The sequence below is a fragment of the Arthrobacter sp. FW306-06-A genome, assembly GCF_021870055.1.
Classification (GTDB): Bacteria; Actinomycetota; Actinomycetes; order Actinomycetales; family Micrococcaceae; genus Arthrobacter.
This window is the reverse complement of sequence record NZ_CP084552.1, coordinates 1,594,138-1,707,318: the sequence shown is the minus strand read 5'-3', so window position 1 is coordinate 1,707,318 and position 113,181 is coordinate 1,594,138. Positions and strand designations below refer to the sequence as shown.

General features: G+C 66.9%; 105 protein-coding genes, 3 tRNA genes and 2 riboswitches (2 of these 110 cut by a window edge). Of the genes, 30 read left to right on the top strand and 78 right to left on the bottom strand.

Annotated features, from left to right (window positions below; genetic code table 11):
- From rbfA to rimP, 5 genes are all read right to left on the bottom strand, one after another.
- Positions 1–293: the 5' portion of a 30S ribosome-binding factor RbfA gene (gene rbfA, locus LFT49_RS07810; RefSeq protein ID WP_236801905.1), read on the bottom strand. 217 nt of this gene lie to the left of the window's left edge; 293 of the gene's 510 nt are visible here — the first part of the coding sequence; it begins with the start codon at positions 291–293; its stop codon lies beyond the left edge, outside the window.
- Between the two features lie 289 nt (positions 294–582).
- Positions 583–3,510 (bottom strand): translation initiation factor IF-2, encoded by a 2,928-nt coding sequence (gene infB, locus LFT49_RS07805; protein ID WP_236801904.1) that lies wholly within the window; start codon positions 3,508–3,510, stop codon positions 583–585.
- Between the two features lie 152 nt (positions 3,511–3,662).
- A complete protein-coding gene (locus LFT49_RS07800) occupies positions 3,663–3,995 on the bottom strand; it encodes a YlxR family protein (protein WP_236802820.1) in 333 nt (110 codons plus the stop codon).
- Between the two features lie 195 nt (positions 3,996–4,190).
- Entirely contained in the window at positions 4,191–5,171 is a 981-nt protein-coding gene (nusA, locus tag LFT49_RS07795; RefSeq protein WP_236801903.1) for a transcription termination factor NusA, read from the bottom strand.
- Positions 5,171–5,782 (bottom strand): ribosome maturation factor RimP, encoded by a 612-nt coding sequence (gene rimP, locus LFT49_RS07790; RefSeq protein ID WP_236801902.1) that lies wholly within the window; start codon positions 5,780–5,782, stop codon positions 5,171–5,173. The genes nusA and rimP overlap by 1 nt, the downstream gene beginning before the upstream one ends.
- 106 nt (positions 5,783–5,888) lie before the next feature.
- Between rimP and LFT49_RS07785 the strand changes: the two genes are divergently transcribed.
- The 3 genes from LFT49_RS07785 to LFT49_RS07775 are packed head-to-tail and all read left to right on the top strand — an operon-like array spanning position 5,889 to position 8,906.
- Complete coding sequence (locus tag LFT49_RS07785) at positions 5,889–7,058, top strand: DUF4439 domain-containing protein (protein WP_236801901.1); 1,170 nt, start codon at positions 5,889–5,891, stop codon at positions 7,056–7,058.
- Between the two features lie 53 nt (positions 7,059–7,111).
- Positions 7,112–7,876 (top strand): VIT1/CCC1 transporter family protein, encoded by a 765-nt coding sequence (locus LFT49_RS07780; RefSeq protein ID WP_236801900.1) that lies wholly within the window; start codon positions 7,112–7,114, stop codon positions 7,874–7,876.
- Positions 7,877–7,925: 49 nt separating this feature from the next.
- Complete coding sequence (locus LFT49_RS07775) at positions 7,926–8,906, top strand: aminoglycoside phosphotransferase family protein (protein ID WP_236802819.1); 981 nt, start codon at positions 7,926–7,928, stop codon at positions 8,904–8,906.
- Between the two features lie 27 nt (positions 8,907–8,933).
- On the opposite strand, the gene LFT49_RS07770 is transcribed toward LFT49_RS07775, so the two are convergent.
- The 11 genes from LFT49_RS07770 to dxr form a co-directional block, all read right to left on the bottom strand.
- On the bottom strand, positions 8,934–10,325 hold the full coding sequence (locus LFT49_RS07770) for a pyridoxal phosphate-dependent decarboxylase family protein (protein WP_237430205.1): 1,392 nt from the start codon (positions 10,323–10,325) through the stop codon (positions 8,934–8,936).
- Positions 10,326–10,380: 55 nt separating this feature from the next.
- Positions 10,381–11,175, bottom strand: coding sequence for a sulfite exporter TauE/SafE family protein (locus tag LFT49_RS07765; RefSeq protein WP_236801898.1), 795 nt, complete (start codon positions 11,173–11,175; stop codon positions 10,381–10,383).
- Positions 11,172–12,983 carry a proline--tRNA ligase gene (locus LFT49_RS07760; protein WP_236801897.1) on the bottom strand — a complete coding sequence of 604 codons (1,812 nt, stop codon included), beginning with the start codon at positions 12,981–12,983 and terminating at the stop codon, positions 11,172–11,174. The genes LFT49_RS07765 and LFT49_RS07760 overlap by 4 nt, the downstream gene beginning before the upstream one ends.
- Positions 12,984–13,399: 416 nt before the next feature.
- Positions 13,400–14,143, bottom strand: coding sequence for a hypothetical protein (locus tag LFT49_RS07755; protein ID WP_236801896.1), 744 nt, complete (start codon positions 14,141–14,143; stop codon positions 13,400–13,402).
- Between the two features lie 52 nt (positions 14,144–14,195).
- Positions 14,196–15,086, bottom strand: a complete 891-nt coding sequence (locus LFT49_RS07750; RefSeq protein ID WP_236822009.1) for a GNAT family N-acetyltransferase — start codon at positions 15,084–15,086, stop codon at positions 14,196–14,198.
- Positions 15,049–16,215 (bottom strand): flavodoxin-dependent (E)-4-hydroxy-3-methylbut-2-enyl-diphosphate synthase, encoded by a 1,167-nt coding sequence (gene ispG, locus LFT49_RS07745; RefSeq protein WP_142134593.1) that lies wholly within the window; start codon positions 16,213–16,215, stop codon positions 15,049–15,051. The genes LFT49_RS07750 and ispG overlap by 38 nt, the downstream gene beginning before the upstream one ends.
- 34 nt (positions 16,216–16,249) lie before the next feature.
- Positions 16,250–16,543: a YciI family protein gene (locus LFT49_RS07740; RefSeq protein WP_236821720.1), complete on the bottom strand. Its 294-nt coding sequence runs from the start codon at positions 16,541–16,543 to the stop codon at positions 16,250–16,252.
- 117 nt (positions 16,544–16,660) lie between these two features.
- Positions 16,661–17,209, bottom strand: coding sequence for a hypothetical protein (locus LFT49_RS07735; RefSeq protein WP_237430204.1), 549 nt, complete (start codon positions 17,207–17,209; stop codon positions 16,661–16,663).
- The gene (locus LFT49_RS07730) at positions 17,206–17,961 is read right to left on the bottom strand and encodes a MarR family transcriptional regulator (RefSeq protein WP_236801893.1); all 756 of its coding nucleotides are present in this window, start codon (positions 17,959–17,961) and stop codon (positions 17,206–17,208) included. The genes LFT49_RS07735 and LFT49_RS07730 overlap by 4 nt, the downstream gene beginning before the upstream one ends.
- A gap of 152 nt (positions 17,962–18,113) precedes the next feature.
- Complete coding sequence (locus LFT49_RS07725; protein WP_236821718.1) at positions 18,114–19,445, bottom strand: M50 family metallopeptidase; 1,332 nt, start codon at positions 19,443–19,445, stop codon at positions 18,114–18,116.
- 17 nt (positions 19,446–19,462) lie between these two features.
- The gene (dxr, locus tag LFT49_RS07720) at positions 19,463–20,647 is read right to left on the bottom strand and encodes a 1-deoxy-D-xylulose-5-phosphate reductoisomerase (RefSeq protein WP_237430203.1); all 1,185 of its coding nucleotides are present in this window, start codon (positions 20,645–20,647) and stop codon (positions 19,463–19,465) included.
- Positions 20,648–20,751: 104 nt separating this feature from the next.
- Between dxr and LFT49_RS07715 the strand changes: the two genes are divergently transcribed.
- A complete protein-coding gene (locus tag LFT49_RS07715) occupies positions 20,752–22,221 on the top strand; it encodes a lipase maturation factor family protein (protein WP_236822008.1) in 1,470 nt (489 codons plus the stop codon).
- Between the two features lie 47 nt (positions 22,222–22,268).
- Here LFT49_RS07715 and LFT49_RS07710 read toward each other — a convergent pair whose 3' ends face one another.
- The 7 genes from LFT49_RS07710 to LFT49_RS07680 are packed head-to-tail and all read right to left on the bottom strand — an operon-like array spanning position 22,269 to position 30,338.
- Entirely contained in the window at positions 22,269–23,108 is an 840-nt protein-coding gene (locus tag LFT49_RS07710; RefSeq protein WP_237430202.1) for an HpcH/HpaI aldolase/citrate lyase family protein, read from the bottom strand.
- 4 nt (positions 23,109–23,112) lie between these two features.
- On the bottom strand, positions 23,113–23,682 hold the full coding sequence (locus LFT49_RS07705) for a MaoC family dehydratase (protein WP_237430201.1): 570 nt from the start codon (positions 23,680–23,682) through the stop codon (positions 23,113–23,115).
- Complete coding sequence (locus LFT49_RS07700; RefSeq protein ID WP_373462204.1) at positions 23,679–24,461, bottom strand: CoA transferase subunit B; 783 nt, start codon at positions 24,459–24,461, stop codon at positions 23,679–23,681. Before LFT49_RS07700 ends, LFT49_RS07705 begins: the two co-directional genes overlap by 4 nt.
- A complete protein-coding gene (locus LFT49_RS07695) occupies positions 24,458–25,222 on the bottom strand; it encodes a CoA transferase subunit A (RefSeq protein ID WP_236821714.1) in 765 nt (254 codons plus the stop codon). The genes LFT49_RS07700 and LFT49_RS07695 overlap by 4 nt, the downstream gene beginning before the upstream one ends.
- A 46-nt stretch (positions 25,223–25,268) precedes the next feature.
- Positions 25,269–26,444, bottom strand: a complete 1,176-nt coding sequence (locus tag LFT49_RS07690) for an acyl-CoA dehydrogenase family protein (protein ID WP_236821713.1) — start codon at positions 26,442–26,444, stop codon at positions 25,269–25,271.
- 2 nt (positions 26,445–26,446) lie between these two features.
- Complete coding sequence (locus LFT49_RS07685) at positions 26,447–28,723, bottom strand: ATP-binding protein (RefSeq protein ID WP_237430200.1); 2,277 nt, start codon at positions 28,721–28,723, stop codon at positions 26,447–26,449.
- Positions 28,724–28,730: 7 nt separating this feature from the next.
- Complete coding sequence (locus LFT49_RS07680) at positions 28,731–30,338, bottom strand: carboxyl transferase domain-containing protein (protein ID WP_237430199.1); 1,608 nt, start codon at positions 30,336–30,338, stop codon at positions 28,731–28,733.
- Positions 30,339–30,483: 145 nt separating this feature from the next.
- On the opposite strand from LFT49_RS07680, the gene LFT49_RS07675 reads away from it, so the two are divergent.
- A complete protein-coding gene (locus LFT49_RS07675) occupies positions 30,484–31,176 on the top strand; it encodes an SACE_7040 family transcriptional regulator (RefSeq protein WP_272912547.1) in 693 nt (230 codons plus the stop codon).
- A gap of 93 nt (positions 31,177–31,269) precedes the next feature.
- On the opposite strand, the gene LFT49_RS07670 is transcribed toward LFT49_RS07675, so the two are convergent.
- From LFT49_RS07670 to pdhA, 3 genes are read right to left on the bottom strand one after another with little or no spacing between them, the layout of a single operon-like run.
- The gene (locus tag LFT49_RS07670) at positions 31,270–32,658 is read right to left on the bottom strand and encodes a dihydrolipoamide acetyltransferase family protein (protein WP_237430198.1); all 1,389 of its coding nucleotides are present in this window, start codon (positions 32,656–32,658) and stop codon (positions 31,270–31,272) included.
- Positions 32,655–33,665 carry an alpha-ketoacid dehydrogenase subunit beta gene (locus tag LFT49_RS07665; protein ID WP_237430197.1) on the bottom strand — a complete coding sequence of 337 codons (1,011 nt, stop codon included), beginning with the start codon at positions 33,663–33,665 and terminating at the stop codon, positions 32,655–32,657. The genes LFT49_RS07670 and LFT49_RS07665 overlap by 4 nt, the downstream gene beginning before the upstream one ends.
- Positions 33,665–34,834, bottom strand: a complete 1,170-nt coding sequence (pdhA, locus tag LFT49_RS07660; RefSeq protein ID WP_236801882.1) for a pyruvate dehydrogenase (acetyl-transferring) E1 component subunit alpha — start codon at positions 34,832–34,834, stop codon at positions 33,665–33,667. Before pdhA ends, LFT49_RS07665 begins: the two co-directional genes overlap by 1 nt.
- A gap of 192 nt (positions 34,835–35,026) precedes the next feature.
- On the opposite strand from pdhA, the gene LFT49_RS07655 reads away from it, so the two are divergent.
- The 4 genes from LFT49_RS07655 to LFT49_RS07640 all read left to right on the top strand — a co-directional run bounded on the left by LFT49_RS07655 (position 35,027) and on the right by LFT49_RS07640 (position 37,460).
- The gene (locus tag LFT49_RS07655) at positions 35,027–35,500 is read left to right on the top strand and encodes an Lrp/AsnC family transcriptional regulator (RefSeq protein WP_236821709.1); all 474 of its coding nucleotides are present in this window, start codon (positions 35,027–35,029) and stop codon (positions 35,498–35,500) included.
- A 268-nt stretch (positions 35,501–35,768) separates the two neighbouring features.
- A complete protein-coding gene (locus tag LFT49_RS07650; protein WP_237430196.1) occupies positions 35,769–36,260 on the top strand; it encodes a hypothetical protein in 492 nt (163 codons plus the stop codon).
- A 157-nt stretch (positions 36,261–36,417) separates the two neighbouring features.
- Positions 36,418–36,822, top strand: coding sequence for a DUF4383 domain-containing protein (locus LFT49_RS07645; RefSeq protein WP_236801879.1), 405 nt, complete (start codon positions 36,418–36,420; stop codon positions 36,820–36,822).
- A 14-nt stretch (positions 36,823–36,836) separates the two neighbouring features.
- Complete coding sequence (locus LFT49_RS07640) at positions 36,837–37,460, top strand: hypothetical protein (protein WP_237430195.1); 624 nt, start codon at positions 36,837–36,839, stop codon at positions 37,458–37,460.
- Between the two features lie 145 nt (positions 37,461–37,605).
- Here the strand turns inward: LFT49_RS07640 and LFT49_RS07635 are convergent, their stop codons facing one another.
- The gene (locus LFT49_RS07635) at positions 37,606–39,222 is read right to left on the bottom strand and encodes a solute symporter family protein (RefSeq protein ID WP_236801877.1); all 1,617 of its coding nucleotides are present in this window, start codon (positions 39,220–39,222) and stop codon (positions 37,606–37,608) included.
- Complete coding sequence (locus LFT49_RS07630; protein WP_236801876.1) at positions 39,219–39,599, bottom strand: DUF485 domain-containing protein; 381 nt, start codon at positions 39,597–39,599, stop codon at positions 39,219–39,221. Before LFT49_RS07630 ends, LFT49_RS07635 begins: the two co-directional genes overlap by 4 nt.
- A gap of 184 nt (positions 39,600–39,783) precedes the next feature.
- On the opposite strand from LFT49_RS07630, the gene LFT49_RS07625 reads away from it, so the two are divergent.
- The 5 genes from LFT49_RS07625 to LFT49_RS07605 are packed head-to-tail and all read left to right on the top strand — an operon-like array spanning position 39,784 to position 44,295.
- Positions 39,784–40,965 carry a sensor histidine kinase gene (locus LFT49_RS07625; RefSeq protein ID WP_237430194.1) on the top strand — a complete coding sequence of 394 codons (1,182 nt, stop codon included), beginning with the start codon at positions 39,784–39,786 and terminating at the stop codon, positions 40,963–40,965.
- A gap of 32 nt (positions 40,966–40,997) precedes the next feature.
- Positions 40,998–41,714, top strand: coding sequence for a LytR/AlgR family response regulator transcription factor (locus LFT49_RS07620; RefSeq protein WP_236801874.1), 717 nt, complete (start codon positions 40,998–41,000; stop codon positions 41,712–41,714).
- The gene (locus LFT49_RS07615) at positions 41,711–42,082 is read left to right on the top strand and encodes a hypothetical protein (RefSeq protein ID WP_236801873.1); all 372 of its coding nucleotides are present in this window, start codon (positions 41,711–41,713) and stop codon (positions 42,080–42,082) included. Before LFT49_RS07620 ends, LFT49_RS07615 begins: the two co-directional genes overlap by 4 nt.
- Before the next feature lie 7 nt (positions 42,083–42,089).
- Positions 42,090–43,556 carry a sodium/solute symporter gene (locus tag LFT49_RS07610; protein ID WP_237430193.1) on the top strand — a complete coding sequence of 489 codons (1,467 nt, stop codon included), beginning with the start codon at positions 42,090–42,092 and terminating at the stop codon, positions 43,554–43,556.
- Between the two features lie 19 nt (positions 43,557–43,575).
- Positions 43,576–44,295 (top strand): hypothetical protein, encoded by a 720-nt coding sequence (locus LFT49_RS07605; protein ID WP_237430192.1) that lies wholly within the window; start codon positions 43,576–43,578, stop codon positions 44,293–44,295.
- Positions 44,296–44,316: 21 nt separating this feature from the next.
- Here LFT49_RS07605 and LFT49_RS07600 read toward each other — a convergent pair whose 3' ends face one another.
- The 6 genes from LFT49_RS07600 to rpsB form a co-directional block, all read right to left on the bottom strand.
- Positions 44,317–44,901 carry a DivIVA domain-containing protein gene (locus tag LFT49_RS07600; RefSeq protein WP_236801870.1) on the bottom strand — a complete coding sequence of 195 codons (585 nt, stop codon included), beginning with the start codon at positions 44,899–44,901 and terminating at the stop codon, positions 44,317–44,319.
- Positions 44,902–45,022: 121 nt separating this feature from the next.
- On the bottom strand, positions 45,023–45,943 hold the full coding sequence (locus LFT49_RS07595) for a phosphatidate cytidylyltransferase (RefSeq protein WP_236801869.1): 921 nt from the start codon (positions 45,941–45,943) through the stop codon (positions 45,023–45,025).
- Positions 45,943–46,500: a ribosome recycling factor gene (gene frr, locus LFT49_RS07590; RefSeq protein WP_043452867.1), complete on the bottom strand. Its 558-nt coding sequence runs from the start codon at positions 46,498–46,500 to the stop codon at positions 45,943–45,945. The genes LFT49_RS07595 and frr overlap by 1 nt, the downstream gene beginning before the upstream one ends.
- A gap of 130 nt (positions 46,501–46,630) precedes the next feature.
- Positions 46,631–47,368: a UMP kinase gene (pyrH, locus tag LFT49_RS07585; protein WP_236801868.1), complete on the bottom strand. Its 738-nt coding sequence runs from the start codon at positions 47,366–47,368 to the stop codon at positions 46,631–46,633.
- 149 nt (positions 47,369–47,517) lie between these two features.
- Positions 47,518–48,354 carry a translation elongation factor Ts gene (tsf, locus tag LFT49_RS07580; protein ID WP_236801867.1) on the bottom strand — a complete coding sequence of 279 codons (837 nt, stop codon included), beginning with the start codon at positions 48,352–48,354 and terminating at the stop codon, positions 47,518–47,520.
- Between the two features lie 127 nt (positions 48,355–48,481).
- A complete protein-coding gene (gene rpsB / locus LFT49_RS07575) occupies positions 48,482–49,360 on the bottom strand; it encodes a 30S ribosomal protein S2 (RefSeq protein ID WP_237430191.1) in 879 nt (292 codons plus the stop codon).
- Between the two features lie 449 nt (positions 49,361–49,809).
- Between rpsB and LFT49_RS07570 the strand changes: the two genes are divergently transcribed.
- Positions 49,810–50,391 (top strand): murein hydrolase activator EnvC family protein, encoded by a 582-nt coding sequence (locus tag LFT49_RS07570; protein WP_237430190.1) that lies wholly within the window; start codon positions 49,810–49,812, stop codon positions 50,389–50,391.
- Positions 50,392–50,424: 33 nt separating this feature from the next.
- On the opposite strand, the gene LFT49_RS07565 is transcribed toward LFT49_RS07570, so the two are convergent.
- The 6 genes from LFT49_RS07565 to LFT49_RS07540 all read right to left on the bottom strand — a co-directional run bounded on the left by LFT49_RS07565 (position 50,425) and on the right by LFT49_RS07540 (position 55,686).
- Positions 50,425–51,615 (bottom strand): acyl-CoA dehydrogenase family protein, encoded by a 1,191-nt coding sequence (locus LFT49_RS07565; protein ID WP_236801864.1) that lies wholly within the window; start codon positions 51,613–51,615, stop codon positions 50,425–50,427.
- 148 nt (positions 51,616–51,763) lie between these two features.
- A tRNA-Ile gene (locus tag LFT49_RS07560) sits at positions 51,764–51,837 on the bottom strand.
- A gap of 75 nt (positions 51,838–51,912) precedes the next feature.
- Positions 51,913–53,109 (bottom strand): glycosyltransferase, encoded by a 1,197-nt coding sequence (locus tag LFT49_RS07555; RefSeq protein ID WP_236821701.1) that lies wholly within the window; start codon positions 53,107–53,109, stop codon positions 51,913–51,915.
- A 110-nt stretch (positions 53,110–53,219) separates the two neighbouring features.
- Entirely contained in the window at positions 53,220–54,128 is a 909-nt protein-coding gene (locus tag LFT49_RS07550; RefSeq protein ID WP_236801862.1) for a DMT family transporter, read from the bottom strand.
- The gene (locus LFT49_RS07545; RefSeq protein WP_236821700.1) at positions 54,128–54,751 is read right to left on the bottom strand and encodes a CDP-alcohol phosphatidyltransferase family protein; all 624 of its coding nucleotides are present in this window, start codon (positions 54,749–54,751) and stop codon (positions 54,128–54,130) included. The genes LFT49_RS07550 and LFT49_RS07545 overlap by 1 nt, the downstream gene beginning before the upstream one ends.
- Before the next feature lie 83 nt (positions 54,752–54,834).
- On the bottom strand, positions 54,835–55,686 hold the full coding sequence (locus tag LFT49_RS07540; RefSeq protein ID WP_236801860.1) for a phage holin family protein: 852 nt from the start codon (positions 55,684–55,686) through the stop codon (positions 54,835–54,837).
- Positions 55,687–55,866: 180 nt separating this feature from the next.
- On the opposite strand from LFT49_RS07540, the gene LFT49_RS07535 reads away from it, so the two are divergent.
- The 3 genes from LFT49_RS07535 to LFT49_RS07525 all read left to right on the top strand — a co-directional run bounded on the left by LFT49_RS07535 (position 55,867) and on the right by LFT49_RS07525 (position 57,836).
- The gene (locus tag LFT49_RS07535; protein ID WP_236801859.1) at positions 55,867–57,090 is read left to right on the top strand and encodes a multidrug effflux MFS transporter; all 1,224 of its coding nucleotides are present in this window, start codon (positions 55,867–55,869) and stop codon (positions 57,088–57,090) included.
- 66 nt (positions 57,091–57,156) lie between these two features.
- Positions 57,157–57,336: a glycine zipper 2TM domain-containing protein gene (locus LFT49_RS07530; RefSeq protein ID WP_236801858.1), complete on the top strand. Its 180-nt coding sequence runs from the start codon at positions 57,157–57,159 to the stop codon at positions 57,334–57,336.
- A gap of 92 nt (positions 57,337–57,428) precedes the next feature.
- On the top strand, positions 57,429–57,836 hold the full coding sequence (locus tag LFT49_RS07525; protein ID WP_236801857.1) for a hypothetical protein: 408 nt from the start codon (positions 57,429–57,431) through the stop codon (positions 57,834–57,836).
- Between the two features lie 88 nt (positions 57,837–57,924).
- Here LFT49_RS07525 and LFT49_RS07520 read toward each other — a convergent pair.
- The 11 genes from LFT49_RS07520 to LFT49_RS07470 form a co-directional block, all read right to left on the bottom strand.
- Positions 57,925–57,997 (bottom strand) — tRNA-Asn (locus LFT49_RS07520).
- A 135-nt stretch (positions 57,998–58,132) separates the two neighbouring features.
- Positions 58,133–58,205 (bottom strand) — tRNA-Asn (locus LFT49_RS07515).
- A 97-nt stretch (positions 58,206–58,302) separates the two neighbouring features.
- Entirely contained in the window at positions 58,303–60,282 is a 1,980-nt protein-coding gene (gene dnaG, locus LFT49_RS07510; protein WP_236801856.1) for a DNA primase, read from the bottom strand.
- Positions 60,283–60,324: 42 nt separating this feature from the next.
- The gene (locus LFT49_RS07505) at positions 60,325–60,585 is read right to left on the bottom strand and encodes a ferredoxin (protein ID WP_236821697.1); all 261 of its coding nucleotides are present in this window, start codon (positions 60,583–60,585) and stop codon (positions 60,325–60,327) included.
- Positions 60,582–61,853, bottom strand: coding sequence for an NADH-ubiquinone oxidoreductase-F iron-sulfur binding region domain-containing protein (locus tag LFT49_RS07500; RefSeq protein WP_237430189.1), 1,272 nt, complete (start codon positions 61,851–61,853; stop codon positions 60,582–60,584). The genes LFT49_RS07505 and LFT49_RS07500 overlap by 4 nt, the downstream gene beginning before the upstream one ends.
- On the bottom strand, positions 61,850–62,407 hold the full coding sequence (locus tag LFT49_RS07495; RefSeq protein ID WP_237430188.1) for a ferric reductase-like transmembrane domain-containing protein: 558 nt from the start codon (positions 62,405–62,407) through the stop codon (positions 61,850–61,852). Before LFT49_RS07495 ends, LFT49_RS07500 begins: the two co-directional genes overlap by 4 nt.
- Entirely contained in the window at positions 62,400–63,518 is a 1,119-nt protein-coding gene (locus tag LFT49_RS07490) for an FAD:protein FMN transferase (RefSeq protein ID WP_237430187.1), read from the bottom strand. The genes LFT49_RS07495 and LFT49_RS07490 overlap by 8 nt, the downstream gene beginning before the upstream one ends.
- 1 nt (position 63,519) lies before the next feature.
- A complete protein-coding gene (locus LFT49_RS07485; protein ID WP_236821693.1) occupies positions 63,520–63,885 on the bottom strand; it encodes a hypothetical protein in 366 nt (121 codons plus the stop codon).
- A 127-nt stretch (positions 63,886–64,012) separates the two neighbouring features.
- On the bottom strand, positions 64,013–65,362 hold the full coding sequence (locus LFT49_RS07480) for a deoxyguanosinetriphosphate triphosphohydrolase (protein WP_373462203.1): 1,350 nt from the start codon (positions 65,360–65,362) through the stop codon (positions 64,013–64,015).
- Positions 65,310–66,488 (bottom strand): tRNA dihydrouridine synthase DusB, encoded by a 1,179-nt coding sequence (dusB, locus tag LFT49_RS07475; RefSeq protein WP_237430186.1) that lies wholly within the window; start codon positions 66,486–66,488, stop codon positions 65,310–65,312. Before dusB ends, LFT49_RS07480 begins: the two co-directional genes overlap by 53 nt.
- A gap of 69 nt (positions 66,489–66,557) precedes the next feature.
- A complete protein-coding gene (locus LFT49_RS07470; protein WP_237430486.1) occupies positions 66,558–68,018 on the bottom strand; it encodes a YibE/F family protein in 1,461 nt (486 codons plus the stop codon).
- 224 nt (positions 68,019–68,242) lie between these two features.
- Here LFT49_RS07470 and LFT49_RS07465 point away from each other — a divergent pair, with 224 nt between their 5' ends.
- Together LFT49_RS07465 and LFT49_RS07460 are read left to right on the top strand one after the other, a co-directional pair.
- Positions 68,243–68,947 carry an alpha/beta hydrolase gene (locus LFT49_RS07465; protein ID WP_237430485.1) on the top strand — a complete coding sequence of 235 codons (705 nt, stop codon included), beginning with the start codon at positions 68,243–68,245 and terminating at the stop codon, positions 68,945–68,947.
- Between the two features lie 11 nt (positions 68,948–68,958).
- Entirely contained in the window at positions 68,959–69,783 is an 825-nt protein-coding gene (locus LFT49_RS07460; protein ID WP_236821691.1) for a lysophospholipid acyltransferase family protein, read from the top strand.
- 77 nt (positions 69,784–69,860) lie between these two features.
- On the opposite strand, the gene LFT49_RS07455 is transcribed toward LFT49_RS07460, so the two are convergent.
- From LFT49_RS07455 to LFT49_RS07445, 3 genes are all read right to left on the bottom strand, one after another.
- Positions 69,861–70,913: a GNAT family N-acetyltransferase gene (locus LFT49_RS07455; RefSeq protein ID WP_236821690.1), complete on the bottom strand. Its 1,053-nt coding sequence runs from the start codon at positions 70,911–70,913 to the stop codon at positions 69,861–69,863.
- A gap of 2 nt (positions 70,914–70,915) precedes the next feature.
- Positions 70,916–72,301 carry a glycine--tRNA ligase gene (locus LFT49_RS07450; RefSeq protein ID WP_237430185.1) on the bottom strand — a complete coding sequence of 462 codons (1,386 nt, stop codon included), beginning with the start codon at positions 72,299–72,301 and terminating at the stop codon, positions 70,916–70,918.
- A gap of 131 nt (positions 72,302–72,432) precedes the next feature.
- Complete coding sequence (locus tag LFT49_RS07445) at positions 72,433–73,422, bottom strand: DMT family transporter (RefSeq protein WP_237430184.1); 990 nt, start codon at positions 73,420–73,422, stop codon at positions 72,433–72,435.
- 32 nt (positions 73,423–73,454) lie between these two features.
- Between LFT49_RS07445 and LFT49_RS07440 the strand changes: the two genes are divergently transcribed.
- Positions 73,455–73,688 carry an RNA-binding S4 domain-containing protein gene (locus tag LFT49_RS07440; protein WP_236821687.1) on the top strand — a complete coding sequence of 78 codons (234 nt, stop codon included), beginning with the start codon at positions 73,455–73,457 and terminating at the stop codon, positions 73,686–73,688.
- Between the two features lie 34 nt (positions 73,689–73,722).
- Here the strand turns inward: LFT49_RS07440 and LFT49_RS07435 are convergent, their stop codons facing one another.
- Complete coding sequence (locus LFT49_RS07435) at positions 73,723–74,373, bottom strand: alpha/beta hydrolase (RefSeq protein WP_236821686.1); 651 nt, start codon at positions 74,371–74,373, stop codon at positions 73,723–73,725.
- Between the two features lie 78 nt (positions 74,374–74,451).
- Here LFT49_RS07435 and LFT49_RS07430 point away from each other — a divergent pair, with 78 nt between their 5' ends.
- Positions 74,452–75,321: an SGNH/GDSL hydrolase family protein gene (locus LFT49_RS07430; RefSeq protein WP_237430183.1), complete on the top strand. Its 870-nt coding sequence runs from the start codon at positions 74,452–74,454 to the stop codon at positions 75,319–75,321.
- A gap of 48 nt (positions 75,322–75,369) precedes the next feature.
- On the top strand, positions 75,370–75,960 hold the full coding sequence (locus tag LFT49_RS07425) for a hypothetical protein (protein ID WP_237430182.1): 591 nt from the start codon (positions 75,370–75,372) through the stop codon (positions 75,958–75,960).
- A 95-nt stretch (positions 75,961–76,055) separates the two neighbouring features.
- Here the strand turns inward: LFT49_RS07425 and LFT49_RS07420 are convergent, their stop codons facing one another.
- Both LFT49_RS07420 and mmsB read right to left on the bottom strand, forming a co-directional pair.
- A complete protein-coding gene (locus tag LFT49_RS07420; RefSeq protein ID WP_237430181.1) occupies positions 76,056–77,540 on the bottom strand; it encodes a CoA-acylating methylmalonate-semialdehyde dehydrogenase in 1,485 nt (494 codons plus the stop codon).
- Between the two features lie 51 nt (positions 77,541–77,591).
- Complete coding sequence (gene mmsB / locus LFT49_RS07415) at positions 77,592–78,509, bottom strand: 3-hydroxyisobutyrate dehydrogenase (RefSeq protein WP_237430180.1); 918 nt, start codon at positions 78,507–78,509, stop codon at positions 77,592–77,594.
- 111 nt (positions 78,510–78,620) lie between these two features.
- On the opposite strand from mmsB, the gene LFT49_RS07410 reads away from it, so the two are divergent.
- Entirely contained in the window at positions 78,621–79,553 is a 933-nt protein-coding gene (locus LFT49_RS07410) for a LysR family transcriptional regulator (RefSeq protein WP_237430179.1), read from the top strand.
- A gap of 31 nt (positions 79,554–79,584) precedes the next feature.
- Here LFT49_RS07410 and LFT49_RS07405 read toward each other — a convergent pair whose 3' ends face one another.
- The 4 genes from LFT49_RS07405 to LFT49_RS07390 all read right to left on the bottom strand — a co-directional run bounded on the left by LFT49_RS07405 (position 79,585) and on the right by LFT49_RS07390 (position 85,033).
- Positions 79,585–80,721 (bottom strand): zinc-dependent alcohol dehydrogenase family protein, encoded by a 1,137-nt coding sequence (locus LFT49_RS07405; RefSeq protein ID WP_237430178.1) that lies wholly within the window; start codon positions 80,719–80,721, stop codon positions 79,585–79,587.
- A gap of 6 nt (positions 80,722–80,727) precedes the next feature.
- Complete coding sequence (locus tag LFT49_RS07400) at positions 80,728–82,110, bottom strand: MFS transporter (protein WP_236801836.1); 1,383 nt, start codon at positions 82,108–82,110, stop codon at positions 80,728–80,730.
- A gap of 240 nt (positions 82,111–82,350) precedes the next feature.
- Complete coding sequence (gene metX, locus LFT49_RS07395) at positions 82,351–83,466, bottom strand: homoserine O-acetyltransferase MetX (RefSeq protein WP_236801835.1); 1,116 nt, start codon at positions 83,464–83,466, stop codon at positions 82,351–82,353.
- A 12-nt stretch (positions 83,467–83,478) separates the two neighbouring features.
- Positions 83,479–83,594, bottom strand: a riboswitch (SAM riboswitch).
- 122 nt (positions 83,595–83,716) lie between these two features.
- Positions 83,717–85,033 (bottom strand): bifunctional o-acetylhomoserine/o-acetylserine sulfhydrylase, encoded by a 1,317-nt coding sequence (locus LFT49_RS07390; protein ID WP_236801833.1) that lies wholly within the window; start codon positions 85,031–85,033, stop codon positions 83,717–83,719.
- Positions 85,034–85,077: 44 nt separating this feature from the next.
- Positions 85,078–85,192, bottom strand: a riboswitch (SAM riboswitch).
- 303 nt (positions 85,193–85,495) lie between these two features.
- On the opposite strand from LFT49_RS07390, the gene LFT49_RS07385 reads away from it, so the two are divergent.
- The 3 genes from LFT49_RS07385 to LFT49_RS07375 all read left to right on the top strand — a co-directional run bounded on the left by LFT49_RS07385 (position 85,496) and on the right by LFT49_RS07375 (position 90,583).
- Positions 85,496–87,766, top strand: coding sequence for a S8 family peptidase (locus LFT49_RS07385; protein WP_237430177.1), 2,271 nt, complete (start codon positions 85,496–85,498; stop codon positions 87,764–87,766).
- 115 nt (positions 87,767–87,881) lie between these two features.
- Positions 87,882–88,520: a VOC family protein gene (locus LFT49_RS07380; protein ID WP_237430176.1), complete on the top strand. Its 639-nt coding sequence runs from the start codon at positions 87,882–87,884 to the stop codon at positions 88,518–88,520.
- Positions 88,521–88,846: 326 nt separating this feature from the next.
- Positions 88,847–90,583 carry an HNH endonuclease signature motif containing protein gene (locus tag LFT49_RS07375; protein ID WP_237430175.1) on the top strand — a complete coding sequence of 579 codons (1,737 nt, stop codon included), beginning with the start codon at positions 88,847–88,849 and terminating at the stop codon, positions 90,581–90,583.
- A gap of 57 nt (positions 90,584–90,640) precedes the next feature.
- Here the strand turns inward: LFT49_RS07375 and LFT49_RS07370 are convergent, their stop codons facing one another.
- The 6 genes from LFT49_RS07370 to tdh all read right to left on the bottom strand — a co-directional run bounded on the left by LFT49_RS07370 (position 90,641) and on the right by tdh (position 97,037).
- Positions 90,641–91,420 carry a CPBP family intramembrane glutamic endopeptidase gene (locus LFT49_RS07370; RefSeq protein WP_237430174.1) on the bottom strand — a complete coding sequence of 260 codons (780 nt, stop codon included), beginning with the start codon at positions 91,418–91,420 and terminating at the stop codon, positions 90,641–90,643.
- Between the two features lie 68 nt (positions 91,421–91,488).
- Positions 91,489–92,277 carry a DeoR/GlpR family DNA-binding transcription regulator gene (locus tag LFT49_RS07365; RefSeq protein ID WP_237430173.1) on the bottom strand — a complete coding sequence of 263 codons (789 nt, stop codon included), beginning with the start codon at positions 92,275–92,277 and terminating at the stop codon, positions 91,489–91,491.
- 101 nt (positions 92,278–92,378) lie between these two features.
- Positions 92,379–93,590, bottom strand: a complete 1,212-nt coding sequence (gene hutI / locus LFT49_RS07360) for an imidazolonepropionase (RefSeq protein WP_237430172.1) — start codon at positions 93,588–93,590, stop codon at positions 92,379–92,381.
- An 11-nt stretch (positions 93,591–93,601) separates the two neighbouring features.
- Complete coding sequence (locus tag LFT49_RS07355) at positions 93,602–94,732, bottom strand: NAD(P)/FAD-dependent oxidoreductase (protein ID WP_237430171.1); 1,131 nt, start codon at positions 94,730–94,732, stop codon at positions 93,602–93,604.
- A 40-nt stretch (positions 94,733–94,772) separates the two neighbouring features.
- The gene (locus tag LFT49_RS07350; RefSeq protein WP_236801825.1) at positions 94,773–95,969 is read right to left on the bottom strand and encodes a glycine C-acetyltransferase; all 1,197 of its coding nucleotides are present in this window, start codon (positions 95,967–95,969) and stop codon (positions 94,773–94,775) included.
- Between the two features lie 21 nt (positions 95,970–95,990).
- Positions 95,991–97,037 carry an L-threonine 3-dehydrogenase gene (gene tdh, locus LFT49_RS07345; protein WP_237430170.1) on the bottom strand — a complete coding sequence of 349 codons (1,047 nt, stop codon included), beginning with the start codon at positions 97,035–97,037 and terminating at the stop codon, positions 95,991–95,993.
- A 130-nt stretch (positions 97,038–97,167) separates the two neighbouring features.
- Here tdh and LFT49_RS07340 point away from each other — a divergent pair, with 130 nt between their 5' ends.
- Positions 97,168–98,079 (top strand): LysR family transcriptional regulator, encoded by a 912-nt coding sequence (locus LFT49_RS07340; RefSeq protein WP_236801823.1) that lies wholly within the window; start codon positions 97,168–97,170, stop codon positions 98,077–98,079.
- 23 nt (positions 98,080–98,102) lie between these two features.
- Here LFT49_RS07340 and LFT49_RS07335 read toward each other — a convergent pair whose 3' ends face one another.
- The 5 genes from LFT49_RS07335 to LFT49_RS07315 form a co-directional block, all read right to left on the bottom strand.
- Complete coding sequence (locus tag LFT49_RS07335; RefSeq protein WP_236821677.1) at positions 98,103–98,810, bottom strand: hypothetical protein; 708 nt, start codon at positions 98,808–98,810, stop codon at positions 98,103–98,105.
- Positions 98,811–99,014: 204 nt separating this feature from the next.
- Complete coding sequence (gatB, locus tag LFT49_RS07330) at positions 99,015–100,523, bottom strand: Asp-tRNA(Asn)/Glu-tRNA(Gln) amidotransferase subunit GatB (RefSeq protein ID WP_236821676.1); 1,509 nt, start codon at positions 100,521–100,523, stop codon at positions 99,015–99,017.
- Complete coding sequence (gene gatA, locus LFT49_RS07325; protein ID WP_236801820.1) at positions 100,523–102,094, bottom strand: Asp-tRNA(Asn)/Glu-tRNA(Gln) amidotransferase subunit GatA; 1,572 nt, start codon at positions 102,092–102,094, stop codon at positions 100,523–100,525. Before gatA ends, gatB begins: the two co-directional genes overlap by 1 nt.
- A gap of 2 nt (positions 102,095–102,096) precedes the next feature.
- Positions 102,097–102,393, bottom strand: a complete 297-nt coding sequence (gene gatC, locus LFT49_RS07320) for an Asp-tRNA(Asn)/Glu-tRNA(Gln) amidotransferase subunit GatC (protein WP_175319340.1) — start codon at positions 102,391–102,393, stop codon at positions 102,097–102,099.
- A gap of 146 nt (positions 102,394–102,539) precedes the next feature.
- Positions 102,540–104,021 carry a CitMHS family transporter gene (locus LFT49_RS07315; RefSeq protein WP_236801819.1) on the bottom strand — a complete coding sequence of 494 codons (1,482 nt, stop codon included), beginning with the start codon at positions 104,019–104,021 and terminating at the stop codon, positions 102,540–102,542.
- 231 nt (positions 104,022–104,252) lie between these two features.
- Between LFT49_RS07315 and LFT49_RS07310 the strand changes: the two genes are divergently transcribed.
- Complete coding sequence (locus tag LFT49_RS07310; protein ID WP_237430169.1) at positions 104,253–105,995, top strand: sensor histidine kinase; 1,743 nt, start codon at positions 104,253–104,255, stop codon at positions 105,993–105,995.
- Positions 105,988–106,650, top strand: coding sequence for a response regulator (locus tag LFT49_RS07305; RefSeq protein WP_237430168.1), 663 nt, complete (start codon positions 105,988–105,990; stop codon positions 106,648–106,650). Before LFT49_RS07310 ends, LFT49_RS07305 begins: the two co-directional genes overlap by 8 nt.
- A gap of 10 nt (positions 106,651–106,660) precedes the next feature.
- Here the strand turns inward: LFT49_RS07305 and LFT49_RS07300 are convergent, their stop codons facing one another.
- The 6 genes from LFT49_RS07300 to LFT49_RS07275 form a co-directional block, all read right to left on the bottom strand.
- Positions 106,661–107,041, bottom strand: a complete 381-nt coding sequence (locus LFT49_RS07300; RefSeq protein WP_237430167.1) for a RidA family protein — start codon at positions 107,039–107,041, stop codon at positions 106,661–106,663.
- A 47-nt stretch (positions 107,042–107,088) separates the two neighbouring features.
- Positions 107,089–107,592: a GNAT family N-acetyltransferase gene (locus LFT49_RS07295; protein ID WP_237430166.1), complete on the bottom strand. Its 504-nt coding sequence runs from the start codon at positions 107,590–107,592 to the stop codon at positions 107,089–107,091.
- Between the two features lie 109 nt (positions 107,593–107,701).
- On the bottom strand, positions 107,702–108,511 hold the full coding sequence (locus tag LFT49_RS07290; protein ID WP_237430165.1) for an inositol monophosphatase family protein: 810 nt from the start codon (positions 108,509–108,511) through the stop codon (positions 107,702–107,704).
- A complete protein-coding gene (ligA, locus tag LFT49_RS07285; protein WP_442863729.1) occupies positions 108,508–110,802 on the bottom strand; it encodes an NAD-dependent DNA ligase LigA in 2,295 nt (764 codons plus the stop codon). Before ligA ends, LFT49_RS07290 begins: the two co-directional genes overlap by 4 nt.
- Positions 110,803–110,913: 111 nt before the next feature.
- Positions 110,914–111,546, bottom strand: a complete 633-nt coding sequence (locus LFT49_RS07280; RefSeq protein WP_236801813.1) for a hypothetical protein — start codon at positions 111,544–111,546, stop codon at positions 110,914–110,916.
- 121 nt (positions 111,547–111,667) lie between these two features.
- Positions 111,668–113,181: the 3' end of an FtsK/SpoIIIE domain-containing protein gene (locus LFT49_RS07275; protein WP_237430164.1), read on the bottom strand. It continues 2,932 nt past the right edge of the window; 1,514 of the gene's 4,446 nt are visible here — the last part of the coding sequence; the start codon falls outside the window, past its right edge; the stop codon is at positions 111,668–111,670.

The following is a 113,181-nucleotide window of genomic DNA, read 5'->3' as shown; positions in this document are numbered from 1 at the left end:
ATCTGGTCGGCGACGAATTCGAGGGTGGGGGTCAGGCGGACGGTGATGTTCCGGCCCACCTCCTGCCGAAGCACACCCTTGGCCTTCTCAAGCCCCTTGGCAGCATCGGCCTGGACAGCCTGGTCGCCGAGGACGGTGTAGTAAACAGTGGCGTGCTGCAGGTCGTTGGTCACGCGGGCATCAGTAACAGTAACGCCCTCAACCCGCGGATCCTTGATCCTCCGGCCCAGGGCCTCAGCAACAACAACCTTAATCCGCTGCGCCAACTTGGCAGCACGTGCCGGATCAGCCATGAACAACTCCTATAAGAAGAAAAAATTAGGGACGTACGACGGCGGCAACAGGGCAGCCAACGGACGTTTCAGTTATCTGCCACGCACCTGGGGCCGGGACGCCCGCACTATGGCGAGTGTACGACGGACCTGCGTTGGGTTTTTCCGGCGGCCTGGGAGTGGCATCGGGCCTGCCGAAGCTGGGTGCCCGACGTCGTCAGACGTTGGCTACCCAGCGAAGGGGCGGGGCCGCCGGAAAAATCCAACGGCCCCGCACCTGGCACTGCTGACAGCCCGAAGGCCGGCCAGACTAGACGCGCGGCTTCTCGCGCATCTCGAAGGTTTCGATGATGTCACCTTCGGTGATGTCGTTGTACGAGCCAAGACCGATACCACATTCGAAGTCCGTGCGGACCTCGGTGACGTCGTCCTTGAAGCGCTTGAGCGTCTCAACGGTGAGGTTGTCGCCGATGATTTTGCCATCGCGGCTGACGCGGGCCTTGGCGTTGCGTCGGATAACACCCGAGCGCACGATCGAGCCTGCAATGTTGCCGAACTTGGAGGAACGGAACACTTCGCGGACCTCGGCGGTGCCGAGCTGGACTTCTTCGTATTCCGGCTTGAGCATGCCCTTGAGCGCTGCTTCGATGTCATCGATTGCTGCGTAGATGACGGAGTAGAAGCGCATGTCCACGCCTTCGCGGTCTGCCAGTTCGGCAACCCGCTCGGCGGGCTTGACGTTGAAGCCGATGATGACGGCGGAGTCGACCGTTGCCAGGTTGACGTCGTTCTGCGTGATCGCACCGACGCCGCGGTGGATGACGCGCAGCTGCACGCCTTCGCCGACGTCGATCTTGAGCAGCGCGTCTTCGAGGGCTTCGACGGCACCGGACACGTCACCCTTGAGGATGAGGTTGAGGGTGTCGATCTTGCCTTCGGCGACGGCCTGGTCGAAGTCCTCCAGGCTGATGCGCTTGCGGCGCTTGGCCAGGGCTGCGTTGCGGTCGGCTGCTTCACGCTTCTCGGCGATCTGGCGGGCGGTGCGCTCGTCAGCGGTCACGAAGAAGGTGTCACCGGCGCGCGGCACGTTGGACAGACCCAGCACCTGGACGGGGCGGGACGGACCGGCCTCGGTCAGGGCGCTGCCGTCGTCGTCGAACATCGCACGGACGCGGCCGTGGGCCGTGCCTGCCACGATGGTGTCGCCGACGCGCAGGGTACCGGACTGCACCAGGACGGTGGCAACCGCACCGCGGCCCTTGTCCAGGTTGGCTTCGATCGCGATGCCGCGGGCGTCCTTGTTCGGGTTGGCGCGCATGTCCAGGGCTGCGTCTGCGGTGAGCAGGACAGCCTCGAGCAGCTCGTCAATGTGCAGGTTCTGGCGGGCAGAGACCTCCACGAACATGGTGTCGCCACCGTATTCCTCGGGAACCAGGCCGTACTCGGTCAGCTGGCCGCGGACCTTCTCCGGGTTGGCGCCTTCCTTGTCGATCTTGTTCACGGCCACGACGATCGGCACGTTGGCCGCCTGGGCGTGGTTGAGGGCTTCAACGGTCTGCGGCATCACGCCGTCGTCCGCTGCGACCACCAGGATGGCGATGTCGGTGACCTTGGCACCACGGGCACGCATGGCGGTGAACGCCTCGTGGCCCGGGGTGTCGATGAAGGTGATCTTGCGATCGTCGCCTTCGTGGTTGTGCGTGACCTGGTAGGCACCGATGTGCTGGGTAATGCCGCCGTGCTCGCCCGCCATGACGTCGGACTTGCGGATGGCATCGAGCAGGCGGGTTTTACCGTGGTCAACGTGGCCCATGACGGTGACTACCGGCGGACGTGCCTCGAGTTCCTCATCGCCTTCGGCTTCGAGTTCGGCGTCAAAGTCGATGTCGAAGCTGGAGAGCAGCTCGCGCTCCTCGTCCTCCGGGGAGACGACCTGGAGCTTGTAGCCCAGTTCCTCGCCGAGCAGGGCGAAGGTGTCCTCGTCCAGCGACTGGGTGGCGGTGGCCATCTCACCAAGGTGGAACAGCACGGTGACCAGCGCGGCGGGGTTTGCCTCGATCTTGTCGGCGAAGTCCGTGATGGACGAACCACGGCGAAGCCGGATGACGGTGTTGCCGTCGCCGCGGGGTACGCTCACGCCACCCAGCGACGGGGCACTCATCTGCTCAAGTTCCTGGCGCTTTGCGCGCTTGGACTTGCGCTGCTTGCCACGGCCAGCGCCGCCCTTGCCGAAGGCACCCTGGGTGCCGCCGCGGCCGCGGCCGCCCTTGCCAAAGCCACCGCCGGCGGGTGCACCGCCGCCGCCACCGGGACCACCGGTACCGGGAGCGCCACCGGGGCGTCCTGGACCGCGTCCGCCGCCACCGGGACGTCCTGCACCTGCGGGTGCGGGACGCTCAGTGCGGTTAGGCATCATGCCCGGAGTAGGACGGGGACCACCGGGGCGCGGGGCGCCTGGACGGGGACCACCGGCGCCTGCTGCGGGGCGGGGACCACCGGCACCGGCTGCGGGACGCGGCCCACCGGGGCGCGGTCCGCCGGCGCCTGCTGCGGGGCGGGGACCACCGGGGCGGTCGCCGTCGGTGCGGCTGCCACCCGGACGGGGCATGCCCTGCGAGGTGGCAAACGGGTTGTTGCCGGGACGGGGTGCACGGTCACCGTCTCCACCGCGGCCGCGGGGCATGCCCTGCGAGGTGGCGAACGGGTTGTTGCCCGGACGGGGACCGCCGGGGCGGGGCCCTGAACCACCCGGACGGGCGGAGGGAGCCGGAGCTTCAGCCTTGGGTGCCGGGCGGGCACCGGGCTTGGCGCCGGTGGACGGGGCACCAGCGGCTGGGGCACTGGAAGACGGCGTACCGGAAGACGGAGCCGCGGGGGCGGCAGGCGCGGCGGGGGCTGCCGGGGCTGCTGCCTGTGCAGGAGCAGCGGGAGCGGCCGGAGCCGGTGCCTGGGCCTTGGGGGCCGGAGCCTTGGGCGCAGCCGGACCGGGAGCCGGTGCTGAAGGGCGTGTTCCTGCCGCGGGAACAGGTGCCTTGGACGCAGCGGCTGGCGCTGCGGCCGGGGCCGAGGACTTTGCCGCGGCGTCGGGGAAGGCGTTGCGCAGTTTACGCACAACGGGTGCCTCAATGGTTGAAGAGGCAGAGCGAACGAATTCGCCCAGTTCCTGCAGTTTTGTCACTGCATCTTTGGAAGTTATACCGAGCTCTTTGGCGAGCTCATGTACGCGGACCTTGGCCACATTTCTCCTGTCTCGGTCCGCACCGAGCCAGGCACGAACCGTCTACTTCTTACTGCGGACCCCAGCCGCTGTTGATGCGAAGGGGCCCATTGCAGAGCGCAACAAAGTTGTCATCGTTACGCACTCATCGCTGGGAACTCATCGGGTTTCCATCAGATTTCTGACCCGCTTTCAGGTTGGACGGTTGGTGTTGCAGCCACCGGGGCGGCGTCAACGTTCGGACCTGGCGTGAACCAGCGTTCGACGGCGGTTGTTTCAGTTGCGCCCGGAAGGGCACGCCCGAATGCTCGCCGCTTGACCGCCAGGGCCAGGCACGATGTGCTGGGGTGCAGCCATGCACCCCGGCCAGCCATCCGGCGTCGTTCATCCACCAGGACAGCGGTTGACCCGCTGCCTTCGGCGACGAGCCGGAGCAACTGCGACCGCGGGCCCTTCTTCCGGCATCCGATGCAGGTACGCTCGGGCTGATTCCCTGTGGAAAGCATTTCTGCCACGGTCATCGTCCTGACGTTCTTTCTGCTGGCCGCAGGTTTTACTGCCCCGCAGTTGCGGAAACGAGCACGCCCAAGGCACACGGCTACCGGCTGTTAGGCGCGGTCTTATCCATTCTAGCCCCTCGGGGCCGTTCTGCCCGAAACGGGATGGCTGCCGCGGCGCGCCAACCACCCGCGTCCCGGCAGTTATTTGTCGCGGGCCACCGCGGCGTCGGAGACGATGTCGATGCGCCACCCGGTCAGCTTTGCCGCAAGGCGGGCATTCTGGCCTTCCTTGCCGATGGCCAGGGACAGCTGGTAGTCCGGAACCACCACGCGCGCGGAGCGGGTGGCCTCGTCGGTGATGGTGACCGAATTCACCCGCGACGGCGACAGCGCGCTGGCAATGAAGGTAGCCGGGTTCTCGCTGTAGTCGACAATGTCGATCTTTTCGTCGTTCAGCTCGTTCATGACGGCACGGACGCGGGAACCCATCTCACCGATGCAGGCACCCTTCGCGTTGATCCCGGGGGTGTTCGCCTTGACGGCGATCTTGGTGCGGTGGCCGGCTTCGCGGGCCAGCGCGACAATCTCCACGGAGTGGTCGGCGATCTCGGGGACTTCGAGTTCGAAGAGCTTCCGAACCAGGCCCGGGTGCGACCGGGACAGCGTCACGGAGGGGCCCTTGGTACCGCGGTGCACGTCAATGACCAGGGCGCGCAGGCGGTTACCGTGGATGTACTTCTCGCCGGGGACCTGCTCGGGCGGGGGAAGCAGCGCCTCGAGGGACCCGAGGTTGACCTGGACCATGTGCGGGTTGTTGCCCTGCTGGATGGTGCCGGACACCAACTCGCCTTCGCGGCCCTTGAACTCGCCCAGGACGTTGTCGTCCTCAACGTCGCGAAGCCGCTGCAGGATGATCTGGCGGGCCGTGCTGGCTGCGATGCGGCCGAACCCTTCTGGGGTGTGCTCGAATTCGCCGATGGGGGCGCCGTCGTCGTCAATCTCCACGGCCCAAATGGTCACGTGCCCGCTCTTGCGGTCCAGTTCGGCGCGTGCTTTTTCGAAGGCGCCGGGCGACTTATGGTAGGCCACCAGGAGCGCCTGCTCGATGGTGGGGATCAGGAGGTCCAGCGGGATTTCACGCTCACGCTCCAAAAGTCTCAGTGCGCTCATGTCAATATCCATCAGGCCTCCTCAGAAGGTCCATTGTGTTCAGGTTCCAGACCGTCCTCCGGGAGGTGGCTGAATTCGATCTCGACTTTTCCGTTGCGGATCCTGTCGAAAGGAAGCTTTACGGGTTCACCCTGTCGGGGCTTCATGCCCTTCTTGACGGCGATCTCCGGAACGAGGGTGACTCCCCCGTCGTCCACGGACTTGATGCGGCCGGTCACGTTCTCGCCCTGGGTGACGTTGACCTTGACCATCCGGCCCCGCGCGCGGTGCCAGTGCCGCGGTTCGGTCAGGGGACGGCCGACGCCGGGCGAGGACACCTCGAGGTCATAGGGGCGGCCGTCGTCGTTGGGGTCGTTGTCCAGCACATCCGAGAGGACCTTGGAGATGTCCGCGATGACGTCCAGGCTGACCCCGCCCGTCTCTTCCTGCGGCAGGTCCACCACGACATGGACCACACGGTGGGAGCCCGGGATGATGGCTACGTCCTCCAGGTACAGGCGGTTTGCGTGAACGGCGGGTTCCAGGAGAGCCCGGAGCCGCGCAGCTTCGGGGTTGTGGGCCGGCGCGGTGCCGCTTCCCGTGCCGGTGTGGTCTGGTGAAGCCGTAGCTTCTGCGTTGCTCACGATGCCGGCCGCCTCCCTATAGATGATGTGGTGTTTACTAGCGTAGCTATTTTACCGGCCCCGTGGTGCACCCGGGTGCCCCCTCAGCGTGACACCATGGTCTGTTGTGAAACACCCCCTCAAGGACACCCACCCGCGCGTGCGCGCGTTCCGGTTTGCCGTCTTTGCCCTCGCCGCGCTGGTGGTCCTGAGCCTCGGTTTCGCCTTGATTCCCGCGGAAAAGCCAGCTCCCGCCGAGCCTCCGTTGACGGAACGGGCCAGGGCGGCGGCGTTCACTGCTGCCATGGACCTGCGTGCCTCCGGGATGGAGCTGTCTTCCACTGGCGCAGCGGATTCCGCCGTCCTGGACCCCGTTGTGACCTTGCTGACCATCCAGGCCAGGGCGTTGATGTCCCCCGCGCTGATGTCCCCTGCACCGGAAACCGGTGCAGCCACGCCGCCGGCATCCGCCACGCCGTCTTCCACCGCCGGCCCGGCCAGTGTTGCCGGACTCGTCCAGGCGCTGGCCGGCAGCGGAACCGCGCGCCTCAAGGACGCAGAAACAGCCGACGGCGGCATGGCCCGCCTCCTCGCGGGTGCCGGCACCGCGCAGATCCTCGCCGCCGGCCGCCTGGCCGCCGCCACAGGAGTACCCGTCCCGGAGGCAACGGCAGCCGCAACGGTAGAAGAGGTGCCGGCCCAGGAAACTGCTTCCCCATGCCCCTCGCCATCCGCGGCTGCCTCGCAGAAGGGCGCTCGCCCGGGCACTGCTGCCGGCGTGCGCGAGGCGCTGGCCGCTGTCGTCACCGCAGAGGAGGAGGCTGCCTACGGGTACCAGGCGGCACTCCCCCGCCTCGGTCCCGCCGAGGCCGGGCCGGCGTCGGAGTTCCTGGCCCGGCACCGCGAACTGGCCGACACCGGGGAGGAACGCCTCAGGCTCGCTTGTGGAACGGCCGTACCGCAACAGCCGGGATATGTCCTCGATTCCGCCTTCCTGGCCGCACCGGCAGCAGGCCTGGGCAGGCTCGAGGCAGCGACGCTCGCCTCCTACGGCGCCCTGGTGGCACTGTCCCAGGGCCAGGACCGGAAATGGGCGCTGTCAGCGCTGCAGGCTGCCGCAGGACGGGCGCTTCGCTGGGGCACAGACCCCGGAGCTGTTCCAGGCCTGACCCTGGACGTTAACCAACTGCCCAACCTTCCCGCAGTTACTGGACGTCCTGCCGGTACCGGCCCCGCGCCGTCGTCCGCGGAATCCCAGGCCCTCACTGGGCCGTCACCACTGAAGGAATGGTCGTAAAGAAGACCACGCAGAGGGTGGCACTGGGAAGGCCGGGGTGGTTTCCTGAAAGGATGAACGCCGACGATCCAGCCGATGCCCCGGGGACCGGTGCCAGCCCGGAGCTGAACAACCACCTTGAGACGGAACCGCACGGCAACGATATTGCGCACCGGCTGAACTGGTTGCGCGCCGGCGTCCTCGGCGCCAATGACGGCATCGTCTCCGTGGCCGCCATTGTGGTTGGCGTGGCGGGTGCCACGGCCGAATTGGGGCCCATCCTCACGGCCGGCGTCGCCGGCGTCGTGGGGGGCGCCGTGTCAATGGCGTTGGGCGAATATGTCTCGGTCAGCAGCCAAAGTGACAGTCAGCGCGCCCTGATTGAGAAGGAACGCCGCGAACTGGAGGAAGAACCGGAAGCGGAGCTCGCCGAACTGACCGCCCTCTACCTGGCCAAGGGGCTGACCCCCGAAACCGCGGCCAAGGTCGCCCGCGAACTTACTGCCCACGACGTCCTGGCCGCGCACCTGTCTGCCGAGCTCAACATCGACGAGGAGGACATCGTCAGCCCCTGGCACGCGGCATTCGCCTCAGCCATCGCGTTCACCATCGGGGCTATTCTGCCAATGCTGGCCATCCTGCTTCCCCCACCCGGCATCCGGTTTCCGCTGACGTTTGCAGCAGTCCTGGTGGCCTTGGCCATAACAGGCGCCCTGGGGGCATGGATCGGAGGCGGCTCAAAAACGCGGGCAGCTGTGCGCGTGGTGGTGGGCGGCGCATTGGCGCTCGCGGCGACGTTCGTGATCGGCAACCTGCTGGGGGCCTCGGGTGTTGTTTGACCCCGTGGTGCCGGCACTGCCCATCCCGCCGGACCTCACGGCCCGCTACATGCGCGACCGGGCAGGACGCACCTGGCTTGACAGCCTTCCGGGGCTGCTGGCTGACCGGCTGGAGCAATGGCAGCTCGACGTGGACCTGGCGCCCGGCAGCCTGCCGTGGAGTGGACACGGCGGCATCGTGCTGCCGGTGCGGCAGGACGACGGTTCACCAGCAGCCTTGAAGATCGCTTTCCCCCACGATGAAGCCAAGGTGGAGCGGCATGCACTGGCACTTTGGGGCGGCCGTGGCGCTGTTGCATTGCTGGCCTCCGACGCGGAATCGTGCGCCATGCTCCTGGAACGCCTCGACGCCGGACGGTCACTGGCGGACGTGCCCCTGGATGACGCTGCCGTTGTCTGGGGCGGGCTGGTGCGGCAACTGGGGCTGGCCCCGGACCACCGCCCTGAATGGCGGGAGTTCGCCGACATCGCCGGCCGAGCCGAACAGTGGAGCGACCAACTGCCGGCGGACTGGGAGCAGCTGGGCCGCCCGTTCCCCCGGTGGCTGCTGGAGGCAGCCCTTGAAGTGTGCCAGACCCGCGGTGCGGTGGGCCGCCGGTCGGCCCATGACCTGCTGGTCCACACGGACCTGCATTTCCTGAATGTCCTGGCGCGCCCGGGGAAGCAGCCCACGGGTGAAGCGCCGACGGCGGCGGGATACGCGGCCATCGACCCCCAGCCGATGATTGGCGAACCCGAGTTCGCCGTGGCCCCGCTTCTGTGGAACCGCCTTGCGGACCTGCCGGCGTCCCGGCCCGGCGCGGCGCTGCTGACGCGCTGCCACGACTTCAGCACAGCCGCCGGCCTGGACCCCGACGTGGCCCGGCAGTGGGCCATCGCCAGGGAAGTGGATAACGCGCTGGGGTACGCCGCGCAGGGACACCAGGGCGGTCTTGCCCGGTCCCTTTGGGTCTCCAGCACCCTGGCCGGCAAAACCCTGGACGGCCTGCCGCATCCCCATTCACTGCCCGAGCCGGGACAGGACGGGTAGGGCGGCCGGCAAGGCGTGCGCGAACGGTCAGGAGTTCCGCACTGCGGCCAGGGCTGACCGCACGGCGTCGATTGCGGTGCCCACATCCTCCCCCGCCGTATGCCAGTTGCTCACCGAAACCCGAAGGATGTCCCGCTCCCGCCAGCGTGACCCGGACATCCACACCTTCCCGTCCTGGATGACACGGGCCGTGACCGCGCGGGTGGTGTCGTCGTCGCCGAAAGCCAGGCACACCTGGGTGTAGGAGACGTCGTTGAGCACCTCCACGCCGTCCAGGGCGGCCATTCCTTCTGCGATTGCCGCGGCGGCACCCGCCAGACCACCCACCTGGGCTGCCACGCCCTCGCGGCCCAGGCTTTTAAGCGCGGCCCACACCGGTACTCCCCGTGCCCGGCGCGAGAGTTCCGGGACCTTCTCGAAGGGATCGCCCGGGCCTTCCGCGTCGTGCACCAGGTAGCTCGCGTGCAGGCCCATCGCAGCCCGCAGCGCCGACGGGTCGCGGACGATGGCGATGCCGCAGTCGTACGGCACGTTCAACGTCTTGTGGGCATCCGTGCCCCAGGAGTCGGCCTCTTCATAGCCCCGGGTGAGGTGCCTCAGTTCCGGTGCGGCGGCAGCCCAAAGGCCGAACGCACCGTCGATGTGTACCCACGCACCGTGTTTGCGTGCGACGGCGATGGCCTGGGCAAAGGGGTCGAAGGCGCCTGAGTGCAGGTTGCCTGCCTGGAGGCACACCAGGGCGGGCCCGGTGCCGGAGGCAAGCGCGGCGTCCAGGGCGGCGGGGAGCAGGCGGCCCTGCCCGTCTGCGTCGACTTCCGTTGGTTTTCCGAGGCCCAGGTAGCGAAGGCCGAGGTCAACGGTGTCGTGCCGTTCCCGTCCGACAAAGCAGCGGATCCGGGGTGCGCCGCAGAGTCCGTCGCGGTCCAGGTCCCAGCCGGCATCGGTGAGCAGCCGCCAGCGGGCGGCAGCCATGCCGGTGAAGTTTGCCATGGTGGCGCCGGTGACGAATCCGACGTCGGCGGTGGATGGGAGGCCCAGCAGGTCCAGCAGCCAGTGTCCGGCGGCTTCCTCGATGGCAGCCGTGGCCGGGGTGGCGTAGCGCAGGCCCGCGTTTTGGTCCCATGCGCTGACCAGCCAGTCCGAGGCCAGGGCGGCCGGCAGGGTGCCGCCGATCACCCAACCGAAGAACCGGCTCGAGGGCATGGCCATGAGGCCAGGTTCTGCCTGGGTTGCCAGGAAGTCGATGACGCCCGCTGCAGGCATTCCTGCTTGGGGCAGTGGTCCGCCGAAGACTTCGGCGAGCTCTGTGGCGTTCCGGCTGGGTCCCACGCGGCGGTGCGGAAGGCTGTCCAGCCAGGCCTGCGAATACCCTGCGGCGGCTGCCAGTGCCGCGGCAAACCCGTCATCGCCGTGTGCCATACCTGCATGCTACGCCGGGCTGGTCCCCAGGACGAGGACCAGTTTCCAGGGCGGATCAGGAGAAGTTTTCCTGCCAGACGTCGTAGCCAAGCTTGACGATCAGGGCCGCCACGACCGCCAGGAAGACCACCCGGACGAATTTGCTGCCCTGCTTCACGGCTGTGCGGGCGCCGAGGTAGCCGCCGGCCATGTTGGCGCCGCCGAGCAGCAGGCCGACCCCCCAAAGGATGGACCCGTGCGGCAGGAAGAACAACAGGGCACCGGCATTGGTGGCCATGTTGACAATTTTGGCCTTGGCGCTTGCTTCCAGGAAGGCGTAGCCCATGGCGGACACCAGGGCGATGACCAGGAAGGAACCGGTCCCCGGGCCAATAAGCCCGTCATAAAAGCCGATCACAGCACCGATCAAGCAGGCCACGACGTAGTGCTTATGGCCTTCGTGGCGCAGTGCCGTCAGCTCACCCACGCTGGGCCGCAGGGCAATGAAAAGCGCGACGGCGACCAGGGCCACCACGATGATGGGCTTGAACACCCCGGCCGGCAGGGTAGCGGCCAGGCTTGCCCCGCCGAAGCTGCCTGCCAGGGCTATCACCGCCATGGGCACCGCGGTCCGCAGGTCCGGCCCCACCCGCCGGTAATAGGTGACAGCACTGGTGGCGGTACCGAAGATGGAGCCCATCTTGTTGGTGGCCAGCGCCTGGACCGGCGCGATGCCGGGGACCAGGAGCAGCGCCGGAAGCTGGATGAGGCCTCCGCCGCCCACCACCGCATCAATCCACCCGGCTGCGAATCCAGCCACCACGATCAGGATGATGGTGGTGAGCTGGATCGACTCGAAGCCGGAGGTCACTGGTTGCGGACGGCGTTGACCACGTAGTCGACGGCCTTATCTACCGCCACGTTCTCGGCCGCACCGCTGCGGCGGTCCTTGATCTCCACCACGCCGTCCACCAGGCCGCGGCCCACTGCCAGGATGGTGGGGACGCCCACCAGCTCGGCGTCGCCGAACTTCACGCCCGGCGAGACCTTGGGCCGGTCGTCATAGATGACCGACAGTCCGGCTTCCTCGAGTTCCGCCGACAGCTTTTCCGCCGTCTGGAAGATCTCGTCACCGCGGCCTACTGCAACCACATGTACATCGGCGGGCGCTACCGTGCGGGGCCAGACCAGGCCACGGTCATCGTGGTTGGCCTCTGCCAATGCCGCCACGGCCCGGGTGACCCCGACGCCGTAGGAACCCATGGTGACCACCACCTGCTTGCCGTTCTGGTCCAGGACTTTGAGGTCCAGTGCTTCGGCGTATTTGCGGCCGAGCTGGAAGATGTGGCCCATTTCGATGCCGCGGGCGGTCTCCAGCGGGCCCGAGCCGTCCGGGGAGGGGTCGCCGGCGCGGACTTCGGTGCACTCGATGACGCCGTCCCAGCGGAAGTCGCGTCCGGCCACCAGGCCGAAGACGTGCTTGCCGGCCTCGTTGGCGCCAGTAATCCAGGCAGTTCCGCTGACCACCCGGGGGTCCACCAGGTACAGCAGCTTGGTGGCACTGTCGGCGCCCAGGAGCGGCTGGTCGAGGGACAGGCCGGGGCCAAGGTAGCCCTTGACGATCAGCGGCTGCTTCTTGAGGTCTTCCTCGCCTGCCTGCTCCAGGCCGATCTCTCCACCGATCGGCAGGAAGGCGCCGATGTTTGCCTCCACCCTTTTGAGGTCCACTGCGCGGTCGCCGGGGAGGCCGATGACCACCAGCTGCCGTTCACCGGTGGGCAGCGTGACGGCGAGGACCACGTTCTTGAGCGTGTCCGCTGCAGTCCAGGCGCCGCCGTCGGATTCTGCCCGAGGGGCGATCTGGTTGGAAGCGGCAACCAGGGTCTCGATGGTGGGGGTGTCCGGGGTATCCAGGACCTCTGCCGCCGGGGCGTTGGTGAAGTCGATTTCCTCGGGGACCACCGTGGTGACGGCCTCGACGTTGGCGGCGTAGCCGCCGGCCGAGCGGACAAAGGTGTCCTCGCCGATCTCCGTGGGGAAGAGGAATTCCTCGCTCTTGGAACCTCCCATGGCGCCGGCGGTGGCTGCCACGGGCACTACTTCAAGGCCCAGGCGTTCAAAGATCTTCAAGTAGGCGGCGCGGTGGGCGGCGTAGCTGGCATCCAGACCGGCGTCGTCCACGTCAAAGGAGTAGGAATCCTTCATGATGAACTCGCGGCCGCGGAGGAGCCCGGCCCGGGGACGGGCCTCGTCGCGGTACTTATTCTGGATTTGGTACAGGCTCAGCGGCAGGTCCTTGTAGGACGAGTACAGGTCCTTGACCAGGAGCGTGAACATCTCCTCATGCGTGGGGGCCAGCAGGTAATCAGCTCCCTTGCGGTCCTGGAGGCGGAACAGGCCCTCGCCGTATTCGGTCCAGCGGTTCGTGGCCTCGTACGGCTCGCGTGGCAGCAGGGCCGGGAAGTGGACTTCCTGGGCGCCAATGGCTGCCATCTCCTCGCGGATGATTTCCTCGACCTTGCGCAGGACGCTCAGTCCCAGCGGAAGCCAGGTGTAGATGCCGGGGGCAGCGCGGCGGATGTAGCCGGCGCGGACCAGGAGTTTGTGGCTGGCAACCTCGGCATCGACGGGGTCTTCGCGCAGCGTGCGCAGGAAAAGCTGGGACAGTCGTAGGACCACGGGTGGTATCCGTTTCTGGGGAAGTGCTGGGTCAGCAGGGCCGGACAATTCGTCTGGATACTAATCTACCGGCACGGAACATGCGGCAATTACGGGCCAGGGAACGCAGCCGGGCCGGCTTGCCCGGCAATGGCCGGACACAGTAGGGCCACGCCCGGGAATACAAAGCCCCTGGCCCCCCAATGAGGCTGGTCATCGCATCCGGGCGTGGCCCAACGCCGTTATCGCCTGAGTACTGGTGAGGACTGGTGAGACCGCCCACCCCACTTCCAGCGCAGCTAGAAAGAACTTATGTGATCGTGCGCACGTTTGACAAGTGTTTTTATTTTCGGAATCCGCGTGCCCTTTACCTGTCGCGCGGCGTTACTTCCGCTGTTGTGCCTTGACGACGCGTTGTTACGTGACAGGCGGTTGTCTTACTTGACCAGCGCAGCAGCGGAGTCAAGGAGGGCACCAGCCCGGCGGACGGCGTCGGCCTCGCTCTCGCCTCCGGACGCAACCGAGGTGAGCACCACGCCCTGCTTGACCACCTGGGCCGTAACGGTTGACTGCTTGCGTCCATCGGGAAGGGCGCTGTCAGTGCGGTAGGCAACGGTACCGGGGAGGCTGCCGGCTCCCTGCACCGGAGTCACGGTTACGGCTATCTCCATGCCCGACGCGGTCATGGTCATGGAGGAGCACTTCGCCAGCTGGTCCGGCTGGTCCTTGACCTTGGCAAGGAAGCTTTGGTCCAGGCCGGCAATCAGGGACAGGGCTGTGGCGGCCCCGGTGCCGGCGTCCGTGCTCATGCCCATCGCCATGGTTGCTCCGTCGACGGAAGGTACGGCGCTTGCGGCGGCCAGTTCCTTGCACTCTGCGGGCTTGACGTCAATGGACGCAATCATTGCCTTGGTTTGTTCGAGCGTGGTTTTGATGTCGGCGCTGGGCAGGACTGACAGCCTGCGGTCTGCCGCGTCCCGGACCTGGCCGACGATGGCAGCGAGTTCCTCGCTGGTGTAGGCCTTGGCGGTTGGCGTCGGAGTTGCCGTTGGGGTGGGCGTACTTTGTGTGGAGGCCGCAGGCGCGGCAGGTGTGGATTCCGCTGCCTGTGGCGCGGACGTCCCGCCGCACGCAGAAACACCAACGGCAAGAAGGGCGCAGGCCCCGAAAGTTCCAAGCACGGACGTCTTCAATTTTTCCCCCAATATCCAGCACGGAACCGGCAGTTACCGGCTAGAACAGGACTGTAGCGAAGGTCCCCACCTGGCGGAAGCCCACACGCTCATAGGTGGACCTGGCCCTGGTGTTGAAGCCGTTGACGTAGAGGCTGGTCATCGGGGCAATCTGCTGGGCTTTTTCCACCACTGCCGCCATGTACGCCGCACTGAGCCCCTGGCCGCGGAAAGCCGGATTCATCCATACCCCTTGGACTTGGGTGACGTCGTCCGTGACTGCACCCAACTCGGCTTTGAACACCACCTCGCGGGCTTCGTTGAGGTGGACCAGGGAGTGCCCCTGCCTGATGAGGCCTTCCACCCGCCGGCTGTAGAACTCCCTGCCGCCCAAATAGGGCGAGTAGCCTACTTCTTCCTCGAACATGGCGGCGCATGCGGGAAGGATGCGGTCGAAGTCCGCCAGGTCCCCGTGCACCAGGCCCGGGTGGGGCCGTACCCGGGGTGCTCCGTCGATGACCATCAGGGGCTGGTCGGCCCGGACCTCGTGGGCCTGGTGCCCCAGTTCCGTGAGTTCGGCATTAAGTGCCAGCACGGCCTCGGCCGGACCGAAAGCCGAGGCGTACCTGCGCCCGGAACTGTTGGCTGCCTCCGCTACCAGGGGGGCCAGTGCGGGATCGAGCTGGACCGGAACCAAATTGGCCCCGGCCCAGCATGCGCCCGTCAGGATGCCGCCGTCGAAAACGCCGATGACGCCGGCCCCGCCGCTGGTGGGTGCCGCCGTCCCGGTGCCGCGCAGATGGGCCAGGATGAACACATTGGCCACCGGGTCCTGCTGGGCCAGCGCCGTCAGTGCGGGGGTGTCCTGGCCGTCGAGCGTACGGACAGAAAGCCCTGCCGGGTCGGGAGCGTCCCTACGAGACGCTAACCACGGGGCTACCCTTGACAGCATCTTCGCCATCGGCCTCCCCCATCTCTTCCGCGATACGCATAGCCTCTTCGATCAGTGTCTCAACAATTGCGCTCTCGGGAACAGTCTTGATGACCTCGCCCTTAACGAAGATCTGGCCCTTGCCGTTGCCTGATGCAACACCAAGGTCCGCTTCACGCGCCTCGCCCGGGCCGTTCACGACGCAGCCCATGACCGCCACGCGCAGCGGAATTTCCATTCCCTCGAGGCCGGCGGTGACCTGTTCTGCCAGAGTGTACACGTCGACCTGGGCACGGCCACATGACGGGCACGACACGATTTCCAGCTTGCGGGGCCGCAGGTTCAGCGACTGGAGGATCTGGTTGCCGACCTTGATCTCCTCCACCGGCGGCGCGGACAGGGACACGCGGATGGTGTCACCGATCCCCCGCGACAGGAGCGCGCCGAACGCGGTGGCGGACTTGATGGTCCCCTGGAAGGCGGGGCCGGCTTCGGTGACGCCCAAATGCAGGGGCCAGTCACCCTTTTCCGCGAGCATCTCGTAGGCGGCCACCATCACCACGGGGTCGTTGTGCTTGACGGAAATCTTGAAGTCGTGGAAACCGTGCTCCTCGAACAGTGAGGCTTCCCAGACCGCCGACTCGACCAGTGCCTCCGGAGTGGCCTTGCCGTACTTCTTCAGGATTCCCGGTTCCAGGGAGCCTGCGTTCACGCCGATGCGGATGGAGGTACCGTGGTCCTTCGCCGCGGCGGCGATCTCCTTGACCTGGTCGTCGAACTTACGGATGTTTCCCGGGTTCACGCGCACCGCAGCGCAGCCGGCTTCAATGGCTGCGAAGACGTACTTGGGCTGGAAGTGGATGTCCGCGATGACGGGGATCTGGGACTTCCGGGCGATGATGGGCAGCGCTTCGGCGTCATCGGCGGACGGGCAGGCGACGCGGACGATGTCGCAGCCGGACGCAGTCAGTTCAGCGATCTGCTGCAGGGTGGCGTTGATGTCCGTGGTGGGCGTGGTGGTCATGGACTGCACGCTGATGGGGTAGTCAGACCCTACGCCTACCGAGCCGACTTTAATCTGGCGCGTCTTGCGGCGGGGCGCGAGGACGGGCGGTGGTGCTGACGGCATTCCCAGGCTGACCGAGGTCACGTGGACTCCTTGAGTTGAAAGGGTAAAAAGGCGGCTACGCGGAAATCCCGGCCAGCATGCCGGTTACCGGTGACCATTCCGTGATGCGCGTTCCGGCGATCACACCGGCTCCGGCGAACGGGTCCTGCTTGAGGATCGAGTTGAGGGCGGCTTCATCCAAGGCCTTGAAGATCAGCAGGGCACCGGCACCGTCACCGTACGGGCCGCTGGCTACGATGACGCCGTCCTGTGCCAGGTTCGCGGTCCATTCCCGGTGCGCGGGCCGGACCTCGTTGCGGGTTTCAGTGGAGCTGGCGGCATAAACGTACTCAACGGCAAAAACTGTCATACCGCTACCCTATCGCCATGGCTGGCTTGGTACCGTACGCGTCCGGCCGGCAGGGCGAAGCGACCCGGCGCGCAAAGACCGTCCGGGGCCGGCCGTGGTGTTAGTGCAGCAATAGAACTAGTGCAGGAAGATGACTTTGACCGCGGCAGCGGTTCCGGCCGCCCAGAGCATCGACGTGAGCGTCCCGATGATGAAGCGCTCGGCTGCCACCGGCGTTTCCTTCAGCTCGGCGAACCTGCCCAGGCCCTTGATGGCAACGATGTAGGCGATGGCCACGGGCTGCCCGGTAAGGATGGCGAGGCAGACGCCCAGCCGCTCCAGTACGCCAATGATGGCGCCCCCGCGCAGGATGCGCTGGGTGGGGGGCGCGGGCCCGGCAGGCGCGTCCGACGGCGGGTGGACAGGCGGGGCGGTCAGCTCATCGTCCACAGCCTGGCCGGCTGCGCCGCCTGCTGTTCCAAGGGCAGCCCCCGGGGCGTCGGCAGGGGTGTCGTCCACGGCAACGTCGCCCGCAGGATCCTGTTCGGCCTTGCGGGCTGCATCCGCCGCCTTCGCAGCGTCCGCGCGGTCGTCGATGGTCCGCGCGAGCTTGAACACCAACGCCGTCACCGGCCAGCCGGCGAAGCCGGCCACTACCAGGGCCACTGCCACCCAAAGTGCGGTCACCTGTCTCCTTCGTTGGGGTCGTCTGCATCACGGTCGTCTTTGAGGGGGCCGTTAATCTGCGAGTCCGCGAAACCCAGAAGCATCGCCGCAGCTGGCCTGGCTGCCCATTCTTCCTGCCACCCGGACCGAAGCACGGTACGGCTCACCGATTGTTCCGAGATGCCGAGTTCAAGCGCCACCTGCTTCTGGCTTCCGTGGCGGCCCGGTCCCGGGCTGCGCGCACCCAGGCGGCTTCCATCCAGGCGGCCTTCATCCAGGCGGCGCAGGGCATCCACCACCCGCCACTGGGCCTCCGTGCGGTCCTGGACAAGCCGGCCGAGCAGCCGGAGCACCGCCTCCGCATTTGCGCATGCCTGGCTCCCCTCCCCGGCGGGGACACCGCCGGTCTTCGCCATGATGCCCGGCACCACCGACAACGGCACCTGCGGCCCGGCGGCCTTGGCCAGCTCAACTGCCTTGCGGGCGGCGACAAACGCAGTCCCGGTTCCTTCGCGGGGGCTGGCGCCTGGAGCCAGGGAGACAGTTCCGACGCCGATCCCCACGTACCAGCGACCGAAGCGGAGTGCATGGAGGGCAATCTCCACGACGACGGAAGGGTCGGGCACTACCCCCTGGACTTCATCACCCACGGTACGTTCGAAGACCGGCTGCTCCGTTCCGGACGGTTGCAGCGCGGCAATCCGGGCGAGAAGGTCCGGGACGAGGTCCTGGCCGCCGGTACTTCCCCGCTGGTCGATGGTCATGACGAACATTTCTCAACCATAGATGGCTGATGCCAGTGAATCAATCATATTTGGCTGATATTTGAGAATCAGTCGATATCGGCTGCGAGAAGGAGGGCGCAGTACCAACGCGGCCCGCCCGTGCGGCTCCACAGACGCTGCGGCTCCACAGAGGCGGCGGCCTAACCGAAGAGATTGACCGGTTTGACGATGTCCGCGTAGATAAGCAGGACGCTCATACCCATGAGCAGCGCCGCCACAACGTAGGTAACCGGCAGCAGCTTGGCGATGTCGAACGCTCCCGGGTCCGGCCGGCCGCGCAGCTTTGCCACCTTGCGCCGCACGCCCTCATAGAGCGCCCCGGCAACGTGGCCGCCGTCGAGCGGCAGGAGCGGGACCAGGTTGAACACCGCCAGTGCGAAGTTCAGGCCTGCCAGCAGGCCAACGAGGGTTGCCACCCGGGATTGCAGCGGCACCGCTTCCATGGCGGCTACTTCACCTGCAACCCTGCCTACGCCCACAACGCTGATGGGTCCGTTCGGATCGCGGGGCTCCTCGCTGAAGGCGGCTTTGGCCACGCCCACCACTCGGGCCGGAAGGTTCAAGACCACGCCGGCCACCTGGCGGATGTTCTCCCCCGCCATGGGCAGGACGGACGACGCCGGCTGGGGCACCAGCGCCGTTTGCGCACCGATGCCAAGGAAACCGACGTCCTGGTACTGGAGGTTGCCGGCGGCGTCGGTGGCCTGCCGCCCGTCGCTTCCCATCACCGGCCGGGCCGAAAGGACCGGCGTCACGGTGGTGGACACTGGGTTGCCATCCCGCTGCACGGTAATGGCCACTTCCCTGCCCGCGGAAGCGCGGATCCATTCCGTCAGCTGGTCCCAGCTGGTCACGGCCTTGCCATCGAAGGAAGTGACGGTGTCATTGGGCTTGAGCCCGGCAGCCGCGGCCGGCGTGAGCTGGCAGTCAGCGGAATTCGGGTCAACGGTTTGCCCGGCCGCCACCTGGCATTTGGACACGTCCGAGATGGTGGTGGTGGCTGTGGCAACACCGAAGCCCATGAGCAGCACAGCCGTGAACAGCAGCCCAAGGATCATGTTCATGGCCGGGCCGCCCAGCATCACGATGATTTTTTTCCAGACCGGCAACCGGTAGAAAACGCGGTTTTCGTCACCGGGCCCAACTTCCTCGTGTGCCTGCGAGCGGGCCTCGGTGGCAAGTGTCTGGAACATGCCGGTGCTGGATGGCCGGACCGAGCCGTCCTCCTTGTTGGGCGGGTACATGCCGATCATGGAGACGTAGCCACCCAGCGGGACTGCCTTGACGCCGTATTCGGTTTCGCCCTTTCGGCGCGACCACAGCGTGGGTCCGAAGCCGATCATGTACTTGGTGACGCGCACCTTGAAAAGCTTGGCGGGGACCAGGTGCCCCACTTCGTGGAGCGCAATGGACACGGCGATGCCCACCGCCACGAAGACGACGCCGAGGATGAAAAGTAAAACAGGGGTCATGGAGGTGCTGCTGCTTCCTAGAGACTGCTGACTGCTAAACGTTCGTGGGCCCGGGCACGTGCCCAGCTTTCAGCATCCAGCACTGACTCCACCGTCAGCCCGGAAGAGCCTGAGTGTTCGCTGAGCACGGCCTCGATGGTGTCCACGATGTCGGTAAAGCGGATCCTGCCGGCATGGAATGCGGTGACGGCTTCCTCGTTGGCCGCATTGAACACGGCGGGGAACGTGCTGCCCTGCTTGGCCGCTTCCTTGGCAAGGCCGACGGCGGGGAAAGCTTCAGTGTCCAGCGGTTCAAAGGTCCAGGTGGCGGCCCGGGTCCAGTCGCACGCGCTGGTGGCCTTGGGTACGCGGGACGGCCAACCAAGTCCCAGCGCGATGGGCAGCCGCATGTCCGGCGGGGAGGCCTGGGCGATGGTGGAGCCGTCAATGAACTGCACCATGGAGTGCACCACGGACTGAGGATGGACCACCACGTCGATCCGGTCCAGCGGGATATCGAACAGCAGGTGCGCCTCGATGACTTCCAGGCCCTTGTTCACCAGCGTGGCCGAATTGGTGGTGACCATGACGCCCATGTCCCAGGTGGGGTGGGCCAGGGCCTGCTGGGGCGTCACACTGTGGAGTTCCTCCCGGTTCCTGCCGCGGAATGGGCCGCCGGAAGCGGTCAGGATCAGTTTGTCCACCTCGTCGGCAGTGCCGGAGCGCAGGCACTGGGCAATGGCGGAGTGTTCCGAGTCCACCGGAACAATCTGGCCTTCCGCGGCCGCGGCCTTGACCAGGCTGCCGCCCACGATCAGCGACTCCTTGTTGGCCAGGGCCAGGGTGGCGCCGGACTTGAGGGCCGCGAGCGTGGGGGCCAGGCCGATGGAACCGGTGATGCCGTTAAGCACCACGTCCGCCTGGACTGCCGCGACCTGCGCGGAGGCGTCCGGACCGGCCACGATCTGGGGCCGGTAGCCGGGACGGCCTGCCGCAGCGGCAGCTTCACGGATAAGTGCTTCCAGCCGGGCCGGGTCTCCCCCGGCAATTCCCACGGCTGCGGCACCGGTGTGGACGGCCTGCCGGGCCAGGAGTTCCAGGTTGCCGCCCCCGGCGCTCAGTGCCACCACCTCGAACAGGTGGGGGGCGCCGTCGACGACGTCAATCGCCTGGGTGCCGATGGAACCGGTGGATCCGAGGAGGACGATTCTGCGTGGCTGCATTGGTTAAGTATCCCGCACCCTTCGGGCCCGCCCGCGCCCCGGCCCGCGCCGCTGACCTGCTGCTGCGCCTTGACCCCGGGGTTGCCGGGCGTAACGTGGACTGCGTGGACTGGCTCTCGTGGTTTGATGCGCCGGAGTACGAATTCGCCCGGCAGGTGCTGCAACGGGGTGTGGCGGCACTGTACTTCGTGGCGTTCCTGTCCACGCTGAACCAGTTTCCCGCCCTGCTTGGCGAGCGCGGGCTGCTGCCGGTGCCGGAGTTCCTGGCCGCGTTTACCCGGATGCGCCGGTTCACACTGTTCCGCTGGCGGTACTCGGACGGCCTGCTGCGTGGTGTCTGCGCCGCCGGCCTGGTGGTGTCGGCGCTGCTCGTGGCCGGAATTCCGCAGATGGGGCCGCCCTGGGTCCCGCTGATCGCCTTTCTGGCCCTGTGGCTGCTGTACATGTCCATCGTGAACGTGGGCCAGACGTTTTACGGATTCGGCTGGGAGATGCTGCTCCTGGAGGCGGGCTTCACCGTTGCCTTCCTCGGTTCCAACCAAACCGAGCCGCCGAGGACCATCCTGATCCTCATCGTGTGGCTGGTGTTCCGGCTGGAGTTCGGTGCGGGAATGATCAAGATCCGCGGCGGCCGCGAGTGGCGTGACCTGACGGCGCTGTACTACCACCATGAAACCCAGCCCATGCCCGGGCCGCTCAGCAGGCAGGCGCACCTGTTACCCAAGCCGCTGCACCGCATCGAGGTAGTGGGCAACCACATCGCCCAGCTGGTGGTGCCGTTCCTGCTCTTTGCGCCCCAGCCCGTGGCCAGTGTGGCGGCCGCCGTCGTGGTGGTCACCCAGCTGTGGCTGGTGGCCAGTGGCAACTTCGCCTGGCTGAACTGGATGGCGATCGTGCTCGCGTTCGCCGCGGTAAGCGACCCCGTGGCGCACGCAGTGATACCGGCCATCCCGGCGGACTGGGAGGCGGCCACCGGAATGCAGCGGGAGACCCCGCCCTGGTGGCTGGCCATCACACTGGCCGCCTCCCTCCTGCTGCTGGTCCTGAGCTACTGGCCGCTGCGGAACCTCTTCTCCCGCCGGCAGCTGATGAATGCAAGCTTCAACCGGTGGCAGCTGGTCAACGCCTACGGTGCGTTCGGCACCGTGACCAAGCAGCGCATCGAGATCGTGGTGGAGGGAACGCTGGATGAGGACCCCGGCGACAGCTCCGACTGGCGTGAGTACGGGTTCAAGGGCAAGCCCGGCGATGTCCGCAGGATCCCCCGGCAGTGGGCCCCGTACCACCTGCGGCTCGACTGGCTGATGTGGTTCCTGCCGCTGCGCAGCGTGCACGAGGAATGGTTTTACGCCTTCCTGGCGAAGCTGCTGGCGGCGGACCGGCAGATGCTGCGGCTGCTGCGGCGTGACCCGTTCGACGGCGCCGCGCCCCGGTGGGTGCGCGTGCGCAGCTTCCATTACCGTTTCGCCAGCCGGAAGGAGTTCCGCGAGACGGGGAACCGCTGGGTGCGGACCCTCCTGTACGAACCCATCCCGCCTACGTCCCTGCGCCGTTCCCAGGGACAGCAACGGTAGCTGGACCCGGCCAGACCTTCAGTGCTGGCTAAATTTTCAGTCCTGGGCTAAACCTTCTGGGCAGCCCGCCGGATGATCTCCTGGGCATGCTTGAGGATGGGGCCGTCGATCATTTTTCCCTCGTAGCGGAACACTCCGGACCCTGCTGACTCTGCCGCAGCCAGGAGTGCCTGGGCCGCGGCCACTTCGTCATCGGTAGGCGCGTAGGCCTTGCGGACCACCGCGGCCTGGCTCGGGTGGATGCACGCCTTGGAACTGAACCCTGACGCCACCGCGTCGGCTGCCTCCACCGCAAGCCCATCAAGGTCGGGAATGTTGGTATAGACGGCATCCACGGCTTCCTTGCCGAACGCCCTGGCCGCCACAAGCACTGACGAGCGGGCGTGCAGCGCAACAGCCCGGTAGCCGCCGTCGTCCGTCCTGCTGGAGGTCCCGCCAAGCGTGGCCAGCAAATCCTCCGCCCCCCACATCAGGCCCACCACGTTCGGGGCGGCGGCGATGGCCGGGGCGTTCAGCACGCCAAGGGCCGTTTCACACAGTGCGATCACCTGGTACCCCTCAAGGGCCTTGAGCTGTTCGGCGGATTCGGCCTTGGCCAGCATCACGGTGCGGTACGGCGTGTGGGCAAGGCAGTGCAGGTCCTTTTCAAAGTCCTCCGTTCCCACGGGGTTGACCCTGACGATGGTGCAGCTGGGTTCCAGTTCCGGCTCCACCCCGGTGGTTCCCAATTGGGCCAGGATCGCGCCGCGGGCGCGCTGCTTGTCCGCCGGCGCCACTGCGTCCTCAAGGTCAAGGATCACGGCGTCCGCCCGGGCCGCGGCCTTTTGGTAGCGCTCCGGCCGGTCGGCGGGGCAGAACAGCAGGGCGGGGCCCATCACGAAAGTCATAAGGCTATTCTCCGATGCTTTGAACGTTCCGTGCGTCCTGGTGAGCATCCCGCGTCCACATCAGGCAGCTGCGCGTGGCCCGGGCCACCACGGTTCCGTCCTGGTTGCGGCCAGTGTGTTCCATGGTCACGATCCCCTGGCCGGGGCGCGAGGCCGAAAGTCGCCTGCCGGCGATGACCGTCTCCGTGTAGAGCGTGTCGCCGTGATAGAGCGGGTGCGGGAAGGACACGTCGGTAAGGCCCAGCTGGGCGATGATGGTCCCCTGGGTCAGTTGCGTGACGGACTGGCCCACCATGGTGGCAAGGGTGAACATGGAGTTCATCAGCCGCTGGCCGAAGGGCTGCCCGGCGCTCCAGGCCGCGTCCAGGTGGAGGGCCTGCGTGTTCATGGTGAGCGTGGTGAACAGGACGTTGTCGGCTTCGGTCACGGTGCGCCCCGGCCGGTGGGCATACACCACGCCTTCCTCCAGTTCGTCGAAGTACAGCCCGCGCTGCTCAACGACCCGCCTGCCTCGGTCAACGGCTGCGGTGGTTGGGCTGTCCGAGTTGCTGCCCGCAGGGCTGTTGCCGGTCATACGGTCAGTTCCCTGTCTTCCTCGAACAGGTCGGTTCCAGTGGCGGCCACCACGTCTTCGACGGAGACGTTGGGAGCAAGCTCGCGCAGGACCAGCCGGGAGGCGCCGCCATCCTTGACGACGTCGATGACGGCCAGGTCCGTGATGATCCGGTCCACGCAGCCCTTGCCTGTCAGCGGCAGCGAGCATTGCCGGACGATTTTGGGGTTTCCGTTGCGGTCAACGTGCTCCATCATCACGATCACCCGTTTGGCCCCGAACACCAGGTCCATGGCCCCGCCCATGCCCTTGACCATCTTTCCCGGGATCATCCAGTTGGCCAGGTCTCCGTTCTCGGCCACCTCCATGGCGCCCAGCACGGCCAGGTCCACGTGGCCGCCGCGGATCATGCCGAAGGAGGTTGCCGAGTCAAAGAACGCCGCTCCCCTGTTGACGGTCACGGTTTCCTTGCCGGCATTGATCAGGTCCGGGTCCAGGGCGTCTTCAGCGGGATAGGGTCCGACGCCGAGGATTCCGTTCTCGGAGTGCAGCACCACTTCCACCCCGTCAGGGATGTAGTTGGGTATCAGGGTGGGCATGCCGATCCCCAGGTTCACGTACTGGCCGTTGCGCAGTTCCCTGGCCACCCGCGCGGCCAGTTCGTTGCGGTTCCAGCCTTTGGTGTCTGCCGGCGACGTGGAGTCACCAGGGCCGGCGTGCTGCTGGGACCCTGCACGCCGGTACTCGGGGCGTACGGCTTCCGGGCGCGGAGCCTCGGGGCTGTTGGGATCCATGCTCATGCTCCTGCCTTGCTGAGGGCGACCGTCCGCTTTTCGATCCGTTTCTCACCATTCGGGACATGGACCACGCGCTGGACGAAGATGCCTGGGGTGTGGATATGTTCGGGGTCCAGTTCGCCAGGCTCCACCAGTTCCTCCACCTCGGCGATGGTGATCTTTCCGGCCATGGCACACAGCGGGTTGAAGTTCATGGCCGTGGCGTGGAAGACCAGGTTGCCGTGGCGGTCGCCCTTCCACGCGTGCACCAGCCCGAAATCCGGGGTGAGGGACTCTTCCAGGACGTAGTCGACGCCGCCGAACGGGCGCACTTCCTTGGGGGCCGAGGCAACCGCGATGCCTCCGTTGGCGTCGTACTTCTGCGGCAGGCCGCCGTCGGACACCTGGGTGCCTACCCCCGCCTTGGTGTAGAAGGCCGGGATGCCCGCGCCGCCGGCACGCAGTTTCTCGGCCAGCGTGCCCTGCGGGGTGAGCACTACCTCGAGCTCGCCGGCCAGGTACTGGCGGGCGAACTCCTTGTTCTCGCCCACGTAGGAGCTGATGGTGCGGCGGATACGCCCGTCCCGGAGCAGGATGCCCAGTCCCCAGTCGTCGACGCCGCAGTTGTTGCTGACGGTTTCCAGGTCCGTTGTCCCGGCCCGGTGCAGGGCATCGATCAGGGCCACCGGGATCCCGCAGAGGCCGAACCCGCCCACGGCCAGGGAAGCGCCGTCGGGGATGTCCCCCACGGCTTCATCAGCACTGGCAACAACCTTGTCAATCATCCTTGATCCTTTCAGGCCGGCTTGCGTGCCCTGTGCAGGCGCAGGGCTAAAGTCCCAGTTCGCGGGCGATCAGCATCAGCTGGACCTCCGTGGTCCCCTCCCCCACTTCAAGGATCTTGGAGTCGCGGTAGTGGCGTGCCACAGTGAACTCGTTGATGAAGCCATAGCCGCCGAATACCTGGGTGGCATCCCGCGCGTTGTCCATGGCTGCCTCGCCTGCGACCATCTTAGCGATGGCCGCCTGGGTCTTGAACGGCTTGCCTGCCAGCATCCGGGCGGCCGCGTCGTAGTAGGCCAGCCGGGCGGTGTGGGCCCGTGCCTCCATGCGCGCGATCTTGAAGGAGATGGCCTGGTACTTGCCGATTTCGTGGCCAAAAGCCCGGCGCTCGCGGGCATACCGGACCGACAGGTCCACGCAGCCCTGGGCCGCGCCGGTTGCCAATGCTGCGATGGCGATCCGGCCCTCGTCCAGGATGGACAGGAAGTTGGCGTAACCGCGCCCCTCTTCGCCAAGCAGGTTTTCTTCCGGCACCCGGACGTCCTTCAGGGTCAGCGGGTGGGTATCGGAGGCGTTCCAACCCACCTTGTTGTAGGGTTTCTCCGCCTTGAAGCCGGGGGTGTCCGTTGGCACCAGGATGGTGGAGATTTCCTTTTTGATGCTGCCGTCTTCGCGTTCCTGCTGGCCGGTGACGGCCGTGACGGTGACCAGCCGGGTGATGTCGGTTCCGGAGTTGGTGATGAACTCCTTGTTGCCGTTGATCACCCAGTGTGTTTTGTCTCCGACGGCCTCGCGCCTCGCGTGGGTCTTGGTGCCGCCGGCGTCGGACCCTGCCTCCGGCTCGGTGAGCCCGAACCCGGCGAGCGCCTGGCCGGACGCAAGCATGGGCAGCCACTCCTGTTTCTGTGCTTCCGTGCCGAAGCGGTACACGGGCATGGCGCCCAGGGACACCCCGGCCTCCAGGGTGATGGCCACTGACTGGTCCACGCGGCCCAGCTGTTCCAGCGCAAGCGCCAGGGCGAAGTAGTCCCCGCCCATGCCGCCGTATTCCTCCGGGAACGGCAGCCCGAACAGGCCCATCTCCGCCATCTGCTTCACCACTTCGTAGGGGAAGCTGTGCTCTTCGTCGTGCTTTGCGGAAACCGGGGCCACCACGTTGTCCGCGAAGTCGCGCACGGTGTCGCTGAGGTCCTGGTATTCCTCGGTGAGTTCAAAACCGCTCATGGTCAGGCTCCTTCGCCTTGGTCTTCGTCTGCAACTGTTTCTGTGTCCGTGGAGCTGGGTCCGGCACCCGTGGGATGGGGGTGGACGGTGGCCAGCACCTGGTCGGCCTTCACCAGGTCACCGGTGCGGGCGGACAGATGGACCGTCCCTGCCAGCGGGGCCACCAAGTGATGCTCCATCTTCATGGCCTCCACGGACACCAGGACTTCCCCGGCCTGGACTTCATCCCCGTCGGCGACCGGGACAGCCACCACCGTGCCGGGCATTGGCGAACGCACCTCCGGATCGGCGGCGCCTTGCTGCCGCTGGACGGCTGCCAGCACCCGCTCCAGCCGCGCCTCGCGGGTCAGGACGTCAATCCGGCAGGACCAGCCGGCGTTGCCGAGGAAGAGTTGGGTGGGGCGACCGGGCAGTGGATTGCTCCGCGTCGGTTCCACCGGCCCCGTGAAGACGGGAGCCAGCCGGTAACTCCGGTGCTCGCCGTCAAGGTCAAGGTCGATGCCGTGCCGGCTGGACCAGTCCAGGGCTGCACGCCGCCGGGCGCCGCCGTCGACCGTTACCGTGGCTGTCTGTCCCCCGCTGGGGCTGCCGCTGACCAGCACGGTTGCCACGCCGCCGTCGGGCGTTCCGAGGCTGATCCGGCGCGGAGCCGGTGCGCCAAGCCGCCAGCCGCTCCTGTCCAGCCACGGGCCGGACGCAGGGGCCGGATGGTCCTGCGCCTCCATGGACAGCGCGTAGAGCGCGGCGGCCACAAGTTCGGGCTCTTCGATACGGCGGAATTCGAGTGCGGGCAGCTTCCGCTCGATCAGGCCGGTGTCCAGGCGCCCGGCGCGGACGTCGGGATCGTTGAGCAGGAGCCGAAGGTACTCGACATTGGTCTCGATGCCCAGAGCGGTGTACCCGGCCAGGGCTGTATCAAGGAACGCGAGGGCTGCGCCGCGGTCCGCGCCCCAGGCGATCACCTTGGAGATCATGGGGTCGTAGTGTGCCGACAGCTCCAGCCCTTCCACCAGGGAAGAATCAACCCGGAGCCGGCCGCCGGGCTGGTCCACTTCGCCCCGTGCGGGAGCGCTGGGCCGCTGCTGTGGTCCCGGCAACTCGTCCAGCTGCAGCACAGTCCCGGTGGACGGCAGGAAGTTCTTCTCCGGCACCTCGGCGTAGACCCGCGCCTCCAGCGCATGGCCGGACAGTTCGACGTCGGCCTGCCGGAGCGTCAGTTCCGCCCCGGCGGCGATCCGCACCTGCCATTCCACGAGGTCGATGCCGGCGACCATCTCGGTGACGGGGTGTTCCACCTGCAGCCTGGTGTTCATCTCCATGAAGAAGAACTCATCCGGCGCGTCGTCGGACACCAGGAATTCCACTGTTCCCGCCCCGGTGTAGTTCACGCTGCGGGCGGCGTTGCATGCGGCTTCGCCAATCCGCGCCCGCACTTCAGCACCGTTGGGCAGGCCCTCCAGCAGGGGGGACGGGGCTTCCTCGATGACTTTCTGGTGCCGTCGCTGCAGGGAGCATTCGCGCTCGCCCAGGTGGATGACGTTGCCGTGGTTGTCAGCCAGCACCTGCACTTCGATGTGCCGCGGGGTGGTCACCAGGCGCTCCAGGAACAGGGTGTCATCGCCAAACGCCGCACTGGCAACGCGCCGCGCCGTGGCCAGGGCTGCGGGCAGGTCCGCCGGCTTTTCCACCACGTGCATGCCTTTGCCGCCGCCGCCGGCGGAGGGCTTGATCAGGAGCGGATAGCCGACGGTGGCGGCCGCCTCGGACAGTTCGCCGTCCGTCATGCCGGGCCTGGCAACGCCGGGGACCACGGGCACGCCGTAACCCGCCACATGGTTTTTGGCGCGGATCTTGTCGCCCATGACATTGAGGGCTTCCACGCCCGGCCCGATGAACGTGATGCCGGCCTTTTCAAGGGCCCTGGCGAAGTCCACGTTCTCGCTGAGGAAGCCGTAGCCCGGGTGGACGGCCTCGGCACCGGACCGCCTGCAGGCTTCGACGAGCGCATCGGCGTTCAGGTAGCTCTCGGCCGCCGCGGCAGGGCCGATCCGGACCGCCGTGTCGGCTTCGCGCACGTGGCGGGCGCCGGCGTCGGCATCGCTGTAGACGGCCACCGAGCGGATCCCAAGCTGTCGCAGGGTGCGGATAACGCGGCAGGCGATTTCGCCGCGGTTGGCCACCAGGACCGTGCTGAAAAGCGGCGTGGCGTCGTTGGTGGCGGTGGCCGCTGCGGTCCCGGCGCCGGTGGTTTGGGTGGCGGTGTTGGTCTGCATGGTCATTGCTGGCTCACATCCGGAAGAGGCCGAAGGAGGTCTCCGGCAAGGGGGTGCGGGAGACGACGTCCAGGGCGAGGCCCAGGACGGTGCGGGTGTCGGCGGGGTCGATGACGGCGTCATCCCACAGGCGCGCGGTGGAGTAATACGGGCTCCCCTGGTCCTCGTACTGCTGGCGGATGGGGGCTTTGAAGGCTTCCTCGTCGTCCGCCGGCCAGTCCTCCCCCGCCGCCTCATACTGGTCCCGCTTCACGGTGGCCAGCACGCTGGCCGCCTGGTTGCCGCCCATCACCGAGATGCGGGCCGCGGGCCACATCCACAGGAACCGCGGGGAGTAGGCGCGGCCGCACATAGAGTAGTTCCCGGCACCAAAGGAGCCGCCGATCACCACGGTCAGCTTGGGCACGCGGGCCGTGGCGACGGCGGTGACCATCTTGGCCCCGTTCTTGGCGATGCCGCCCTGTTCGGCGTCCCGGCCCACCATGAAGCCGGAGATGTTCTGCAGGAACAGCAGCGGGATGCCGCGCTGGTCGCACAGCTCAATGAAATGCGCGCCCTTGAGCGAGGACTCGCTGAACAGCACGCCGTTGTTGGCCACGATGCCCACGGGGTGACCGTCGATGCGGGCGAAGCCGGTGACAAGGGTGGTGCCGTAGTCCTTCTTGAATTCGTGGAACCTGCTGCCGTCCACCAGCCGGGCGATCACCTCATGGACGTCGTAGGGTGCGTTGACGTCCGTGGGCACGGCGCCGTAGAGCCCCTCCGGGTCGACGGCAGGTTCGACGCCGGGTTCCACCTGCCAGGCGGGCGCGGCGGGAGGAGGCAGGGTGGCAACGATGTCCCTGATGATCTGGAGGGCATGTTCGTCGTTGTCGGCCAAGTGGTCGGTCACACCGGAGACGCGGGAATGCACCTCGCCGCCGCCCAGTTCCTCCGCAGTGACGATTTCCCCAATGGCGGCCTTCACCAGCGGCGGTCCGCCCAGGAAGATGGTGCCCTGGTTCCGGACAATAACGGTTTCGTCGCTCATGGCGGGGACGTACGCGCCGCCCGCGGTGCAGGACCCCATCACGGCGGCGAGCTGCGGGATCTTGGCGGCGGAGAGGCGTGCCTGGTTGTAGAAGATCCTGCCGAAGTGGTCCCTGTCCGGGAACACCTCATCCTGCTTGGGCAGGAACGCCCCGCCCGAATCCACCAGGTAGATGCAGGGCAGCCGGTTTTCCAGGGCGATCTCCTGCGCGCGGAGGTGCTTCTTGACCGTCATTGGGTAATAGGTGCCGCCCTTGACGGTGGCGTCATTGGAGATGACCAGCACCTGCCTGCCGTGCACCAGGCCGATCCCGGCGATTACTCCGGCGCCCGGGGCATCGTCGTTGTACATGCCGTTGGCGGCAAGGGGCGCGATTTCCAGGAACGGGCTGCCGTCATCCAGGAGCTGGTCGATCCGGTCCCGCGGCAGCAGCTTGCCACGGGCCACATGCCGGTCCCGCGACTTCTGGGGACCTCCCAGCGCCGCATCCGCCAGCCTTTTCCGCAGGTCCTCCGCCAGCGCCAGCTGCGCTTCCCGGTTGGCGCGGAAGGACTCGCTTGCCGGGTCGAGCCGGGTGGCCAGGGTCTCCATTGACGATCCGTCCTTGTGTGCACCGGGCCGGCTCCACGCCAACTCGGTTAGTGACTAATAACTGAAATTCAGGTTAGTCTCGATTAACTGTGATGTCCAACACACGGGCGCCTTGCTAGACTCTGCGTCGGCCCCAGGAGGAAAAGTGTCCAGCAATCCAGTGCAGCCGGTTCCTGCCACGCACGTCCCCACACCGCAGGGTCCCACGACACAGGTCCCCACAACGCAGGTCCCCACAACGCAGCGCGGCAAGGCCAAGGAGAACCGGCGGCAGGCGTTGCTGACAGCTGCGGCCTCGCTGTTCGCAGCCAACGGCTTCAACCGGGTGTCCCTGGAGGACCTCGGCGCAGCTGCGGGCGTCAGCGGGCCTGCGGTCTACCGCCATTTTCCCGGCAAGCAGGCGGTCCTGGCCGACCTGCTGGTCACCGTGAGCCGGGAACTGCTCGACGGCGGCCGCCAGGTTGTGGAGCACGCCGCCGATCCCCTGGCGGCGCTGCGCCACCTGGTGGAGTTCCAAGTGGACTTCGCGCTCGGCAAGCCGGACGTAATCCGGGTGCAGGACCGCGACCTCAGCAATCTGTCGGAGCAGGACCAGTCCGCCGTGCGCGCGCTGCAGCGCAGCTATGTAGAGGTGTGGGTGGACGTCCTGGCAAAGGTGCACCCCGGTATTGATGCCGCTGAACTGCGAATGCGCGCCCACGCCACCTTTGGCCTGATCAACTCCACGCCGCACTCCGTCCGCAGCCACGGCAGGCGGATGGCTGCCAGCGTTGCCCGCCCCTTGCTGGAGCGGATGGCGCTGGCAGCCCTGATGGTGGACAGCGGGCCTTCGGCCTGAGCCGCCCAATACCGGGCACCACACGAACGGCCCCGCCCGCACAACCGGGCCCTGGCAGCACCGCTTATGCGGGTTGGGGCCGGTGATGTGCCGCTACACCATGGTGAGGACCATCCCCGGCTCGGCCAGGATGGCACCGACGTCGGCCAGGAAACGGGAGCCTTGTTCCCCATCCACCAGGCGGTGGTCGAAGGACAGGCTCAGTGTGAGCACCTGGCGCAGCGCCACCTCGCCCCGGTATTCCCACGGCATGGTCCGGACCGCGCCCAGGCCGAGGATCGCCGCCTCCCCCGGGTTGAGGATGGGGGTGCCGGCGTCGATGCCGAAGACACCGATGTTGGTGATGGAGATGGTGCCGCCGGAAAGGTCCGCGGGGGTGGTCTTACCCGCCCGGGCGGTCTCGGCGAGTTCCGCCAGGGCCTGGGCGAGCTCCGGGAGCTGCAGGGCGCCGGCGTCCTTGATGTTGGGCACGGTGAGCCCCCTGGGCGTGGCCGCGGCGATGCCCAGGTTCACGTAATGGAACGTGACGATCTCCTGGTTTTCCTCGTCCCAGCGCGAATTCAGCGCCGGGTGCCGGCGAAGGGCAATGAGGACCGCCTTGGCGGCGAGCGTCAGGGGCGTGAGCTTGATGCCGGCGAATGCCCTGCTCTCCTTCAGTTTGGCCAGCAGCTCAAGGCTCGGCGTGACGTCCACGGTGAGAAACTCGGTGGCATGCGGCGCAGTGAAGGCGCTTTGCACCATTGCGGCCGCGGTGTGCTTCCGGACGCCTTTGATGGGGGTCCGGGTCTCCCGTTCCCCCGCAGCGGTTGCAGCTGCAGGCGCCTGGCCGACCATGGGCGTGGCAGCCTCTTCCGCCTGCCCGGCAAATTCCTGCACATCTTCCCGGGTAATCAGCCCGCCGGGACCGGTACCGCGGATCTGCGCGAGGTCCAGCCCCAGGTCCTTGGCCAGCTTGCGGACGGGAGGAGTGGACCGCGGCCGCTCGGCCCGCCTGGTTTCGACAGGTGTGGTTTCGACAGGCTCAACCACCGGCACCGCACTTTCAGCCTGTTTTGTTTCGGCCGGCCCAGCCACCGGCGCGAAGTTGCGCGCCCGGCGCGTGGGGCGTCCGGAACCTTCGACGACGGCACCGTACCCCACAAGGTTCGGTTCCCGTTTGGGCGTCTCCGCCGGTTGGTCCCCGAGCCCGGCCGAACGGCCGTTCCCCTCCGAAGGCGACCCGCCGCCGTCGTCCGCCACCTCAAAGGAGACGATGGGCTTGCCCACCTCCACGACGGAACCGGGCTGCTCGTGAAGTTCCTTGATGACGCCGGCAAAGGGCGACGGAAGCTCCACCACGGCCTTGGCCGTCTCCACCTCGGCGATGACCTGGTTCAGGGTGACGGTATCGCCAACGCCCACTTTCCAGCTGAGGATTTCGGACTCCGTGAGTCCCTCACCCAGGTCCGGGAGCCGGAATTCCTTGATCATGGTGGCGCTCATCCTTCCAGCCCGCTCAGGGAGTTGGGGCGGCCCAGGGCACGATCCACACCGTCCAGGATGCGGTCCAGGCCCGGCAGGTGGTGCATTTCCAGCTTGGAGTAGGGGTAGGGGATATCGAACCCGGTCACCCTGACGGGTGCTGCTTCCAGGTGGTAGAAGCACCGCTCCGTGATGCTCGCCGCCACTTCCGCGCCGAGCCCGCCGGACTGCCCGGCCTCGTGGGTCACCACCAGCCGCCCTGTCTTCCGCACCGAGGCCACCACGGGTTCGTAGTCAACGGGGGCCAGCGAGCGCAGGTCGATGACTTCAATCGAGATACCTTCATCCGCTGCGGCGGAGGCGGCGTCCAAAGCGGTCTTGACCAGCGGCCCGTAGGCCACCAGGGTGACGTCCGCGCCGTCGGTCAGCACCCTGGCCTTGTCCATGGGCAGGACCATGGCCGGGTCCACGGACTCGTCCACCTCACCTTTGTCGTGATAGCGGCGCTTTGGCTCGAAGTACAGGACGGGATCGTCACAGGAGATGGCCTGCTGGATCACGGTGTAGGCGTCCTGCGGATTGGCCACTGTCACCACCCGCAATCCGGAGGTGTGGGTGAAGTAGGCTTCCGGTGATTCCGAGTGGTGCTCGGGCGAGCCGATGCCGCCGCCAAAGGGGACGCGGATGGTGATGGGCATCTTGACGGCCCCGCGGGTGCGGTAGTGCAGCTTGGCCACCTGGCTGACGATCTGGTCGAACGCCGGGTAGATGAACCCGTCAAACTGGATTTCCACCACCGGCCGGTAGCCCCGGTAGGCCAGGCCGACGGCGGTGCCCACGATGGCGGACTCGGCCAGCGGCGTGTCCACCACGCGGTGGGTCCCGAAATCCTTTTGCAGGCCGTCCGTCACGCGGAACACCCCGCCCAGGGTGCCAATGTCCTCGCCGAGGAGGACCACCTTTGAGTCGTTTTCCAGCGACTTGCGCAGCCCGGCGTTGATGGCACGGGCAAAGGTCAACTGCGTCATCAGCGTGCACCTTCCTCTGAAACGGCTCCTGCGGGATCGCCGAAGGACGCCAAATAACGTGCGTAATGGTCCTGCTGGCGTTCCAGCCAGGAGTTGGGTGCGCTGTAGACGTGCTTGAAGATGTCCATGGGCTGGGGATCGGGCATGGTGGTGCAGCCCCGGCGCATCTCCGCCGCAACGGCGTCTGCCTTGTCCTTGACCTGCTGCTGCAGTTCCGCGGTGAGCAGGCCCTTCCGGTCCAGGAGGCCGGCGAGCCTGGAGATGGGGTCCTTGGCCGCCCAGTCCTCAAGTTCATTGGCGTCCCGGTAGCGGGTTGGGTCATCGGCCGTAGTGTGCGGCCCCATGCGGTAGCTGACCGCTTCGATGAAGGTGGGACCGCCGCCGCGCCGGGCCCGGTCCAGCGCCAGCCGGGTAGCGGCCATGACCGCCAGGACATCGTTGCCGTCCACCCGCAGGCTGGGGATGCCGAAACCGGTGGCCCGGTCCGCGAGCTGGATATGGGACTGCAGTCGTACCGGCTCGGAGATGGCCCAGTGGTTGTTGGTGCAGAAGAAGACCACGGGGACCTGGAAGCTGGCGGCAAACACCATGGCCTCGCTGACGTCGCCTTCGCTGGTGGCACCGTCGCCGAAGTAGGTGATGGCTGCGGCATCGGCGCCGTCATTCTGGATCCCCATGGCATAGCCGGTGGCGTGCAGGGTCTGGGCACCGATAATGATCTGCGGCGTGGCCATGTTGATGCTGTACGGGTCCCATCCGCCGGAGGCATTGCCGCGCCATACCCGGAGGAGGTCGGTCAGATCCACGCCGCGGCAGTATGCCACTCCGTTCTCACGGTAGCTGGAGAACACAAAATCGTCGGCCCGCAGGGACCGGCCGGACCCGATCTGGGCCGCTTCCTGGCCGAGCAGCGGGGGCCACAGGGCCAGCTCACCCTGCCGCTGCAGCGCGGTGGCCTCCACGTCGATCCGGCGGATGACAGTCATGTCCTCGAACAGGGAACACAACTGCTCGTCGGTAATATCCCTGACCCAGAAGTCGAACTCCGGGTGGCTGATGCGCTCGCCTGCCGGGGTGATCAGTTGGAGAAATTCCTGCCCGGGGCTGCCCGGGTTTCCTGCGCTTTCGGGGGTCTGTGCGCCGCCAGGGCCCGTTTCGTCTGTAGACACGATTGCCGCAACCTTCGTACGTCGTTGACCCGTGGCCTCCGGGCTTTTGGCCCTGCCGCCACCGGCCTTCCGGGCGTCATTGCCCCAGATACTGTGACCCTACTCACAACACCCATGGGGTACAACCACTCGGGCATTCTTTGAGCAGAATGCCCTGTCAGGCCTGTTGGCACCGTGCTAGCGTTGCGCATTATGCAAGCTTTGGATGGCACTGACACCCGCCTGCTGTCGGCGCTCGCGGAGGATCCCCGCCGGACGGTGGTGGCGCTCGCCCAGAAGCTGGGGCTGTCCCGCAACACGGTCCAGGCGCGCATGGCCCAGTTGGAAAAGAAGCACGCCTTCCTGTCCTTTCAACGGCGCATCAATCCGGTGGCGCTGGGGTACCCGCTCATGGCCTTCATCTCGGTGCACGTCCAGCAACAGAAACTTGGGAGGCTGGCGGAGGAGATCGCGGCCATTCCGGAGGTTTTGGAGGGATACGGGCTGACGGGATCGGCGGACCTGCTGCTGCGCGTGGTGGCCCGGGATGCCGAGGACCTGTTCCGCATCAACGGAAAGATCCTGGCCTGCGACGGCGTGGAGCGGGCGGACACGGCCCTGGCTATGGGCGAGCTGATCCCCTTCCGTGTGCAGCCCCTGCTTGACCGCGGCTCAGAGGGCGCATAGCGGCAGGATTTGGAGGCGGCGCTGAAAGCACGACGGCGGCGGGCCGGGTTATAGGCTGGTTTCAGTCATACGCGGGCCGGGACCGGCCCGTCCGCCCGCCGGCGCCGAAGCGCCTGTTCGATGAAAGCCGCCAGTTTGATGAAAGGCTCACCACTTGACTAGTCCCCAGGACGCGGGCAGCCCCCAGGATCCGTACCAGCAAGGACCGTACAGGCAGGGCACGTATCAGCAGGGCCCTCCGGGCTTAACACCGCATCAGTTTCCCCCGATGCCGGAACAGCCGGCCCCGTTCGGCCTGCCCGGTGAGCCTCCCCCGCAGCGAAGCCGGCAGCGGAGCCGGCGGAAGCTGTGGATCATCCTTGGCAGCATCGGCGGAGTGCTGCTGCTGGTGACCATCGGCGTCGTCATCCTGGTGAACATCGTGGGCAGCGCCACCAACCAGGCCAGGGGCCTCGCGGACGACTTCACAAAGAAGGTGATCGCCGGCGACACCTCCGGCGCGTACGACGAATATCTCGACCCCGCCCTTCAGGAGCAGCTTTCCAAGGAGGCATTCATCTCCGGGGTGAAGAGCCTGGAAATGGACAGCTCCTGCCAGCCCTCCTACAACAACCTGAAGGTGGCCACCGAGAACGGCGTCAAGTCGGCCGAGGTGGTGGGCCAGATCAGCTGCACCGGCAAGAAGGTGGACCTGGCCTACAAGTTCCAGGGAACCGACCGGCTCACGATGACCAACATCAAGCTGCGTCCCGCCGCCTAGGGCCAGCCTGACGACGGGAAGGTTCGGGAAGGTGGAAAGGGTGCTGATCTTTTTACCCATCCACTTCCGGCCATGGTCCGAATCGCTTCCGAGGGTCCCGCCCAGGGACCACGGACCGGCGGGTGGCCACACCCGCCCTATCGGAAGGATCCAGGCCATGCGCAACTCACCCAACCGCCTCATCGCCACCATTTTCGGAGCCGTCTACCTGCTGGTGGGCCTCCTGGGCTTCGCCGTCACCTCCGGCGTCGGTTTCGCCGCCACCGAGGGCGCGAACCTCATCATCTTCGAAGTCAACCCGCTGCACAACGTCATTCACTTGGCCATCGGCGCCGCGCTGCTCTTGGCCGGGCTCCGCGGGACGGCCAGCGCACGCACGGTGAACGCCACTGTGGGCGCCGTCTACCTCCTGGTGGGCATTGTTGGCCTGTTCCTGCTGAACTCGCCGCTGAACATCATCGCGCTGAACGGGGCCGACAACGTCCTCCACCTGGCCAGCGCGGTACTCCTGCTCGGCGTGGGCCTGTCCCTGGACAAGTCCCCGGCCGCTGCCCGCGCGTAGCAGGACAGCGCGGAATGACAAGGCCCGGAATGGCTCCTGCGGGGCCAACTGTTCCAGCAATCCAGCCAGCGCCCCTGACGCACCCTTCGGTCCGCCTGGTCACCGGGTTCGCGGGATTCGGCGCGGGATCGGTCAACCTGGCCATCTCGTCCAGCATCCTTGCAGCCGGTTCGGCGCAGCCGGAGAGGATCATCGCCGCGGTGCTGGCCGGGCTGTGGGGCACAGCCCTGCTGGCCGGTGCGGTGGTGTTCCTGGCCAGGGGCCGGTCGGCGGGCGGCCGATGGGTGCAGTACCCGCTGGCGGCCGCCGCCGTGGCCCACCTCGCTGCCATCGCCTTCCCTGCGTTCGTAACTTCCGGGCTGGGCTTGACGCAGCTTTCGGCGTTGCTGCTGACGCTGATGATCATCGCCTCGCTGGCGTGGCTGCGGCGGACCCAGCGGCTGGACGGCGGGCGGCAGCAGGCAGCCGGGGAAAGGGCCGGAGACCGGCCGGGCAGGCTGTTGCTCGCAGCGTTTGCCGGTGCCGTCCTGGTGGCGGGCATTACGACGCCGGGACTCGCCGCTTCCACCGCGGGCCAGTACGCCGTGCCGCACGGTGGGCACGGGAACCTGGCGCCGGGTGGCCACCACCAGCACTGAGCGACCACTGGGCCGCCCGCGGCTGGACCGCACCCTGTCCCACGGAAAGAGCCTCCATGCCGCAGTCTGCGGCAGGAGGCTCTTCGCGTTGCGCCGGAAAAATCCCGGCGCTGGTTGGCAGTGGACCCTCTTCAGGAACCCTGCCTTAGTGGTCCACGGCCTTCTCGGCTCCGATGCCCGTGAGCGACCGGACTTCCATTTCGGCCTGCTTGGCAGGATCTTCGCGCCTCTTATCCAGGGTGGTGCCCAGCCAGCCCAGGAAGAAGGCCAGCGGAATCGACACGATGCCCGGGTTGCTCAGCGGGAAGAGCGCGAAGTTGGCACCCGGGATCATCGAGGTCTTGGCACCGGAAACCACCGGCGAGAACACGATGAGCAGGATGGCCGCCGCCAAACCTCCGTACATGCTCCACACGGCGCCCTGGGTGGTGAACTTCCGCCAGAACAGCGAGTAGATGATGGTGGGCAGGTTCGCCGAAGCGGCAACCGCGAAGGCGAGCGCCACCAGGAAGGCTACGTTCTGGCCGTTGGCGAAGATGCCGCCCAGGATGGCCAGGATGCCGATCACCACTACGGTGCGGCGGGCTACCCGGACTTCGGTGGCGGCGTCGGCCTTGCCCTTGGCAATGACGTTGGCGTAAATGTCATGGGCAAAGGATGCCGCCGCCGTAATGGTCAGGCCGGCCACCACAGCCAGGATGGTGGCGAACGCGACCGCCGAGATGAACCCGAGCAGCAGCGGGCCGCCCAGGTGGAAGGCCAGCAGCGGGGCGGCGGCGTTGACGCCGCCGGGTGCGGACTTGATGGTGTCCGCGCCCACAAGGGCCGCAGCTCCATAGCCAAGCACCAGGGTGAAGAGGTAGAACAGGCCGATCAGCCAGATGGACCAGACCACGGACTTGCGTGCTTCCTTGGCTGTGGGGACGGTGTAGAAGCGCATCAGGACGTGCGGCAGGGCTGCCGTGCCGAGCACCAGGGCAAGGCCCAGGGACATGAAGTCCAGCTTGGACGTATCGGTCTTGCCGTACTGGAGGCCCGGGTTCAGGACCGCAGGGTTGTTGGCGGTCTCCACGGCACCGCCCAGCAGGGCGGAAAGGTTGAAGCCGTAGATGGCCAGGACCCACAGGGTCATGACGGCGGCACCGGCGATCAGCAGCATGGCTTTGATGATCTGGACCCAGGTGGTGCCCTTCATGCCGCCGATAAGGACGTACATGATCATGAGGGCGCCGACGACGATGATCACCAGGGCCTGGCCGCCCCAGTCGCTGATGCCCAGCAGCAGGGAGATCAAGCTGCCTGCACCGGCCATCTGGGCCAGCAGGTAGAAGAAGCAGACCGCGAGGGTGGAAATGGCGGCGGCGATCCGGACCGGGCGCTGCTTCAGCCGGAAGGACAGCACGTCAGCCATGGTGAACTTGCCGGTGTTGCGCAGCAGTTCAGCAACCAGCAGCAGCGCCACGAGCCAGGCCACCAGGAAGCCGATGGAGTACATGAACCCGTCGTAGCCGTTGATGGCGATGGCCCCGGTAATGCCCAGGAAGGATGCTGCGGACAGGTAGTCGCCGGCGATGGCGGTGCCGTTCTGCGAGCCGGTGAACGACCGTCCTGCCGCATAGTAGTCGGCGGCGGTCTTGTTGTTGCGGCTGGCGCGGAACACGATCACCATGGTGACCGCCACAAACAGGCCGAAGATGCCCATGTTCAGCAGGGTGGTGTCCTTGAGGGCGGCGACGTCCACCGCTGCGGGAATTGCGATCATTTGTTGGCTCCGCCCACTCGGTTTCCGTTCTTATCGAATTCATGCCCCTCGATCTCGTGCCTGATCTCCGAAGCGATGGGGTCCAGCCGCTTGTTCGAGTAGTGCACGTACCAGCCGGTGATGGCGAAGGTGGAGACAAACTGGAGCAGGCCCAGGATCAGGCCGATGTTGATGTTGCCCCAGACCTTGGTGGACATGAATCCCACCGCATAGTCGGCAAGCAGGACATAGGCGAAGTACCACAGCAGGAAGGCCACCGCCATGGGGAAGACAAAGCTGCGGTGACGCTTGCGCAATTCCTGGAACTGCCCGGTCGACTGGACTTGTTCAAAGTCCACGGACGCCGCTGCGTCCGGAGTATGGGCATCGTTACCCATCGTTCCTCCTCATTGAGTTGCCGGAACACACCGGGCGGCAGTCCCTGATCACACAGGGGCACCGCAGATGTGACACCAATCACTCTGCCGCCGCGGGTGCCGCTGGTTCCAGCACATCGGCCCCCACCGTCGCTCAACGGTCGCGATGCTGCGGCCAACGGCACCCGCCGCTACGCTGGGCAGCATGCCGGACTCCCCCCTCCTCACCGCCGCGGCCGTGGCTGTGATCGCCATGGCCATTGCCGTCGTCGTCGGCGTGGGCCTGAAGGTGCTCCGTTCCTTCCGTGAGCTGGGCACTGATGCCGAACGCGCCACCTACCACACGCTCCACGCGGCCTCCCAGGCAGGGCAGCACCTGCGGCGGGGCCTGAACCCGGCCGGAGCCGCAAAGGCCAGCCGCCAGCTCCGCGCCCTGCTTGCCTGCGATGCCCTGGCGATCACCGACACCTCGGGCGTCCTGGCCTGGGACGGCGGCGGCGAGGACATCAGGCCGCGCCTGATGGACCTCGCCGCCGAGGTCCTGTCTTCGGGCCGGGCGGCTGTACTGCCCGCGGGAGGCGATGGTACCGGCGGCCAGCTTGCCGGCGTCATCGCCCCTGTGCGGGCGGGCACCCGGGTGGTGGGTGCGGTTGCCGCCTTTGCTCCTTCCGCGGGGGCCGGCCTGGTCAGGGCGACAGGGGAAGTGGCGGACTGGGTGGCCGTCCAGGTGGAATTGGCCGAACTGGACGCCTCACGCACGCTGCTCATGGAAGCGGAGGTCCGGGCGCTGCGGGCCCAGATCAGCCCGCATTTCATCTACAACTCACTCAACGCCATCGCGTCCTTCATCAACACGGACCCGGAACGGGCCAGGGAACTCGTAGTGGAGTTCGCCGATTTCACCCGCTATTCGTTCCGGCGGCACGGCGACTTCACCACGCTGGCCGAGGAACTGCGCTGCATCGACCGCTACCTGCTCCTGGAGCGCGCCCGGTTCGGCGACCGGGTCCAGGTCAGCCTCCGCGTGGCGCCCGAAGTCCTCAGCACCGTCATCCCGTTCCTCAGCCTCCAGCCGCTGGTGGAAAACGCCGTCCGGCACGGGCTGGAGGCCAAGGCAGGTCCGGGGCATATCAGCATCACGGCGGAGGACGCGGGTGCCTTCGCCGAGGTCACCATTGAGGACGACGGCGTGGGGATGGATCCGGAGCAGCTCCGAGCGGTCCTGGCCGGCCACACCGATGGGGACCACGTTGGGCTGCGGAACGTGGATGCGCGCCTCCGCCAGGTGTACGGAAACGACCACGGGCTGGTGGTGGAAACGGCGCCGGGCGAGGGAACGCTGATCACCATGCGGGTGCCCAAGTCCCAGCCCGGCCATGATGCGTAAGGCCGGCCTCCCGCTGGAAGTACCCTAGGAGAATGATTAACGTCCTCGTCGTTGATGATGAGCTGCCCGCCGTTGAGGAACTGGCCTTCCTGCTGGGCAGGGACGAACGCATCGGAAAGGTGCTGCGGGCCACGTCAGGCGCCGAAGCACTCACGGCCCTGTCCTCCGCCAGCATCGACGCCGTCTTCCTGGATATCCACATGCCCGCCGTGTCCGGCCTGGACATTGCCGGCGCGATCGCCCGGAGCAGCAACCCGCCCGCCGTCGTCTTTGTCACCGCCGACGAGGACCACGCCCTGGCCGCCTTCGAACTCGCCGCCGTGGACTACCTGCTCAAGCCTGTGCGCGCCGAGCGCCTGGCCCGTTCCGTGGGACGGATCAGCGAACTGCGCGACGGCGGGGCGGCGCCCGAGATGATCACAGTGGACCAGGGCGGAACCACCAGGATGATCCGCCGCGATGACGTCACGTACGTCCAGGCCCAGGGGGACTACGCGCGGCTGCACACCGCCGACGCAAGCTACCTCATCCGGGTCCCGCTGGCCGACCTGGAACAGCAGTGGGCAGACGCCGGGTTCATCCGCACCCACCGCTCCTACCTGGTGGCCCTGAAGCATGTGTCCTCCATGAAGCTGGCGGCCGACGGACCGCGCGTCACGGTGGCCGGCGCAGGCCTGCCCATCAGCCGCAGGCACCTGCCCATCGTGCGGGAGAGGCTGGAGGCCACCCGGATCAGGCCACACGCGTGACCCGGGTCCGGGTCACGGCCCCGCACGCGTCACCGCTCACCCAGGCCCGTGGCGCCTCAAAGCCCCTGGAGTCGCGCGAAGCGGCGCAGGAATCCGACGTTGGTCAGGTGTTCGTCCGCTCGCTGATCCGGTCCCAGCTGCGGCTGGCCCTGGTGGTGGCGGGTGGCTTCCTGCTGATCCTTGCAGCGTTCCCGCTGATCCTGGTGGTGGTTCCCGGCCTCGCCGACGCCCGCATCGCCGGGATCCCCTTTGGCTGGTTGCTGCTGGGCGCCGGCATCTATCCTGTCATCGGGCTGAGCGCGTGGCTGTACGTCAGGACGGCGGCCCGGAACGAGGCACGGTACCGGGACCTGGCGGGGGAACAGTGAGGCAGGGGTGAATGCCGGCGTCGCCATCACCGCCGTCACCGTGGTGTCCCTCGCCACCGCCATCATCGGGTTCTACGGGCTCCGGATCTCGCGCACCACGGGAGACTTCTACGTTGCCTCGCGGACCGTTCGGCCCTGGTGGAATGCATCGGCGATCGGCGGGGAGTACCTGTCCGCCGCCAGCTTCCTGGGCGTGGCCGGACTCATCCTGCTGTCCGGGACCGACGCGCTCTGGTTCCCCGTAGGCTATACCGCCGGGTACCTGATGCTGCTGCTCTTCGTCGCCGCCCCGCTCCGCCGGTCTGGGGCCTATACAATTCCGGACTTCACCGAGTCCCGCCTCGCTTCCCGGACGGTCCGCCGCGTCACCAGCCTTGTGGTGGTGATGGTGGGGTGGTTGTACATCGTGCCGCAGCTCCACGGCGCCGCGCTGACAATCCATATCGCCACGGGCCTGCCGTCCTGGGTGGGGTCCGTGGCCGTCGTGGTGGTGGTGTGCCTGACGGTGGTGGCCGGCGGGATGCGCTCCATCACCTTTGTCCAGGCGTTCCAGTACTGGCTCAAGCTGACAGCCCTGGCCGTGCCCATCCTGTTCATCATCTTCGTGCTGGCCGGGCACGGGGCCGAGCCGCAATCCCCGCCGGCCGTCAACCCGACGGGCCTGGCACCGGCCGGGCCCTACCAGAACGTGTCCCTGCTGGTGGCGCTGCTGTTCGGCACCCTGGGCCTGCCGCACGTGCTGGTGCGTTTCTACACGAACCCGGACGGGCACTCGGCACGGCGCACCACGCTGATCGTCCTGGGCCTGCTGTCCGTGTTCTACCTCTTCCCCACCGCTTATGGCCTGGTGGCCCGGATGTTCGCCCCGGACCTCGCCCGGTCCGGACAGCCGGATGCCATGGTCCTGAGGCTGCCCGGCGAACTCGTCGGCGGGATGGCCGGCGACATGCTGACCGCCCTGGTGGTGGCAGGGGCGTTTGCCGCCTTCCTGTCCACTACCTCAGGCCTGGTGGTGTCCCTGGCCGGCGTCATCAGCCAGGACGTCCTGGGCGGCAGCGTGCGGGGGTTCCGGCTCGCGGCCGTCGTGTCCGCCGTCGTCCCCCTTGGCTTCGCCTTCATGACCGGTTCCCTGGCACTGGCCGGCAGCGTCGGGCTGGTGTTCGCGTTTACCGCCTCCACGGTGTGCCCGGTCCTGCTGCTGGGCATTTGGTGGCGCGGACTGACCGACGCCGGCGCCATTGCCGGAATGGTGACCGGCGGTGTGCTGTGCGGCGGGGCAATGATCGCCGGGGCCCTCCCCGGTTCGGGTCCGGCACCGGCCTGGCTGGCACAACCCGCGGCCTGGAGCGTGCCCGCCGCGTTCGCCGTGATGGTCATCGTCTCGCGGGCCACCGCCGGCCGGATCCCGGCCAGCATGCCAAGGATCATGACCCGGCTGCACACCCCGGAACGGCCGCTGGCAACCGAACGGTGATCGGGAGGACAATAACGCCATGTCCACCGAGGACGGCGGCACGTCCCACCAGCACGGCTTCCACCAGGACCGCTTCCACCAGGACAGCGGGGTCCCGGCCTCCGTGCGGGCGCAGCTGCTCGCCACGGAACACTGGGGCCTGTTGGCATCACGCAGCACGGCGCAGGCGGAGGTGCTGACCCGCATCAGCATGTTCCTCACCTTCACGTCCGCCAGCGTGGTCAGCGTGGCGCTGGTGGGCCAGGCCACCGGGTTTTCGGACGCGTTCGTCCTGCTGGCGGTGGTGGTGTTGTTCATCGACGCGGCGATCGGGCTACTGACCCAGCTCCGGGTGAACAACGTGGCCCACGAGGACCTCATGTACGTTACGGCTATGAACAGGCTGCGGGCCGCCTACGTGGACCTTGACCCGGGCGTGGCGCCCTACCTGATGGCAGCCCACCACGACGACGAGGCCGGCTCAGTGCAGACCTACTATTTTTTCGGCAACCGCGGCAGCTTCAGCCACGTGGCGGGCAGCAGCATGATCTTCATAACGACGGCGAACGCTCCCTTGATTGCCATCCTGGCTGGCCTGCTGGTGACACTCGCCGGCGCCGGTATGGCACCGGCCGCGGTGACGGGCGCCGTGTGCGGAACCGGGTTCCTGGCAGCGTCCGCGGTCCGCGGGTACCGGAGCTACCGCGACGTGTGGCGCCGTTTTACGCCCTTGTCCCCCACGCCATCGGCCGGGGAATAGCCAGCACCGGCGGAAGCCCCGTCAGTCGATGGCCGCCATCAGTTCGACAACGCGGTCCAGGAAGGCGTCCACCTGGGATTCCTCGTATCCTTCCTGGCCCACGGCAGGACGGAAGACTGCGCGCCGCACACTGTCCACGCTCAGCGGCTTGTCCTGCTCAAGGTAGGCGATGAGCTCATGGCACAGCCGGTCGACGTCGTGCGTGTTGTAGCTGCGCCCCTTCTTCTGGCTGGGCCGGCGGAAGCGGTCACCGTCCGGCCGGTGCAGGCGTCCCCGGAGGATGCCGGACAGGTTTCCGATTTCGCGCAGCCAGGCTTCCTCGCCCCTCGCCGCGATCAATTCGTCCCGCTCCCGTCGGGCAAAGGCATCCTCGAGCCGGTCCAGCGCTGCATCCACAACGGCAGCCGAGTAGCCGCCCTTGACCGGATCGAAGGACACCGCACGCACATCGGAGCTCTTGACGGGGTCCGTGGCAGCTTCCGGCGTCTCCAGGGAGACCCGTGCCCGCTGCAGAAACTGGTCCACCTGCTTGGCGTTGTAGCCGTACTCGCTGCGCTCCACGCGCTCAAAGGACGCAGGGATCTGCCGATGAATGTCCAATGCCACTTCGATTCCTTCAATGCTCTTCAGCCGTAGTGCTTCCGCACCAGTTTAGGGTGCCGGGCCTGGTGCGCCCGCCCGGACCCCTGTTTGTGTCAATACCCGGGCCCCGCCGGGCTGGAGGGACCTAAGCGCCGGCCACAAGCCCATACAGGATGAAGGCCACGGGCGCGGCGAACACGATCGAATCCAGCCGGTCCATCACGCCTCCGTGGCCGGGCAGTATGCTGCTCATGTCCTTGACGCCCAGCTCACGCTTGACCATGGATTCGGCGAGGTCGCCGGCGGTAGAGGCAGCCACCGTTCCCACGGCCAGCACCACTCCGACCCACCACGGCTTGTCCAACACGAAGAGGGCGGCGAGGATGCCGATCAGCATGGCGCCTGCCACCGATCCTCCGAACCCCTCCCAGGATTTCTTGGGGCTGATCTTCGGCGCCATGGGGTGCTTTCCGATGGACGCCCCCACCAGGTAGCCGAAGGTGTCGTTGGAGACCACCAGCAGCAGCATGACGGCGATCTCCCACGCTCCGATGGGCGCCATGCCCCCGGGCCACAGCCCCAGCGGCGTTGTGCCGGCGGCATGCAAAGGCAGGGCGGCGAAGCTGATAAAGAACGGCACCCAGCCCAGGGTGAAGACGCCCGCGAAGATGCTGTTGGCCGATCCGGCGGCGCTTTCGATGGACCGCCAGAGCAGGACCGCCACGGCGCTCAGCAGCAGGGCAAAGAGCTGGCTTTCAATCCCGCCAAAATAGGCCGCGAACGGCATGGCCAGGGTTCCGGTCATGACCGGAACAATGGGCATCCTTGTACCGTTGGCTTCCAGCGCCCGGTAGATCTCCCAAACACCGAACACCGCGAAGGCGGTGACGATGGCGACAAAAACCAGCGGGAGGAACAGCAGCCCGCCCAGGACAGCGATGAGCATGGCCAGGCCCACCACGACGGCGGCAGGCAGGTTGCGCCCGGCCTTTGGTGTCGGGTTGCTCCTGGGCTGCTTCCCCCGTGTGCGCGCCCTGGGTGTGGGGGCCTGATCTGCCTGGCCCATCAGACTTCGAGCAGCTCTGCTTCCTTGCGCTTAAGCAGCTCGTCGATGCCGTCCACGTGGGCCTTGGTGAGGCTGTCCAGTTCCTTTTCGGCGCGGTTGCCTTCGTCCTCCCCGGCTTCCCCGTCCTTGACCAGGCGGTCCAGCGTCTCCTTGGCCTTGCGGCGGATGTTGCGGATGGAGATCTTGGCGTCCTCGCCCTTGGTCTTGACGATCTTGACGTATTCCTTGCGGCGTTCCTTGGTCAGCTCGGGAATGGTGATCCTGATGACGTTGCCGTCATTGGACGGATTGGCGCCGACCTCGGAGTCGCTCAGGGCACGCTCGATGTCGCGCATGGCGGACTTGTCGAACGGGGTGATCAGGATGGTCCGGGCGTCCGGGATGGCAAAGGAAGCCAGCTGCTGCAGCGGCGTGGGGGAACCGTAGTAGTCCACCAGGACCTTGTTGTACAGGCCGGGGTTGGCGCGGCCGGTGCGGACGGAAGCGAAGTCTTCCTTGGCTACCTCAACCGCCTTGTCCATCTTTTCTTCGGCTTCGAGCAAGGTTTCTTCGATCACGGTCTCTCCTGACGGTTCTGGTGCGGTCCGGGGCGCCGGTTATCTGCACTCACGTGGTTCTTGGTTGCTGTTTTCCGTCCCCGCCGGGAAGGGCGGGGACGGAACTGTCCTGAAATCATCCTAGCCGCAGCTAGGCAGTGACCAGGGTGCCCAGCTTCTCGCCAAGGATGGCGCGGGTGACATTGCCTTCACCCTCCATGCCAAAGACCACCATGGAAAGGTTGTTGTCCTTGCACATGGTCATGGCGGTCTGGTCCATGACGCGGATGTCGCGGCGCAGGGCATCGTCGTAGCTGAGCTTTTCCAGGCGCTCTGCAGTGGGGTCCTTCTTGGGGTCCGCGGTGTAGACGGCGTCCACCCCGCTCTTGGCCATGAGGACCACGTCGGCGTGGACCTCCAGGGCCCGCTGCGCGGCAACAGTGTCGGTGGAGAAGTATGGCAGGCCGGCGCCGGCGCCGAAGATGACCACACGGCCCTTCTCCATGTGCCGGATGGCACGGCGCGGAATGTAGGCCTCGGCCACCTGGCCCATGGTGATGGCGCTCTGCACGCGGGTTTCAACGCCTGCCTGCTCCAGGAAGTCCTGGAGGGCCAGGCAGTTCATGACCGTGCCCAGCATGCCCATGTAGTCCGCCCGGGAGCGGTCCATGCCGCTCTGGGACAGTTCCGCGCCGCGGAAGAAGTTGCCGCCGCCCACCACAATGGCCACCTCCACCTGCGGGACAGCGGCTGCGATCTGCTTGGCGACGTCGCGGACGGTTTCGGGGTCGACACCCAGTTTTCCGCCGCCGAAGACCTCGCCGGAGAGCTTCAGGAGGACGCGCCGCCGGCTCTTCTCTGAATGCGTGACAGTGTTGACGGCTTCCATGGTGCCTTCCCGTTGGTGACTCTGAAAAAAGGGTATCGTGCCGGATCCGGTAGCCGGAACCGGCCGCGCCCCAGATGGACTGGACTTCCAGTGGTTTGCGCGCATGCAAAAGGGGCGGCCACCGAAGTGGCCACCCCCTGCAGTTTCGACTAGGAGCCGACGCGGAAGCGCGTGAACGCGGTTCCCTTGACACCGGCCTCTTCGAGGACCTGTGCCACGGACTTCTTGGCGTCCTTGGCGAATGCCTGGTCAACCAGGACCTCACCCTTGTAGAAGCCCGTCACGCGGCCTTCCACAATCTTGGTGAGGGCGGCTTCGGGCTTGCCTTCGGCCTTGGCGGTCTCTTCGGCGATGCGGCGCTCGGACTCAACGAGCTCGGCCGGAACGTCCTCGCGGGTGAGGTAGTTCGGAGCCATGGCGGCAATGTGGACGGCGACGTCGTGGGCGGCGGCGGCAGCGGCTTCGCCTTCACCGTCAACTGCGAACAGCACGCCGACCTGGGCCGGGAGGTCCTTGGAGGTCTTGTGCAGGTACGCGTCTACCGTTGCACCCTCAATGCGGGAGATGCGGCGGACAACAACCTTCTCGCCCAGGATGGCGCCCTCTTCGACGACCACCTCGGAGAGCGGCTTGCCGTCAACGTCGGTTGCCAGCAGGGTGTCGAGGTCGGCAGCGCCGGACTCGACGGCAACGGCCAGGACCTTGTCGGCCAGCTGGATGAACTTGTCAGCCTTGGCAACGAAGTCGGTCTCGCAGTTGACCTCGATCATGACGCCGACGCCGTTGCTGACCTTGGCGGCCACGAGGCCCTCAGCGGTGGAGCGGCCTTCACGCTTGGTAGCGCCCTTGAGGCCCTTGATGCGGATGATCTCGATGGCCTTCTCGGCGTCACCGTTGGCCTCGTCAAGAGCCTTCTTGACGTCCATCATGCCGGCGCCGGTGCGCTCGCGCAGGGCCTTGATGTCAGCGGCAGTGTAGTTCGCCATGTGAACCCCTCTGTCTAGAAATGTGTGGTGGTGTACGGACCGACAGGACGGCAACCCACGGGTGCGGGTTGCCATCCTGTCAGCAGCTCCGGCTGCGGACAGCGCGGAGAATCCGGATTTAGATGTCTTACTTGGCGTCTTCGGCGGGAGCCTCGGCAGCGGGAGCCTCGGCGGCAGCCGGAGCTTCGGCGGCAGCCGGAGCTTCAGCGTTTTCTGCCGGAGCGGCGGCGGCTTCTGCCTTGCTGCCTTCGAGGAGCTCGCGCTCCCACTCGGCCAGCGGCTCTTCCGGAGCTTCGGTGGCGCCCGTGCCGCGGTTGTTGCGGGCGATCAGGCCCTCGGCAACGGCGTCGGCGACAACGCGGGTCAGGAGGTTCACGGAGCGGATGGCGTCGTCGTTGCCCGGGATCGGGAAATCAACTTCGTCGGGATCGCAGTTGGTGTCCAGGATGGCCACAACCGGGATGTTCAGCTTCTTGGCCTCGTCAACGGCGAGGTGTTCCTTCTTGGTGTCGACAACCCACAGCACGGACGGTGCCTTGGTCAGGTTGCGGATACCGCCCAGGTTGGACTCCAGCTTGGTGAGCTCGCGCTTGAGGAGCAGCAGTTCCTTCTTGGTGTAAGCGGAACCGGCGACGTCGTCGAAGTCGATCTCTTCGAGTTCCTTCATGCGCTGGATACGCTTGGCGACCGTCTGGAAGTTGGTCAGCATACCGCCGAGCCAGCGCTGGTTGACGTAGGGCTGGCCCACGCGGGTTGCCTGCTCGGCAATTGCTTCCTGGGCCTGCTTCTTGGTGCCGACGAAGAGCACGGTGCCGCCGTGGGCAACAGTGGCCTTGACGAACTCGTAGGCGCGGTCGATGTAGGACAGCGACTGCTGCAGGTCGATGATGTAGATGCCGTTGCGCTCGGTGAAGATGAAGCGCTTCATCTTCGGGTTCCAACGGCGGGTCTGGTGTCCAAAGTGGACGCCGCTGTCAAGCAGCTGGCGCATGGTTACGACGGGCATTCCGGCGCTCCTTATTTTCCGGCAGGTCATTCATGAGAAAACCCGGAGGCTTCTTACCCTGCCAATAGTTGACGGTTGATTAGCGTGGCCCGGTTGGGCCGTGCTCCTGGCATCCACCGTTCTTCCCATCAGGAACAAAGCCTGACCGCAGGAAGTGCGGTCCTCCAATGGCGACGCCGGGGCGTTGCCTGCCGGAGGGCTGGATGCGCGTAGTCAGCCGCCGCTCCCCCACACTCCTGAATGAGATGTGCCGACGCAATCCGGACAGGGCGATGCACCACGAGGGTGGGCCACTTGGACGGGAAGCGTTGAGGGCGCAGCAAACTGCTCCATCAAGTGTACTACAGGCGCTCCCGGCTGCTGGACAGGAAAGTGCCCCGCCGGAGGCGTTGTCCACATAGCCGGAACCGGGGCTGCCGGCCCCGCAGGCAGCCGGGCAGGCTGGTGGCATGAAACCACCGGTCCTCCTGGCGGCGCTCCTGCTGCTGCCGGCGTCCGTGGCCTCACCCGGCCCGGCCTTCCAGTACACCGCGGCTCACGGGCAGCCTTCCCGGGCCCAATCCGCCGGCACCCAGCAGGAAAGGACGACGACGGCTGCCGGGGTGGGTGCCAGGCCTTCCTGGCAGTGGCCGCTGGCACCGCGCCCGCGGGTCTTGCGGGGCTTCGATCCCCCGCCCAAGCCATGGCTCAGCGGGCACCGCGGCGTGGACCTGGACTTCGCGGCAGGAACACAGGTTGTGTCACCGGCGGCCGGAACGGTCAGCTTTGTGGGCGTGGTGGTGGACCGCCCCGTGATCACCATCGACCACGGCGGCGGGCTGCGCAGCAGCTTCGAGCCGGTGGACAGCACGCTGGTCGCAGGGTCCACAGTGGCGGCCGGCCAGTTGATCGGGACCGCCATCCCCGGCCACTGCCCCGCGGCGCAGTGCCTGCACTGGGGAGTGCGGGAAGGAGAGGACTACGTCAATCCCCTGCAATTTGTCCTGGACCTTCGCCCGTCCATCCTGCTTCCCCTGCCCGGCCCGCCGTAGGCCGGCAAGAAAAGCAGCAGAGGGGTTTCCTGTTTAGACGATGGCTGAGATGCCTGTGATGGCCCGGCCGGTTACCAAGGTGTTGATCTCGGCGGTGCCCTCATAGGAGTAGATGGCCTCGGCATCGGCGAAGATCTTGGCCATCTCATAGTCGGTCACGATGCCGTTTCCACCCAGGATGCCGCGGCCCAGGGCCACGCTGTCCCGCATGCGGCCGGTGGCGAAGGCCTTGGCCAGGGCGGACTGTTCGTCCTTGGCCGCGCCCGCGTCCTCCAACTGGGAGAGGCGCACCATCATGCCCATGGAGCTGACGGTATTGCCCAGGATCCGGACCAGCTGGTCCTGGATGAGCTGGAAGGAGGCAAGCGGCCGTCCGAACTGGTGCCGCTCCACGGCATAGCGGCGGGCAACATCGAACGCGGCCAGCTGGAGCCCAACGGCCTGCCAGGCAACGGAAAGCCGGGTGGCCTTGAGTACCTTGTTGACGTCGCGGAAGCTGTTGGCGTTGGCCAGCTTGAAGTGGTCCGGGACAACCACGTCCGTCAGGACGATGTCGGCGTTCTGGACGGTGCGCAGGGAGATTTTGTTTTCGATCTTTGTGGCGCTGAATCCAGCCAGGGTGGTGTCCACCAGGAAGCCCTTGACCTGGTTGTCCGCAACATCGCGGGCATAGATGACCACCCAGTCGGAGAAGGTGGCGTTGCCGATCCACCGCTTTGCCCCGTTGAGGATCCAGTTGCCGCCGTCCCGGCGCGCCGTGGTGCGGGTTCCGCCGGCCACGTCGCTGCCCCCCAGCGGCTCGGTCAGGCCGAAGGCGCCAATCTTCTTCAGGGCATAGATGTCGGGCAGCCACTCGTCCTTTTGCTCCTGGGATGCCAACAGCTCGATGGAGCCGGTGAAAAGCCCGTCGTGTACCCCCAGGAAGGTGGCGATCGATGCGTCGGCACGCGTGACCTCGGCATGCAGCATTCCCGCGAAGAGGTTCGAGTATCCCTGCCGCCGGACCGGGCTGACCAGGTCCAGGTCGGCGAACTTGGGCACCAGCTCCATCGGGAACTCTCCGCGGTTCCAGCAGTCCACGGCAAGGGGTTTGACCTCGCGCGCCAGGAAGTCGCGGACCTCGGCGAGCCTGTCCTGTTCCTTGCCGGACAGAAGCTGCTCGAAGGCGAAGAAGTCGCCGTCGGCGTAGGGAAGCTCGTGGGATTCGGCTGCGGAGGTTGCCATGGGTACCTTCTTTGGTGATCAGCGCTGGCCGTGCAGCGGAACCGGGCACGGAATGTTACTGGGCAGTAACTTACCGCAGGGGTCCGGGTTAACCAAGAAGAACCGCGTCCGACGAAGACTGTCGTGCGCGGTTCTTCCTGGTTGGCGGTAGGGCTACTCGGACTTGAACCGAGGACCTTAGGATTATGAGTCCCGCGCTCTAACCAGCTGAGCTATAGCCCCCCAAACCCTGCGTATACGTAATGGAACACCACGCTCCAGCAGGGCAAAAACACTCTAGCAAACCCGGGAACTGGTTCAGACCACCTTGTCCTCGTACGTGGCGCCCCGGTACAGGTCCTCGAAGGTCTGCAGCGTTCCCTGGAGGCTGTGCGGCTCCACCATCTGCCGGCTGGCCCGGCCCATGGCGCGCTGCTGGTCCTTGGGAAGCTGCAGGACCTGGGTGATCTTCTTGGCGAGGTCGTCACTGTCGTTGGGGGTGAAGAGGTAGCCGTTCTCGCCATCGCGCACCAGGTGCGGCAGGGCCATGGCATCGGCCAGGACCACCGGGGTGGAAGCGGACATGGCCTCCAGCGTGACCAGGGACTGCAGCTCAGCCGTTCCGGGCATGCAGAACAGGTCCGCCTGGATGTACGCCTTGCGCAGTTCTTCGTCGCTGGCAAGGCCCAGGAACTTGACCCGGCTGCTGAGCCCGAGCCGCCGCACCAGGTCCTCAAGCGCAGGGCGCACCTCTCCCCCGCCCACGATTTCCAGGTGAACGTTCAACTCGGGCGGCGTCTTCGCGATGGCCTCGATGAGCACGTCCACATGCTTTTCCTCCGCAAGGCGGCCGGCGAACAGGACGGTGGGATGGGCATGCGGTTCGATGTGCTCGCCGGGCTGCAACTCATAGGCCGTTGAGTCGATGCCGTTGGACAACGGGAGCACCTTCCGCAAGAAGGCGTGCTCGTGCATGGCCCGGGCGGCAAGCGGCGTGGGGGTTGTCACCACGTCGGCCTGGCCCATGACCTTGCCCATGTCCTTCCAGGAAACCCGCCCGATGATGTCCTTGAACCACTGCGGGAACGGCAGGAAGGGGTTGAGGTTTTCGGGCATGAAGTGGTTGGTGGCGATGATCCTGACGCCGCGCTTTACGGCCTCGTAGAGCACGTGCTCGCCAATCATGTAGTGGCTCTGGATGTGCACGACGTCAGGCTTCACGCGGTCAAAGAGGAGGCTGATTTCCTTCTTGATTTCCCACGGGAAGCAGAGGCGGAAGCTCTCGTGGGTGAACGCCTTGTGCGAGCGGAGCCGGTGCACGGTTGCTTCCTCGCGGAACTCGGTGAAGCTCTTTCCCTTGCTGTCGCGGGACGCCAGGACATGGACGTTGTGGCCTCGGGCAGTCATGCCCTTGGCCAGGCGGTAGCCAAACTGGGCAGCACCATTGACGTCCGGCGGATAGGTGTCGGCGGCGATGAGGATGGTCAGGGGACGCTGGTCGGCTGGCGTGGTCATGGGGAGTACTCCTGATGGTCACGGTGCGGACAGCATGTAACTGACAGCACGGTTGGCCGGTGGCGCAGGGGCGCAGGCCTCGTGGGTTGCTGAATCTGGACGGAAATGGGCTAGTGGGACGGCCTGCCGGCGGCCTTGCGCGCGTCCTTCTTGCGCTTGGTGACCTCCGGGTGGTGCCGGGAAAGGGCGATTACCCCAACGATAGCAAGGCACGCAGCCGTTCCCATCGCAATGGCCATGACCGCATGGACGTCGGGACGCAGTTCGCCCAGGATGATGATGCCGATGGCAATGCCCACCATGGGATCGATTACCGTGAGTCCGGCGATGACCAGGTCGGGCGGCCCTGTGGAGTAGGCGCTTTGCACGAACCACGAGCCCAGGCCGCCGGCCGCGATGATGGCCACCACTGAGTACCACTGGACGTTGAGCAGGAAGAGTCCGTTGGGGTCCAGGAGGTGTTTGCCGATGATCCGGGTAAGGACCGCCACGAAGCCGAAGAGGATGCCCGCGCCCAGGATGTAGATGAACGCATTCATCCGGTGCCTGAACGTCACTGCCAGCGTGCCGAACAGCCCCACAGCCAGGGCCAGCAGCAACACGATGGTGAGCTCGTCCTCCGGGCTCACATGATGGTTTTCCTGGGTGACGTTAACCGCCAAGAGGACAAAGAGTGCCGAGCCGGTGACGCAGGCGCCGATGGAGACGGCGGTGGCGCGGTTGATGGACAGGTCCTGGTCGCGGGCGTTGACCACGGTGGTGATTACCAGGGCGATGGCGCCGATGGGCTGGATCACCGTGAGCGGCGCGGACACCAGGGCTACGGCGTTCAACGCCATGCCGGTGCACAGCAGCAGGAGCCCGAGCATCCACCGGGGATTGCGGAGAAGGCGCAGGAAGCCGTTGGAACTCAGGGCGAGTCCGCCGGTATCGGCTTTGACGGCGCTGCCCTGGCGCTGGGCACCCAGGGCGAGGCAGAAGGCGCCGAGCACCGCCAGGCCGACGGCAAGCCACACCATCAGCCGTTCCCGCCGTCGTGCCGTTTAAGTTCCCTGCCCTTTCGCAGGATGGCCCAGAAGTAGTTGTACGCGGCAATCCAGTGGCCGATCAGGCCAAGGCCCAATACCACCCAGGCGGCTACGAAGAGCTGGTCCGAAGCGCCGGTATCCAGGCGGGAGAGGACCAGCAGCGGGGTGCCCAGGAGCAGCAGGCCGGTCCGCACCTTGCCCACCACGCTGACGGGAAGGTCCGGATGGCCATGGAAGAAGGACAGCGTCAGGGCCAGCAGCACGGCATCAGGGACCACCAGCGCGGCCAGGTAGAGCCAATGCACGACGCCGGCAATCACCAGGGTGAAAGCCACGGCCAGCAGGGCCAGCCGGTCGGCGATCGGGTCCAGGACCCTGCCGAGCTTGGAGGCCTGGTCAAAGCGCCGGGCGATGTAGCCGTCAATCCAGTCCGTACCGGCCATGACGGCCAGGACGATCACGCCGGCGCCGTATTCCTTCTGGGCCAGGACCAGCCACATGAAGAGCGGAACACCCATGAACCGCACCACTGTGAGCAGGTTGGGGATGGTGAACACGAGGTCGTGGTCCACCTGGGGACGGCCGGGGCGGGCGCCTGCACCAATGAATTTCACCCGTCCCCCTCTCCTTCCTGCTGCGCCGGAGCGCGGTGTTTCAGTGATTGATTGTGTGCCGGGAGTGCTTGTGGAGCAGCAGGCTAGTTGGAACGGAACAACCTGCGGAGGAGGACAACCAGGACGGTTCCCGCGGCCACGAAGGCGGCCAATGGCTTCCAGCGCCTGGAGAGGTCCGTGGAACCGGACAACGCCGCGAGCCTTTCGCCCGCCGCGTCCACGCCGTGCTGCGCCAGCACCTGGCCTTCGCGCACCTTGACCTGCGCAGCGGCCAGCAGGTAGCGGGCCTGGGTCTTGAAGTCCAGCTCAGTACCGAGTTCGTCGCGGACCTCTGTGAGGTGGTGCCGCCGCTGGCTCAGGCGGCGCGCCAGCTCGGGTTCGGAGGCGTGCGGGAACTCCTGCTGCTCACGGGCCGCTTTCGCTTCCTTTTCAGCCTTCGCCTTGGCCGCGGCCTCGGCCTTGGCCGCCTTCGCAGCCTTCGCCTCGGGGCTCTCCGGATCCAGGATGGCGGGGTTGAACGCGGAGCCTTCCCGGGCAACGCCGATATCGTGCCTGATGCCGCGGATGGTTTCCTCGGGCATCAGCGGCATGGCCTTCTTGAACCGCGCGAGGCCAATCAGTCCGCCGACGAGCGCTATCAGCAGGAAGGCCGCGGAGACCAGGAGGGCTGCCAGCCAGGCAGGCATGATGGTGGCCAGGCCCATGATGGCCGCGACGATCAGGCCAACAACCAGGAAGGCCAGGAAGAGGAGTGCCACCGCGAAGAAGGCCGCGGCCACCCCCACCTGGATGCCCTTGCGTTTGAGTTCGATCTTGGCGAAGGCGATCTCGTCGTTGAGCTGGCGTGGGGCCAACCGAAAAAGGAGTCTTGCCGTTCCGGGCAGCGCAGTGATGCGCAATCCCGGGCTGGTACGCCCGCTGTGACGTCCGCTCATCGGTTCCGCCTTACTGGTTTCATGGGTCGATACTGCTTCCGTTTGCTGCGGAAATGTGCAGCCGCACAGTCCACGCCACCAAAACTACCATTCAGGTTCAGGGCGAACTTGGGGGCTTGCCGGACGGCGCGGCCTACAACGCTGCAAAAACAGTCCTGGCCGGGCCTAGGATTGTTCTCCGTGACCAATCCCCCCAATCCGGGCGACCTGCTGAGCCGCCGCCGCAAGCTCCTCTACATCCTCCTCCTGGGCGCCCTGACAGCCCTCGGTCCGTTCACCATCGACCTCTACCTGCCCGCCTTCCCCGCGCTGGAGGCGAGCCTTGGGGTGACCGAGGCGCAGGTTCAGCTCACCCTGGCTGGCACCACCGTCGGTTTTGCGTTCGGCCAGCTGGTGGTGGGCCCCTTCAGCGACAAGTTCGGGCGACGGACCCCGCTGATCCTTGCCACTGCAGTGCACATCGCAGCGTCGATGGGTGCAGCCCTGTCCACTGACATCGCCACGCTGGGGGTGTTCCGTGTCCTCATGGGCGTGGGCGCGGCCGGCGGCGGCGTTGTGGCTATGGCCATGGTGCGCGACCTGTTCTCCGGGTACGCCATGGTGCGGATGTTCTCGCGGATGGCCCTGGTCAACGGGCTGGCGCCCATCCTGGCACCGGTGATTGGTTCACAGCTGCTCCTGGTGATGCCGTGGCCCGGCATCTTCGTGTTCCTGGCCGCATACGGGACATTGGTCATCGTGGCGGCCCTGGTCGTGGTGCGTGAAACGCTTCCGCCGGAGAAGCGGGGCCAGAGCGGCATGACGGCCAGGCAGCGCTACAAGGCGCTCTTCAGCGACCGGATCTTCGTGGGGCTGCTCTTGGTGGCCGGCTTTAATTTCGGCGGCCTCTTTACGTATCTGTCCGCCTCCCCGTTCCTTTTCCAGGACGTCTTCGGGTTCTCGGCCCAGCAGTACGGGCTGCTCTTCGGCATCAACTCGCTGGGCATCGTGGCGGGCGTGCAGACCAGCTCGCGGTTGATCAGGATCGTCCCGCCGCAGTGGATCCTGGCCTGTGCCACAGCGTGGATGTTCCTGATGGCCGTGCTGATCGTGGTCCTGGACCAGCTGGGCCTGGGGCTTTGGGGCGTCATGGTGCCCCTGTGGTTCTACATCCTGGGCACCGGCTTCATGTTCCCCTGCGTGCAGGTGCTGGCCCTGGCAAGCCACGCCTCCCAAGCGGGAACCGCGGCATCCCTGCTCGGCGCGGCCACATTCCTCATGGCCGGGCTGATCTCCCCCGTGGTGGGCTGGGTCGGCATCACCAGCGCGGCACCCATGGGGGCGGTTCAGGCATCGTGCATCCTGGTGGCCATTGGAGCACTCTGGCTGGTGGTCCGGCCGCGCACGGTTCCTTCCATTCACTAAGTACCCTCGATCCATCAGGGACTTCAATCCACTGACCGCAGCCGCCAGGCACCAGGAAGGCAGCACATGGCCCGCAAACCGCATCGCAATGGCAGGGGGCTCTTCCTCGGGGCGGTGCTTGGCGCCGTCGTGGGCTATTTTGCCGGCCGTGCCGTGGGCAACCCCGCCTGGGGCATCATCCTGGGGACGCTGGCGGGCGCCGCACTCCTGTACCGGGTGAATCCGGGCCGCCGCAACCGCCGCTGACTGCTCCTGCTGCCGGACTTGCCGGTTGACGCCCGCCGTTCCTGGCTTGCGGCGGCACTGCGCGATAGAGCCCAGCGCGATAAAATGATCGCGTGTCCAGCTGGCAGAACCAACCGCCTCTTCCGGCCACATGGCAACGGTGCGACGCCAGGATCCTGCCACTGTGGTGGGAGCGGCTGTGCGCGCAGGCAGGCCAGCAGTCGGCGGCGCTGTATGCGGCAGGTTTGTTCACGGAGGACCGGCGCCGGCCCATCGCCCAATGGTTCAACCCAGCCTTCAAGGCCGCCCTGCTGGTGGCCCCGGAAACCTCGCCGGAATGGCCTGTGCAGCGCTTTGGCATCTTCTACGCCCCGCCGGATGCCGGGTTTGTCCGGATCCACTCGGCCCCGCACGAATGGAATCCGCGCGAACCCCGGAAGTCCCCCACCGAGCGGGAAGCGTTCGAGTCAGCCATCGCCGAGGCCGAAAGGTTCCTGCAGGTGGAAATGGACTTCGTGTGAGCCTATCTTCCCCATCCCAGGCTTCCAGGCCCGCGGCAAGAAAAAATCCCCGTTCCTCCAGTTGGAGGAACGGGGATTTTTCGTAGCGCTCCTCCTGCTGGACTTGAACCAGCAACCCTTCGATTAACAGTCGAATGCTCTGCCAATTGAGCTAAGGAGGAATGAAGCAGGTATGACATTAGCAAAGGTTTCCGGCCCAAGGGAAATCGGCGGTTTCGCGGGCCACAACAAGCCTCGCGGCGTACAAAACGGGCAACAAAAATCCCCGTTCCGGAAGCCGGAACGGGGATTGGAAGCTCCTCCTGCTGGACTTGAACCAGCAACCCTTCGATTAACAGTCGAATGCTCTGCCAATTGAGCTAAGGAGGAATGAAGCGGGTACCAGCCTAGCAAACACCCGCGGCGGAAACGAAATCGGGCGGGACGTGACCTCCCCCACTTCCTGGTGCCGCGCGGACGCCGCGGCCTATGCCTCGGCCCGGAGTGCCCGGCGTTCCATCTCAAGCATCATCAGTTCGCGGTTGAGCCGCTGGTACGTTTCCGGGTCGGCCGCGGCGTCGAGGCGCTGCAGCTGGCCCATCTTGTCCGCCTTGATCCGGGTGATCTGGAGTTCGAAAAGCCGGGACAGGATGTCGCGGCAGTACTTCAGCACCGCCTCCTCCGTATGGGCCGGAAGCGGCACCACCGAAAGTTCCGACACCAGCGGCCGCAGGGGTTCCGGGACCTCATGCATGACGTGTTCCACCCAGCGCACGGGGTCACCCACCAGTCCTGGCCCGGTGGCGCGCATGGCGTCATGCACGGCCTGGAAGGCAGGGGTGGAGAAGCGGGCTGCGTCGAAGCGGTCCCAAACGTCGCCGGCCAGCAGCGACGGCTGCTGCAGGGCCACCTCCAGCGCCTGCCGCTCCATGGAGGCTACGGGGTCGCGCGGGTCGGGACGGTGGAAGGAAGGGACAGCGCCCGACGACGGCCCGGCAGCCACGCCGGGGCCGCCGGCAGGTGCCTGGCCGTTTTGGCCCTCGAATCCCCTGCCCTCGTAGCCTTGGCTGCGCTGCTGCTGTCCACGGTTGGTGGTGCCCTGGCCGCCGGGACCTCCGGCGTCCCCCCGTTTCGCTGCGTTCTTCACCTCGGCATTGACCATGCGCAGGACCTCATTGGGGTCGGGCATGCCCAGCCAGCCGGTCAGCGCCTGGCAGTAGCCGGTCCGGGTGGAACCGTCGCGGATGGCCGCCACCACCGGCACCGAAGCCTTCAGGCCCTGGACGCGGCCCTCCACGGTGTCCAGGTTGAACTGCTTCAGTGTGGTGCGGATGGCGAACTCGAACAGGGGCCGCCGGGACTGGATCAGGGCGTGCACTGCCTCGTCCCCCCTGCTGAGCCGCAGGTCGCAGGGATCGGCTCCGGTGGGTTCCACGGCCACGAAGGTCTGGGCGGTGAACCGCTGGTCCTCCTCGAAGGCGCGCAGGGCTGCCTTCTGCCCGGCGGCGTCGCCGTCGAAGGTGAACACCACTTCTCCCCCGGTGCCGTCATCGGACAGAAGCCGCCGGGCGACCTTAATGTGCTCGGTGCCGAACGCGGTGCCGCAGGTGGCCACCGCCGTCGTGATTCCTGCAAGGTGGCAGGCCATGACGTCTGTGTAGCCCTCCACCACCACCAGCTGGCGGTCCTTGGCGATGCTCTTCTTGGCCAGGTCGATACCGTAGAGGACCTGGGATTTCTTGTAGAGCGTGGTCTCCGGGGTGTTGAGGTACTTGGGGCCCTGGTCGTCCTCATAGAGCTTCCGGGCGCCGAAGCCGATGGTGTCGCCGGCGATGTCCTTGATGGGCCAGATGAGGCGGCCACGGAAGCGGTCATAGATGCCCCGGTTTCCCTCGCTGAACATGCCGGTGAGCTTGAGTTCGGCATCGGTGAAGCCGCGGCCGCGCAGGTGCTTCAGGAGCCCGTCCCAGCCCTGCGGCGCGTAGCCGCAGCCGAAGTGTTCCGCGGCTGCCCGGTCGAAGCCCCGGCCGAACAGGAAGTTGCGGGCCTCGGCCGCGCCGGGGGTGAGCAGCTGGGCGCGGAAGAACTCGTCGGCGATCTTGTGCGCGTCAAGCAGCCGCTGGCGCCGGCCCACTTCCTCGCGGTTAGGCCCGGTTCCGCCGTCCTCGTAGCGCAGCTCGTACCCGATCCGCGCGGCGAGCTTTTCCACAGCCTCCTGGAAGGAACTGTGGTCCTGCTTCTGCACGAAGGCGATGACGTCCCCGTCCTCACCGCAGCCGAAACAGTGGTACCGGCCCACCTGGGGACGGACGGTGAAGGACGGCGAGCGCTCATCGTGGAAGGGGCACAGACCCTTGAAGGTTCCCAGCCCGGCGCCTTTCAGCGTTACGTAGCCGTCAACAACTTCCTTGATGTCCGTGCGCTGGCGTACTTCATCGATATCTTCACGTTTGATCAGCCCAGCCACACAGCAATCTTAGTGTCACTGGCTTGGTGCCACTGGCCCGGCCTACCTGCCGGGTGTCCGCTGTCCCGGTTCGGGCGCCGTCCGCTGCACCAGGCTGAGTGCCAGCCTCGGGCAGAGGAAGACGGCCTCCTGCGCCGCGTCCAGGTCAGCGTCCCGCAGCGGAACGTCCGTGCGTTCACCGCCCACCTTGCCGCGCGCCACGGGGTACCCCCAGTCGTCCCGGTCGAGCACACCGGGAAGCAGTTCCGAGCACAGGCCGCGGCCATCGCAGCTGGTCCAGTCGATGTGCAGGTACGTTTTCATGCCGCCACGCCTCCCGGGCCTGCGCAGTACCCGGCCAGGTGGGCGCGGAAGTCAGCGGCGAAGACCTCCAGTGCGCTGCTGACCAGTCCCGTGGTCCCCTCCGGGTGGCGGCATGCGCCCCGCCCGGAGACCAGCCGCCCCAGGCGGTCCAGCTCGACGGTAAGCCGCGGATTCGTTTCCCCTCCCGCGATCCGGTTGAGGACTGATGCCATGGCCGGCAGGCCGAACATGCAGGGGCCGCACTGCCGGGCGGACTGGCCGGCCAGGTAGCTGACGATCCCGGCCGTGGCCTGGATGCCGCAGGTCTGCAGGTCCAGGGCGTGGATTACTCCCGCTCCGGGGCGGGCCGTCCGGCCCGGCGGTCCCGCGGGTGCAAGGGCGTGGTCTGCCGGCCGCACCCACCGGCCGTGGTACCCGCCCACCAGGACGGCGGACAAGTAACCGGGATCCATTCCCGCTTCCTTCAGGACGGCGGAAAGTTGCACCCCGCCGGGTACCTCCAGCACCACGTCCCGTACCGGGGCTGGCCCGGAGACGGACACCAGCCTGGTGCCAGGGTCTGCGGCGGTGCCCGCCTGCCGGAACCACTGCGCGCCATAGCGGGCGATCAAGGCCACCTGGGCCAGGGTCTCGACGTTGACCACCAGTGTGGGGCGGCCGTTCAGGCCCGACTCGCTGAGGCGCCGGCGCTGGTCCGTAGGCAGGGCGGTACCGTTCGCAATCATGTTGACGACGGCGCTCGACTCACCGGAGATGAACGTTTCGGGAGCCTGCACCACATGGATCCGCCTGCCGCCCGGACGCTCCCCTAGTGCTTGCCTAAGGCGGGGCAGGCTGGCCGCCGGCGCGTAGACGTACATGCTGGTGCCGCCCGTACTTGTCTGGCTGCCTGTTCTGCCGCCCGTTTGGCCCAGGGCGGCGGCGAGCGCGACCAGCCCGTCAATGACCAGGTGGGGCGCGTGTGCGAGGAGTGTCCGGTCCTTGAAGCTGAGCGGTTCGCCCTCGGCACCGTTGGCAATCACCACGGGGCGGGCGGCAAACAAACCCTTCCGCCCGGAACCGGCAGCGGCGGTGGCCTTGCGCCAGGTTTCGAATGCGGCTCCTCCCCGGCCGGTTAGTCCGGATTCAGCGAGCACTTCCAGCAGGCCCGGTCCTGCCGCCTGCGGCTCCCACGGGCCGAAGGTGTCCAGGTGCCGCGCCCACCCTGCATCAGGGCCTGCCGCCAGGAGGCGCGGCTCCTGGCGGTGGCTGTCACCCGGTTGGCTCACGGGAGGTTTCCTTGCCTGGCGCGGAAGGTTTCGAGAAAGGACGGGCTCAGCCGCCACACCATGGTCGCGGCAACGGCCACCGCGGACACGGCAGCGAGGAGGAGGAACCATCCGCTTGACACGTCAGTGCCGTTTCCGAGGGCGTGCGCCATGGCAACCGGCCAGACGCCATAGCTGAGCCAGTGGACGGCCTTGAAGGCACGTTGCCCGATCCGGTGCCGCAGCAGCCCCGTGACCACGACGGCCAGGACCAGGTCCAGGGCGACGGTTCCCAGCCCCTGCCAGAACGGCTGGTACGACCCCAGGAATGGCACCACGATATCCACGGGACTTAGCTTGGCAAAAGAGTCAAGGAGCAGTGCTCCAACGTGCAGCCCCAGGAAAACCGTGGCGAGCAGGGCAATGTTCCGGTGCAGGAGGCTGATGGAGAACCGGGGCAGCACCAGCAGGGGCCGGCCTGACCGGTTCAGGATGCCCAACAGTACCGACGCGGTAAACAGTGCCAGTGACACGAAGCCGCTGACGCGCCCGAAAGCCCACATTGCCTCATCCATGGCTCAGGCCTCCCCTTCCGGAGCTTTTGGCTGGGCGGAAGCTTTCGGCGGGGTTATAGCTTTCGGCGGGGAGATAGTTTTCGGCGGGCCAACCCCCGGTGGTCGCCACCCTGCCGCGGCTGTCCACGAACCGTGCGGATATGCCCTCGCCCCGGAACCACTCGAGGGACTTGAAGCCGCGCACGATGGCCGCGGTGCTGAAGGCGTTCGCTTCCAGGCAGGCAGGCGCCGCCACGGTCACCGAGCGCCACACCGCTTCGGCAGGCAGGCCGAAACGGGGGTCAAGGATGTGGTGGACCTGGCTGCCCTGATGGAGCCAGCGGCGCTTTTGGGTACTGGATGTTGCCAGGGCAAATCCCGGAGCCAGGGAGATGTGCTGGGCGGGGTCGGCGGGAAGGTCCTGCACCACGATCTGCCACTGGCCGGGGTTCACGTCCGACTGGTCGTCCTGCCGGATGTGCTGTTGGTGCGGCCCAGGTCCTGCGCTGGCCAGGTCTCCGCCCAGGCTCACGAGTACCCCGCAGCCCAGCCGCCGGTGCACCTCGGCGGCGGCAAGGTCGGCTGCGACGGCCTTGGCCGATGCGCCCAGGTCGAGGCTAAGCCCGGGCGGCAGGGTCAGCGTGTCGTCGTCGAGGCGGAGGCGGGACCAACCGGGCACCCGGGTGGCCACCGGGTCCGAGTGCACCGGCGAAACCGGCAGGCTGCGGATCCCCGGCGTGGCAGCTAGGGCCGGACCGTGGCCCAGGGCTGCCAGATCCGCTCCCAGGGTGGGATCAACAGCGCCGTGGGTCATCCTGGCGGCGTCCAGGGCACGCTCCAGGAGCAGCCGGAACATGGGGCTCACCCGGACGCCGGATGCCATCCGCGGCTGGAGCGCCACCAGTTCCGAATCTGCGCGGAAGCGGCTGCAGGCACGGTCCACCGCCGCCAGCACCTGACGAACGATCTCTTCCGCGGCATCCAGCGAGCCGGGGACCGTCACCGTGATGGCTGCCTCGAGTTCCCATACCGTCCAGCTGGATTGTGCTGTGGGAGCTACAGCTGCTTCGCTTTCAGGGGCCGCTGCAGAATCGCGGCCACCAGTGCGGTGGGTGGTGTCTGAACCGGCCACGTCAGGACCCGGAGGACCTTCCGTGGATTGTGCCGCCGTTGCCGGGCTGGACTGGGCTGGTGCTGCCGTAGCTCTTGGAGCGCCGCGAGCCACCATTTTGGCCCGTGCCCTTGTTCTGCCCGGCACCACTGTCCTGCCGGGTGCCGGAACCGTCGTCATCAGAGCGGCCGGAACCGGACTTGGGCGTGCTCCCCTGCGCACCGCGGTCCTGCGTGCTGCTGTCCGTACCTGCAGTTGTCCTGGCAATGACGGACGGAGTTGCGGCATACACAGCGGACGCCGCCACGCCTGCGGCAGCGAAGCTGCCAACGCTTACGGCTGCCGTAATTCCGGTGGCCAGGCGCTTGCCCCTGCTGCGAGTACTCATGACCTGCTCCCGTTCCTGGCGGCCTGCCTTTCCCTCCATGGTGCGCCTGCTTCCTGTGTAGATGCTTTAAGGAAGCTGTTGATCAGGCGGGTGTCCAGGAGTTTCCCAGGGCAGGAGTGAAGGACGGCTACCAGAGCGAGGGCAGGCTCCCCACCAGGCGCTCGTACATGGCCAGGGCCGACCCGTCGGTGAGGGACGCCACCTGATCGATGACCACGCGAAGGCGTGCGCCGTCGTCGTCCGCTGCCCGCCAGTCCGCCGCGAACATCGGCTCCAGGTGCCGGTCTCCGGTGGCGCTGAGGGCAGTGACCAGGGCGTGGAGCACCTCGCGCTGGCGCTCGTAGATGGGCTGCCGGTGTTCGGTGGTCATGACGAAGGTGGTGGCAAGGCCCTTCATCACCGCGATTTCCATGACGGTCTCATCCGGAACCATGAGTTCGGCGTTGTACCGCGTCAGGTTTTCCGGCCCATAAACGGCGCGGGTGGTTTCCAGGGCTGACTGGCAGAACCTGCCGATCAGTTGGCTGGTCATGTTCTTGAGGGCTGCCATCGATTTGCGGCTGCCGTCCGCCTCACGCACCCAGACGTCGGTAGCCTCGAGCCGGGCCAGGGCGGCGTCGATGGCGGCGGGGTCGTTGTGCGGCAGGTACCACTGCTTGGCGTAGCCCACCACGCGGGCGCGGTGGTCCGGGTTGTCCATCCAGCGCAGCTGGAAGTGGCCGGCAACGATCGCGTCCTCCACGTCGTGCACGGAATAGGAGATGTCATCCGCGAGGTCCATCACCTGGGCTTCCAGGCAGGTCCGGCGCTCCGGGGCTCCTTCACGGATCCAGTTGAAGATGGGGAGGTCGTCCTCGTAGGCGCCGAACTTGCTGGTCCGCTGCCCGTGGATCACCGGTGCTTCCAGGGCGGACCAAGGGTATTTCGACGCCGCGTCCAGGCTTGCGCGTGTGAGGTTCAGCCCGGCGGGCCGGCCGTCAGCCGTGAGCACCTTGGGTTCCAGCCGGGTGAGCAGGCGGAGGGTCTGGGCGTTGCCCTCGAAGCCGCCGATGGCATGCGCCACCTCGTTCAGGGCCGATTCGCCGTTGTGGCCGAAGGGCGGGTGGCCCAGGTCGTGGCTGAGGCAGGCCGTGTCCACCACGTCCGGGTCGCAGCCCAGCGCCCGGCCCAGCTCGCGGCCCACCTGTGCCACTTCCAGGCTGTGCGTGAGGCGGGTGCGGACGAAGTCGTCCGTATCCGGTGCCACCACCTGGGTCTTGGCGCCCAGGCGGCGCAGGGCTGAGGAGTGCAGCACCCTGGCACGGTCCCGTTCGAAGTCGGAGCGGTAGGTGCTCTTGGGCGGCTCCTCCATCCAGCGCGCCGAATCATGGGCGTCGTAGCCGGGCAGAGCCAGGGCGGCGGTGGGGGTTCCGGCGGTAGGTGTTTCAGCCACCGGAAACGTCCAGTTCGGCAGCGGCGATATCCCGGGACTGGTCATCGTTGAGGGCGCGGGAGTCCAGCCAGTCCTTGGGCAGGGCGGGCTTCTTGGGCGAGCCGGCGCGGCCGCGCGGGCCTTCGGCGTCCACTCCCGGATAGGGCGAGTCCAGATCCAGCTCGGCGAGGGTGTCCCGGAGCACCTCCAGGCTGGTGACCAGGGCCAGCCTGGTGCGCAGATCGCCGCCCACGACGTAGCCCTTGAAGTACCAGGCGATGTGCTTGCGGATCTCGCGCAGTGCCTTGCCTTCGTCACCGAAGGTTTCCACCATCAGTTCGGCATGCCGGTATACGCCTTCGGCCACCTGGCGCAGGTTGGGGCGGTGGCGGACGTCGCTGCCTTCGAATGCGGCCTGCAGGTCGCCAAAGAGCCAGGGCCGGCCCTGGCAGCCACGGCCCACCACCACACCGTCAACGCCGGTCTCCCGGACCATCCGGACGGCGTCCTCGGCGGACCAGATGTCACCGTTGCCCAGCACGGGGATGTCGGGCAGTGCCTCACGCAGGCGGGCGATGGCCGACCAGTCGGCCTTGCCCGAGTAGAACTGCGCGGCCGTGCGGCCGTGGAGCGCGACGGCGGCAACACCGGCATCGCGGGCGATCCGGCCGGCGTCCAGGTACGTCAGGTGGTCGTCGTCGATGCCCTTGCGCATCTTGATGGTCAGCGGGACGTTGCCCTTGGATGCTTCCTTGACGGCGGTCTGCACGATGGAGGTGAAGAGGTCGATCTTCCAGGGCAGCGCAGAGCCGCCGCCGCGACGGGTCACCTTGGGGACGGGGCAGCCGAAGTTGAGGTCGATGTGGTCCGCGCGGTCCTCCTCAACGAGCATCCGCACCGCGGCACCCACCGTGACCGGGTCCACGCCGTACAGCTGGACGGAGCGGACTTTCTCATCGTCGTCGTGCGAGATGATGCGGAGGGATTCGGGCGTCCGTTCCACCAGCGCGCGGGACGTAACCATCTCCGCCACGTACATGCCGCCGCCGTATTCACGGCAGAGCCTGCGGAAGGCGGAGTTGGTGATGCCGGCCATCGGGGCCAGGATCACCGGGGTGTCAACCGTGATGGGTCCCAGCTTCAGGGGCGGGAGTTCCAGCTTGGCGGCGGGAGGAGTTGCTGCAACAGTCACTTGTCCATTGTTGCAAAGGCGGGCAAATCGGTGGTCCGGAATGGACCACGGGGTGCGCCCGGCAGGGTCTCAGCCGCGGTCCGCGCGCCTGCCCCGCCGGCTTGCCGCTTCATCGGCGGGTTCGACGGCGGTACGCCGCCGGCGCTCCTCCAGCGCGGCGGCGGCGAGCGACCCCGTGTCCGCCACGTCGTCCGCGTTGCCGGGCCCGTCGTCGTGCTTTCCGTTGCCTGGTCCGGCGCTTACCGCCGGGACACCCGCTGCCCTGATGCCGGTTGCCTTGACCACGAGCACCGCGATCAGGGTGGTGACTGGAATGGCCAGGACCAACCCGATGGAACCCACCAGCGTCCGGATGACTTCCTCGGAGAGTTCGGCACTGGTGAGGGTGTCCATGAGGGGCCGGTCGTACAGCATCACGATGATCAGGATGGGCAGCGCGGCACCGGCATAGGCGAAGGCGATGGTGTACACGGTGGAGGCGATGTGGTCGCGGCCGATCCGCATGGCGGAGGTGAACAGCTTCCGGGCGCTGCTGGCAGGTGCCAGTTCGTAAAGCTCCCAGACGGCCGAGGACTGCGTAATGGTGACGTCATTGAGAACGCCCAGGCCGGAGATGATGAGTCCGCAAAGGATTACCCCGGAGATCGATATGTTCGAGGAGGTGTTGACCAGGGTGGCGGCGTCGTGGCTGCCCACGCCGGCGAGGTTGGCGGCATCGGTGGCCCAGGCTGCCAGCAGGGCGGTAATGGCCAGCCCGAAGATGGTGCCCAGGAGCGCCGTTGAGGTCCGCGCGGAGAATCCGTGGGCGAAGTACAGGACCCCGATCATGATCACGGTGGATCCCACCAGGGCCAGCAGGAGCGGCGGTTTGCCTTCCACAAGGCCGGGGAGCAGGAAGTTCGCGAGCACCACGTAGGCGCCCACCAGGCCGATCAGGGCCCGGAGCCCGCGCCACCGGGCAACGGCGATGACCACCACGGCGTAGAGCACGGCGAGCAGGACAATCGGCAGCGTGCGGACGAAGTCGACGAAGATGTAGGCCGGCGAACCCTGCGCCCCTGTGGCGCCCTGGACGTTGGAGAGGTTCAGGTAACGGATCTGGTCCCCCGGTTTGACGCCGTGGGAGGCGGCCACGTCCGGGTTGATGACCACCTTGACCGGGCTGCCGCCTTTGTCCGGCTCGGTGAAGGCGAAAGTGCACTCCGAGCCCTGGTTTGGCTGCTGCTGAGCGGCACCACCCTGCTGGCCGGAGCCCTGTTGGTTTGAACCCTGCTGGCCGGAACTCTGTTGACCCGTGCCCTGTTGGTTTGAACCCTGCTGGCCGGGCCCCTGCATGCAGCTCCCGGTCAGCACGCTCTGGATGGTGCCCGTATCGAAGGTGACCCCGGGGGCGGTGGAGTACGGATTGGCGAGCGAGATGCCCTCCTTGCTCCCCGAGGGCCAAAGCGCGGCCATCCCGGCCAGGGTCAGCAGCGCCAGGGGAATCAGCACTGCAGCCAAAATGCGGTTCGCCTTGCTGCGGGCAGCCATCGCCTGGGGCGTCGGCTCCGAATGATCCAAGGAAGCGTGGGAGTGACCGGCGCCCATCAGCAGTACAACCTCATGGTTGAACTCTACGTGCGGCGCCATAGGGTTGGTAAATGGACCATCGGGATGGGGAGGTACCAGGCATGGACAACCATGGCAGGGGTGGGGCCGGTTATCGTGGGGCAGAAGTTTCCCCGGCAGGAAGCGCAAAGGCCGGACAGGTGCCGATGGTCCCGGTCCACCAGCCCGTGCTCAGCGTCCTGGATGCCTCCGGTGACACCAAGGGAGTGGTCCTGGTCCTGCACGGCGGCAAGGCCCACTCCCGGGACCCGGTGGAGGCCCGGCACCTGAGCCCGGCGCGCATGGTGCCCTTCGCCCGGCACCTGCACCGTGCGGGCCGGAAACACGGGCTGGCCGTCTGGTCCCTGCGCAACAGTGTCCGCGGCTGGAATGGGCCCGACATGTCCCCCTTGCAGGATGCACGGTGGGCGTTGCGGCAAATCGCAGAACGCCACCCCGATGTGCCGGTGTTCCTGCTGGGCCACTCCATGGGCGGCCTGACTGCGGTATGCGCCGCGGACCATCCGCAGGTGGAGGCTGTGGTGGCGCTGGCCCCTTGGCTGGACCCGCAAACCCCTGCGGACAGGGTTACCGGCCGGAAGGTCCTGATCATCCACGGGACCACGGACCACATGACCAGCCCCACGCAGTCCCTTGCCTTCGCCCGGCGCGCCGCCCCGGACGCAGCCAGCATGCAGTACGTGTCCCTGAGGGGCGTGGGGCACTTCATGCTCCGCAAGGTCCGTATTTGGCACACCCTCGCCGCCGGTTTTGTCATCAAGTCCTTCGCCGAGAGTACAGGGGCGGCGGTCCAGCCGTCCCGGGCCTTCACCGGGCTGCTGCCGGACTCCTCCGTCCAGGTCACCCTCTAGGCCGCCCGGCCATGCCCTGGCGTCCTCCATCCAACGACCGCTTCTACCGGCTGATCGTCCGCACCGGGTTGTTCCTCCGCTGGGCCCTGCAACTGGACATCCGCGCAGAGGGCCTGGAGCACCTCCCGGCGGCACCACCCCCGGCCGGCCCGACCCGGCAGGTGACCCCCGGCGGAGGCGCGGTGTTCGCAGTCACGCACTTCAGCTACCTGGACTTCGCCGTCCTTGAGCTGCTCCTGTGGCACCGCAGCCGTGCCCAGCTGCGGTTCCTGGTCCACCAGGGCGCCGCGGACCATTGGCTGGCCGGCCCCGCCATCAGCGCCTCCGGCCAGGTGGTGGTGGGATACACCGATCGCTCCGATGCCTACGGCACCGCCGTGGCCAAGCTGCGCGCCGGCGAGTACCTGGCCGTGTTCCCCGAAGCGGGCGTGAGCCGCAGCTTCACGGTCCGCGAGTGCCAGACCGGGGCTGTACGCATGGCGGCGGAGGCGGGCGTCCCGGTCATCCCGGTGGCTGTCTGGGGCGCACACCGGATCCTGACCCGCGGCCATGGCTTCTCCCTGCGGCGCAGCTGGCGCGCTCCCATCCAGGTCCGGGTTGGCGGGCCGATAGTGTATCCGCCGGACGTTGACGCGGACACTGCCACGAAGAGGCTGCGCACCACGCTCCAGGCGGGGATTGACCGCTGCATCGCCGGCTTCCCCCTTCAGCCCGGACCAGGGGCGTGGTGGATGCCCGCACACCTGGGCGGCAGCGCCCCCACCGACGCCGAGCGGCAACTGCTGGACGCGGCTGACGCAGCCGCGGGCCGCCGTCGTGCTCCCCGCACAAAGTAGCCGGCTTAAACGGCAATGCCACGCGCCGTCCCAGGGACGGCGCGTGGCACGGCGGTGATGATGTGGACCGGCAGTCGCTAGTCCGAAACCACCAGGGTTTCGGCGCCCGCCAGCCGGGCTTTGCCGCTCTCCAGGAGGGGCTCGACGGCGGCGCGCAGGGCAGTCATGGAATCGTCCAGTTCCAGCATGACCGGGTGCTGGTAGGCGATCAGGGCAAGGATGTCGCGGACGGCTTCGGCGGCATCGTCAGCGGCGAGGGATGGCTCGTGCCCCACGAACACGTCCGTGGGGGTGTCGGCACCCGTTGCCTCTGCGCCCGAGCTGTCCAGATGGGCCGGCGCGGCATCCGGGTCCGCGGGCGCGGCGTAGCTGACCGCGAATGCGCGGATGCGGCCCTTTTTGCTGGGCGCCACTCCCTGGCCGAACGCGGATTCCGGCTGGGCCCGCAGGACGATGGCTCCGTGGGCTCCGGTGAGCTCGTCCAGGAACAGCCTCTGCACCTGGCCGACGGACAGGACGCCCGGGGAGTCCCAGCCGTGGATGGAGGTGTAGTACCGGCCCACCACGTCCGTCAGCTCCACCGAGCCGGTGGCCAGGTCCATCACAATGTCGGAGCCGGCGTTTTCACCGTCAATGGGGCGGCCGCCGTGGTCCTTGTCCGGGAAGACGGGCAGCTTCAGGGCTCCGGGTTCCACGATGACCAGCCGGGAGCGCTGGATCGGCGCCAGCCCGGATTCTTCAGCGAACGCGGCACCTGCGCTGCCGGGTTCCACCTTGGCACGGAGCCTGCTGACGCCCGACGGCGCGTTCCCGGCTTCGCGCCGCAACATGGTCAGGAGGCTGGCCCCAATGCCCGCCCGGCGGTGGTCCTTTGCCACTTCGATGTACGTCCACAGGCGCTCGGGGTGCAGCGAGGCTTCATAGACGACGCCGGCGGCCACGGGAATGCCCACGCCGTCAACGACATCTTCCGCCACGATGCAGCGGCGCCAGGGCATGCCGTCCCTGCCGTTGGAGGACACTGCGAGCGCGCCACGGAACTGGCGGGCCTGGGCGGTGTCCGGGTCACCCCAGATTTCCAGGAGCGCCAGGTCGTCGCCGTCGCGCCATTCACGGTATTCGATGGCCATGCTCAGGCGCCGACCAGCCGTGCCGCCAGGTAGCCCTCCACCTTGTCCAGGGAGACGCGTTCCTGGCTCATGGTGTCCCGCTCGCGGATGGTGACGGCCTGGTCCTCGAGGGTGTCGAAGTCCACCGTGATGCAGAACGGGGTGCCGATCTCGTCCTGGCGGCGGTAGCGGCGGCCGATGGCGCCGGCGTCATCGAAGTCGATGTTCCAGTTCTTCCGCAGCTGGGCGCCAAGGGCCTTGGCCTTCGGGGACAGGTCCTCGTTGCGGCTCAGCGGCAGCACGGCGGCCTTGACCGGGGCCAGGCGCGGGTCCAGCTTCAGCACGGTGCGGACGTCCACGCCGCCCTTGGCGTTGGGCGCCTCGTCCTCGGTGTAGGCGTCCACCAGGAACGCCATGAAGGAACGGGTCAGGCCGGCCGCAGGCTCGATCACGTACGGCGTGTAACGCTCATTGGTGGCCTGGTTGAAGTAGCTCAAGTCCGTGCCGGAGGCCTTGGCGTGGGTGGAGAGGTCGAAGTCGGTGCGGTTGGCGATGCCTTCCAGCTCGCCCCATTCCGAGCCCTGGAAGCCGAAGCGGTACTCGATGTCCGTGGTGCCCTTGGAGTAGTGGCTGAGCTTTTCCTTGGGGTGCTCGAAGAAGCGCAGGTTCTCCTCGCGGATGCCCAGGCCGGTGTACCAGGCCATGCGCTCGTTCATCCAGTACTTGTGCCACTCTTCGTCCGTGCCGGGCTCCACGAAGAATTCCATCTCCATCTGCTCGAACTCGCGGGTGCGGAAGATGAAGTTGCCGGGCGTGATCTCGTTGCGGAAGGACTTGCCGATCTGGCCGATGCCGAACGGCGGCTTCTTCCGGGACGTGGTGAGGACGTTGTTGAAGTTCACGAAGATGCCCTGCGCGGTCTCGGGGCGCAGGTAGTGCAGGCCTTCCTCGCTGGCCACGGGGCCCAGGTAGGTCTTGAGCAGGCCGGAGAACTCCTGCGGCTCGGTCCACTGGCCGCGGGTGCCGCAGTTGGCGCAGACGATGTCCTTCAGGCCGTTTTCGGCGGGGCGGCCCTTCTTCTCCTCGTATTCCTCCAAGAGGTGGTCCGCACGGTAGCGCTTGTGGCAGGAGAGGCACTCCACCAGGGGGTCGGAGAAGACCTCCACGTGGCCGGAGGCTTCCCAGACCTGGCGGGGCAGAATCACGGAGGAGTCCAGGCCCACCACGTCCTCGCGGCCGCGGACCATGGACTGCCACCACTGGCGCTTGATGTTTTCCTTCAGCTCCGCGCCAAGGGGCCCGTAGTCCCAGGCAGACCGCGAGCCTCCGTAGATCTCACCGGCCTGGAACACGAAGCCCCTCCGCTTGGAGAGGGAAATGACCTGGTCGAGGACGGATTTTGCTGCCATGGGATAACTCCAATTTTCTACAGGGCCGCTGGGTGCGGTCCGCGGGTTGTTCGGGCCCCGGCTCCTGCGTGCCTGGGCACAGCGGGCAATGCGTCGGGGCGGATGAAGGAAGACGGTGGAAAGCTCGTGTCCTAGCGTACCGGCCGCTGCCTGCGCAGCGCGCCCCGCGGCCAGGGCAGGGTTGCCAGGATGATCGCGGCGAGGGTCAACAGGGTCCCCAGGACGGTGGCGGGAGCCACGATGGTGCCCGGCGCGGGGAGCACCAGGTCCAGGCCCAGCGAGCCGAGCAACTGGCCGGCGATCATGCCCAGGCCCGTGACCAGCACGCCCAGGCTGCGGACCAGGAGGGCCCCCAGGCCGATGAAGACGCAGCCCATTGGGCCGCCCAGGTAGTACCACCACTCCCCCGGCAGGGGGTTGGCGGGACCGGCCACGGCCAGCTTCACCGCGAACGCTGCCCACAGCACGATGCAGCCGGCCACGAAGTTGACCAACGTGGCCGCGATGGGCGTCCCGTAGTGGACCGTGGCGGTGCCGTTCATGGCCTGCTGGAAACTCATGAGGAAGCCCGCCGCCACCGGCAGGAGGAGGGGAAGGAGCAGTCCGGCCGCGCCGTCCCCGGAGCCCCCGCTGCTGAAGCGCGGGGACACCGCCCACGCAACGGCGGCGATGGTCAGGATGCAGCCGATGATGCGGATGCCCGTCACAGATTTCTTTCCGGCCGGGCCGATTCCCAGCCGGTCCACCAGCAGGCCGCTTACGGTCTGCCCGGTGACGGTGGCGACGGTGAAGAGCGCTACTCCAAGGATGCCGACGGTGAAGGACTGGGCAAAGACAAACAGCGCGCCGATGGCGCCTGCCACCACGTAGATCCGGGGGAAGGCCCGGTTCCGTACAGCCGGGAGGATGTTTGCCAGCCCGGCCCGTCCGCGCGGCAACACCAGGGAAATGATGATCATGACCAGCAGGCCTGTGCTGAAACTCACGGCCGCGGCTGCGATTCCATCGTTGAGCCGCGCACCCAACGCCCCGTTGATCCGGCCTTGGACGGGGATGGCAAGGCCGGATCCCACGGCCAGGGGCAGGCCTGCGAGTACCGGCAGGCGCGAAGGGGAGGTCATTGAATCCACCTTAGTTCAGGCATTATTGCTGTATGAGCAACCCCATTGACGACGTCCCCATCCGCGACAGCATGATCCGGCTGGGTCAGCTGCTAAAGCTCGCCAACCTCGTGGAGGACGGCGTGGAGGCGGCGGAGCTCATCAAGAACGGGCTGGTCAAGGTCAACGGCGAGATCGACGACCGCCGCGGCCGGCAGCTGCACAACGGGGATACCGTCACGGTGAACGGCCAGACCGTCCGCGTGGTGGCACCCCAGGCGGACTAACCCCGCACCGGCTGGCCCGCCGCCGTCGTACGTCCTACTTGTTCAGCACCTCATGCGTGAGGAACTCCCCCACGTGCCCGATCTCCTGCTGGTTAATGCCGTGCCACATGCCGGTGTAGAGCACCTTGGTGAGCTTGACGTGCTTGCGGACCCAGCCCATGGTGAACTCAATCTTGTCCTGGGTGATCACCGGATCCTGCTGGTCCCGGCCCCAGAACATGGGCACGGTGCCGTCCAGCTCGTCGTCTTTGAACGTGGGGTCGCCGGCCGCGTCCACCACGAAGCCTGAGAGTCCGACGACGGCGGCAAAGTCCGTGGGCCGCTGGCGCAGGAGCGTGGTGGCCATGGCCATGCCCATGGAGAAGCCCAGGAGAGTCACCGAAGGGTGGCCGGGCCTGATGGCGTCGATCCAGTCCAGCACGTAGGCCGAGGCCTTCTTGACCCGCTCCAGCGAGTACTCGATGGACGCGGTAAGCGGGAACCAGGTAAAGCCGGGGCCCATGGCGATGGGCGCCCGTATGGACGCGACGGCGAAATCCCTTGGCAGCATGTCGGCAAGGCTGAGCAGGTCCTGCTCATTGGCACCGTAGCCGTGGAGCAGGACCAGTAGCGGTTTACCGGCGCGCTGGTCTTCCGGGTGGGACCACAGGACAACGGGGGCAGGAAATACTTCGGCGTCAGTCATGGTTTCCATTCATACCAGTTACCCGGAAGTAACAACCTACGTTCGCGTAGGCAGCGAAGCGGAAGGCAGGATAGGACCGTGACTGACGCAAGTGCCCTCCAGACCCCGTCTGCCCACCCCGGTTCCCACCCCTGGACCCGGTACGTGGCGATGGGAGACTCCTTCACCGAAGGCATCGGCGACCCCGAACCCTCAAGCCCCGGCGGCCACCGCGGCTGGGCCGACAGGGTGGCGGAAGAGCTGGGCCGAACCCAGCCGGACTTCGCCTATGCCAACCTTGCCGTGCGCGGCCGGCTGCTCCAACAGATCGTAGACCAGCAGCTTGCCCCGGCCCTGGAACTGAAGCCGGACCTGGTCACCCTGTCCGCCGGCGGCAACGACCTGATCCGTCCCGGCGGCGATCCCGACGCGCTGGCCGAGAAGCTCGATTCCGTGGTCCAGATCCTGTCCATGGGCGGAGCCACCGTGGTCCTGTTCAACGGGCCGGATACGGGCTCCTCGGTGCTCAGCCGGATCCGCAGCAAGGTGGCCATCTACAACGAGAACCTGCGCACGGTTGCCGCGCGCCATGATGCCGTCATCGCTGACATGTGGTCGCTGCGGCAGCTGGGCGACCCGCAGATGTGGGACCAGGACCGTCTGCACTTCTCCCCGCTGGGACACCACACCATTGCGGCCATGGTGCTGGATGCGCTCAACGTGGAGCACTCCCTGGAACCGCTGCAGCCCAAGCCGCTGCCGCCGCGCACCTGGCGCGAGGCAAGGAGCGGGGACCTCGTGTGGGCGCGGGAATACTTCGTGCCATGGGTGCTGCGCCGGTTGCGCCACCAGTCGTCCGGGGACGGCCTCACGGCAAAACGGCCGACGCCGGGTCCCGTCTTCGGCCCGGGCGTTCCGTTGGGATCCGGCGAAGGCCCGTTGGGTACCTCCGAACCCAGCCGCCGGTAACGCTGCCGGGGTTACGCTGGAAGGACACCACACGAGAGGCGCGGCACCGTGAGCAGCTTGTTTTTCTGGATCATCATCCTGTCCTTCGTGGTCCCCATGGCCATGCGGGCGTACCGGCGCTCCATGGCGCGGCGGGACCGGGACCAGGGCTTGCCCGGTCCGTTTTCGGGGCCCGGGCAGTTTCCGGGTCCGAACCAGTTCCCCGGTTCGGACCAGTACCCGGGTTATGGCCAGTTCCCCGGTTCGGCCGGGCCGCAGAACCGCCAGCCCCGCGACGGCTACACCCAGCAGGACTACTTTTCCGGCGGCTTCCGCCAGCCAGGCCAGCCGCCGCAGCCCTATGGCGGGCAGCAACTGCCGCCGTACCAGCACGGACAGGCGCCCATGCCGGACCCCCGGTTCGGTGGTGCGCCACAGGAATTCGGGCAGGAACCGCCGCTCCAGCAGCCGGGGTACCAGCAGCCCCAGCTTGGCCGGCCAGGCCCCGGGCAGCCCTCCGGGCCTGCCACTCCCCCACCGCCCTCGGCACCGCAGGGGTTCCGCGCACGCAAGCTCGCCGAACTGGACCAGCAATACAGCAACGGCGAACTGTCCATGGAGGAGTACATGAAGCGCCGCGGCGACATCATGAACGGCTGACTCTGGTAAGCAGGCAGGTCGGGGACCGGTTTCCGGTCCCCGACCTACTCTTTATTTGTCTAATGCGGCGTAATCCGCTGGTTCAATCCACCGAACTAGTCCACCTGGGGGAAGCCCAGGTCGATCACCGAGGTTGATGGGTCGGGCCAACGCGTGGTCACCACTTTGCCCCGGGTGTAGAAGCGGATGCTGTCCGGCCCGTACATGTGGGTGTCGCCGAACAGGGAGTTCTTCCAGCCGCCGAACGAGAAGGTGCCCACCGGAACCGGGATGGGCACGTTAACGCCCACCATGCCCGCTTCGGCGTCGAACTCGAACTGCCTCGCTGCGCCGCCGTCGCGGGTGAAGATGGCAGTGCCGTTGCCGAACTGGTTCTCGTTGACCAGCCGGACTGCGTCGTTGTAGGTATCCACGCGGACCACGGACAGGACGGGGCCGAAGATTTCGTCGTCGTACACCCTCATGCCGGGCTTGACGTGGTCCACCAGGCTGACGCCGATGAAGAACCCGCCGGAGTCGAACTGCTGCGAGCGCCCATCCACCACCACGGTTGCGCCTTCACCTTCCGCTCCCGCAACGTACGAGGCCACGCGCTCCCGGTGCTCCGCGGTGATCAAGGGACCCATCTGCGAGGCCGGATCGGTGCCGTCACCAATCTTGAGGTCCGCCATGCGGCTTGAGATCGCCTTCACCAGGTCGTCAGCGATGTTCCCCACGGCCACCAGGACGCTGACAGCCATGCAGCGCTCGCCGGCGGAACCGTACGCGGCGGAAACCGCTGCATCGGCAGCCATGTCCAGGTCGGCGTCGGGAAGCACCACCATGTGGTTCTTTGCACCGCCCAGGGCCTGCACCCGCTTGCCGTGCTCAGCTGCCCGCTTGTAGATGGACTGGGCCACCGGGGTGGACCCGACGAAACTCACGGCCTTAACGTCAGGGTGCTCCAGCAGGACGTCCACGGCTTCCTTGTCCCCCTGGACCACGTTCAGGACGCCGGCCGGCAACCCTGCTTCGGCGAACGCTTCGGCGATGAAGACTGCAGCCGACGGGTCCTTTTCGCTCGGCTTCAGCAGGACGGTGTTGCCGCAGGCCAGGGCGCTGCCGATCATCCACAGCGGCACCATGGCCGGAAAGTTGAACGGGGTGATGCAGGCCACGACCCCCACCGGCTGGCGGATGGAATGGACGTCGATGCCGCTGGAGACCTGCTCCGACCGCTCGCCTTTCAGCATGTGCGACAGGCCGGTGGCGAAATCGATGTTCTCCAGGCCGCGGGCGATTTCCCCTTCCGCGTCGGAGAGGACCTTGCCGTGCTCGCTGGTCAGGATCGCGGCGAGTTCGGATTTGCGCTGGTTCAGGATTTCGCGGACCTTGAAGAAGATGGTGGTGCGCTTGGCAAGGCTGGTTGCCCGCCATGCAGGCAGCGCGGCGCGGGCTGCCGCGATGGCTTCCTCTGTCCGGGCCGTGGAGGCAAGTGCCACCTGCTTTTCCTGTTGGCCGGTGGCGGGGTTGAAGACCGGACCGAAGCGGTCGGCATCGGTGACGCGGGCGCCGTTGATGTAGTGCGGGATGGTTTCCAAAAGAGTCTCTTTTCCTGCGGTGCTTGCCGGGTGGTTGGTTGGACGGCGTGGTTAGTTGGACGGCGCCCGGTCAGCGGCCTCGAGCGAGCCGTCCACGAGCTTGATGATCATGGAGCAGTCCTTGCCCGCGTCCCCGGCGTCGATGAGCCGCTGGAACAACTGCTGGACGTGCTTGCCGATCTCCAGGGGTGTGCCGGTGTCTTCGGCGGCGCTGATCGCCAGGCCGATGTCCTTGTTCGCGAGCTCGGTGGTGAAGGTAGGTGCGAAGTCGTTGTTGGAGGCCGCTGTGGGAACCACACCGGGCACGGGGTACCAGGTCCGGAGCGCCCATGAGTCTCCCGAGGAAACCGAGGCGATGTCCCAAAAGACCTGCTTGTCCAGGCCCAGCCGGTCTGCGAGCACCGCGCCCTCAGCGGTGGAGGCAAGGTTGATGAAAAGCATCAGGTTGTTGCAGATCTTGGCTGCCTGCCCCGTGGTGGGGCCGCCCGTGGGGATGATGTTGCCGGACATGGGGCCGATGTAGCCGGCAGCGTCCTTGACGGCGCCTTCTTCCCCGCCCACCATGAACGTCAGGGTTCCAGCCTCGGCCCCGCTCATTCCGCCGGACACCGGCGCGTCCACGAACCGGAAACCGGCGGCAGCAGCGGCGTCGTGCAGTTCCTGGGCAGAGGCGATGTCGATGGTGGAGGAGTCGATGAGCAGCGTGCGCGTATCCGCGTGCGCCAGCACCCCGTCCGCGCCGAGATACACCGCGCGGGCGTGCTCGCCCTTGGGGAGCATGGTGAACACGGCGTCCGCGCCATCCACGGCTTCGGCGATGCTGCCGGCCCGCTTGACGCCGCCCGCTGCAGCCGCATCCAGGGCTGCGGGGTTGAGGTCAAAGCCGCGGACGTCATGCCCCGCCTTCACCAGGTTCACCGACATGTGGCCGCCCATGTTGCCCAGGCCAACCCAACCGATAACTGCCATGCGTAAGCTCCTTTGCTTTCATTCCGGCGCTTCTGCCGGCATGCCTGTGTCACCCATCACACCGTGTTAGGGTGCAATCAAGGGGAAAAATCACAGACACTCTGTGCATTGATGCACATCAACGGAAGGTCCAACGTGGACGCCAGACGGCTGCCGAGCCCCGACGACCTGCTTATCCTTTTGACGGTTGCACGCCTGGGCCGTTTCAATGCCGTGGCCGAGAGCCTGGGGACCACCCACACCACGATTTCGCGCCGGATCCTCGCGCTGGACAAGCAGCTGGGCGGCCGCACGCTGGAGCGCAGCCCACACGGCTGGGAACTGACGCAGCTCGGTGCTGCCGCGGTGGACGCGGCGGAGGCGATCGAGAGTACACTCGGCTCCCTGTCGGGCCTGATCAGCCAGGACAATAGCGCCCTTGCGGGCCTGGTCCGCGTGGCCACCACCGACGCAGTGGGAGCGGTGTTCGTCACTCCATCGCTGGTGCGGCTCCAGCAGCAGAACCCGCAACTGAACATCGAAATGCTCAGCGCCACCCGGAAAGTCAGCCAGAACCGGTCAGGGGTAGACCTGGAGATCGTGGTGGGCCGGGCCGACGTCAGCACCGCACAGACCATTTTCCTGAGCAACTACTACCTGCGCCTCTACGCCAGCGCCGACTATGCAGGGCGGCACGGCCTCCCGGAAACGCTCGACGACGTGGGGCAGCACGCGTTTGTCTCGTACGTCGAGTCTGCGCTCCAGGTGGCGGAACTGGGCCCCCGCTGGTCATCGCAGCTGCCGATGCCCCGGACAAGCTTCCAGGCCACCAGCGTATTCGCACAGGTGGAGGCCGTTCGGCAGGGCGCCGGCATCGGGCTGCTGCCCAACTTCATGGTGGCGGACCGGGAAGATTTCGTTCCAGTCCTGCCTGCGGATTTCGAACGCCAGCTCCCTATCTGGGCCGTGGCCCGCCCGGAGTCGCTTCGGTCGGCCCGGGTGCAGGCGGTGATCGCGGCCCTCAAGGAGGAGCTGAAGGAGCGGGCCGGACTGCTGGCAGGCTGAGGCTGGCCCAGCCGTAGGGGCAAACGACGGGTCAGGCCTGGAAGAGCCGCCGCACCACCTTCCCGGCGGCGAGTGCATCAAGCCCCTCGTTGATCTCGCTCAGTGGCCGCGTGTCGGTGTGCAGCAGCTCAACCGGCAGCTTGCCCTCCCGCCAGTACCCCAGGTACCTCGGGATGTCGCGGGCGGGAACGGCATCACCCATATAGGAGCCCAGCAGGCGCTTGCCGGCGCCGGCGAACTGGAGGGCCGGAACGGTCAACTCGGCGGACGGGTGTGGAAGGCCCACCGAGACCACTGCCCCGCCCCGGGTCACCCGTTCCAGGCAGGACGCGATCACGCCTGCCGAGCCCACCGCCTCGACGGCAACATCCACTCCGTCGCCGGACGCTTCCTGAATGAGGCGCCCCGCGTCGTCCGGCGTACCCACCGCGGTGGCACCGGCGTCACGGGCCAGCTGGTGTTTGCCCTGGTTCGGATCAATGGCAATCACGCTGGCAGCTCCGGCCAGGCGTGCCGCCATGACCGCGGAGAGCCCCACCGCCCCCAGGCCGAAAACTGCCACGGACTGGCCGGGACTGACCTCGGCGGTGTTGAACACCGCGCCCATTCCGGTGAGCACGGCGCAACCAAACATCGCGGCGACCGTGTCCGGGACGTCGTCGTCAATCACCACCACTGATTCCCGCGCAACCACTGCGTAGTCCGCAAACGCCGAGACGCCCAGGTGATGGTTGATGCGCTTCCCTTCCGGCGTCCGCAACAGGGCAGGCCCGTGCAGCAGGTCTCCTGAGCCGTTGACCTCCGCTGCCCGGTGGCAAAGCGCGGGCCGGCCGGCCAGGCAGGCCCGGCAGTGGCCACAGCTGGGCACGAACACCAGCACCACGTGGTCGCCCACGGAGATGTCTCCTACGCCCTGGCCCACGGACACCACGCGCCCCACCGCCTCGTGGCCCAGGGCCATGGGGAGTGGCCGGACCCGTGAGCCGTCCACCACCGAGAGGTCCGAATGGCAGAGGCTCGAATAGGTGATGGCAACACCAAGCTCACCGGTGCGGGGCTCCGGCTGCTCGAGTTCCTCCACGACCAGTGGCCGGGCGTCGGCGAAGCTGCTTTTACCAGAGGCGTTTCCAGTGGCGGGGACGGTGGCGTACAGGACGGCGGCTTTCATGGGGCCCTACTTCTTGCTGGCGGCCAGCAGGTCGGCGGTGCCCTTGGCGTCGGCTGCGTCCACGTCATGCAGCGAGACGCCGCGGGTTTCCTTCAGGAAGAAGACCGCGACGGCGGTAATGGCGCAGGCGATGAGCAGGTAGACGGCCACGGGGACCGAGGACTTGTAGGTGCCCAAAAGCGAGGCGGCGATGATCGGGGCCAGGGAGCCGGCCACGATCGACGTCACCTGGTAGCCCAGGGAGACGCCCGAGTAACGCATCCGGGTGGGGAACATCTCCGCCATGATGGCAGGCTGCCCAGCGTACATGAAGGCGTGGAACACCAGGCCGATCATGATGGCCGCCAGGATAATGAAGTCGTTCTTCGTGTCCATCATGGGGAACGCGAAGAAGCCCCAGGTGGCGCCCATAATGGCGCCGGCCATGTAGACGGGCTTGCGGCCGAACCGGTCCGAGAGCTTGCCGACCATGGGCACCACGGCAAAGTGCAGGGCGTGGGCCAGGAGCAGCAGCAGGAGGATGCGCGTGGTGTCGGCCTGGACCACGGTCTTCAGGTAGGTGATGGAGAACGTCACCACCAGGTAGTACAGGATGTTCTCCGCAAAGCGCAGGCCCATGGCGGTGAAGACGCCGCGCGGGTAGCGGCGGAAGACCTCGGCCACGCCGTAGCCCTTGTGGCCGGCGTCCACTTCCTTACGCGCTTCAAGGAAGATGGGGGCGTCGTTGACCTTGGTCCGGATGTAGTAGCCGATCAGCACGATCACCGCGGACAGCCAGAAGGCAACACGCCAGCCCCACCCGAGGAAGGCTTCCTGGGTCAGGGTGGAGGACAGGATGAACAGCACGGCCGTGGCGAGGAGGTTGCCCAGGGGCACCGCGGACTGCGGCCAGCTGGCCCAGAACCCGCGGGACTTACTGGGGCTGTGTTCCGCCACGAGGAGGACGGCGCCGCCCCATTCCCCGCCGACGGCGAATCCTTGGGCAAACCGGAGGATGACCAGCAGCGCGGGAGCCCAGTAGCCGATCTGCCCGAACGTGGGCAGGCAGCCCATGAGGAAGGTGGAGACGCCCACCAGGATGATGCTGAGCTGCAGCAGTTGCTTGCGGCCGAACTTATCGCCGAAGTGGCCGAACACGATGCCGCCGATGGGACGGGCCACGAAACCGACGGCGTAGGTGAGGAAGGCGGCGATGATGCCATCCAGTTCTGTCCCGGCGTTGGGGAAGAAGGCTTTCCCGAACACCAGGGTGGCTGCGGATGCGTAGAGGAAGAACTCGTACCACTCCACGACGGTGCCGGCCATGGAGGCCGTCACCACTTTCTTCAGGCCTGATGCCTTGACGTCGGTTTCCTCGGTGCGCCTTGCGGCGGAGCGTTCCGTACTCAATGCGAACTCCTTCGGCGTCGTCGTCGACACCACGGGGACAGTCGATGGCAGCCGGATGTGATGTACACCACGAAAACCGGCTTCGATGAGTATGGTCTGCTTGCCGGTGCAACCTCAACGACCATTAGTGCAGAAGGCATCTGCAGGAATGCACACTGCTGGAGGTTTCCTTGGAGCTGGCTGAACCTCGGAGGCTTTGACCAGGAACGTGTGGACCAAAACTGCCTGGTCCAGGAGTGCCTAGACCAGGAAGCTGCCCCGCAGCTGCGCCCCCAGTTGGCCTATCTCGGTGAGGAACCCGTCGTGGCCGATGGGTGCCTGGATGACGTGGACGTCCACCTCGCCGGGCAGCGCCTGCGCCAGTTCCCGGGACTGGGACGGGAAGTAGAGTCGGTCGGAGTCGACGGCGGCCACGAAGAAGCGTGCAGTAGCACCGGCCAGGGTTTCGGCCAGGGTTCCCCGTCCGCGGCAGACGTCGTGGCTCATCAACGCTTCGGTCAGGGCGATGTAGCTGTTGGCGTCAAAGCGCTTCACGAGCTTGTTGCCCTGGTGGTCCAGGTAGCTTTCCACCTGGTAGCGGCCACGGGCTGCCAGTACTTCCCCCTGAAGGGGCGACTCGGATGCCTGGGCCGCCCGGCCGAAGCGGCCTTCCAGTTCGGCGGCGGACCGGTAGGTGATGTGGGCGATGCGCCGGGCAAGGGCCAGGCCCTCTTCAGGACAGGGACCGCCGTAGTAGTCGCCGCCGTTGAAGTTTGGATCCTGCCGAATGGCCAGGGTCTGGGCCTGGGCAAAGGCGATTTGTTCTGCCGTGCTCGCAGCCCCCACGGCGATGACGGCACAGCGCTGCACCCTTTCCGGGTAGGTCACTGCCCATTCCAGCGCCCGGGCGCCGCCCATGGAGCCGCCAAGAACCGCGAACCAGCTCTTGATCCCCAACTGGTCCGCCAGCCGGGCCTCCGCCACGGTGCTGTCCCGCAGCGTGACCAGGGGGAAGCGGGAACCCCAGGGCGATCCGTCGGGGGCGGGCGATGAGGGGCCGGTGGAGCCGTAGCAGCCGCCCACAATGTTGATGGACACCACGAAGAAACGGTCCGTGTCCACGGGGGCACCGGGCCCGGCCAGCTGCTCCCACCAGCCTTCCTCGTCGGTGTCTCCGCGGGTTACGTGAGTGCTGCCCGTGAGCGCGTGCTCGATCAGGATGGCGTTGCTGGCGTCTGCGTTGAGGGTGCCCCAGGTTTCGTAGGCCAGCGTAACGTCGGGCAGGTATCCCCCGGCCTCGAGCTCCAGTTCCCCAATGGAGGCGTAGCGGACGATTCCGTGTTCGGGGATGGTGGTTGGGGCGACGGAAACCGTCATGGCAAGACCTCTTCTACGCGCTTGCCCGCCGTCAATTGACCGGCAGGCCAGGTCCTCACCCGGGGCACCCCACCGCGGAAGGAGGGTTGCCGGCCAGCAAGCCGGGGCTGTCGCTGGCACTCATGACCTGGATCGAGTGTACGAAACACCACCCGGTCCAAGCCAAGAGTGTGACTGGTTGTGACTTCCCGACTTGCTGCCTGCCCTGCCCTGCCGCCTAAGTGGCGCCCCGGCGTCGTACTTTAGGCTTCTAGGCGTCCTTCGCAGCCCTGAAGCCTGCTTCAAGGTCGGCGAGGATGTCGTCGATGTGTTCCAGGCCCACGGAAAGCCTGACAAGTCCCGGGTGCACCCCGGCCACCACCTGCTGCTCCGGCGAGAGCTGGCTGTGGGTGGTCGACGCCGGGTGGATGACCAGGGAGCGCACGTCGCCGATGTTGGCCACATGGGAGTGCAATTCCAAAGCGTCGACGAAGCGTTTGCCCGCCTCCGCTCCGCCGGCCAGGTTGAAGGCGACGACGGCGCCCGTCCCCTTGGGCCCATACTTGCGGCCACGCTCGTACCAGGGGCTGGACGGCAGCCCGGCGTAGGCGACCGATTCGACGTCGTCCCTTGCTTCAAGCCACCGCGCAACCTCCGCCGCGTTTGCAACATGGCGCTCCACCCGCAGGCTCAATGTCTCCAGGCCCTGGGAAATCAGGAAGGCGTTGAACGGCGAAACCGCCGAGCCCAGGTCCCGCAGGAGCTGGACCCGCGCCTTGAGGATGTAGGAGAGATTGGCACCGAGCGCTCCATCGGCTCCCAGGTCGCGGGCGTAGACCAATCCGTTGTACGTGGGATCCGGGGTGTTGAAGCCGGGGAACCGTTCCGGGTCCTTGCTGAAATCGAACTTGCCGGAATCGACGATCACGCCGGCGATGGCTGTGCCGTGGCCGCCCAGGTACTTGGTGGCCGAGTGGATCACGATGTCCGCTCCCCACTCCAGCGGCCGGATCAGGTACGGCGTCGAGAGGGTGTTGTCCACGATGAGGGGCACGCCGGCCTGGTGGGCGACTTCGGAGATGCCCTCGATGTCCAGGACGTCCTGGCGCGGGTTGGAGACCACTTCACCGAAGAAAAGCTTGGTGTTGGGCCGGACGGCGTTGCGCCACTGGTCCAGGTTGTCGGGGTCGTCCACGAACGTGACGGAGATGCCGAATTTTTTCAGGGTGTGGGCGAAAAGGTTGTAGGTGCCGCCGTAGAGGCTGGGGCTGGCTACGATGTGGTCGCCGGCCTCCGCAATGTTCAGGACCGCGAACGTTTCGGCGGCCTGGCCGGAACTCAGCAGCAGCGCGGCCAGGCCGCCTTCAAGGCTGGCAATCCGCTGTTCGACGGCGTCCTGCGTCGGGTTGCCGATGCGGGTGTAGATGGGCGCCAGTTCGGAGAGTGCAAAGCGGTTGGCTGCGCTCTCGGCCGTTGGGAAAACAAAGGACGTGGTTTGGTAGATGGGCAGGGCACGGGCTCCCGTTGCACTGTCCACTTCCTGGCCGGCGTGGATCTGGCGGGTTTCGAAGGACCAAGCGTTGGACATCCAAATCTCCTTTGACATGGGCCCGGCATGCTCAGGGGCAGTGCGGGCCGCGCTTGCTGTCGGCTCGTGCCGGACAGCCAGGTCCTCACCCGGGGCACCCCACCGCGGATGGAGGGTTGCCGGCCAGCGAGCCGGGGCTTGGCGCTGGCACTCATGACCTTCGCCAAGTCTAGGAAGCGGGGGCGCCCAACGCCATGAGTATGACGGGTCGTGACAAAAGCCTGGACGTGGAAACACACCGCCAGGACTGCAGCGTAGGTTTGCGAAGATTCGCACAGGGAATGCGAAGGATCGCCCGAGCTTCGGAAGATCGGGTTCCCGTCCCCGATAGATTTGAACGGGGAAAACCCCCTCGTTTCTCACAGTCAAAAAAGGACGGACGTTCCGTTGCCTCCGATTCTGCGCCCTGCCGCACGTGCCACTGTTCTATACATTGTGTTGGTCTGTTCAATGCTGGGAGCGGTGCTTCTCCCTGCTCCCATCGCCAGCGCCGCGGCGGCTGACAAGGGTGATTACATTGTCCGGTTCCCCTCGGCAGCGGACGTCAGGCAAGAGAGCAGTGCCCTGCGCGGCCAAGGTATTGGCGTTAGCCGTATGTTCGATAATGCGATCAAGGGCGCTGCGATAAAAGCCACCCCGGCGCAAGCCTCAGCCCTGATGCGGTCCGGCAAAGCCGTCGCCGTTGAGCCGGACCAGCCCGTCACGGTCTACAGCACAACCCAGGAGCAGGCGCCATGGGGACTGGACCGGATAGATCAACAATCGCTGCCCCTATCCAGCACGTACACGCCCTCCGGCACCGGGCAAGGCGTGAGCGTCTATGTACTCGACACTGGGATCCTCGCATCCCACGTCGACTTCGGCGGCCGGGTTGCAACAGGTTGGACGGCGAAGTCCGACGGCCTCGGGTCCAGCGACTGCAACGGACATGGCACCCATGTAGCCGGCACTATCGGCGGTTCAACCTATGGCGTGGCAAAACTCGCGACTTTGATCCCGGTGCGGGCACTGGCCTGTGATGGCACAGGCCTCTACTCGGACGTTATTGCAGGACTCGATTGGATTGCAGGGGACCACCGTGCCGGAACTCCGGCTGTGGTGAACCTCAGCATTGGCGGCCCCACGAGCAGCACCTTGGACGCTGCCGTGGAGGCGGTAATCGCCGACGGTATTTCCGCGGTTGTTGCTGCAGGTAACAGTGCCACCGATGCATGCACGGCTTCCCCTGCCAGGGTTCCGGCGGCAATCACGGTCGCTGCCAGCGATTCCACGGACCACCAGGCCAGCTTCTCAAACTTCGGCAGTTGCGTGGATCTTTACGCCCCCGGCGTTGGCATTACATCCGATTGGTACACCTCCCCGGCCGCCACCGCATCTCTAAGCGGGACCTCAATGGCCACTCCCCATGTGGCAGGCGCTGCTGCCCTCATGCTCTCGCAGAACCCGCTGCTCTCCCCTGCCCAGATAGGAGACGCACTGAATTCTTCCTCAGCCAGCGGCAAGATCTCCAACGCCAGCCCGGGAACCCTAAACCGGTTGCTGCAAGTTGCGTCACCGGCAGGAACCAGCAGTCCGTCGAACCCTGGCTCGTTTTCCTCCCAGACCCCGTTCCGGCAGCTTGATACGCGCAACGGCACCGGAGGCACCAGCGGGCCAGTCGCTCCCGGAGCCACCATCAAGGTCCCGGTAACCGGACGGGGCGGCATCCCGGCAACAGGCGTGTCAGCCGTGGCCGTAAACGTCACTGTCACCGAGCCCACCAGCAACGGATTCATCACCGTCCACGCCGGAGGCACCACCCCACCGGGAACCTCCAACCTGAACTTCGCCGCAGCCCAAACCGTGCCCAACCTCGTCATCACCCCCGTCGGCAGTGACGGAACCATCGCCCTGACCAACAACTCCAACGGCACCGTCCACCTCACCGCCGACACCTCCGGCTACTACATCGCTGGAACCGCCGTAGACCCTGGCGCGTTTTCCTCCCAGACACCGTTCCGGCAGCTTGATACGCGCAACGGCACCGGAGGCACCAGCGGACCAGTCGCTCCCGGAGCCACCATCAAGGTCCCGGTAACCGGACGGGGCGGCATCCCGGCAACAGGCGTGTCAGCCGTGGCCGTAAACGTCACTGTCACCGAGCCCACCAGCAACGGATTCATCACCGTCCACGCCGGAGGCACCACCCCACCGGGAACCTCCAACCTGAACTTCGCCGCAGCCCAAACCGTGCCCAACCTCGTCATCACCCCCGTCGGCAGTGACGGAACCATCGCCCTGACCAACAACTCCAACGGCACCGTCCACCTCACCGCCGACACCTCCGGCTACTACATCGCTGGAACCGCCGTAGACCCTGGCGCGTTTTCCTCCCAGACACCGTTCCGGCAGCTTGATACGCGCAACGGCACCGGAGGCACCAGCGGACCAGTCGCTCCCGGAGCCACCATCAAGGTCCCGGTAACCGGACGGGGCGGCATCCCGGCAACAGGCGTGTCAGCCGTGGCCGTAAACGTCACTGTCACCGAGCCCACCAGCAACGGATTCATCACCGTCCACGCCGGAGGCACCACCCCACCGGGAACCTCCAACCTGAACTTCGCCGCAGCCCAAACCGTGCCCAACCTCGTCATCACCCCCGTCGGCAGTGACGGAACCATCGCCCTGACCAATAACTCCAACGGCACCGTCCACCTCACCGCCGACACCTCCGGCTACTACATCGGTGGCTGATCAAATGCCGATCCTGGTCAGCTGGGAGGCAGGAAAACAGCCCGAATCCACGAAGGAAATTCCAGTAAGGGTATCCTTAGCTGAGAGCCGCATCACAAAGTGCCAAGATGTTGCCATGCGCATGGATCACGTCTCTTACGCCTGTGAACACGACGGCCTCGCGGCCACTACCGAACGTATTGCAACTGCCCTCGGCGTTGAGGCAGTGAAGGGCGGGGTGCACCCCCGGTTCGGAACCCGGAATATGATCATCCCGCTGGCCGGTCACAAGTACCTGGAGGTCGTGGAGGTCCTGGACCACCCCGCTTCTGACAAGGCACCGTTTGGACAGGCCGTACGGGCCCGTTCCGCGGCCGGCGGCGGCTGGATGGGCTGGTGCGTCGAAGTGGACGACCTCGCCCCCTTCGAGGAACGCCTTGGCCGCTCCGCCGTCAACGGCAACCGCAAGTTCCCGGACGGCCGCGAGCTGGTCTGGAAGCAGATTGGCATCCTGGGCCTCATCGCTGATCCCCAGGTCCCGTACATGCTTAAGTGGGAGGGCGATCCCTCGCTTCACCCGTCCAACGCCTACCAGAGCAGCCTCAAGATGAGGTGCCTGACCATCGCCGGCTCCGCGTCGAGGGTCACGGAATGGCTGGGCGAGCCGGTGGAGAAGCCGCTCGAAGATGTTGCGGTCGAGTGGGTCGCCCCGCACGGAACGCCGGGCATCCTGTCGGTCACCTTTGAGACCGCCAACGGGGCCGTCACTATCTGACGCTCCAGCCCTAGTCTCTTTTTGGGAGATGGGTGTGCCGGGTCCACGCCCGGATAATCTTCGGCCGCCATGAGGTGGTGACAACGGCGTCACCACCTCATGGCGGCCGAATTCGTTCAAGCGGCGTTTGACTTTTTGGGCTCAGGGCAGCGGATTTTTCTGCGCCAAGCATGCTCTTTTTCACACGGGACATTTGGGCTGCGACAGGGAACCTTTGCGTCCAAAAAGTACGACGACGGCGGGCGGCTTCGGTGGTCCGGCTTACCCACTCAGGTAAGCTGCTCGGCGCAGCTCATATTGTCAGACCCCTGTTGGATGATCTTCATATGGGAATCAGCGGTGGTGTGAGGGCAGGTGCGGAGGGCGTTCATGCCTCGGTGGCTGCCCTCGGTGCGCTGGATGCCATAAGTGCGCTGGAGCGGGAGGATGCTTTCCTGGCCTCCGGGGTTGGTGTTGGTTCCGGTGTTGATGTGCTGCAGCGGCGGTACGAGATCCGGCTGGAGCGGCTGGAACTCACGGCCCGGTTGGAGGCGCAGCTCGCGGCGATGAAGGCGCGGGATGCAGCCGAGGCGATCGGGTTCCAGCAGGCCATGACCCCGCCCGACGCGTCCATCCAGGACCGCACCTACGCCGAGATGTCCGTGGTGGAAGAGATCGCAGGGGTCCTCACCGTCAGCTCCGCCGCCACAGGCGCCCTGGTGGAACAGTCCCGAAAAATCTGCTCCCTCCCACCGGTGTTCCAGGCCCTGTCCACCGGTGCCATGTCCTGGCAGCACGCCCGCATCGTCGCGGACGAAACCGAGGGCCTCGACGCGGCCGGCGCTGCCGCGCTGGTGGCGCACTTCTTCGACCCCGACGCACCCCACCCCGCCCGCGGCGCAGCCCCGGGCGAACTCGTCCCCTCCCGCTTCCGGGCCAAAGTCCGTTCCTGGCGCGAACGCCACCACCCCGAGACACTGCAGAAACGCCACGCCAAAGGGGTGACGGACCGGCGAATGGAATACACCCCGGACCGGGACGGCATGGCCTGGATCTCGCTCTACCTCCCCGGCGACACCGCCTGCGCCATCTGGAACCGCACCACCGCCACCGCCCGCGGCCTCCAAGGCCCCAACGAACCACGCACCATCACCCAACTCCGCCCCGACATCGCAGCATCCCTGCTCCTCAGCGCCGGCAACACCAAGGGCACCGGCACCACCACCGCGGCAGAGCCGGCCAGCATCGACGACGGGACCGGCAACGACGACGTGACCGGCAACGCCATCAGTTCGTCGGCCGTGAGGGAGATCGGCAAGGTCCCCACCCCGCGGGCCGACGTCCTGGTCACGGTGCCGGTGTTCTCCCTGCTCGGACTCACGGATGAGCCCGCCATGCTCGACGGGCTCGGCCCCATCCCGGCATCCATGGCCCGCAAACTCGTCGCCGACGGCGCGGCCTTCTACCGCGTCCTGGTCGACCCCCGCGACGGGGCACCCTTGGAGATCGGCCGGAAGAACTACCGGCTCACCGAAACCATCAAACGCTGGATCAGGATGCGCGACGCCAAATGCACCTTCCCCGGCTGCACCAACCGCACCCCGGACAACGAAACCGACCACCTGAAAGCCTGGGAACACGGCGGACCCACCGGCACCAGCAACCTGGCACAACTCTGCCCCAAACACCACCGGCTCAAACACCACACCCAATGGACACCAGACCCGGCCACCACGAGTGAATCACCCGGCTGGACCTCACCCACCGGCCGCCACTACAAACCCGAACACCCCCACCCAGAACCCACACACTGGCCACCGGGAATCCTGCCGGCGGAAGCTATCGTGGCTGCCATGCCGGTGGATGCTCCACAGTGGCAGCAGCTGCTCGCGGGCATGCCTGATTGGGCCGATCCACCACCCGAAGATCCACCCGGCGAAAACCTGCTCGAGCCGGGCGAACTATGCCCGACAGATCCACTGTGGGAGGACTTCTACGCGCAGCCCTTCATTCTCCCACCGGACCCAGAAGCGGACTCCTGGTTGCTGCTGTCGTTCATCCGAGAGCAGCTATCACGCCAATAACGCCCTGCATCGTCATAACGGTGAGGCCGGGCAGCCCAGACTGAGGAGGTGGGGTATCTACCCCAACCCCACCGCCTTCCCGAAAAGGCTGAACCCGACGAACGCCACGATATCCAGCAGTGCGTGGGCTATCACCAGTGGCATGACCCGACGTGTCCGGGTATACAGCCAGGCAAAGACAATGCCCATCACTGCGTTGCCAATGAATGGACCGAAGCCCTGGTACAGGTGGTAGCTGCCGCGCAGCACCGAGCTCACGGCGATGGCCAGCGGCATGCTCCATCCGAATTTCCCAAACCGGTCGAGCAGATAACCCACCACAATGACTTCCTCGAGCACCGCATGGCGGACGGCCGACAGGATGAGGACGGGAACCGTCCACCAGTAGGCATCCAATGCACTGGGAATGATGGCCGTGGTGATCCCGAGCGCCCTGCCGGCCGCATACAGGCCCAGCGAGGGGATGCCGATCAGTGCAGCCAGCCCCAGCCCCTGAAGCAGGTCCTTTCCGGGCCGGGCGAAATCGAACCCGAGCTTCTGGAACGCGGACCGGGAGGTGCCGGGCTCACCGGGCGCGGCGGGGCGGTCCTCAGTAAGGAAGTACAAAACCAGCAGTACCGGCACCAGCGCAAAGACGATATCCAGCAGCTGGTACGTCAGGTCAAAGTACTCGCGGGTACTTTGGGAACGGTTCAGGGTGGACGTGCCCTCCGCCAGCGGGGCGCGGGTCATCTTGTCGAGCAGCTGCACCACGGAGTAGACGGCCGACTGGCCCAGGGACAGGCCCAGGACGATCCAGACTTCGAGCCGCAGGCGGCGGCGGGAGGGAACCAGCATGTTCCCATCTTGCCTTCAGTTTCTGGATCCGGCCTGATGGAACTGCCGATGCACCCAGGTCCGCAACATCAGGAGGGTGCGACGATCACTTCCGTGCCGTTGGCCTCGAACGCAGCCTTGTCACGGGCAGAAATGCCGGAATCCGTGATCAGCCTGTTGAAGTCATAGCCGTCCATGGTGGCGAAGGCGCGCACTCCTACCTTGGAGGAATCCGCGATGACATAGGACACCCGGGCACGGGAGGCCAAAAGGGCATTGACCGAGGCCTCCCCCTCGCCCGTATTGGTGGGCCCCACCTCGGGATCGATGCCGTTGACGCCAATAAAGGCGATGTCCAGCACCACCTTCTGCATGATGATGTCCGTGTAAGGCCCCACCAGTTCGTAGGACCGCGGGTTGAGGATCCCGCCGGTAACCATCACCTTGATGTTGGGTCGGACCGCCAACTGGCCGGCAATATTAATGGCATTGGTCACCACAGTGAGGGTGGGCTGGTTGGAGGGTGCGTTCAGGTCCTCCCGGGTGGCGAGAATCTGTGCAAGGGCGGTGCTGGTGGTACCCCCGCAGAGACCGATCACCGCACCCGGACGAATCAAGGCCGACGCACACTGCGCAATCTGCTCTTTGGCTTCGGCATGGTCGTCGCGGTTGTAGCGGCCTGGCAGGTCGTAAGCCAGGGCACCCGTGGTCGCCCCGCCGCGCGTCCTCGTCAAAAGCCGGCGCTTGGCGAGGCTGTCCAGGTCGCGCCGGGCAGTGGCCGGGGAAACATTGAGGGTGCTGACAATCTCGTCAACCTCTACCTGTCCCGTCTTCGCCAGCAGGTCGAGAATTGCCGTAAGCCGGTCAGTGCGCGTCATTCAAGTGGGCCTCTCAATCAAAGCAGCCACCATTCCTGATGACGTTTTCTGACTATAACGTACATTATATGATCAGAAACAATCATGTGAGCGTACTGAAGCTATCGCTCTCTGGCTCCGGCCCGCCACACAGCGTACGTCAAGGGCACGCCCGGGCGGTAAGCGAGGTGCGTGGCCGAAGGCGCATTCAGCAGGTGCAGGTCGGCACGGTGACCGACGGCGATTGACCCCACGGCGCGTTCACCGTCCGCATCCTGCCCGGTGTCCTCGTGCAACGCCAGGGCACCGCCATAAGTGGCGGCCCGTACTGCCTCATGCACGGAGAGGTGCATCTGCAGGACAGCAGTGGTCACGCAAAACGCCATGGAGCTCGTGTAGGACGTACCGGGATTGCAGTTGGAAGCAATTGCCACCTGCACTCCGGCATCGAGAAGCTCGCGGGCAGGAGCCAGCGGCTGGCGGGTGGAGAGGTCGCAGGCCGGGAGGCAGGTGGCCACAGTGCCGCGCTCCCCCGCACCGCTCACCGCGTCCCACCCGGACCACGAAGCAGCCAAGGCTTTGACGTCCTGCCCCGACAGGAAGTTCACGTGGTCCACGCTCGCCGCTCCCAGCTCCACGGCAAGTTGCACGCCGGGCCCCTCACCGAGCTGATTGCCGTGCACGCGGAGGCCCAGGCCCGCGTCCCGGCAGGCCAGCAGTACCCGGCGGGACTGTTCAGCGGTGAACGCGCCCTCTTCGCAGAAGACGTCGGCCCACTGTACGTACGGGCGAACGGCGTCGAGCATGGGTCCGCAGACCAGGTCGGTGTACTCGTCCGGGTCCTGGCCGGCGGGAACCAGATGGGCGCCGAGGTAGGTCACCTGGTCTGCCACCGTGGACGCGATGCGGGCGCTGCGGGCCTCATTCTCGACGTCCAGGCCGTAGCCGGTTTTGGTTTCCAGGTACGTGGTTCCCTGCGAGACGGCCTCGGCCACCCGGCCCATGGCCAACCGTGTGAGGTCGAAGTCGGAGGTGGCGCGCGTGGCTTCCATGGTGACGGCGATGCCGCCGGCGGCGTAAGCCTCGCCCGCCATCCGGGCTTCGAACTCGGCGGTGCGGTCGCCGGCGAAGAGCAGGTGGGTGTGCGAGTCCACCCAGCCTGGCAGCATGGCCCGGCCTCCAGCGTCGACGGCGTCGTCGGCTGCGGGGGCATCGGCTGCGGCACCGATCCATGAGATCCGTTCCCCCTCGATGACTACCGCCGCATCCTTCAGGACCCGCTGCTCAAGGTCCTGCGTCATCAGCTCGGCAATATTGGTGATCAGGGTACTCATGGGACCATTCTTCAACGCCGGATGGACCAGCGTGTGGCGGCCAGGGCCTGCGCTGTCCGGGATGCCGGACCGTCGGCTGCGCCGGCAACGAAGGCAGTACCTCCGGAGGAGTCCTGCCCGGCAAGGATCTGGGCGGCCGCGAACTCCGCCAGGGCTGCCGAGGTCTGGAACCCATATCCGCCCTGCCCCGCCAGCCAATAGAACCCTGCCGCTTCGGCGTCGAATCCCGCAACCGGAACTCCGTCCGCGGCTTCGGTCCGCAGCCCCGTCCACGCCCGCCGGACTTCCGTAATCCCCAGGCTGGTGAAGGCGTTCAGTTTCTCCACCAGGCGTTCCACGTCTCCGGGGCGCGGGCGTGCATCCTCGGGGCCACTGGGAACGGTCTCCGACGGCGAAATCAGGACGTCGCGGCCGTCGGGGCGGAAATAGAACGTGTTGTCTGCGGCAGCCACCATTGGAGTGGCGCCAGGAAGGGGACGTTCGACGGCGGCAATCGCCGCGGTGCGCCGGTACGGCTGCAGGCCCAGCTTTTCGACGCCGCTGATCACCGCGAGCTCGTCCGCCCAGGCTCCCGCGGCGTTGACCATCACTCCCACTTCGAACCCCTCGGCACCGGCACCCACCTGCCAGCCCGAACCCAGCCGTTGCGCCGAATGGACTCGGGCGCCGGTGATGATGTCGGCGCCGGCGGCGAGCGCCCGCTTGCGATGTTCTTCCAGGAGCAGCGGGGCGTTGCAGCCAAAGGATCCAGTATCTAGTCCCGCGGCAGCAAAGGTTCCGGGCTTCAGGGCCGGGCAGAGCTCCAGGGCGCGCTCCACGGAGATGGGCTGCATGTGCCCACTGGCTTCCGCGGCCACCTCAGCCTCGGAGCCGATCAGCATGAAGCTGCGCGGCGTCAGGACCGGTTCCGGGAGTTCCGCGTCCCGGGCCGCGAGCAGCTCCAGGGTCCGGACGGTGAGTTCCTGGACCACCGGCGGCCCGTAGCTGGGGATCAGCTGTCGGGCGGAGCGGGAGGACGTGTGGTACGCCAGCTCCTGCTCCGCCTCCACCAGGACAACACTGCAGCGGCCCGCGAGCGCGGACGCAAGGGAGAGGCCGGCAATGCCGCCGCCCACGATCAGGACATCGTAATGAGCTGCCATCGGTCCATCCTTGCAGAATTCAGCTGGGGTGCGGCAGGTGTCAGGCTGCCGCCTCGTCACGGCTGGCGACGAAGGCACGAACGCACGCTTCGACGTCGTCCGCTGAATGTGCGGCGGAAAGCTGCACCCGGATCCTTGCGGCACCCCGCGGAACCACGGGGAAGCTGAAGGCGGTGACGAAGACTCCGTGCTGCAGCATCCGGTCGGCCACCTTGGCGGCCATCACGGCATCACCGAACATCACCGGGACGATGGCGTGCTCGCCCGGAAGCAGGTCGAACCCCTCCTCGGTCATGCGGCGGCGGAAGAGTTCGGCGTTTTCGAACAGCCTGCGCCGCAGGTCACCGGAGCTTTCCACCAGGTCCAGCGCCTTGAGCGTGGCTGCAACGATGGCCGGAGCCAGGGAATTGGAGAACAGGTAGGGCCGTGCCTTCTGGCGGAGCATGGCGACAATCTCCCTGCGGCCGGACACGTAACCGCCCGAGGCTCCGCCCAGCGCCTTGCCGAAGGTGCCCGTGTAGATGTCCACGCGGTCACTGACACCGGCGTGTTCGGGAGTACCCGCACCTGTGGCACCCATGAAGCCCACGGCATGGGAGTCGTCCACCATCACCAGGGCGCCGTACTTGTCGGCGAGGTCGCAGATGGCCTCGAGCGGGGCAAGGTAGCCGTCCATCGAGAACACGCCATCGGTGACGATGATCTTCCGGCGGGCGTCCTTCGCTTCCACCAGCTTGGCTTCCAGGTCCGCCATGTCCTGGTTGGCGTACCGGTACCGCTGTGCCTTGCACAGGCGGATTCCGTCGATGATGGAGGCGTGGTTCAGGGCATCGGAGATGACGGCGTCCTCGGCCCCGAAGAGGGACTCGAACACCCCGCCGTTGGCGTCGAAGCAGCTGGAGAACAGAATGGTGTCCTCGGTACCCAGGAACTTGGCGACCCGGGCTTCCAGTTCCAGGTGCAGGTCCTGGGTGCCGCAGATGAAACGGACGCTGGCCATCCCGAAACCGCGCTCGTCCATGGCGGCCTTGGCGGTGCTGATGATGTCAGGATGGTCAGCCAGTCCCAGGTAGTTGTTGGCGCAGAAGTTCAGCACGTCGGCGCCGGGGCCGCCGATCTGTCCGGCGGTGATGTGGCTGGACTGCGGTGAGCTGATGCTGCGTTCGGTCTTGTAGAGCCCGGCCGCGCGGATTTCTTCCAGCTCGTCGTGGAGCTGATCCTTCATGGAGGTGTACATGGGGTTCCTTAGTATCGGGTCTTAGAGTCGGGTCCAGTCCAGGACAACCTTGCCGCCCACGCCGCTGCGGGCAATCTCGAAGCCCTTCTCCCAGTCCGCGGCCGGCAGTGCGTCCGTGACCACGGCGGAGATTCCGGCGTGGAGCACCGGGTTGGACGAGAGCATGGCGCTCATGGCGTACCAGGTTTCGTACATCTCGCGGCCATAGATGCCCTTGAGCGTGAGCATGTGGGTGACCACCTTGCCCCAGTCGATGGTGATCTCCTGGCTGGGCAGCCCCAGCATGGCGATCCGGCCACCGTGGTTCATGTTGTCGATCATCTCAGGCAGCGCGGAAGGGTGCCCGGACATTTCCATTCCGACGTCGAAGCCTTCGCGCATGCCCAGCTCACGTTGGGCGTCGCGCACCCGGGTGGTGGAGACGTCGATGGCAAGGTCGGCTCCGAGCTGCCGGGCCAGGTCGAGCCGTGGCTTGGAAACGTCCGTGATGGCGATTTTGCGTGCACCCGCGTGGCGGGCGACGGCGATGGCCATCAGTCCAATGGGGCCGGCGCCGGTGATCAGGACGTCCTCGCCCACCAGCGGGAAGCTCAGCGCGGTGTGGGTGGCGTTGCCGAACGGGTCGAAGATGGCGCCAAGCTCCGGGGTGACTGAAGGGTCGTGGTGGACCCAGACGTTGGTTTCGGGGATCACCACGTACTCGGCAAAGGCACCGTCACGCTGGACACCCACACTGACGGTGTGGATGCACATCTGGCGGCGTCCTGCGCGGCAGTTCCGGCAGATGCCGCACACCACGTGCCCTTCGCCCGAGACCCGGTCGCCTACCTTGACCTCCCGGACGTCGTCGCCCACCTTCACCACTTCGCCATAAAACTCATGGCCGGCAATGAGGGGAGCCTCGATGATCCCCTGCGCCCATGGATCCCAGGACTGGATGTGCAGGTCCGTGCCGCAAATGCCGGTGGTCATGACCCGGATCTTCACGTCCGCCGGCCCGGCCTCTGGTTCGGGCCGCTCGACGAGTTCGAAACCGGCCTGCGGGCCAGCCTTATAAAGGGCCTTCATTGGCATCCTTACTGATTGGGGTTCACGTTTGCGGGGTATGTCATCCCCATTGAAGCGCCGAGCACGCGTAAGCACAACAGCATTTTTCTCAATCAACGATGTAGTAATAGCTAATGATTAGACTGGAGCCATGGAGGTTCATCAACTCGAAATTCTGCGGGAACTCGGTGCCCTGGGCAGCGTGAAGGCGGTGGCCGACACGCTCATGGTCACCCCGTCGGCAGTGTCGCAGCAACTGGCCCACCTGCAGCGCAGCGTGGAGGTGCCCCTGACGCGCAAGGAGGGCCGGAACCTGGTGCTCACCGAAGCCGGCCAGGTCCTCGCCGACGCCGGTGCCGCCGTCGTCAGCGCCATGGCCGAGGCCCGCGGCGCGCTGCGGACCTATCATGGCTCTCCCGCCGGCAGGGTGACGGTCAGCGGGTTCCACAGCGCGGGACAGGCTTTGTTCGCGCCGCTGGCCAGGATGCTGGACCGGCCGGAGCATCCGCGGATCGAGCTCTCCGACGAGGATGTTGCGCAGCAGGACTTTCCCGCCCTCACTGCCCGTTACGACCTGGTGCTGGCGCACCGCATGGACCACAGCCCGCGGTGGCCGGCGGAACGGGTAGCCGTCATCCCCCTGGCGCACGAACCCCTCGACGTGGCACTGCCCGCCGGCCACCCCTTGGCGCAGAAGGACACGGTGACAGCGGACGACGTCGGCGCCGAAGCCTGGGTGACCAGCCACCCTGGCTACTCCCCCGCCGACGTTCTTGCCGCCGTCGCTGCCGTTTCCAGCCGGGAACCGAACATCGTCCACCGCATCAACGACTACTCGACGGTGGCGGCCTTGGTGGCCACCGGCGGCGTGGTGGGACTGCTCCCCAGGTACACGGCAGGGCCGGTGCTTAACCCGGACATCGTGCTGCGCCCGCTGGCGGGGATCAGCACCCGGCGCAGGATCGACCTGCTGGCCCGGCCGGAGAACCTGAAGCGGCGGGCGGTGGTGATGGTGTGCGAGGCACTTGAGGACATCATGGCGGGGCTGGTGCGCCAGGGCTGAAAAGTGCAGCGGGGCTGAAAAAGTCAGGCGCCCTGGTCGTCCTGGTGGTCTTTGCCCATCTTGTGGCCAAGGCCTTGACCGTGTCCCGGCGCGCCGCCCAAACCATGCCCCAGCCCAGGGCCGGGCTTGTCACCGGCGCCCTTCACGATCCGCTTGGCCGTGGCATTGTCCCCGTCCTTGACGCCTGCAATGCGGACGGCATCCCCTGCGGCAATGTCCGCGATGGTTCCGTCCGTCGGCTTAAGCCTCTTGCCGTCGTCGCGCTTTGCTCCCGGGCTGGCCGGCATGCGTGGGCTGGCTGGCGCGTCCGGGCTGGCAGTAGGCGCGGAACCATCCGCTGCTGCCGGAGGAATCCTGGTGATTCTCGTGTCGCCGTTGACGGTGTAGGTCTGGATGAAGCCGTCCTCGCTCTTGACCGTGATGGCCGAGCCGCTGACCGATTCCACCGTCCCCCGCTGTTCCAGGACGGTCTGGAAGGTGCCATCCGCGTTCTTGACCACCTCCTCGCCATGAAGTGGCTGGGGACGCTGGGCTTTCTTGTCCTGCTTGTTTTGCTGTCCGGGCGCGCTGCCTGAATGGCCTGGGGCGGATTGCGGTGCCGATTGTGACGGCGAGGGGGTGGGCGTGCCCGTGGCCGACCAGGCAAGGGCAGCCCCCGTGCCGGTCAGCGCAAGGGCCACCGCCCCGGCAAGCGCGGCCTTGCGCACCCTCATTGATTCCCGGACCACCATGGTTGTTCCTCCCGCACCTTCGCGCCGCAACTCCCGGCCCGGGGCACCGGCTCACCTGGCCTCAAGTGTAAGGGTGATGCGCACGCTCAACCACGGGTACTTTCTGTGACGGCCGCCTGAGTACTTAAAGCGCAACTGGGTCGCAGTTGTTGTCGTTATGAGGGCTCAAAACGACAACAACTGCAACCCAGTTGGGTGGGTTTGCTAGACGGTGACGCCCAGCTTCTCCAGGATCAGTTCGCGGACGCGGCCGGCGTCGGCCTGGCCGCGGGTGGCCTTCATGACCCCGCCCACGATCGCGCCGATGGCCTGGACCTTGCCGCCGCGGATCTTCTCCGCAACGTCGGGCTGGGCGGCGAGCGCGGCGTCGATGGCTTCCAGGAGGGGGCCGTCGTCGGACACCACGGCGAGGCCGCGTTTTGCGACAACCTCTTCCGGGGTGCCTTCGCCGGCGAGCACGCCGTCCAGCACCTGCGTGGCCATCTTGTTGTTGATCTTGCCGGCCTCCACCATGCGGGCGAGCTCCACGATGGTGGCCGGCTCGACGCCCAGCTGGCCGGGGTCAACGTCGGCGGCCTTGGCGCGTCCCACGATCTCGCCCATCCACCATTTGCGGGCCACGGAGGCCGAGGCGCCGGCGGCAATGGTTTCCTCGATCTCGTCCAGGACCCCGGCGTTCACCACGTCACGGAACTCGAGATCGGAGTAGCCCCAGTCAGCCTTGAGGCGCTTGCGGCGCTCGGCCGGAGGCTCGGGCAGGGTGGCGCGCAGCTCCTCCACCCATTCCCGGGAGGCAACCACGGGGACCAGGTCCGGTTCCGGGAAGTACCGGTAGTCGTCGGCGTCGGACTTGGGCCGGCCCGAGGTGGTGGTCCGGGTGTCCTCGTGCCAGTGCCGGGTTTCCTGGACAACCGGGTTGCCGGAATCCAGGACGGCTGCGTGGCGCTGGATCTCGTAGCGGACAGCGTGTTCGACGGCGCGCAGCGAGTTCACGTTCTTGGTTTCGGAGCGGATGCCGAACCGTTCGCGGCCGTGCGGGCGGAGCGAGACGTTGGCGTCGCAGCGGACGTTGCCGCGTTCCATCTTCGCGTCGGACACACCCAGGTTCTTCACGATCTCCCGGACAGCGGCCACGTACGCCTTGGCCAGCTCCGGCGCGCGCGAGCCTGCGCCCTCGATGGGCTTGGTGACGATTTCCACCAGCGGCACGCCGGCACGGTTGTAGTCCACCAGGGAGAAGTCGGCGCCGTGGATGCGGCCGGTGGCGCCGCCCATGTGGGTCAGCTTGCCGGCGTCCTCCTCCATGTGCGCGCGCTCGATCTCAACGCGGAACACGGTGCCGTCCTCAAGCTCGATGTCCAGGTAGCCGTCGTACGCGATGGGCTCGTCGTACTGGGAGGTCTGGAAGTTCTTGGGGGTGTCCGGGTAGAAGTAGTTCTTCCGGGCGAAGCGGCAGGATTCGGCGATCTTGCAGTTCAGCGCCAGGCCGATCTTGATGGAGGATTCCACGGCGGTCTTGTTCACCACGGGCAGGACGCCGGGCATGCCCAGATCCACTTCATTGACATTGGTGTTGGGCTCATCGCCGAAGACGTTCGGGGCGGAGGAGAACATCTTGGTCTTGGTGTTCAGCTCCACATGGACCTCGAACCCCAGGACGGGATCGTACTTCTCCATGGCCTCATCGAAGCTCAGGATTTCGTCAGTGCTCATTATTTTGCCTCCTGGGTTTCGAGGGTTTCAGCCGCAAGGTCGGGAGCCTGGGCCAGCAGCGGGCCGCCCCACTTCGCTTCGAGCAGCGACTCCAGGACCGCACCCACCCGGTACAGGCGGGCATCCTCGCGGGCCGGGGCCAGCAGCTGGATGCCAACGGGCAGCCCGTCCTCGTCCGCCAGCCCGCCGGGCAGCGACAGGCCGGGCACGCCGGCCAGGTTGGCCGGGATGGTGGCGACGTCGTTGAGGTACATGGCCAGCGGATCGTCCAGTTTTTCACCGAGCGGGAAGGCCGTGGTGGGGGCGGTGGGCGAGATCAGGACGTCGGCCTGCGCGAAGGCAGCCTCGAAGTCCCGCTGCACCAGGGTGCGGACCTTTTGGGCGGAGCCGTAGTAGGCATCGTAGTAGCCCGCGGACAGGGCGTACGTGCCCAGGATGATGCGGCGCTTGACCTCGTCGCCGAAGCCGGCGGCGCGGGTGGCACCCATGACGCGTTCAATGGTCATGGGGCCCTCTTCGGGGAGGACGCGCAGGCCGTACCGGACGCCGTCGAACTTGGCCAGGTTGGAAGAGGCCTCGGAAGGCATGATCAGGTAGTAGGCGCCCAGGGCGTACTGGAAGTTGGGGCAGGAGACCTCAACGATCTCGGCGCCGGCTTCCTTGAGCAGCTCGAGGGCGTCGTTGAAGCGGTTTTCGACGCCGGCCTGGTAGCCCTCGCCGTGCAGTTCCTTGATGATGCCGATCCGCAGTCCCTCCACGTTGCCGGTCTTCGCGGCGGCAACGAGGTCAGCCAGGGGTTCGGGCAGGGAGGTGGAGTCACGGGGATCGTGCCCGCCGATGACCTGATGCAGCAGGGCGGAGTCCAGCACCGTGCGGGTGACGGGACCGATCTGGTCCAGCGAGGAGGCCATGGCGATGGCGCCGTAGCGGGAGACGCTGCCGTAGGTGGGCTTCACGCCGACGGTTCCGGTAACGGCACCGGGCTGGCGGATGGAGCCGCCGGTGTCCGTTCCCAGGGCCAGGGGCGCTTCGAAGGCGGCAACGGCGGCCGCGGAACCGCCGCCGGAACCGCCGGGGATCCGGTCAAGGTCCCACGGGTTGCGGGTGGGGCCGAAGGCCGAGTGCTCGGTGGAGGAGCCCATGGCGAATTCGTCCAGGTTGGTCTTGCCCAGGATGGGCATCTTGGCGGCGCGCAGGCGTTCCACGACCGTTGCGTCGTAGGGGCTCTGCCAGCCCTCGAGGATCTTGGAGCCTGCCGTGGTGGGCTGGCCGATGGTGACAATCAGGTCCTTGACCGCGATGGGAACACCGGCCAGGACGTGCAGGGCCTCGGCTTCGGCACCCCCGGCGGCACGGATCGCGTCCACCTCGGCCGCGACGGCCAGGGCTTCCTCGGCGTTAACGTGCAGGAAGGCGTTGACCTTGCCGTCAACGGCGGCGATGCGGTCCAGGTAAGCCTGGGTCACTTCGACGGCGGTGACCTCGCGGGCGGCGAGCTTTTCGGCCAGCTGCGCGGCGGACAGTCGGACCAGGGCGTCGGCGCTGGTGCCGGTGGAGTTTTGTTCAGTCATGGTTATGCCTCATCCAGGATGGCCGGGACCTTGAAACGGTTTTCATCGGAATCCGGGGCGCCGGAGAGGGCCTGTTCCGCCGTGAAGGTGTGCCCCACGACGTCGTCGCGGAACACGTTGGTGAGCGGAATGGGGTGCGAGGTGGCCGGAACGTCGTCCCCGGCGGCCTCGCTGACGGACTTGACCGAATCGACAATGACGGCGAGCTCGCCGGCCATCCTGTCCAGCTCTTCGGCACTCATCTCGATGTGAGCGAGACGCGCGAGATGCGCGACGTCGTCACGGTTGATCGCAGCCATGGATCTCCCCTGCAAAGTTCGAATTGTTTTCCGATCCAGTCTAGTGCGGAAACGCAGATGCCCGTCTGACATCCCCCAGCGGGCGTCAGACGGGCACCTTCGATGCCCGGTCCGGTCACGGGGACGGGAGCGCGGGCAGCTACAGACTAACCGATCCCAATGGCTCCGGTCAGCATCCCGACCCCGAGCATTACAAGCGAGATCACGGCGGTGCGCCAGAGGACCTTCTTGTGGTGGTCACCGAGGTCAACCTTGGCCAGCGACACCAGCAGCAGGATGGCCGGAACCAGCGGGCTCTGGAGGTGGAACGGCTGGCCGGTGATGGAGGCACGGGCCATGTCCGCGGCTCCGACGCCATAGTGGGCGGCGGTCTCGCTGAGGACCGGCAGCACGCCGAAGTAGAACGCGTCGTTGCTCATGAAGAACGTCATGGGGATGCTGAGCACGCCGGTGATGACGGCCATGAACGGGCCCATGGAGGACGGGATGATCTGGACCAGCCAGGCGGACATGGCTTCCACCATGCCGGTGCCTTTGAGGACGCCGGTGAGGACGGCGGCGGCCATGACCATGCTGACCACGGCCACGATGGACGGTGCGTGCGCAATCAGCTGGGCGCCCTGGTCCTTGACCTTGGGGAAGTTGACCAGCAGGGCGATCGCGGCGCCAACCATGAACACGAACGGCAGCGGGATGACGTTGGCCACGAGCACCACCATGACGGCGACCGTCAGGGCCAGGTTGAACCAGAACAGCTTGGGCCGCAGGGTGCTGCGGTTGGGATCAAGGGCGGTGTCGGCAAGTCCGGCGCCGCCGTTTTCAGTAGCGGTGTCGTTGCGCTCCAGCACGGCCACGGAGGATCCGGCCGGGAAGCCGTCGACGGCGGGGGCTGCTCCGCCGGGGTTGCCGCCCTTGCGTCGGCCGGTGCCAACACCGGTGCCCGCGGCACCCGCCGGGCTGCCGCCGTCGAACTCTTCGGCAGTGTCCGGCACGCTCCAGATCTCCGGCGCAGTGGCGCGGAGCCGGTTTCGTTCCTGCAGGCCGAGCAGCCAGGCGAAGGCGAAGACCACGACCAGGCCGGCCACCAGGGAAGGGATCATGGGGACGAAGACGTCGTTGACGTCGATCTTGAGGGCGGTGGCGGCGCGGGCCGTGGGGCCGCCCCACGGCAGGATGTTCATGGTGCCGTTGGCCAGGCCGGCCACGCAGGTGAGGACCACGGGGCTCATCTTGAGGCGCAGGTAGACCGGCAGCATGGCCGCGGTGGTGAGGATGAAGGTGGTGGAGCCGTCGCCGTCCAGCGATACGGCAGCGGCCAGGATGGCGGTGCCCAGGACGACCTTGGCGGGGTCATTGCCCAGCTTGCGGAGGATGAACTTCACCAGCGGGTCAAACAGCCCGACGTCGATCATCAGGCCGAAGTAGATGATGGCGAACATCAGCAGGGCCGCGGTGGACGTCATGGACTTCATGGAGTCCATCACCATATCGCCGATGCCCAGGCCGGCGCCGGCGAAGAGGCCAAAAACAGTAGGGACAATGATCAACGCCAGCACTGGCGTCAACTTCTTCGTCATGATCAGCACCATGAATACCGCGATCATGGCGAATCCAAGTATTACCAGCACAGCCGGCTCCTTCTTGTGAACAGCACCACGGCGGTGTGATGCGTGCTACAGACTGTAGGGTGGCGGCCGTCACGGCAGTGCCTTTGGCTCAATTGATTGGCATACTGCTTATTTGGAGCATTTTGCTCATTGTGCTCACCGGGCTTTTCGCACTTTTCGTGCTGCCACGGCACCCTTGGAGCGCAGCGCCACAACCCGCTAAACCCGCGCCAGACCCGTCAAGGAGGATGAATGCAGCGTCCCGTGCCCCGGCAGCCGGTGCGGTTTTCCACCCAGACGCTGCTGCTGCAGCTGGCGGTAGTGCTGTTGGTGGTGCTGCTCAGCGCCGCCGTGCACGCCTGGCTCACCTATGACCGGGTAGGCAGCGATGCGGAGAACCAGGCGCTGACCCTGGCCCGGACCGTGGCCTCCGACCCGGAAACCCGCGCCAACGTGCAAGCCATCAGTGAACAGCCCGGCACTCCTCCGCCCGCCGAACTCCTGGCCGGGCCCCTTCAGTCATCGGCCGAGGCTGCCCGTACCCGGACCGGAGCACTGTTCGTGGTGATTACCGACGAAACCGGCATCCGGCTGGCCCATCCTGATCCGCACCGGCTTGGTGAAAAGGTCAGCACCGACCCGTCCGAGGCGTTGTCCGGGCAGGAGGTCACCACCCGGAACACCGGGACGCTTGGCCCCTCCGCCGGTGCGAAGGTTCCGGTGTACGCTCCGGGCACCGGCATGGTGGTGGGCGAGGTGAGCGTGGGCTACTCCATGGAAACCGTGGCCCAGAGCGTGGCCCGCGACATCGGACCGGTGGCCCTGACGGCCGCGGGCGCCCTGCTCGCCGGGGTCCTGGGCTCCTTCCTGCTGCGCCGCCGGCTGCAACGCCTCACCCTGGGGTTGGAACCGGAGGAGATCAGCACGCTGGTGCACGACCAGGTGGCGGTGCTGCAGGGCGTGGACGACGGCGTCATTGGCATCAGTGCCGACGGCCGGATCAGCGTGTTCAACGCCGCCGCGCAGCGACTGCTGGGACTGCCCGACCTGTCCGGCACGCGGTGGGAGAATGCGCCGGTGCCAGAGCAGCTGAAGACGCTCACGCGGGCGGTCCCCCGCGTAACCGGCGCCGCAGGTTCAACACTTGACGCCCTGGAGCTGGTGGCCGGCGGCCGGGTGCTGGTGGTGAACGCCCGCAAGGCGCTGCACCGGCGGGAGGACCTGGGCTGGGTGATCATGCTGCGCGACCGGACGGAACTGCAGGGGCTGACGCGGCAACTGGATGCGGTAGGGACCATGTCCACTGCGCTGCGGGCACAACGCCACGAGTTTGCCAATCAGCTACACACGCTCGCCGGCTTCCTGGGCATCGGGCAGCACCAGGAAGCACGCGATTACCTGGCCACGCTGGCGGCCACCGGTCCGCTGAAGTTTCCGGTGGACCAGGCCGAGCTGCTCCAGGACCCGTACCTGCAGGCGTTCGTGGGCGCCAAGGGCGTGGAGGCTGACGAGCGCGGCGTCACGCTGCGCATTGGACCGGAAACCCTGGTCCGCGGGCAGGTCACAGATGCCCAGGATGTCACCACGGTGCTGGGGAACCTGATCGACAATGCCGTCAATGCGGCTGTGGCGGGCTCAGCGACGGACCGGTGGGTTGAGCTTGAGGTGCTGGACGAGCCAGGCGACGACGGCGGCACACTGCACGTGGTGGTCGCGGACTCTGGTGACGGGCTGGCAGAGGGAACGGCTACGGAGCACGTGTTTGCCGAGGGCTTCACCACCTCTTCCGGTCCCGTCCGCGCCGGCGGCGGCCAGGGCTTCGGGCTTGCCCTGGCGCGCCAGCTGGCCCGGCGCCGCGGCGGTGACGTAAGGGTGCTCGAACGCGGGACGAAGGGCGGGCCGGGAGCCGTGTTCATGGCCACCCTTCCGCACACCACGGCAGGCAACCCTGCCAACAGTAATCCGGGGGCAGCCGGAAAGGACGGAAATGGCTGACGATTTTCGGGTTCTGATCGTGGACGACGACTTCCATGTGGCCAAGCTGCACGCCGCCTATGTGGACTCGGTGGCGGGCTTCCTTGCCCTGGCCCCGGTTGGCACGGCGTCGCTGGCGCTGCAGGCCATCCACAGCCTGCGGCCTGACCTGGTGCTGCTGGACGTCTACCTTCCCGATGCCTCCGGCCTGGACCTGCTCCAGCAGCTGGATGTGGACACGATTATCCTCAGCGCTGCCTCCGACGCCGCATCCGTCCGGGTGGCATTCCGCCGCGGCGCCCTGGGGTACCTGCTCAAGCCCTTTACGTCCGAGTCGCTGTCCCAGCAGCTGCGCTCCTACGCCCGGTACCGGCGCCTCCTGGCCCAGCCGGGCGCACTGGACCAGGAGGCGGTGGAACGTGCCAAACGGTCGCTGATTCCGGGCGACGTCACGCCGTCGTCGAAACCCCGCTCGGCAACCGAGGCGGCGGTGCTGGAGTCACTGGCCCCGGGCGAGCAGTACTCTGCCGCCGAAGTGGCCTCCCGCGTGGGCGTCTCCCGGGCAACCGCCCAGCGCTACCTGTCTTCACTGGCCGACGACGGCGCAGTGGACATCCAGCTCCGCTACGGCACCACCGGCAGGCCGGAGCACCGCTACGGCCTGCCGGGAAGGTAGGGCAAGAAACCTAGGCGCTCTTCTGGGCGACCAGTTCGATCTCAACGAGCATCTTCGGGTCCAGGAACGGGAGCACATGGACCAGGGAGAGGGTGGGGCGGATCTCGCCGAACACCTCGCCGTGCGCCCGGCCGGCTTCTTCCCATTTACTGATGTCCGTCAGGTACAGCTTGGACTGCACCACGTCCTCGTAGGCGAAGCCGGCGTCGGCCAGGACCTTGCCCAGTTTCTGCAGGATGTACTGGGTCTGGGTGTAGAAGTCATCGCCCACCACTCCGTCCTCGCCGCTGGCCGCAGTGGCGGAGATGTAGAGGGTGTTGTCCACCTGGACGGCACGGGAGTAACCGAGGGTCTGTTCCCAGACGGATCCGCTGCCGAAGGTTTTGCGCATGGGTGGGCCTTTCAAAGCTGGAATGGGTCGCCACCACTGTAGGGCTGCTACAGGTCGCGCCGATAAACCAGCAGTTTTGTGTCGGTGCCGGGAACGAACCAGTCCCGCTCGGGCACGCGCTGGAACCCGGTCTTGCGGTACAGTCCGTGCGCGCTTTCCCAGGCCTGGCCGGTGGTGAGGGACACTGCCTTGATGCCGGGAAGGGTTTTCGCGTGATTAAGGATGGCGTCCACCATGGCCTTACCGGCACCGCTGCGCTGGACGGCCGGGTCCACCACCAGCATGCGGAATTCAAGCTCGTCCTGCAGGGCGATGTCCGCGTACGGTTCCCCGGCCAGCGCCAGGGTGACTGAACCGATGACGATCCCTTCCCGTTCTGCCACCCAGATGGTGGCCTGCTGGGCGCGGGCCGCAACGTCCATGATCTTGACCATGTACGGGTGGGCGGGGTCGTCAAAGTAGCCTGCGGAAAGGTAGGAGTCGCCGGTGATGCGGGCGACGGCCGCGAAATCGGCCTTGACGGCGGGACGGATGGTCAACTGCTTGTGCACCCGTCAATGGTAGTAGCTCCCGTGCCTGCCCTCGGGCGGAACAGTGCTTTCCGTGATCGAACTATCACTACGGGCGACTGGAGCACGTGCGGCTGCCTGGAACGCTCCCCTACAGCGGGAACTTGCCGGACAGTTCCAGGCTGGCGGCGCACGTCCAGGCGTCCAGTCGCTCATCGTCCGCGGGGCCGCCGTCAAGGGGGCTGGTGAGGCGCGGCCTGCGCACCCAGCAGCCGGCTTCCTCCGCGATCAGGGCGCCGGCCGAGAAGTCGTGCTCGTTCAGTCCGCGCTCGCCGTAGGCGTCATGGGTTCCATCGGCCACCATGCACAGGTCAAGGGCAGCGGAGCCAAGCCGGCGGACATCGGCAAAGCCGTCCATCAAAGTACCGAAGGCCGCAGCCTGCTGGACGCGGATCTCGGGTTCATAGCTGAACCCTGTGGCCAGGATCTGCCCGGCGCGCCCCGGAACCGGGCCGTCGAGCCTGGTAACGACGCCCCGCTCCTCCAGCCACGCACCCTGGCCGCGGGCAGCGTAGTACACGCGGCCCAGCGCAGGCGCGTTCACGACGCCGGCCTGCCAGACGCCGTCGGCATCCGCCACCGCCACCGAGGTGGCGTAGTAGACGATATTGCGGATGAAGTTGGTGGTGCCGTCCAGCGGATCAATGGACCAGCGGTAGCCGGTGGGATCGGCGGGGCGGGTGGTTCCCTGCTCCTCACCGGTGACGCTGTCGCCGGGCCGTGCCGCGGAAATGACGTCCCGCACCGCACTCTCGGCTGCGACGTCGTAGGCGGTGACCCAGTCCCCTGCCGCCCCCTTGTTGCTCGCGTCCAGGGCGTTGCCGTCGCGGCCGGACAGGACGTGGGCACCAGCGGCGGCAGCCTGCCGGGCCACCTCCAGCAGTTCCGAAGCGGAAGTCATGCGTTCTCCCCAGTCTCGTCTTCGATTGCCGCGTCTTCCGTCTCGTCTTCGTCCGCTGCTGCCGCGTCACCCAAAGCGGCGGGGCCGCCGTCGAGCAATTGCCGGAACCCATCCTCATCCAGCACCCGGATCCCCAGCTGCTCTGCCTTGTCCAGCTTGCTGCCGGCGCTTTCGCCGGCCACCACGTAGCTGGTGTTCTTGGATACGGACCCCGCGGCCTTGCCGCCCCGGAGCAGGATGGCCTCCTTGGCCTCGTCGCGGCTGAAGTTGGGCAGGGAGCCGGTGACCACCACGGTGAGCCCTTCGAGGGTGCGCGGCATGGACTCGTCCTGTTCGTCCTCCATGCGGACACCGGCGGCGGCCCAGCGGTCGATGATCTCCAGGTGCCAGTCCTCGGCGAACCATTCCTTCAAAGCGGCGGCGATGGTGGGGCCCACCCCGTCCACGTGGGCCAGTTCCTCCTCGGAGGCTGCACGGATGCGGTCCATGGAGCCGAACGCCTGGGCCAGGGCCCGCGATGCCCGGGGACCAACGTGCCGGATGGACAAGGCGACCAGCACGCGCCACAGGGGCTGGGTCTTGGCCTTTTCGAGTTCCTTGAAGAGCTTCTGGGTGGTGGCGGTGGGCTTGGAGGGCGACTTGGCGGTGCCCTTGCTGAAGAAATACGGCACCAGCTCGGACTCGCCTGTGGGGACTCCCTTGACCTTTTTCTCGCGCCGGATCCGGACGCCGGCCAGGTCCTCCGGGGTGAGCTCGAACAGCCGCGCTTCGGAAGTCAGCGGCGGCACCTCAGGCTCCGCGGGCTGGGTAAGGGCGATGGCGGCTTCCCAGCCCAGGGCCTCGATGTCGAACGCACCCCTGCCCGCTACGTGGAACACCCGTTCGCGCAGCTGGGACGGGCACGACCTGGCGTTGGGGCAGCGGACATCCACGTCCCCTTCCTTGGCGGGGGCCAGCGGCGTGCCGCAGGAGGGGCATTCGGTGGGCATGACGAAGTCGCGCACCGGCGGGTCCTGCTGGTCGCGGAGGTTCAGGACCGGGCCCACGATCTCGGGTATGACGTCCCCCGCCTTCCGCAGGATTACGATGTCGCCGATCTTGACGCCCTTGGCCTTGACCACGTCCTGGTTGTGCAGGGTGGCCATTTCCACGGTGGAACCGGCGACCTTGACCGGCTCCATGACGCCGTAGGGGGTGACGCGGCCTGTGCGGCCCACGTTGACCTGGATGTCCAGCAGCTTGGTGTGGACTTCCTCGGGCGGGTACTTGTAGGCCACGGCCCAGCGGGGAACGCGGGTGGTGTTGCCCAGGGCCCGCTGGGTGGCGAAATCATCCACCTTGATCACGATGCCGTCGATCTCATGGAGCAGCTTGTGGCGCTGGTCGCCGTACCGCTTGATGAAGCCCAGCACGTCGTCGCGGGTTTCCAGCACCTCGAAGTACGGGCTGACCGGCAGGCCCCAGTCCTTGAGCAGCCCGTACGTCTCCGACTGGCTGCCGGCGGCAAGCCCCTCCCGGGCGCCGATGCCGTGCACAAACATCTTCAACGGCCGCTTGGCAGTCTCGGCCGGATCCTTCTGGCGCAGCGACCCGGCTGCCGCGTTCCGCGGGTTGGCCAGCGGCGCCTTGCCGGCCTGGATCAGTGCCTCGTTGAACTCGGCGAAGGCCTTGGACGGGATGAAGACCTCACCCCGTACCTCCATCTCGGCCGGGAAGCCAGTACCGCGCAGTTCCTGCGGGATTTCCTTGATGGTGAGCAGGTTGTGGGTGATGTCCTCACCCGTGGTGCCGTCGCCGCGGGTGGCGGCACGCACCAGCTTGCCGTCCCGGTACAGGAGGTTGACTGCCAGGCCGTCGATCTTGAGTTCGGTCAGCCAGGCTGCCTTGGCGCTGCCGTCACCGATTTTTTCGATGCTGGCCTCGGCCCGGTTGAGCCAGGCCTCAAGCTCCTCCAGCGAGAAGACGTCCTCCAGGCTGTACATCCGCTGCAGGTGTTCCACCGGCGCGAATGCGGCGGAGACCTCGCCGCCCACTTCCTGGGTTGGTGAATCGTTGGCCACCAGTTCCGGGTGCAGCGCCTCGATCTCCTCGAGCCGGCGGAAGAGGGCATCGAACTCGGCGTCCGACACCAGCGGAGCATCCTCCTGGTAGTACGCGAACCGATACTTCCGCACCAGGTCCGCAAGGTTTTCGTATTCCTCGCGGACGGCCTCGGTGGGGATCGCCTCTGGTTCGTGCGGTGCCGGGGTCCGGGTGGCGGTCTTTTCTGCGGGTCCTGGTCCTGTGCTCACAGACCTATCTTGCCCTACACCTCCGACAGCCACCCGGCAGGCCCGCGCGGCAGGCAGTAAGCGCTGCGGCCGGGAAGCGCCGAAGCCAGGCAGTGTTGCCGCAGGAACAGGTCAGTGCGACCGGAGCCGGTTGCGCGTCCACCAGGCAAAGGCGCCGGCTGACACGGCCAGCAGCACCGTTCCGGCGGCGATGGGCAGCAGGGCCGGGCCGCCGGGGGCCTGGCCTCGGACAGGGGCTGCGGCAGCCAACTGCGCTGGCGCGGCGGACCGGGTGACGGGGCTGTTCCAGTCCTGGCCGCTGGACGGACCGGTTGGAGGCCGGTAACCGGCTGCGGCCGAGGCGGTGCCAGGCGCGGGCTCATCCAAGTCCGCCCCTGCGGTGGCAGGGATCGCGGCGGGATCAGGTGCCGGGGCAGCGGGCTGCGGGGCCGTATCTGCCTGCGGAGGCTGGGGCTGGGCAGGCTGGGCGGGCGGCTCGGCAGGGGGTGCCGGCTGGGCGGGCGGCGGAGCCGGTTCCTTGGATTTCCGCGGCCGCCCGTTCTGGCCCGTGTCCGGGCTGCTGGCAAGGATGGGAAGACAGATCAGCCCGCAGTCGGTGGCCTGCGTGCCGGACGCCGGAGCGGGCGAGGGTGCAGTGGTTGCAGCGAGTGCCGAGCCTGCTGGGAAGAAGCCAAAGGCGAGGGCCAGGACGGCTGCGGATGCCGTCGTCGAAACGGCGTGGCGGAACGGTGCGGACGGGGTCATTGCTACCTTTCGATGCGCGCAGCCCCCCACCACGGCTTTCTGGTGTCCCCGGTAGTCTTCTACAGCGCCCTGCGGGGCCGCAAATCCGCAACGGCGCCGGCCCCGCAGTTGTCCGGGCTGTTCAGTCCCGGTTTTCAGGCGGCAGCGCCACCTGGATCTTCCGCGCCTTGCCGCGTCCCACCACGTAGCCGCGGCCGGGGATGAACTCGGGACTGACGCGGCCCAGCGAGGTGTTGAGCAGGCTGTCGCCCTCGATGTCCCCCGGGTTGAGCAGCAGCCCGCGGCGCCCGGATTTGAAGGGCTGGGCCAGCTGCCAGGCACTGGACCAGGTGGAGGATTCAGACTCGCCCACCACCCATTGGTCCGCCTTCAGCGACGCGGTGACCAGCTGCGCCATGCCCGACTCGGCGATGGTGTCGGTGAACTCGGTCAGGCCTTCGATGAAGAAGGCCACGGTCCCCGGATTTCCGGTGGAGTGCTCCACCAGGTCCTCCACCACCTCGGCGAGGTCGTCCGGCCCCACTACCGAGCGGTTCCAGATGGGGAGGGAGGCGACGGCGGACCGGCGGGATCCGAGGTAGATCAGCTCAGTGGCGGGGTTGGACCGCCGCAGCGCGTAGGCCAGGGTGACCAGGGCTACGGTCCGTCCGGCGCCGGGCGGGCCGGCCAGCAGCAGCGGGCCGCGGGCCATGATCTCGGCGGGCTGCAGTGACTCGTCGTCCACGCCGACGACGGGCAGGTCCGGGCTGCCGGCGGGCAGGACGTCCAGGTCCACCTGCTCCGGAAGCCGCTCGATGCCGGGAGCACTGCCCAGCCCCTGCCGGAGCATCGCTTCGCTGAGCTTGTGGACTTCCCTGGCCTGCAGGGCCAGGTTCGAGTTGCCGCCCAGGACGGCCAGCTGGACTTCGAGTCCGTCCAGGAGTCCGCGGCCCGGAGGCGAGTTGGCGGTGAGGACGTCCCTGGGCACATCCATGGAAATGTAGTCGTCCTCGTTGGAGAGCCGCAGGACCAGCCGGCGCTGGATGGAGGCCAGGAGCGATGCGGGGACCGCGTTGGGCCGGTCCCCCGTGACCACCAGGTGGATGCCCAGGGTGCGGCCGTCCGTTGCCAGCTGCAGGAAGATGTCCCAGAGCCCGGAGAGCTTGCTGTGCTCGTAGGCCTCCCGGAAGGCGGACATGCCGTCCACCAGCACGAAGATGCGCTTCTCGTCGGGCCGGTTGGCCAGCTTCCGGTACTCCACGATGGTGGAGGCACGGACCTCGGCGAACTGGGCCGAGCGCAGTTCGGCGATGTCCCGCAGGAGCCGCAGCAGGCGCCCGACGCGTTCCACGTCGTCGCCGTTGATGATCTCGCCCACGTGCGGAAGCTCCTCAAGCATCCGCAGCCCCGAAGAACCGCAATCGATGCCGTACACGTGGACCGGGCCGCCGCGCGGGGTGACCGCGGCGGCGATGGCGATGCCGCGCAGGGCCGCAGACTTGCCGGAGCCGCCGGTGCCATAGATGGCCATGTTGCCGTCCCGGTCCGGTTCGTAGAACACGGTGGGCTGGTCCTGGTGGACAGGATCGTCGGCCACCCCGAGCAGGAGCTGTTCGTCGGTGCGGGGGTTGGGGAGCTTGGAGAAGTCGTAGGTCT

Excerpts from the sequence above, each read along its gene's own strand:
- LFT49_RS07800 (WP_236802820.1), bottom strand. The coding sequence starts at position 3,995 with ATGCTTTCCACAGGGAATCAGCCCGAGCGTACCTGCATCGGATGCCGG.
- nusA (WP_236801903.1), bottom strand. The coding sequence starts at position 5,171 with ATGGATATTGACATGAGCGCACTGAGACTTTTGGAGCGTGAGCGTGAA.
- LFT49_RS07780 (WP_236801900.1), top strand. The coding sequence starts at position 7,112 with ATGAACGCCGACGATCCAGCCGATGCCCCGGGGACCGGTGCCAGCCCG.
- LFT49_RS07775 (WP_236802819.1), top strand. The coding sequence starts at position 7,926 with ATGCGCGACCGGGCAGGACGCACCTGGCTTGACAGCCTTCCGGGGCTG.
- LFT49_RS07770 (WP_237430205.1), bottom strand. The coding sequence starts at position 10,325 with ATGGCACACGGCGATGACGGGTTTGCCGCGGCACTGGCAGCCGCCGCA.
- LFT49_RS07750 (WP_236822009.1), bottom strand. The coding sequence starts at position 15,086 with ATGCTGTCAAGGGTAGCCCCGTGGTTAGCGTCTCGTAGGGACGCTCCC.
- LFT49_RS07740 (WP_236821720.1), bottom strand. The coding sequence starts at position 16,543 with ATGACAGTTTTTGCCGTTGAGTACGTTTATGCCGCCAGCTCCACTGAA.
- LFT49_RS07730 (WP_236801893.1), bottom strand. The coding sequence starts at position 17,961 with ATGTTCGTCATGACCATCGACCAGCGGGGAAGTACCGGCGGCCAGGAC.
- LFT49_RS07725 (WP_236821718.1), bottom strand. The coding sequence starts at position 19,445 with ATGACCCCTGTTTTACTTTTCATCCTCGGCGTCGTCTTCGTGGCGGTG.
- dxr (WP_237430203.1), bottom strand. The coding sequence starts at position 20,647 with ATGCAGCCACGCAGAATCGTCCTCCTCGGATCCACCGGTTCCATCGGC.
- LFT49_RS07710 (WP_237430202.1), bottom strand. The coding sequence starts at position 23,108 with ATGACTTTCGTGATGGGCCCCGCCCTGCTGTTCTGCCCCGCCGACCGG.
- LFT49_RS07705 (WP_237430201.1), bottom strand. The coding sequence starts at position 23,682 with ATGACCGGCAACAGCCCTGCGGGCAGCAACTCGGACAGCCCAACCACC.
- LFT49_RS07700 (WP_373462204.1), bottom strand. The coding sequence starts at position 24,461 with ATGAGCATGGATCCCAACAGCCCCGAGGCTCCGCGCCCGGAAGCCGTA.
- LFT49_RS07695 (WP_236821714.1), bottom strand. The coding sequence starts at position 25,222 with ATGATTGACAAGGTTGTTGCCAGTGCTGATGAAGCCGTGGGGGACATC.
- LFT49_RS07690 (WP_236821713.1), bottom strand. The coding sequence starts at position 26,444 with ATGAGCGGTTTTGAACTCACCGAGGAATACCAGGACCTCAGCGACACC.
- LFT49_RS07685 (WP_237430200.1), bottom strand. The coding sequence starts at position 28,723 with ATGACCATGCAGACCAACACCGCCACCCAAACCACCGGCGCCGGGACC.
- LFT49_RS07680 (WP_237430199.1), bottom strand. The coding sequence starts at position 30,338 with ATGGAGACCCTGGCCACCCGGCTCGACCCGGCAAGCGAGTCCTTCCGC.
- LFT49_RS07670 (WP_237430198.1), bottom strand. The coding sequence starts at position 32,658 with ATGAGCGCCACCATGATCAAGGAATTCCGGCTCCCGGACCTGGGTGAG.
- LFT49_RS07665 (WP_237430197.1), bottom strand. The coding sequence starts at position 33,665 with ATGACGCAGTTGACCTTTGCCCGTGCCATCAACGCCGGGCTGCGCAAG.
- LFT49_RS07655 (WP_236821709.1), top strand. The coding sequence starts at position 35,027 with ATGCAAGCTTTGGATGGCACTGACACCCGCCTGCTGTCGGCGCTCGCG.
- LFT49_RS07650 (WP_237430196.1), top strand. The coding sequence starts at position 35,769 with ATGCCGGAACAGCCGGCCCCGTTCGGCCTGCCCGGTGAGCCTCCCCCG.
- LFT49_RS07645 (WP_236801879.1), top strand. The coding sequence starts at position 36,418 with ATGCGCAACTCACCCAACCGCCTCATCGCCACCATTTTCGGAGCCGTC.
- LFT49_RS07640 (WP_237430195.1), top strand. The coding sequence starts at position 36,837 with ATGACAAGGCCCGGAATGGCTCCTGCGGGGCCAACTGTTCCAGCAATC.
- LFT49_RS07635 (WP_236801877.1), bottom strand. The coding sequence starts at position 39,222 with ATGATCGCAATTCCCGCAGCGGTGGACGTCGCCGCCCTCAAGGACACC.
- LFT49_RS07630 (WP_236801876.1), bottom strand. The coding sequence starts at position 39,599 with ATGGGTAACGATGCCCATACTCCGGACGCAGCGGCGTCCGTGGACTTT.
- LFT49_RS07625 (WP_237430194.1), top strand. The coding sequence starts at position 39,784 with ATGCCGGACTCCCCCCTCCTCACCGCCGCGGCCGTGGCTGTGATCGCC.
- LFT49_RS07620 (WP_236801874.1), top strand. The coding sequence starts at position 40,998 with ATGATTAACGTCCTCGTCGTTGATGATGAGCTGCCCGCCGTTGAGGAA.
- LFT49_RS07605 (WP_237430192.1), top strand. The coding sequence starts at position 43,576 with ATGTCCACCGAGGACGGCGGCACGTCCCACCAGCACGGCTTCCACCAG.
- LFT49_RS07595 (WP_236801869.1), bottom strand. The coding sequence starts at position 45,943 with ATGGGCCAGGCAGATCAGGCCCCCACACCCAGGGCGCGCACACGGGGG.
- pyrH (WP_236801868.1), bottom strand. The coding sequence starts at position 47,368 with ATGGAAGCCGTCAACACTGTCACGCATTCAGAGAAGAGCCGGCGGCGC.
- tsf (WP_236801867.1), bottom strand. The coding sequence starts at position 48,354 with ATGGCGAACTACACTGCCGCTGACATCAAGGCCCTGCGCGAGCGCACC.
- rpsB (WP_237430191.1), bottom strand. The coding sequence starts at position 49,360 with ATGCCCGTCGTAACCATGCGCCAGCTGCTTGACAGCGGCGTCCACTTT.
- LFT49_RS07570 (WP_237430190.1), top strand. The coding sequence starts at position 49,810 with ATGAAACCACCGGTCCTCCTGGCGGCGCTCCTGCTGCTGCCGGCGTCC.
- LFT49_RS07565 (WP_236801864.1), bottom strand. The coding sequence starts at position 51,615 with ATGGCAACCTCCGCAGCCGAATCCCACGAGCTTCCCTACGCCGACGGC.
- LFT49_RS07555 (WP_236821701.1), bottom strand. The coding sequence starts at position 53,109 with ATGACCACGCCAGCCGACCAGCGTCCCCTGACCATCCTCATCGCCGCC.
- LFT49_RS07550 (WP_236801862.1), bottom strand. The coding sequence starts at position 54,128 with ATGGTGTGGCTTGCCGTCGGCCTGGCGGTGCTCGGCGCCTTCTGCCTC.
- LFT49_RS07540 (WP_236801860.1), bottom strand. The coding sequence starts at position 55,686 with ATGAGCGGACGTCACAGCGGGCGTACCAGCCCGGGATTGCGCATCACT.
- LFT49_RS07530 (WP_236801858.1), top strand. The coding sequence starts at position 57,157 with ATGGCCCGCAAACCGCATCGCAATGGCAGGGGGCTCTTCCTCGGGGCG.
- LFT49_RS07505 (WP_236821697.1), bottom strand. The coding sequence starts at position 60,585 with ATGAAAACGTACCTGCACATCGACTGGACCAGCTGCGATGGCCGCGGC.
- LFT49_RS07495 (WP_237430188.1), bottom strand. The coding sequence starts at position 62,407 with ATGGATGAGGCAATGTGGGCTTTCGGGCGCGTCAGCGGCTTCGTGTCA.
- LFT49_RS07485 (WP_236821693.1), bottom strand. The coding sequence starts at position 63,885 with ATGAGTACTCGCAGCAGGGGCAAGCGCCTGGCCACCGGAATTACGGCA.
- LFT49_RS07480 (WP_373462203.1), bottom strand. The coding sequence starts at position 65,362 with ATGACCAGTCCCGGGATATCGCCGCTGCCGAACTGGACGTTTCCGGTG.
- LFT49_RS07470 (WP_237430486.1), bottom strand. The coding sequence starts at position 68,018 with ATGGCTGCCCGCAGCAAGGCGAACCGCATTTTGGCTGCAGTGCTGATT.
- LFT49_RS07465 (WP_237430485.1), top strand. The coding sequence starts at position 68,243 with ATGGTCCCGGTCCACCAGCCCGTGCTCAGCGTCCTGGATGCCTCCGGT.
- LFT49_RS07460 (WP_236821691.1), top strand. The coding sequence starts at position 68,959 with ATGCCCTGGCGTCCTCCATCCAACGACCGCTTCTACCGGCTGATCGTC.
- LFT49_RS07455 (WP_236821690.1), bottom strand. The coding sequence starts at position 70,913 with ATGGCCATCGAATACCGTGAATGGCGCGACGGCGACGACCTGGCGCTC.
- LFT49_RS07450 (WP_237430185.1), bottom strand. The coding sequence starts at position 72,301 with ATGGCAGCAAAATCCGTCCTCGACCAGGTCATTTCCCTCTCCAAGCGG.
- LFT49_RS07445 (WP_237430184.1), bottom strand. The coding sequence starts at position 73,422 with ATGACCTCCCCTTCGCGCCTGCCGGTACTCGCAGGCCTGCCCCTGGCC.
- LFT49_RS07440 (WP_236821687.1), top strand. The coding sequence starts at position 73,455 with ATGAGCAACCCCATTGACGACGTCCCCATCCGCGACAGCATGATCCGG.
- LFT49_RS07435 (WP_236821686.1), bottom strand. The coding sequence starts at position 74,373 with ATGACTGACGCCGAAGTATTTCCTGCCCCCGTTGTCCTGTGGTCCCAC.
- mmsB (WP_237430180.1), bottom strand. The coding sequence starts at position 78,509 with ATGGCAGTTATCGGTTGGGTTGGCCTGGGCAACATGGGCGGCCACATG.
- LFT49_RS07410 (WP_237430179.1), top strand. The coding sequence starts at position 78,621 with ATGCACATCAACGGAAGGTCCAACGTGGACGCCAGACGGCTGCCGAGC.
- LFT49_RS07405 (WP_237430178.1), bottom strand. The coding sequence starts at position 80,721 with ATGAAAGCCGCCGTCCTGTACGCCACCGTCCCCGCCACTGGAAACGCC.
- metX (WP_236801835.1), bottom strand. The coding sequence starts at position 83,466 with ATGACGGTTTCCGTCGCCCCAACCACCATCCCCGAACACGGAATCGTC.
- LFT49_RS07390 (WP_236801833.1), bottom strand. The coding sequence starts at position 85,033 with ATGTCCAACGCTTGGTCCTTCGAAACCCGCCAGATCCACGCCGGCCAG.
- LFT49_RS07380 (WP_237430176.1), top strand. The coding sequence starts at position 87,882 with ATGCGCATGGATCACGTCTCTTACGCCTGTGAACACGACGGCCTCGCG.
- LFT49_RS07375 (WP_237430175.1), top strand. The coding sequence starts at position 88,847 with ATGGGAATCAGCGGTGGTGTGAGGGCAGGTGCGGAGGGCGTTCATGCC.
- LFT49_RS07370 (WP_237430174.1), bottom strand. The coding sequence starts at position 91,420 with ATGCTGGTTCCCTCCCGCCGCCGCCTGCGGCTCGAAGTCTGGATCGTC.
- LFT49_RS07365 (WP_237430173.1), bottom strand. The coding sequence starts at position 92,277 with ATGACGCGCACTGACCGGCTTACGGCAATTCTCGACCTGCTGGCGAAG.
- hutI (WP_237430172.1), bottom strand. The coding sequence starts at position 93,590 with ATGAGTACCCTGATCACCAATATTGCCGAGCTGATGACGCAGGACCTT.
- LFT49_RS07355 (WP_237430171.1), bottom strand. The coding sequence starts at position 94,732 with ATGGCAGCTCATTACGATGTCCTGATCGTGGGCGGCGGCATTGCCGGC.
- LFT49_RS07350 (WP_236801825.1), bottom strand. The coding sequence starts at position 95,969 with ATGTACACCTCCATGAAGGATCAGCTCCACGACGAGCTGGAAGAAATC.
- tdh (WP_237430170.1), bottom strand. The coding sequence starts at position 97,037 with ATGAAGGCCCTTTATAAGGCTGGCCCGCAGGCCGGTTTCGAACTCGTC.
- LFT49_RS07340 (WP_236801823.1), top strand. The coding sequence starts at position 97,168 with ATGGAGGTTCATCAACTCGAAATTCTGCGGGAACTCGGTGCCCTGGGC.
- LFT49_RS07335 (WP_236821677.1), bottom strand. The coding sequence starts at position 98,810 with ATGGTGGTCCGGGAATCAATGAGGGTGCGCAAGGCCGCGCTTGCCGGG.
- gatB (WP_236821676.1), bottom strand. The coding sequence starts at position 100,523 with ATGAGCACTGACGAAATCCTGAGCTTCGATGAGGCCATGGAGAAGTAC.
- gatA (WP_236801820.1), bottom strand. The coding sequence starts at position 102,094 with ATGACTGAACAAAACTCCACCGGCACCAGCGCCGACGCCCTGGTCCGA.
- gatC (WP_175319340.1), bottom strand. The coding sequence starts at position 102,393 with ATGGCTGCGATCAACCGTGACGACGTCGCGCATCTCGCGCGTCTCGCT.
- LFT49_RS07310 (WP_237430169.1), top strand. The coding sequence starts at position 104,253 with ATGCAGCGTCCCGTGCCCCGGCAGCCGGTGCGGTTTTCCACCCAGACG.
- LFT49_RS07305 (WP_237430168.1), top strand. The coding sequence starts at position 105,988 with ATGGCTGACGATTTTCGGGTTCTGATCGTGGACGACGACTTCCATGTG.
- LFT49_RS07300 (WP_237430167.1), bottom strand. The coding sequence starts at position 107,041 with ATGCGCAAAACCTTCGGCAGCGGATCCGTCTGGGAACAGACCCTCGGT.
- LFT49_RS07290 (WP_237430165.1), bottom strand. The coding sequence starts at position 108,511 with ATGACTTCCGCTTCGGAACTGCTGGAGGTGGCCCGGCAGGCTGCCGCC.
- LFT49_RS07280 (WP_236801813.1), bottom strand. The coding sequence starts at position 111,546 with ATGACCCCGTCCGCACCGTTCCGCCACGCCGTTTCGACGACGGCATCC.